This window comes from Bacillus sp. AFS031507, from assembly GCF_002584635.1.
GTDB lineage: Bacteria > Bacillota > Bacilli > Bacillales > Cytobacillaceae > Neobacillus.
In genome coordinates, this window is record NZ_NUOW01000006.1 from 288,357 (window position 1) to 386,876 (window position 98,520).

Below are 98,520 nucleotides of genomic sequence, written 5' to 3' on the forward strand. Positions count from 1 at the left end.
TTCTTGGCCGGACCCCATCTCATTAGGATCTTCAACAAGACGTGATGCGAATTTTTGTTTAAGTAAGTTGATCTCACCTAAAAACTCTTCACGAAGTGTATCAATGGTTATTGCCTCTTCTTCTTTTTCCAATTTAGCTAAATCATGCTCAACAAGATTTGTAATATATTCCTCCAGCTCATTTGCTTGTGCTTTTTGCTCAAGTATTGAATACACCTTTGGAGAGATTTTCAAAGTTTCTAAAGTAAGCAATACACGTTCGTATTTACTTCCTGATTCCTTATTCATTAATCTGACCTCATCCGTTTGGTGATTAACAGCATTTAGAAAAAAGTTCGATAGTACGAAAAATGGTGAAACCATCTGTGCACCTAGATGTGAATACATATTGTTTAATCCGCCAATGAACTTTTCACCAAGAAGATGATCTTTGTTGTACATACATTCTCCCCCTCTTCTTAAGCGAAAACTAAGTTTGTTTCATGCCTGCTTATTATTTCTAGACCATATAAATTTAACTTTCTTGTATCTTGAAGGAATAGATGATTTTGCTCTCTAATTTCGTCTCCATACCTTATATTGATCGATTCTTGGATGAATCGTTTAAGGATGCTGGCTATTCCACCAATATAAACATATTTATAGACCTTATCTTTAGGTGATGGGAATGTGTTTTCAATTTTAGTTATTAAAATTTGCGTGTACTCCCTTAATGACTCATGGATTTGCTCTGTGAGATCAACCTTTTTACCGCTATTTCCATCCCTTTGCTCCATTTTTGTTTTCTCAATGTTATTGATAATGAATTCTTCTAGTGAACGCACATCAACAAAGTACTCGAGTAACTTTTCACTTCTTAGTTTCTCAATGTGTTTTAGATACGAAATGTCGGCGAAGCAATTCAATGATTCCCTGCTCTTAGGAGCTTGAAGTCCTGCTTGAAGCAAAGCAAGATCAACAGTCCCTCCCCCTAAATCCACAATTAGAGTTTCAAAGTTTAGAAATGAATTTGCTTCCTCACGATCTTGTAAATCAAAATCTTTTTTAATTGCCCAACGAGCAACTTCACTTTCAATCCGGCATTTGCTTGTTTCGACGTGAATGGATACAACTCTTTCAAATCCTGGTGTTAAAATCGTAACTTTGTGCTCCCCTTCAAATCGACTTGCCATTTTATTTTGCATATCACTGAACTTGTTCGTTTTCTTAAGCAACCAAATTGGAAGCATGGTTGAAAAATAATTAATGTTCACTCGTGTATCTTCAATGCCGTTCCCTTTTAACACATTGTAATAAGCTGCTGATGCTAGGAACATCACATAGGGAATCTCAGATTCCGTTTTATCATGAAGTTTGTTGATATGACTGTTTCCTAATACTTGTTTTTCCGCTGAATCACCCACCAGATAATATTTCTCTACACCGTCTATCGTAGTTGAAATGAGTAAACTTTGAAGAAGGGATTGGGGATCATGGAAAGTAGACGGAAAGTGGCCGTCTGCCTTTTCCCTCGTAATTTCTACTACATTTGTAGGAATCTCAAAATAATAACCGTCCACAAGGGTTTGAAAGACCGAATTACCAAAATCGACATTTTGACGTTTTATATCCATTATTTCTCCTCTTTTCATGTTTTTTCCTCTTAATGATTATATATTCTTCTCTTTTATTTGTCTAAAGTTGTTTATAAATTTAGATTAGTGAATAAATGCATTAGCGTTCTTTATGTAATTCTCCTCTATTAATCAATTTTCTATTTATTTCAGCAGTAAATTTCGACATTGACAATAATAAAGAATAATATGTGTTCAATACTATTACTGAATATTAGCCTATTCTTCATATTTAGAGAAATAAATAAGCTCAGATATTTGAGCAAGTGCTCCAAGGTATTCGTATTTTTTTGCTATCTGATTTCACCAGGACTTGGTTACGGACTGTTAAGGCAGATGCCTTTGATAAGACTCGGTGATGATGTAGAACTGATTGTGCAGATAAACCTTCCAGTTATTCTTTATAGGTAACTAGTACCATTGGGTAACAAGCAATAAAGATATAAAGCTTGGTGAAGGGGATGTGTATCATCCTGGAGGAGTTGCTTTTGATGGTAAATCAACTTGGGTTCCTGTTTAAGAATATCGCCCAAATAGCAAGTCGATGATTTATAAGGTGAATCCGAACACGATGGAGTCCCAAGAAGTATTTCGCACGAACGACCACATTGGAGGAATACTTCGTGATGGAAAAGAAGGAATTTTAAAAGCTGTGAGCTGGGGTTCGAGAACATTTTATCAGTTTACTGAAAAGGCTGTGTTAAAGGTCATTGTTGATATTGTAACCTTGTTGATTGGAGCGGATGGCGCGAGACTCCTGCATTAACCATATTAAAAATAACTTCCTCATGATCCCCCTCTTTTAAGAGATATGACCACACTGCACATTGTTCTGGTAGTTTACTGCTTCGCATTCATCAAAGTGGCCATCTAGCTTAAATAAGTTCGGATGTACCCCATTAGGAGCTTTTTGTAATCATAAAATTAACACACATTGTTTTTTTGCCATAAAAAAATCCCCCTCTAATTAAAAGTGTAACACCCAAGCACTTTGCATGGTTTTTACACTGTCAACTTAAAAGGGGGTAATATCACTATGGATTTATATTAAAATTTTTTAACTACACATTAGCTCTTCCTGATTGTGTTCCGTAATCAACACGAATAGAATACTTTACCTTCTGAGTCATCCTATAACTAAATAATCAGTATATGAGTATATATAATTATTAAAGTTATTAAACCCTGTACTTTTACAGAATGCTTCCTACTAATTGTTAAAACCTGACTACTGGTTTGTATTTAGGTACTTTAGGTTGATTTATTGAATTTTTTTGAAAAAACAGAATTTCTTTATCTAACTTTTGACTTATAGATAATACATGCGGATCATTTAGTCCACTTGCTTTTGCTAAGTCATACATCGCCTGCTGGTATTCCATTATTTTCTTTTCGGTTTGTACCAATTTAAACAGTAACACGTACCGTACCTCCTTTTTCTCCTTTCATTATGTCTTGATTTAATTTAGTTTTCCTGTTTATGGGCACTCGGAAACATTAATTCATAACGTATTTAACTACATGTTCACTATAAAAAAATTCCTAACTGATGTATTTTCATTTAAATAAGAGATTACCCGTCAAATCAATCAAAATATTTGCCAGTTGTTCAGTAATTGCTTTCCCGCTTTGGGCTGACAACTCAATTACGTACGCCTTAAGTTTACCGTCTACGGCCTGTTTGTTACCTTTAGCAGCCGCTTCTTTTGCCGACTGGAGTTTTGCAACAAGTGAATGCGACACCCCATCCTTACTTACAAAAGATTGAGTCAATCGGCTTAAACTATCAAAATCAACAGTTACGGTAAACTTATTTTCAGCTACTGCTGTATTCCCAGCCTTATCAGTAGCCGAAGCCGAGATTGTATGAACACCAACCCCGAAGTCATACGCATATCCTTCAGTACTAGGGCAATTAGCGGAATCAACCCCTGACACTTCATCCGATGTACTGCAGGAAATCGCTATCTTTGCATCAACAGGATACGTACCTTCATTACCGATAAATTGAATCAAAGGAGCAGTCGTATCAAGTATTATTTTTTGTTGATACGTTTCACTTACATTTCCAGCATGGTCGTTAAATTCAACATATACTGTTTTCTCCCCATCTCCTGAAGGCAATGTGAATTCTTTTGCTGTCTTATACGCTTCCCACTCTGTCCAGTCCTTAGCATTCGTGGAAAAGCGAACCTGGTTCACTCCGCTTAAATCATCTTTTGCTTCAAGCAATAGAGTAACATTCGGATCTTTTGTAAATTCCGCACCAGTATTAATCGTAAAATGCCCTTCTGGACGTGTTAAGTCCTTCTGTTTCTCTACGATGACCTCACTAACAGCCATATTACCACCATCGACTGTTGTTACACTAATCTTTGCAGTACCTTCTTTTTTCGCAGTAACTTTACCCGTTTCATCCACTACTGCTACTTCTTCATTATTACTGGACCATAGAACATCTTTATTGACAACACTCTCAGGTGTTACTGTTGCAGTCAACTGTGCAGCTTTTCCTTCTGCTAACTCCAATTTTTCCTTTTCCACAGTAACGCGTGGTACTTGTTGAACGGGCTCTTGCTTCTTGACTGTTGGAACATTTGCAAGTAATGCTTCATGTTCCCGTTTTGTAATCGGCATTACGGTTCCATGGCGAGGGCGTGCTGGTAAACTATAGTTTGTTGACATCTTCCACTCACCTGACTGTAAATTGGTTGTTTCAAAAGGAACATACCCTCTACCGCCAAATTCATCAATAAACATGTACCACTTTTCTTCCGTATTCGATTTAAAGATGGTAGGTCCTTCACCTGCACCGATTGATCCTTTTCCAATCCCTTCTTTAATAAGATCAAAAGTAGGATCAAGAACCGAATCCCCAACTTCTCCAAAAACAAATTTACCGTTTGGTGAAGATGTCGTGTTGTTTCTTTCATCTTTTGTAAAACGATAGATTTTTCCGTCATCCTTAATGATGGTGGTATCAATAACTGAATATCCATAATCCATATAAACTTTTGGTTCCGTAAACGTATGGAAATCTCTTGTTTTGCTATACATCATTTTGTTGTAAGTAGAGCCGCTATGCGCTTCATTGTCATACAATTTGGAAGCCCAGAACACAATATACTCACCAGTCGTGTCATCATACGTAACTTCCGGAGCCCATGTATTTCCAGCCTCTTTTGGAGATACTTCTACCATTCTTTGCTCTGACCAATTAATTAAATCAGTAGATTCCCACACCATTATAGAGCGGCTGCCTGTCCTTTGGGATCTGTCCCAATTCCAATCTCCATTAATTTTTAAATCTGTGGAAATTAAATAGAACTTATCACCTTCAGGGGAACGAATGATAAATGGATCTCTAAGTCCTTTTTCACCCAAATTAGAAGTGATTGCTGGCGCCCCATTGTTTAACTCCTGCCATTTAAGTGGATTGTTTCCTTCACTTAAGGCAAAATAAATTTGTTCACCATTCGAATAACCTTCTCCTGTAAAATAACTGAAGACGTATCCTTCATAGTTCTCCTTTTTCGGCATTTCTTTCACTTTAGCTAAAAATGCTTTTGTGATTGATTCCTTGTGTAATGTGAGAGTTGCTGTCAATTTAACCATTTTATCTCCTACACCATTTCCAGGACGTTTCACTTCTCCAGTTGGTGTAATGATGGAAGGGTCAGTTGATTTCCATGTAATCGTAGAACCATTAGCTCCCGATTTCGGTAAAGTTAGATTGCCGCGAACATCATTAATGTTATGAACTTTCAAATCTTCTGCATCCATTCGAACGGTCACTGAATCTTGAGGTTTCTTTAATACAATAACGGTAAATTCTTTTGTCAAAGTCTTTGTACCTTCCAATATAGTAGCTATAATTCCTACCGATTGGTCACCATTTTCATAAGAAGGTCTATTAACTTTACCATCATTTGTAATAATGTTTTGATTTTGTGATTCCCAAGTGATGGATGTTCCAAATGCCCCATTTTTAGGGAAAGATAAATCCGAATTAATTTCGTCTTTGTTTTGGTTCTGATTGATAAAAATGGAGTAATCTAATTTTTCAGCAGCGTGATTTAGCAGTAGTCCATCCATGGCAGCAATTTTTTTATCAGCTTCTTCTTTTAGTTTACTTACTTCTGTAGCTGTCAAAGCTCCATCAAACACTTTAAAATCTGCGATCATTCCTCCAAAATACGGGTCAGAAGAATAAAAGGAACGCCCGATAAAACCACTTCTCCCATTAACATTGTTGATTTGTGCAAATGTATAACCGTTCGTAGAACCAGTACCCACTTCAACCCCATCAATGTACAGCTTTATCGTTTTTTCAACACCTGACATAACAGTAGTTATCAACTTCCATTCACTCGACTTTAATGGCCCATTTGTCGCATTTACACCTGCTTCATTCATCCAGCTTGTTATCCCGAGTCCTGCTCTTGAAGAGCGGTCACCCGAGTTACGCTTCGGCGTCGTAAACAAATATTTGTTACTGTCCTGACCTAACGCATATAACCATTCAGATTCATTAACACCTTTCCAATTCACCAAAGAAGAAACGGTGATACTATCCAAATTATTTAAGACACCTTTAGGCATTTCAATATATGAACTTGTAGAACCGCCTTTAAAGCTTATAACTCCTGCATCTGTCCCCTTAATAAGCTCAGCGTTTTGGGAATTAATCAACTTTCCATCAAAATTCCCAGTGCTATCTTTCACTGTTGTACCTTCAATATTGTTCATATCATAATCAAGAATTACCTTTACTTCTTGTAATTCCTCAGCAAATGTGGATTTCGGAACTATTCCTGATACGGTATTAAAGAGCATCAAGGTTAATAAAAAAGTTGAAAGCCTTTTCCTCTTCATGTTTCCCCTCCTGATCAAAATGGTTTTATTATAGTAAATTCACTTCAGATTTCCCTCTCATCGTTGATTCAGGTAGCGAGTGCTTTTCTTTCTTTTCTTTTTATAATGGTTTTGTTTCTCTCACTCTGAATGACGATAATTCGTTGAAGTACGATAAAAACAAACAATAAGACTCCAATTACAATTCTTGTCCACCATGAACTGAGTGTCCCTTCAAACATGATAATGGTTTGAATTACTCCCATACTCAGCACGCCAAACATTGGACCAACAACATATCCATACCCTCCGGTTAAAAGAATTCCACCTATGACACATGCTGCAATGGCATCCATTTCTAGACCTAATGCGTGAAGCCCATATCCAGACAACATGTAGAAGGTGAAAACCAATCCTCCGAGGGCAGAACTAAAGCCACTGATAGCGTAAATGAGAATTTTCGTTCTTACAACAGGCAGTCCCATAAGCATAGCCGATTGTTCGTTTCCACCAATGGCGTAAACAGTCCGGCCAAACTCTGTATATTTAGCCACATACATGGCTGCCAATACAAACACAATACTAATCAATACACTAATGGAAATAAAATATTGGCCACCCAGCATTATTTTATAGTGAGATAGCTTAGTAAACAATGGATCTGTGATAGTAATAGATTCGATGCTAATAAAATAACAAAGTCCTCTAGCCAAAAACAAACCTGCTAATGTAACAATCCATGGATGTAATTGAAAACGCTGAATGATGTATCCTTGCGCAAATCCAAATATGATTCCCATTAAAAGAACTACAACCATAACAATAATCGGGTTTGCACCTTTCTGAAGCATACTTGCGGACACCATAGTGGTTAGCGCAACAACCGATCCTACTGACAAATCGATTCCACCAGATAATATAACAAATACTAATCCTGTAGCAATGATGATTAAAAAAGCATTGTCGATAAATAGATTCAGAAAGACTTGCGATGATAAAAAGCCCGTATATCGAAAAGAACCTACACTAAATAAGGAAAGAAATAGAATTATGGTCGAAATTAACGTGATATTTAATTGACTAACTCGCAGCATGTTTCTCATTAGATTGAATTACTCCCTTCTTACGCTTGCTGCCCATTTTTAAGATAAATAAGCTTCTGAATTTTTCCGATTGAACAAGCGATACGATAATAACTACAATTGCTTCTACCACGAGTATACTTTCTGGAGGAACTCCAGTGGAATAAATAGTTGTTTTTAACATTTGAAGGAAAATAGCACCGATAATGGTACCTGATAGGTAAAACCTTCCACCGTTCATTGAAGTACCACCAATCACGACAGCTAAAATTGCATCTAACTCCATCCATAATCCAGCGTTATTTCCATCTGCACTCTTCACGTTCGAACTAATTAAGATTCCTGCGATCCCAGCGCACAAACCACAGATCACATAAGCCCAGAAGATGATCTTCTTCGAATTAATCCCTGTAAAACGGCTGGATTCCATATTTCCGCCTACCGACTCTAAAAACAATCCCATTGCGGTTTTTCTCATAAGCAAGTAAACTAATAACCCCACTACCGCGGCAACAAAAATAGCAAACGGTATTCCTAAAAAGTATCCACCACCAAAAAAGCTAAACGGTTTATAGTAGACAGTGATAATTTGTCCTTCACTGAACAGCTGCGCAATTCCCCGTCCAACTGTCATAAGGATAAGGGTGGCTACCATTGGTTGAACACCTATTTTAGATACCAATGCGCCATTCCACATTCCGCAAAGGACGGAAGCACCAAGGGCAGCAAGGATGGCTAGCGCCATAGGCGTATCACTTACATACTCTTGAACTCCATTGTTAACAACCAGAGTTCCTCCGATCAGGTAAGCTGCCATTGCACCTGATATCGCCACAACAGCTCCAACCGAGATATCCACACCAGCTGTTGCAATAACTAAGGTCATACCAATAGATACAATAATAAGCGGAGCCGCCCGATTTAATATGTCAATAATGGTTCCAAATAAATGACCATTCTTGATTTCGATGGTAAAAAAACCTGGTATATAAAAATAATTAAATATAAGTAATGCTAAGAGGGCCATTAAAGGCCAAAATACCCTTGAATGCCTCAGTTTATTCCATTGATTAAGAAACATTTGCGCCAGCTCCTGCTATAGTTTTCATAATAATACTTTCTGATATATTCTCTCCGCGAAGCTGTCCAATCGGAGAACGGTCACGCAAAACAATTACCCGATCGCAACAAGCTACTAATTCTTCCAATTCGGAGGAAATAAGCAAAACCGTCATACCATCATTAGCAAGTGTTCGTATTAATTTTTGAATTTCCGTCCGGGTTCCTACATCAATTCCACGAGTAGGTTCATCTAATATAAGCAATTTCGGATTGGTTGCCAGCCATCTCCCAAGAATCACTTTTTGTTGATTACCTCCACTTAGATTTCTGATTTGTTGTTCCATAGATGGGGTAGCTATTCGCAGCATATTAATATATTTATTAGCGATTTCCTCTTGTTCTTTTCTAGAGATATAATTGAATATGCCTCTTTTAGCCTGAAGAGCAAGAATCATGTTTTCCCTGATAGTTAATTCTCCGATGATGCCCTCTTTTTTACGATCTTCCGGACAAAATCCCATTCCTTGTTGTATAGCTTTTTTAGGATACATGGCCGAAATCTTTTTTTCATCTATATAAATGACACCATCGTCCGCTTTATCAATTCCAAATATCAGCCTAGCAATTTCAGACCTGCCGGAACCAAGTAAACCAGCAAGACCAAGTACTTCCCCTTTTTTCATTTCCAGATCAAATGGCTCTATCGTGCCTTTTTTTCCTAGACTGACAGCTTTTAAAAAATGTTCTTCCTTTTTCTTTAAAGAAGAACCTATGCTTTTGTTTTGTTTGCTGTGTTCTTTTTCATCGATTTCTCTACCAACCATTTTAGTTACTAATTCTATCCTAGATAATTCACTCGTTTTGTACTCGCCAATGAGTTTACCGTTCCGAAGGACGGTAATACGATCCGTTATTTCATAGACTTGATCTAGGAAATGTGTGACAAATACGATTCCCATTCCTTCATCACGCAGCTTACGCATGATCTTAAACAACTGTTTTACTTCGTTTTCATCCAAACTCGCGGTCGGTTCATCCAAGATTAATACCCCTGCTGAAATATCAACTGCGCGAGCAATCGCAATCATTTGTTGAATGGCAACAGAGTATGAAGAGAGTAATTTAGTCGGATCAATATCGAGATTTACTCGCTTCAGGATTTCTTGTGATTCTTGATTCATTAACTTCCAATCGATTCTGCCGCCTTTTTTCGGTGGTCTGCCAATAAAAATATTTTCTGCTACTGTCAAATTAGGGCATAAATTCACTTCCTGGTAAACCGTGCTTATTCCAATATTTTGGGCATCTAGTGGAGATTTCGGCTCAATGTTCTTTCCGTCGAAAAGGATGGTTCCTCCATCAAAATTGTGGACTCCGGTTAGCACTTTAATTAACGTCGATTTACCTGCACCGTTTTCACCCATGAGAGCATGAACTTCTCCTTTACGAAGAGTAAAGTTAACGTCAGACAAAGCCTTCACTCCAGGAAAGGACTTTGTGACACCTTCCATGTATAGAATTGGTTTCTCTTGTATGAACATTGTTTTAATGCTCCTTTTGTTTATTTTATGAGTAATTTAGGAGTTCCCTAATAAGAGAGCTCCTATATCTAAAAAAGCTTTTAATATTGTCGATTAGGGAATTCCTTTGCTGCATTAGTTGTATCAAAGATACCTTCTTCTGTCTTAATCCACTTTGGTAATTCTTTACCTGCTTTAACATCCTTAATGGCTTGCATCAACTGTTCTCCTAATAATGGGTTACATTCAATAGAGGCATTTAACTTGCCAGCCATCATCGCCTCAAAAGCACCTTTTACACCATCAACAGAAATGATTTTGATATCTTTCCCTGGAGTTAAGCCATATTCTTCAATCGCTTGAATTGCACCGATTGCCATATCGTCATTGTGAGAATATACGACATTGATATTTTTTCCATCAGACTTTAAGAATGCTTCCATTACTTCTTTACCCTTAGTACGGGTAAAGTCACCTGTTTGAGATTTAATAATTTTATAATTCGTATGATCTTTGATTACTTCTTCAAAACCAGCTTTTCGGTCAATGGCAGGAGCAGAACCTACAGTTCCTTGGAGCTCAACGATATTTACCGGCTTATCCGTTTTTACATTGTCCAACATCCATTGTGCCGCTTTCTTGCCTTCCTCAACGAAATCTGATCCAATCATCGTTTTATAAAGGGATGGATCGGCATCTACAGCACGGTCAGTTAATATAACAGGAATACCTGCTGTTTTTGCTTCTTGAAGAACTGTATCAAAACCTGTTTGAACAACAGGAGAGAAAGCGATTACATCCACCTTCTGAGCAATAAAGGAACGGATTGCTTTAATTTGGTTTTCCTGTTTTTGCTGGGCATCTGAGAACTTTAATTCAATTTGTGGGTCTTTTTCTGCACTTTCTTTGACTGACTTAGTATTAGCTGTTCTCCACTCGCTTTCAGCTCCTACTTGTGAAAAACCAACGACAATCTTCCCATCTTTCCCACTACTTGAACCACTACTCGCCTGTTGGTTGTTCCCGGCAGCACATCCTGTCATTAATGAGATCGCAGTTGCTGTTGAAATTAATGCAGTAAACAATTTTTTAAATTTTTTCATTTGACTTCCCCCTTAATTAATTTGAATCTATGTTCATTATAAATAATTACTCTAGTATTGTATTTTCAATGAAATGCGTTTTTTTATAATATTCCGCTTTCTTTTTTACATTAGAAAATATAATATTTAAGTGATTATTTTTTTAAAAATAAAAAAATAGACCCTAAAACCTACTATTTAGTAGTTTTTGGGGTCTATTTAATGATCATTCTGGCTTATTTTAAGTAGAGCATATCCGACAAAGAAATCAAAATATTTGCCTGTTTTTCAGTAATAGTTTTCCCTATTTGGGCAGACAGCTCATTTTCATACGCCTTCAATGTACCGTCCACGGTCTGTTTGTTACCTTTAGCGGCTCCTTCTTTTGCTGATTGGAGTTTCGCCACAAGTGAATGCGCCACCCCATCCTTACTTACAAAGGATTGGGTCAATCGGCTTAAACTATCAAAATCAACAGTTGCAGTAAATTCGATGTCGACTTTGCCGGTATTTCCTGCTTTATCAGTGGCAGAGGCAGTGATTTTATGAGCCCCTAACTCGAAGGTATAGGCTGGTCCTTCAACACTTGGGCATTCTTTAGAAGCAATACCAGACAAATCATCGATGGCATAGCAAGTTATATTTATAAGCGTATCGACAGAATAAGTATCCTGAAGTCCAATAAATTGAATCACAGGGGCAGTCGTATCAAGGGTTATCTTTTGTTGATACGTGTTACTGACATTTCCCGCGTGGTCGTTAAATTCAATGTAAACAGTCTTCTCCCCATCACCTGAAGGCAGGGTGAATTCTTTTGCTGGCTTATACTCTTCCCATTCTGTCCAATCCTTAGCATTGGTGGAAAAACGAACCTGGTTCACTCCACTTAGTTTATCGGTTGCTTCAAGTGATAGTGTAACATTCGGATCTTTTGTAAATTCCGCACCAGAATTTATCGTAAACTTCCCTACAGGACCTTCTGTATCTACATAAACTGGATCAGTTATACCTGTCAAGGTTGGTTTTACTGGCTTTATAGTGCCATTTTCGTTAAACTCCATCTTATCAATCACCACTTCACGGTTAAATCCGTTTCCATCAGGCATTGCATGGCGGGCATAAACAATATAATATTCATCCGTGTTTGGTATATTTAATACAGAGTTATGACCTGGCCCTTTGATTCCAAGGCTTAAATCTTTACTCAGAATGACACCTTTCTTTGTCCATGGTCCCATTGGAGATGTCCCTGTTGCGTAAGCAACCTGATAATTCTCGCTACCTGTATCATCTTCTGACCACAATAAGTAATAAATACCGTTTCTTTTAAATACAACAGATCCCTCTCTAAAATTAGGCGGGGTCATCTTGACTGGAGTACTTGCAAAAGAAACCATATCATCATTTAGCTTTGCACCATAGAGATCACCATTACCCCAATAAAAGTAAGATTGGCCATCATCATCTGTAAATACGTATGGATCAATGGCTTGGCCGGAATATTTTCCACTTGGCACCAATGGTTTGCCTAAAGCATCTTTAAATGGTCCTGTTGGTGTTGGTGCTGTTGCTACACCAATGTTGGCGTCTGCACAGAAATAGTAATAATATTTACCATTCTTTTCTGCGATTGCCGGTGCCCAAGCGCGCTTATCTGCCCATGTAACATCGTCAGTTGCTAAATCTAAGATTACACCCTCGTCTTTCCAATTTATTAAATCTTTTGAGGAGAATGCTTTAAATTGTGAACCTGACCAACCGGTAAAGCCATCTGTTGTAGGATAAATATAATAAGTATCACCAAAAACAGCGATCTGTGGATCTGCATAAAGTCCTGGCAATGTACCTGATGGATATACTTTTAAACTCACAGTCCATTCCTGCTTATTTCCATCCTTGTCCGTCACCGTATAGGTAATAGGATTAGTAAAATCCTGTCCTTCGCCTGACACTGGACTTACAGTAGATCCAGGTTTAATAGTTATAGTTGGAGCCAAATTAGTTATATCCAAACCTTGTCCTTCTTTAACAGGAACTGTAATTCTATGTGATTTAGAATCTATTTCAGATTGACCTTTTTGACCAGGTACTACAAAATTGCCAATTCCAGTCGATTGAATAGACATTTCTAGAATTTCTGCTTCTGAAAGTGTACGATTATATACCTTTACGTTGTCGAAATAACCTTTGAAGTATTGGTCTCCTGAGTAAAAGGATTTACCTAAAAATGCTGATAATTGTGCACCTAAGTCTGTCATTGATACTGTTACATTGTTATTTTCAGCTACAAGTATCCCATCCTTATACATGGCCATACTTGTAGGTGTAATGACAAGTTTGATATTGAACCACTTGCTCTTAATAGAAGTGGTATTTGTTTTTACCTCCTGTTCCGATGACCAGCTAGTAGTAGTCATCGCATTTCTTATTTCCGTATCGCGTGTTCTTAGGAACATATATTTTTGGTCATTCTTTCCTATGGCAAAGGTAAAGAAGTTTCCTGATACCGTTTCCGGTTTAATATCCATAGAGATAGTCACAGTATTTCTTCCATCAAAGAAACCTGTCGGAAAGGCGGCAAATGTATTAGTTGTTCCATCTAGATATAATGCCTTTGAATCCTTTTCGGTATCTGTCACATAAGTTGCATTTCCATTCAATGTACCTGTATGGTTATTTCCCGAATTATCCTGGATCGTCCTGTCTGTAGTGACTGCATCAAAGTTATACTCAAGAATTGGCTGTTCTTGTTCTTCTTCATCAGGCACTTTGACCACTTTATCCCATTTGGCCATTACAGCATCGTACTCTTCTTGTGTAAGATTGAGTACTGATCCATGTCTCTTACGGTTAGAACCCAAAGAATAGTCTGCAGCTGTTAATTTAGTGAACTGGCCGCTTGCTAAATCAGATGTAATTAATGGAAGATAACCTTTTCCAGTCGCATACTGATCGACCATTAAATTCCATGCATTTCTATCATTGAATTTATAAATTAATGGCCCTTCAACGTCGGATCCTGTTAATCCTGTTGAAGATTGAATGGTGCCAATTTTTGACCATTCACCGAGAATTTGATTACTTTTTTCAACCGTAATTTGACCATCCCCTGAATAACGGTAATACATATTCCCATCTTCAATAATGGTTGTATCAATAATATGCTGACTACCAGGACGATCAATGAACATCTTTGGTTCCGTGAACGTATAAAAATCTCTTGTCTTTGCATAATAGATGTTATGTGGTTCGAATACCCCTTGATCATTCTTCACAGTTGAAGCCCAGAATACAACGTATTCCCCTGTCTTTTCGTCATAATATGCTTCCGGTGCCCATGCATCGCCTGCATTCGGTGGAGCTACCTCTACCATTCTTGGTTTAGACCAATTTACTAAATCTGTAGACTCCCAAATGATCAGTGATTTGCTTCCAGCCGTTTGTGCGGCACCCCAGCCTTTTCCACTGGCAATTCTTAAATCTGTTGCAATAATGTAGAATTTGTCACCCTCGGCTGAGCGTATGATAGACGGGTCACGTACACCCTTTTCACCTACATCAGACGTTATTACTGGATCAACCTCATTTAAATCTTTCCAGTGCAAACCATCTTTACTGCTAGCAAAATACATCTGTTCTCCATTTGCACTTTCACCTGTAAAGTGAGTAAATAAATAAGATGTGAAATTCTTTTTTGCCGGTTTAGCCTTAACTGTAAGTGGTATTTTCTTTGTATCGCTTATTCCCTTATACTTGATTGTTGCTGTCAATGTTACTTTTGTATCAGTTTCCTGTCTTGTTACAACACCTGCAGGAGTCTTATCGTAATTTTCATTGATTCCTTCATTTACATTTACAACAGCTGCATTGTCCGTTTCCCAAGTAATTGTTGCACCTTTATCCGTACTTGTAGGTAATGTAATGTTTCCACGAATGTCATCTGCATTTGGAATTGTTAAGTTGGCTTTTGCTAATGCAACAATTTCCTCATCTGTTAAACCAGCATTCAGTTTTACCTCTTCTGCTGATAATGTATAGTTATATACCTTAAAATCAGCTAATTTTCCAGTAAATACTGCATCAGCTGTGTACAAGGATTTACCAATATATCCGATAAAATTAGCTGTAGGGTCTGTCCCAGCTGCAAGAATATCCATTACCTTATACGTATGTGGTAGTGTTCCAACTTGTTGTCCATTTAAATAAAGTATAATTTCTCCTTCTTTAAATGTTGCTGTGAATGTATTATATTCACCTGACTTAATTGTTGCATTTTGGAAAAGAAGTTCCGTGCTAGAATTTTTAATCCCAAAACGAGTCGTTCCATTTCCTTGTTTTGGATTTAAAAAGATGTAATTGTTAACATTCGGCCAAGAACCTTCCTTTGTCCCAAGGGTGTAAAGCCAATGGCCAGCACTTGTTGTTGTGCTAAATTTTGTTTCAATTGTAAATGTTTCATCATCAATAAGTCTTTTTGGTAATTTTACATATTTAGACTTATCTCCTGTGAAGTTCAGAATTGTATCGCCTTGTTCTTCTAAAAAATCTCCATCTTGAAACCCAACATATTCTGCGTCAAATCCATTGTTCGTAACATCCGTCAACTTACCATCCGCTCTCGACATATCATAGTGAGCGATTAAGCGATTTTCTGTACTGCTAATCTCCTCCGCTTGAATTACCGGTTTTGGGATCAGTGAAAATACCATTAATACAGATAAAAATATTGAAAAATACTGCCTACCTTTCATTTCTTTCCTCCTCTATTTTTTCTTCACTCTTTTTAAAAGAAGCTACACTCCTTTCTCTTTTAGATAATTTAAAAAAAAAAAACAAAAGCTGTATTTATAAAAAACATGGATTGTTTATAATAATTGGCTATTTTTTGATGAAGCCTAATGTTCAAAGGTAATTTGGATCCTTATTATCTGTGATTGCCCGGGGAGAGAATACATGCAAAGAAGCCAAGGCTTTTTAATAAAGCACTTGGCTGACTTGGCATTTCTTTTTTTACTAATATATTTTTAGATTACTAATGTTTTGTTTAATAAGAATTGTAATGGAATCCACTTTGGAAATTTCATTTAATTTATGCGATTTAATAATGGCTGTCATGCCATGTTTTTTTAACTCTAAAAACAGATTCAATAGGTTTTCACTGTCGTGTTCATTTAAAGCAGCAGTAGGTTCATCTAATATTAATAATTTTACATTTTTAGAAAGCGCCTTCGCTATTTCTCTTAATTGTTGTTTCCCGACGCCCAAGTTCGCCGTTTTGATATTTGGTGATTCGTTTAATCCTACCTTTTTCAGCAGTTCTCTCGTCCTTAACACCGTTTCATTCCAGTTGATAATTCCATTTTTCGCCTGTTCGTTACCAAGGAAGATATTTTCGGCAATCGATAGATATGGAATTAATGCCAGTTCTTGGTGAATAATAACAATCCCTAATTCTTACTTTGTTTGATGTCCTATGCGATAGATTGAGCCTACCCTATCATATAAAAAAATCAGGACTAGCTTAGCCCTGATTTTTTTATTATTGCAAAACTTTTGGTGACGATACAGGCTTTAGTGAAGAGGATTCAATTTCTTTTCCTTCCCACACAAAGACCTTAACTTTGTGCCCATCCAATTTGGTTGGCATCTTCATACTCAAGGAGAAAGAGGTCTTAGAACCCGCTGCGATACTTTGGGTCTGAGACTGGGTATCCACCAGTCGATTATCGTTGTCATACAGAGCCATTGTCACTAAAATAGACTGAGCGGTGCTCTTGTGACTAGTAACCTGAACTGTAGCACCTAGCTTTTCCTTTGGTTGTAGTTGTTTTGAACTAAAATAAGTGACGACCGAAAATTCAGCATTGTCATCGACAGTCACATTCGCCTTTACTGAAATAGCAGGTCCAGGTACGGCTCCATTTACAGGAACACTTGAGAAATTCGGTGTACCATCAGCATTCCAAGTTATTCTCTTCACCCTAGTATGCCGGTTTGGATCATACAGGGGATCCCCTTGAATATCTTTGTAGGAGCGGGCATGATAAACCAGGATATCCGTTTTCCCATCTTCCGCTACAGTAAAGGCATTATGTCCCGGTCCGTAAAGGCCCGTTGTTTCATCGCTTTTCAACACTGGTTCTGGCGATTTCTTCCATGACTTAGGATCTAATAAATCACTAGTATCCGAAGCGGTCAATAACCCCAAGCAATAGTTAGCATCGGTGGCGCTTGCAGAAAAAGTCATGAATATTTTTCCATTCCGCTTTAATACACTCGGTGCCTCATTGACCCAATATCCTTGTCTTTCCCAAGAGTAATCCGGAGTGGAAATCATTACTGGGTTTCCAGTAATCGTCCATGGATTACTCATTTCCGCGATATAAAGATTCGAATTTCCGCCATCCTTCTGTGCCCAGGCGAAATAACGTTTGCCATTGTTCTCAAATATGGTGGAATCTAAGGAAAAATTGGTGAAGGCCGTACTGCCTGCTGGTTTTTGCATCATGCCTTTTTCTGTCCATGTTCCTGTGAGTGGGTTCGCATCTCCGCACTCGATAACATATGGACGGATTTTCCAAATATCTTCCGCTGCTCCCGCTGCAAAGTAAATGTACCATTTTCCATCGATAAAATGGATTTCAGGTGCCCAAATATGCGCTCCCATATCCCCTGTAGCATGTTTGGTCCAAATTACCTTTTCCTCTGCTGTAGCAAGTCCCTGAAGAGTTTTTGCTCTCCGCAATACAATGCGGTTATATTCAGGAACCGATGCTGTGAAATAATAATAGCCATCAGTATGTTTAAAAATGTGAGGATCTGCTCTTTGCTCAATCAATGGGTCAGTATATTCATAGGTTGTCGCCTCCCCTTTAACGGGAAAGGTTCCGGTTTTGGTATAATCTTGTTTGTTCACTTCTGCCCAATCCACATTAAGTGTTCCAGTAGATCCGTCACTATAATGTACATCTACAGTAGATGGAAGCTGTGGCGCGGTGCCCTGTTTTGTCTTAACGTTCACCTCGTCAACTTTAGCAATCTTAGTAACACTTATATTGGCAACAGGCTGAATTTTGGTACCATAGACAGAGCCCTTGACCTCAAGCTTCCCAGTTTGTGAGAAATCATCATTTGGAATAAGGTCCCACTCTACATCTAGTTGCTCGGTATGACCATCATAATAGTGTACTGTTACCTTCCTAGGAAGCTTAGGTGGGAAATCTACCATTGTTCTAAGATTTACCGCCTCTATAGACACGATGCTGTCAGCCAGCACAGTGACCGTAAAGTTTTTCGTTTCTGAGTATCCATTCCGGCTAATTGTTGCTGTTAAGGATACATTTGCATCCTTTTGGTCTTTTGCAGGTCTTGTCACTACACCTGTATTGGAAATTACTGAAGGAGAGTCAGATTTCCAAGAAATCGATACCCCATTATCAGCATTCAAAGGTAATTTTAAATCTTTAATGACTTTTGACGTTTCACCAAGAGTCAAAGTTCCTGCAACTTTTCCAACGGCTTCTTGGTCAGTCATTGATTCTGAGACAACCTGTTGGATTTCTTCTGCACTCAATCCTCTATTATATATGCGGAAATCACTCACTTTACCGTCTAAATATGGGTCTGGCCAATTCGATTTTCCAATATAGTTATACGCGGTTTCCCCAAAATCAGACGGTTTCTTGGTTGAAGTTCCTGTAGCACCAACCTTGCCATTAACATAAATTGTATAAGCTGTTCCGTTTTTACTGATAGCGATATGCGTCCATTCACCAATCTTCGGAGCACTCGGAGTGGCATCGGCAACTCGTCCTACTACATCCAAATACAGGTTTTCTGTAAGGAAAATTTTCCCTGCATTAGCTCCGGTTCCAAAATCAAAAATTCGAGTCCAATTTCCTGTTTTTGAATCCAGATATACCCATGTCGAAATGGTGAAATCATCCAGAGTACTCATAATACCTTTTGGCAACTGGACATATTGGCTTTTCGTATGCTCAAGATCAATACCGGTCCTGCCTGCCACTGTAGCCAAGGAAGCCCCGTTCATAACGGTGGCATCCTTGCCATGACCAGAGGCATCAGTTATGGATGTCCCGTTTAATTGATCAAATTTATACCAAGTTGTGAGACCTTCCTCCGTTACTGAAGCACTCCCAGTTGCCTGGTCAACAGCACTTGTTGTTTCTGGTGTTATTGTAGCAGCCCACGAAGGAATAATCGTTGTAGGAACCGACAAAAGTGTGACTGCCAGTGCACAATGAATAGTTTTTTTCAACTTCATATTTAATCCCCCCTTATGAACCTTACATAAGATTCACTTTTAATATTAATAGATTATTAGATTGTTTCTCCGAAACTAGTGCTTAGATACCTAGTTAAGTATTCCAAGATATTCATTGATTTTGTGGCCCGGGCTTATATTGGAAGCTGGTATTCACTATTTCACTTAAGTCTATACCACCAAGTTTAACATCATATTTACCAGCTGCATGATTCCAAAGTGTAAATTCATACCTGAATTTACCGTCGTCTTCCGTGGTAATTTGATCAAGATAATCCAATTTTCCATTTGGCGCTGTAACGCTTACAGCCACATCCGACCCTTTTTTCTGAGTCAAATAGCCTTCGATTTGAACTTTTCTATTATTCACAGATATTTTTAAATCCTTTATAATTGTAGGCATCTGTTTTTCTACAGTAATTGTAGCCGAATCAGCGAATTGTCCTTCGTCGGTTGTAGCAATAATATCAGCCTTACCCGGAGATTTCGCAGCAATTGTAACGGTTGTCTTTCCATCTTCAGGATTATAAGTAGAATTAGAAATGGATACGACATTAGGATCACTGGATGTAAAAGTCACTTTTTGATTAAGTACACTACTTGGTAATACAACAGCAGACAAACTGCTTTCATCATTTTGTTGCAGTGTAAGGCTATCAATATTCAGTTGGACATCCTTTACATCTGCTTCTGACATCTTAAAAGTTGCATTCTCTTTATCCCCTTCGGTATTCACCTGCTCTAACTTCAATAAGTAATCCTTTTGCTTAATATATAAATTCGGGAAGTTATATGACTGAAAGGAAGCCCAGTTTGAATCCGATAAACCAGGCACCTTTTTAAATGTGGCATCAGCTTTGAATATATCTGTACCGTCATTTTTTACAAGTGCGAGGTCATTATTACTATGTCTTAAATAGTATCCTGGCTTATTCACAGACTGAATGGAAACATACTCCTCTCCTGAAGTCGCTAGTCCAGGGACTATCTGCCATCTGGCATCAAAATTTGAAATATTTAATACGTCTAAAGGATCAATCCGTGCATCATTGTTATAGTGCCTAATATATCGGTCTAGGAAACTGTACGACTGCAGCTTTTGTCCTTCACCATCCAAGCCTGTGGAAGTAGGGACGACTTTTTTTATTGTGCCGTCGGGATTGTAGTATAATCGATCGATTGAGACTGAGCGTCTGTATGAACTTCCGGTTGGCAAAGCAGCGGTATGATAAATAATGTACGACTTTCCTTTGAAATCAATAATGGATTGATGACTAGTATTACTATTGTTTTTATCATTAGGGTCTGAGGTGAACGGATCCATAAGCATTCCCTTATATTCCCATGGACCGGTAGGGCTCTCACTCATTGCGTAAGCTAGTCCTTCTGGCCAATTATGAGCAAATGATAAATAATATTTGCCATTCCGTTTATGAATCCACGGAGCTTCTGTGAAACCACCTTTCAAGTTATTGATGGTAACCTTTTGAATATCCCCGTCTAGCTCGATCATGTTCGGTTTGAGCTTTGCATAGTATGGATACGAATTTCCCCAGTATAGGTACCCCTGTCCGTCATCATCCACCAATACTGTAGGATCAATATCATCCCATGAAATGCTGGAGGTCGTCATTTGATTGGTAATCAATGGCTTTCCAAGTGCGTCCTTAAACCCTTCAGTTGGACTTTGGGAGGTAGCTACACCAATACAATATCCACTACCGTCCTTATTATTAGTGGCTACATACCAATAATAGGTACCGTCTCTCTCGATTACTTGACTCGCCCATGCGGCATCTTCCCTTGCCCATGAAAAGGTATCCTTGACGCTTAGTGATCCCTCTTGTTTCCAATTCTCCATATCAGTTGAAGAATAAATGACCCATTCTGGCATAAAATAAAAATTTCCACCCGCACTCGCTTCATCGTGTCCTGCATAGAGATAAACCTTGTCACCCTGAACGAGCGCAGCCGGGTCACCGGTGAACTTATCCTTAATGATAGGGTTTTCCGCATAGGCTGCAGTTGAAAAGGATGATAATAGTAGTGTTGATAACATAATTTTCGAAACTACTTTTTTCATAGGGTTGTGTAATTCCTCCTTAAAAAATAATATTTAAACGCTTTCATATGTGAGAGTATATCAAATCAGTAGTAGACAATCTTTATAAAAATCTACGTTATTTTATAAAATACAACACATTATTTTTATAGCAAAATTTTATCAATAGAAACTTTGCTTACTAGTTTAACTAAGTATACAAAAAAGAAAAATAGACCTTAAAACCACTTTTAACGTGGTTTCAAGGTCTATTCACTAGATGTTTTAATGAAGCTTATTATTGTTCATGTAAGTAATAAACATGATCAATTCTTCTTTCTGCTCTTGATTTACATGGTTGGATGGTAACTTTTGAATAAACTTAATCGCTTTTTGTAGTGCGTCATATCCCTTATCTTCATTCCCCTTCTCAAAATGACTCTGAGCTGTTTTAATGTGGCTTAAGAGAGACTGCTCTGCTCCATTAGAAGAAAGCCCGTAGGATTGAATCATCGCTTCCAAATTTACAAGCTTGGCCTCTTTTACGTTTACCGTAAACGACTGAGTTTCTTCAACATTTCCAACGTTGTCAACAGAACGGAATTGAATGATGTTTGATCCGTTTAGCTTTAATACAACCTGATTATTATAGGCCTTCCAGTCGCTCCTTTGTCCATGCTGTACTCCGTTTTAGATACACCTTCCACATCGTCTTTAGCCTCTAGGGTAAACTTCACCTCATGAAGATAAGAACCATCTTCTGGTAGAAATCTAAGATCCTATTTTTTTTCCTACCCTTCCTTCTTCCATTCTTTAAAGATTAAGCGTTTGCATAATAGTGTTATTGTATACCTAACAAAATATCTACTCAGCTCTCATTGGAGATCAAACATCCGCCTAATGATATCTAATCTACGTTCCCCTTTCTGTTAAATTAATTCTAATTAGAAAAGTTGTAACTGTATTTATAGAAAACTTCAAAAGTTTATAATCTTCTGTACTATTTTACCCCTGTTTTTGATTTTTATCTTTTTTGTTATTTTTCGAGTTCTTTGTTTAGTTCAAGAATTAATAAGCCCGATTAATGAATTCCCGTTTGGCGTTGTCTTGACTAAAAATCCCTTCCTTTGTAACGATTTTGACTGGAATCTCTTTTCCTTCTTGATAATCTAATATCACTTTCATTAATTCAGGTCCTAATAATGGATTACACTCCACCGTCAAATTCAATTTACCTGAAAATAGGGCATTAAATGCTTCTTTGGTTGCATCTACTGAAATAATCAAAATATCTTTCCCGGGTCTTTTCCCAGCCTCTTCAATTGCCTCAATCGCTCCCAGTGCCATATCATCATTATGGGAGTAAACGACCTGAATCTTATCCCCATACCTTTCCAACATCTCTTTCATGACACGTTTACCTGCCTCTTTTGTAAAATCAGCTGATTGGGAAGCGATGATGTGATAGTTTGTATTATTTTTTAGCAGTTCTTCAAATCCCTTTTTCCGATAAACCGCTGGTGAAGACCCCTGTGTTCCCTGCAATTCTACAATATTAATATCCTTCTTTACTCCTTTGGTAAATCCTAAAAGCCATCTCGCAGCTCTCCTACCCTCCTCTTGAAAATCGGAGCCAATAGAAGTCAGCCAAAGTGAATCATCATTAAAGTCCAATTCACGATCCGTCAAGATAACAGGAATTCCGGCCCGTTTAGCCTCCCTTAAAACCTCTTCATACCCGGTTTGGACAACCGGCGAAAATGCAATAACGTCTACCCGCTCCTTTATAAAGTTTCGAATAGCTTCAATTTGATTATCTATACTTTGATTCGCATTTTTAAATTTAAGATCAATGTCAAAGTCTTGGGCAGCTTTTTTAATCGAGGAGGAATTTGCCGCTCTCCAGCTGCTCTCTTTGCCCACTTGTACAAATCCTAAAATAATATGATTTTTTAGTTTTTTAGGTTCATCCAATGTATTTTGTTTTGTTTGTACGAATTGGTCCACATTTTCTTTCGTAATTTTATTCACACGCAAAAGTATTTTTTTGGGAATACCAGATTTGCCTTGTAAAAGATCCATCGCATACTGAATTGATTCATTGCCACCAGTCCTATAGGCGAAGGTCCCCTTCAAAATGTTACGTCTAACCAAATCAAGTCCTCCATCATCACCTTCTAGTCCATCCACGCCAATGATATTAACTCCTTGAATTCCCTTTTTTTCTAATGCCCTATGTACCCCAAGAGCCATTGCATCACTATGTGCGAAGACGAAATTGATTTTGCGGTTCTTTTTTAGCCTCCCTATTACCTCATCTTCGGCTTTATCTCGATTCCAATCTGCAACTATCGTATCCACCTGGTGAATATTAGGATGATTTTCTATTATTTCATTGAAGCCCTTACTTCTTTCGATCACTGGAGGTGATTGGGAGAGTCCTTGTATTTCTACTAAATTTACTTTTTTATCTCCAGCCAGATCTGCCACCAATTGCCCGGCGTTTCTGCCAATGACCTCATTGGCTGGTCCAATAAATAAGCTATAATCATACCCGTCGATTGCTCGACCTAAGACGATAACCGGTATTTTTTTATGCACCTTAGCGATTATAGGTGTTAAACTTTTGGAATCATTAGTGGAGATAATCAACAAGTCAATCCCAAAATCAAGTAATTTATTAATATCTTGCTTCTGTTTATCAATACTATGAGCTGCATCAGTATAAATCACATGCAAATCATTATATCGATCTGATTCACTTTTAATTTCATTATTCATAGCTACTCGCCAAGGTTCAGTTAAATTTGCCTGGGACACACCTATAACAAATTTTGTCCCTTCATTCGACTTGTGAGAAGCATGCGCTGCTTTATAGCCAAACAATCCAAGGATTATTAAGACTAAAATTGTCATCCAATATCTTTTCTTAATCCGAAACCCGGCTTTCACTAATGCCCTACCTCCTTAACATAATTAGAAGGAGATACACCCATTACCTTTTTAAAAGCTGTACTAAAATAATGCTGAGTGTTATAACCGACTTTATCCGCAATTTCATAAATTTTGTATGATGGGTTTTCCATAAATTTAATCGCATATTGAATCCTGACTTGGGTTAAGTAATCGATAAAGGAAGAACCTAATTCTTCCTTTAAAAGCCGGCTTAAATAACTTGGACTAACATTAACTTCTTTAGCTACTTCCTGGAGGGTTAAATCTTGTTTGTAGTAATGTCTATCAATATATCTTTTAGCCAAAATAACCACAGGCATAATCATAGATTGTTCGTTAAGCTCTTTGATGAAATTACTATAAACATCTGGGATTTCGGTTGGTGGCTTTTCTACAACTTTTTTGGCTATCATTATTTTTTTACCTGTCAACTTTTCGATAACCTCTTCAAATTGGTCACATAACAGATCCATTGGCTCTAACTCTTCCGTAGGTATCATTGCTACGATATGATTGCTTTCATCCCGGAAAACAACACGTGGCTCGAAAGCATCGAGTAATTCATCGATAATGTTTTGCATGCTAAAAAACAATAGGTCCATTTCCCAAGCATCTCCGATATTTCCTTCTACAGCTATCCTGTTTGGCTTAATTACAAAAATCCCAACTTTTTCCCAATCTAGACGAAAATAGTGGAGCTGCTTATGAATTTCCTCTTCATTTAACTGCCCTTTAACCCACTTGCAGAGAAAGCTGTTTCTAACCAAATCGACATTCTCTTCCAATTGCTCATTCATCCATTGGACCAATTGATTACTTCTTCTAGATTCATTCAAATGGTTGACCGCTTTGGTAACAGTTCTTTTCAGGTCATCAGGATTAACTGGTTTTAGTAAGTATTCAAATACATTTAATCGAAGGGCCTCCTGTGCGTAAGAAAATTCATCATGTCCACTGATTATGATAATAATGGAAGAAGGCATCTCCTTTTTCAGTTTTCCAATCAATTGCAATCCATTAAGGAAAGGCATATTGATATCCAAAAAAAGAATATCAGGCTTAACCTCCAGGGCCAATTCAAATGCAGTCTCCCCATCTTGAGCTTCACCTGCAATTTGTATATTCCATTCATCCCAATTCAGAGATTTTTTCAACCCTCTAATGATTTTAGGTTCATCATCAGCAATAAGTAATTTCAACATTTCCATTCCCCCTATTAAAATGAAAGAAAAACCTATCAGCTTAACCCCTCTCGGACGATTGGGTGCCAAATCTCTACCGTTGTACCATTATTTTCTATGCTGTGAACGATTAAACCATAGTCATTTCCAAAAGAGAGCTTAATTCTTTCATTTACATTCAACATGCCATATCCACCCGAATCTGCACCGCCTATCATCCCTGTTTTTTGCAGACGTTGATTTAATTTTGTTATCATTTCTGGATTCATTCCATTTCCATCATCCGTTACACTTAGAAATAGCTTGTTATCAATGATCTTTACTTGAATTAATATTTTTCCTCGACCTCTCTTGGTTTTTATCGCATGGTAAATCGAGTTTTCTACTAAAGGCTGCAAGATGAGTTTGAGAACAAAAAGTTCTTTAGCCTCCTCCTGTACATCGATAACATAATCAAACTTATCCTCATATCTAGTCATCTGAATAATCAGATAACTTTTTATGTGCTCAATCTCTTCTGATACTTTTATACTTTCTTTTCCCTTACTCAACCCAATCCGAAAAAGTTTTGTCAACGCATCAATCACGTCCATAATGTCCTTTGCTTGATATTCCATGGCCATCCACTTAATGGTATCAAATGTGTTGTAAAGAAAATGAGGCTTAATTTGCTCTTGCAGAACCTTTAACTCTGCCTCACGCTTTCGTTTCTCTATCAAATTAATGAGATTGAGAAGGTTTTTAATCGATTCAATCATGCTATTAAAACTGTCTCCAAGCTGCTTAATTTCATCTTCATTTTTACTTTCAAATTTATTGTCCAAGTCTCCTTGTGCTGCCTTTTTCATTAGCGAGCTAAGTTGACTGAGAGGCCTTGTAATCGACGATGTGAAAAAAGCGGCTGCAAAAATTGCCAGAATCAACACAACCATTGCAATAATTCCAGCAGTCCATCTCATATCCTTTATAAAAGCAAGGGTTTCATTAATTGAGAAAACTCCAACAATCTTCCATCTAGTATATTCAGAGTAGTCATACATCACCTGGAAATCAGTATCATGAATGTTTTTAATAAAACTTCCTGATTTTCTATTATTGAACCAAGAATCCTTTATACGATATACGATTTTATTAACTGGGGTATACACTATACGAGACTGTTCATCTAAAACGTATACAAATCCATGCGCACCAAAGCCCATGTTCCGTATTTCATTATTAATTGTATCAAGCTTCCAATCTATCAGAATAACTCCCAAAACTTCACCTGTTTTTTCATTTATGACCGCTTTGGTAACTGACAGCACTTCATCCGCGCTGTATTTTGGACTTGTGGTGAGGTTCCTGCCGATTGGCCTGCTTTCCAAATGAATCACAGAAGGAGCATTAGCTGCTTGCTTATACCAACTCTCATTGGTTAGAGGATCCCTTGTCGTTCTGGACATTTCATTACTTATTAACAAGTCGGACTTGTTAACTATTAAAACCCCAGCAATCTCTGGGTGTGTATCCGTATACATTTTCATCTGCGTTTTTATTTTAGATTGCAGACCAGCAGCGGGCTTTTGTGCGAGCAAAAAATCGCTTACATTTTCGGTCCTGCTTAAATACTCTGTAATATTTTCTAATTCCTTAATATGTGACTCAATATTTTTTTTCACTTGCTCAATATCTTTCCTCGTATGATCATTCGCTTGCTGTTCAATCTGCTTTGAATATTGATGAGCCGGTAATGCTGTGGAGATGGTTATAGATAGTAAGATAATTGTTATAAATATACAAATAAGCTTAAAATATAAAGATTTGTTTCTAAAAAACCAATAAATGATCTATCCCTCCTGTTAATTTGAAGTAAAAAATTTATTTCCAATGATGAATACCCTTTCAAAAAGATGTTATCAGTGACATTTACTGGGCTTTCCCAACAGTTATACACATTTTATCCCGATATATAGACTCTTGTTATGTATTATACAAAAATATTAAACAAAATAATATATTGATATTTACCTTTGTTTGTTAGGTAACGACACACTTCTAAACCTTCCAGCGTCATAGGAAGTTTAATCGTTACCTTTTTATCGCCGCCATTTATGGTAATCAGCTCTTCTGCCTGAGCAATCATTTCTTCAGCAGTCACAGCATCAGGAGTTACTTCTGCTGAAACAGATTCAACTTCTGGGACGGATTGACAAATTTCTGCTATGCGATCTTCAAATTTAACTCCTTCTTTAGCTACTAAGGAAATCTGGTAAGACTGCTTGGACTACATGTACCTGAGGATATATCAATCGTGGGCTTTGATGATTCATCTTTCGCAGTGGCAACAGAAGTAAAACTAACATCTATTGGCCATCCTAAAATGGAAATGGGCATTGAAGCAGCTAAATGAATTGTTTCTGCTGTTGAGAAAAAGGGGATCTACCTCCATCCATAGAAAATGAACCTAAATTAGTGATTAGAAATTCTACTGCTTCATTTGTGAAGGTACAAAGTTAATATTGTTAAATCGTCACAATATGACAATAAATAAAATAGATCATCAGACTTTTACAGAGTCTAATGGTCCATTTCATTTATCACATCCAAGACGGATGATAGCTTAATTATCATTGAAAGTGGTCTATGGAAAATGTGAATGGCACCATCCCATAAAACATACTAAGATTAGTAGTGCAACCCAAGGCATTGGTTAGCACTACTATTTTTTTATATAGTAGAAATAAAGAATGGGTCGTGGCCTATTTTGGATTTTGAATCCGTATATAAAACTGACCTTCTTCACTTACCTTATTTAAATCAGGAAAAACCTTTTTTAAGGATAAAATTAATAAGCGTGGTAATAAGCTCTTACGAAAGCTGCTCTTCCTAATAATCCAGAATATGCTTAAGCAAAGACGTAGCGGACACAATCATATCGTCGAGTATTATGACAAATTAAAAACGCATGAGGTTATTAATCTTTTTATTAAAAATGTTGACAAACTATTTACTGGTTTAGTTTAAGAACAATGTTTCATAACCTAAAAAAAAACAAAAACCGTCAAGATAAATCTCGACGGTTTTAACACATTTATTAATGTACTAAATTAATAAGCGGTCCAACCTGCATCCCCCGTAATAACTGTTCCATTAACAAAGCTTGATTCATCAGAAGCAAGAAAAAGAGCTATATTTGCAATTTCTTCTGGTTTACCTACACGTGGATTTATTCCTAATCCTGCTTGAATGCGCCCCATACCAAATTCGTTAACACCCGTCATGGATGAACTGATGTTTGTTTCAACTCCACCTGGCGCAATTGCGTTGCAACGAATACCTTTTGTTGCGTACATAAATCCAGTATTTTTTGTAAAACCAACAACAGCATGCTTAGATGCTGTATAAGCGGCTCCTGCTCTAGCTCCTTGAAGTCCACCAGCTGAAGCGACATTAATAATAACCCCATATTGTTTTTCTAAAAAGATAGGTAAGGCTTTACGTGTTGCACGCATGACACTCGTAGTATTAATCGCAAAAACTCTCTCCCATTTCTTATCTTCTATTTCACCAGCAGGTTCAAAGTTATCCATTATTCCTGCATTATTGACTAAGATGTCTAATGTTCCAAAAGTATTAACTGCTGTGTTAATCAGATTTTGTATATCTTCTTCTTTCGCAACATTGGACATAACCGCTATTGCTTCCCCACCATTAGACTTTATTTCATCTACTGTAATAGTTGCGGCTTCAATGTTGATATCAGAAACTACTACTTTTGCTCCTTCTTTCGCATAAAGAATCGCAATGGCTTTTCCCATCCCAGAAGCAGCACCGGTTACTACGGCAACCTTATTTTGAAGTCTCAAATCAATTCCTCCAATTGTTTATAATTTTCTATGCTCTATTAAACTTCTCCATACAATGGATGTTGGTTAAGTTAGGTAGTTTCCAAGCTTCTTTGTGGTACCTTTCCCAAAGTTGCTTTGGGCTCTATTTCGGATGCTTGTTTAACCTTCTTGATAAAGAAGGAAAGAAGTAATCCGATAATGCCGATCCCAATAATGACAAGATAGGCGTCATTAATACCCTGAATGGTGGCTTCCTTAATAAGCTGCCCTTGGGTAAAGCCTTTAGCAGCTGCATTAGGAGCCATATCCTGCAGATGTGATTTCGTTCGGTCTGACATAACGGTAACTAGAAGTGAAGTTCCGACGGCACCAGCCACTTGCCGAATTGTATTGCTTATGGCTGTTCCGTGAGCACTTAACTTTTGTGGCAATTGATTCAAACCAGCGGTCTGTAAAGGCATCATCATCAAGGCCATCCCAATGCGACGCCCTGTTGACATCAGAACCAAAAAGGTATAGCTTGTCGAATCTGTCAAGTTGGTAAAGCCCATCGTTGTCAGAATGGTAATTATCATTCCGATAACAGTTAGCCATTTTGCGCCAAAGCGATCGAACAACTTCCCTGTAACTGGCATAAGGAAGCCCATTATTAGCGCACCTGGAAGAAGGAGTAGACCGGACTCAATAGCTGTGTAACCACGGATATTCTGAAGGTAAAGCGGAAGCAGCATCATATCTGCATACATCACCATGGTAACCGCGATATTGATAATTGTTGTTAAGGAGAACATATTGTACTTGAATGCACGCAAGTCAAGCAGTGGATTTTGCGATTTCATCTGCTTCCATGAAAAGAGTACTAGGGCAAAGATGCCTACAGCCATCGTACTTAGTACCTCCATGTCCGACCATCCAAGGCTTCCAGCTCGGCTGAAACCATAAAGTAATGCACCGAAACCAATGGTAGAGAGTGCGACACTTAGGATATCCAGTTTTGTCTTGATTGGATTGGATACATTTCGGAGATAAATGAATCCCAATACAATAACAATGACAGCAAATGGAATCATCCCGTAAAACATCGTTTCCCATTTGTAGTTTTCAATAATATAACCGGCAATTGTAGGCCCAATGGCTGGGGCGAAAATAATCGCAAGCCCGACCATCCCCATAGCAGCTCCTCGTTTGTTGGGAGGAAATATGGTCAGAATCACATTCGTAAGCAGCGGCATGATGATTCCTGCACCAGCCGCCTGAATCATGCGTCCGGTCAATAATAAAGGAAATCCCGTTGCAATAGCTGAAACGATGGTTCCGGCTAGAAAGATAAACATGGAAGCTTGAAAAAGCTGACGTGTGGTAAACCGCTGCATTAAATAGGCGGTAATGGGAATCAAGACACCGTTTACGAGCATATAACCTGTCGTTAACCACTGTGCTGTTGCAGCTGAGATTTTAAATTCAACCATTAGTTCGGGAGTGGCGACGCTCATGAGTGTTTGATTTAAGGTTGCAATGAAAGCACCTAAAATCATAATGAACATAATAGGTCCTTTTTTTATCGAATTTGTGACAGTTTTAGGATTATTTTTCAATTCTCTCCTATCCTTTCTAACTTGAATATAGACTTTTTTTACAATGTGTTTAATAATTAACATTGTATAAATTACATTATAATAAGACCGTGGGTTCTGACAACAGACAATTTCTTAAGAAGTGTAAATTAGTTATCACTTATTTCAATTTTGTTGAGAAATCCCCAAAAAATAGACAGAACTAAAATTATTGTAAATTACCAATTAATAGGAAGGGTGATTAGACATGAAGGACAATGAAAAGAAGCGAGTAGATCCTCGGGTACTTCGTACACGCCAATTAATAAAAGACGCTTTAATAGATTTACTGCAGGAATTGGAATTAAATAAAATAACGGTTAACAGGATTGCGGAACGCGCAACCATCAACCGTGTTACGTTTTATCTGCATTATCATGATATACAAGACATGTTGGAGAAAATGGCGCAGGAAATGGCACAGGATATTGAGTGCATTATGATGCGTACGACAACAAACATGAATTCAACTGAAGAAATTGATTCGTTGAAGCTAATAAACCTGCTTGAACATATAGCCGAGAATGCCAAATTCTATAAAGTTGTTCTTGGTTCCACACGAACGCCAATCTTTACAGAGCGGTTATTAAATATCCTAACTAAATCAATAACAGAGAGAACAGAGATAGACTCCTTGCTCGCTACTACCGATATCCAAAGGGATATTGCTATTTGGCATGGTTCTTCAGCTCTTATCGGCACGATCGTAGCTTGGTTGCGTAAGGACATGCCTTATACACCGCAATTTCTTGCTCAGCAGTTGTATATGCTTTTTCATTTAAGTAAGGAAAATAGGAAATCAACATAAAGAAGCGATATACCAGTTGGACCTTTTTGGTAGTTGTTAACTACTGGGCTTTTCCTATGCAAACAAAAAATCCCCTTTTGATAAATTCCGGGGATTTTTTGTTCGTATAAACCGAATGGTTGCCTTCCTATTTTCAATTAGCCTTTCCAAATTATTCAACATCTGTAGGTGAAGTTATTTTATCTTCATATTTGTCTACAAAAAGGTAACCACCGCTATTGACTACAGCATAATATATTTCTTCTATTCGTAAATTTCTTCTTTTGAATTCAGCTTCAATCCACTCACGGTTATAGATGCCAGTAGCGTTCTTTTCGATGATTTTCCCGTCCATAATTAGTTCAACTGGCAGCGCCTCTGATGAATTGGGAAAATTTAAATCTTTTTTTATTACATTTTGAAACGGTATCTTTTTAAGAATGGATAATTCCCCGTTCACTTCTAGTAATGCGTATTCCACTTCAAATATATTAAAGATATCCTTTTCCCTCAAAAGCTGATTAAGGTCGTCAATCGAGAACTTTACCTTTTTCATATTATTGTCTAGTAATTTTCCTTTTTCTATTAGCAGGGTAGGTCTACCAGATAACCATTTTCTAAAACTTCGACTCCTAGAAGATAACACCATGAACAAATAAAACATTAAAACTAATACGAGAAATGAAATTAGCATTTCTTTGAACTTTAAATTCGTATCAAACCCCATGTTAGCTATAAAGGAACCAATCGTAATAGATAAGGCAAAGCTATAGTGGTTTTTATGAGAGTTAATATGCTTTCCAATAACCAGAGTAACAAGTATTAAAAGCATAAAGCTGACAGCTGTTCTCAGAATGGGTATAAGTGTATCTTGCATTTAAATCTCCTGTTTACCGATATTGTTTAACTATCTTGTATTTGAACTCAACTATAGTATAAAACAGCAGCTTAAAAGAAATGTAAACATCCAAGTATCGTTAATTATTTTTTGTCAGCACTTAATTAGATATGAAAGAATGGAATTAAAGAGAATGATGGCAAAAGGCTGTTTTTATCATAAAATATCCCCATTTAATTAATTTATCTTTCCAATAAGCTAATTTATTTATCCATCTATTTCAGATTTCATTAGGCTTCAATTATAGGTATATATAGGAAAAAGCCTCATGGGTGAAAATTCACCGTGAGGCTTTATTATAGAGTTATCGTGTAACAAATAATTCATTGTGGGAACTTACGTCTCCGACCTTTTTGAGAATTTCTGTTTTATGTTTCTCGCCCCGGCATCATTCCATCAACCTTCGCTGTTATTGCTTACCTTTTCTCTGGATAATGCCTTTTTAAACTGTTCGATTAGTATAGGAACTATCTCAAAGGCATCACCAACAATTCCATAATGACAGTTCTGAAAAATGGGGGATTCTTTGTCCTTATTAATGGCAATAATTAAACCAGAATTTTTCATTCCCACAATATGTTGAATCGCACCGGAAATTCCAATTGCAAAATATATTTTTGGAGTTACCGTCACCCCGGTTTGGCCTACTTGATGAGCGTGGTCGATCCAACCTGCTTCCACCACATCCCTGCTGGCACCCACCGCTCCTCCAAGAGTTTCCGCCAATTGGTGTATTAACTGAAACCCTTCGTAACTCCCTAATCCTTTTCCGCCTGCAACAATAATGTCCGCCTCATCGATTCTTACTTTCTTTACCGTTTCCTTAACAATTTCCAATACTTTTGTCCGAATATCTTCTTCCTTTAGGGAAATTGTTTCTTCAATCATCTTGCCTGTTCTCCCAGACTCCTGGGTTAGCGCTTTCATGACTTTGGCGCGGACTGTCGCCATTTGGGGTCGGTATTTTTTACATAAAATGGTCGCCATAATATTTCCGCCAAAAGCCGGCCTGCTCGCCAATAGTAACCCTGTTTCCTCTTCAACATCCAGCTCCGTCGTATCCGCTGTCAAACCTGTCGGCATATCGGTGGCTACCGCACTTGCCAGATCTTTTCCTGTTGAGGTGGCCCCGTAGAGGATAATTTCTGGTTTATATTTTTCCGTGCATTCCAGTAGCGCCTTCATGTAGGACTCGGTCCGGTAATGTTTAAAAATGGGTTGATCATATACATAGACTGAATCTGCTCCATATTCAAATACGGTTTTTGTTAAATTCTTAACATTTTCCCCGATTAGAATACCCGCCAATTCCACTCCCCGTTTGTCTGCCAACTTTCGACCGGCCCCCAAAAGTTCGAGGGATACAGAAGCCACCACTTCATCTTTTTGTTCAATGAATACCCAAACACCTTTGTAATCTTGGAAATCCAATTACACTCCCTCCTTTGTTTCAAACAGTTCTTTCTTTTCAAGAAGGACTGAGAGCAATTGCTCTACTTGTGACGTTGGGTTGCCTTCAAGGAATGTTCCCCCTGCCGGTTTTTGCGGAGCCCAAACTTTGGAGACAATCGTTGGAGATCCCTTCAAACCCAGCTGCTTCACATCAACCTCTTCCAGGTCATCAACAGACCAGATATGAGGTTTATATCTAGCAGCTTTTATCATGTTTGGAAACGGAGAATACGGCACTTCATTGATTGTTTTTTCAACGGAAAACAAACACGGCAATGTGGACCGGACGACTTCATATCCATCCTCCAACTTGCGATGGACAATGGCATATCCATCTTCTTGATTAATTTCCACTACTTTGTTCACAGAAGTCAGCGGTGGAATATCGAGCCTTCGTGCAATTCCGGGTCCGACTTGCCCGGTATCTCCATCAATGGACATTTTTCCGCAAATGATCAAATCTACGGGCTGTTGTTTTCCTATTTTTTCAATCGCCTTTGTCACTGCATAGCTCGTTGCCAATGTATCCGCTCCCGCAAACCGGCGGTCCGTGATTAAATAGCCCTCATCGGCGCCTATTTCAATACACTTTTTAATTGCGGTCACCGCTGGAGGCGGCCCCATTGTAACAACAGATACGATTCCCCCATACCTATTCTTTAGACGAACCGCCTCTTCAACGGCATGGGCATCATACGGGTTCAATATCGCAGGCGCCGTCCTCCGATCCATCGTGTTTGTTTTTGGGTTCATCTTGATAATTTTGGTGTCAGGTACTTGCTTGATACAGGCTACAATATGCAGCATTTTACCCCTCCCTTTTATTTAAAAAAGAACATGGTTCCTTTACTTACCTCAATATGAAACTTTTCGGCTGAAAGCCTTTTTACGCCCGTTTACATTTACTTTATTAAAGGAGATGTCCATACATTCGAATTTTCTGATAAATATCTATGTAAAAATTTAAAAAAACTGCCACAATGAAAGCTCCATTTAGTTTGTTCGTAGATTTTTTATTGTTACCTTTTCCAAACTCGCTTTAGATTCTGATTCCGAGTCTTGTTTTACCTTCTTGATAAAGAAGGTAAGATTGTTCGGTCCGACATAACGGTAACTAGAAGCGAAGTACCGACGGCATCAGCAACCTGCCGAATGGTTTTGCTTATGGCTGTTCCGTGTGCATTTAACCCTTGTGGCAATTGATTCAAACCAGCGGTCTGTATAGGCATCATCATCAAGGCCTATATAAGCTTCACTTCTATTTAAAAAGGAGAAACCTATGCATACCTAAAAATTGGAATACATTGTAAAGGTTGCGGAAACGATGACATGGGACTAAATATGAATACAATCTTAAAAGGATGCCTTTGAAAAAAAGGCACCCTCTTTCTTAATTAAAACTTTTTTTCAATTCTTCTAATGTTAGATCTTTAGTTTTTTCAACTGGTTTATTGGACGTTGGGAAGTATGGATTGATGGACATGAAGTTCTTTTCGACGAAGTTAAAGTCAATAATGTCAACGACTCCATCTTTGTTAAGATCTTCTTTCAATCTATCCCCTGTAATTCCAGCATTGTTTGCAACAAGCTTCGCATCATAAATATCGATTACATGATCTCCGTTGACATCTCCAGCAGCAGCCGTATCCGTATAGACATTATAGAAAATACCTTGGACTACTCCATCGATCGTCCTGCTTAAAGTTATTTTTTTGCTGTATTGGAAATGCCCAGGAATATCGACAATTAATGTATATTCATCCTTCGTTGCAGGAATATCCGTTATTGTCATATAACCATTTTCTGAAATATCAGCAAGGTACTTTTTACCTTTATTATCAACTAGATAAGCTTTTGTTCCAATCTTTGAATAATCTAAATCATAATTATCTAAATTAACTGCTTCACCATGATAGTACCCTTCGAACCATGAGTGCTGAGAAATGAATTTAAACCTTTCAGCAAATGTAGGTAAAGAAGACTTACTACCAGAGCTTGTTTGATAGGAAGATTCTTGATAATAGAATGCACTTTCTACCATGTAATTATGGTCATCAACTACTTTTAATGTGATATCCAATAAATCAATATCATCATTAATGGAAACTGGTAATTTTGTCTTTTTGTCTGAAATATCTACAGCAAATGCTGAAAGATTAGACCACGTGTTTTCTGTAATTTGTGGCTTTGCGACATTAATAGTCCAATTATTTTTCTTTGCAAGATCCACTAGCTGTTTTGATGGATTAACGTCTACAACTTTATAGAAATTAGGGACATCGATTGTTACAGAAGCACTTGTTAAATCTTTCGCGTTTTGAACTGTAAATGTATTCACAAATTCCGATCCAAGACTTACACTTTTTGAATTTGGTTTTATTGTGGAATATTTATCCCCTTTATTAATAAAAGTAAAGTCTGGGAAAGTCGGATTTCCTGCAGTAGCGTAGTCATAAGTATAGATGGCTACATTTGTTGGATAGTTTGCATATTCTTCTGGTAAGACACCAAATTTAAATTCACCATTTGCATTTGGGAAAAATTCAGCTGTTGGCCAATATGAGTCTTGATAGGCGTACGCGGTATTTGCCTCTTGAGTGATGTCATGTCCTCTACTTTTTAAATAGTCAATCGTATCATCATACAATTTTCCATGCACCCAATATGCTGTATAATCTTGTCCGTCATAATTTTCAGTTGTTAAATCAGAACTGGAAAGCTCTTTGATTCCTGTTTTCTTATCAAATTCCAGGGTTGGAGCGGTATTATCGATCACCATGTCATTATCGATTTTATATGTTTTACCATCTACCCCTGTACCAATATAAGAAACAATGTATTTACCTTCTTTAAGTGGTTCATATTCAAGTGATAAAGGTTTATTCGGATCACCGGTAAAATATTTTACCTCACCAGAAAATCCGAAAAATATTAAGTACTCCGTATCAACTGCAGCATTTTCTAAATTAAATGTGCCATAAAACCCAATTGGTTTTCCATCTAGATCGCTAACCACTACATCAATCGTTTTCATATGACTATTTAACTTGAAACTGACTGGTGTAAACGGCTCGATATACGGATGAAAGTTACTAAGGTCATTCGTTATGGCATGTTTAAAAAACTCTAATTTTTCAAATCCAGGTTTAGAATAACGAACATGGAAAGGAATTTGATATTCTGCAGTTTTCGATTCATTTTCAATATAAATATAACCCTCATATATACCAAATTCTGCATTAGCTGGAATTGATATTTCAGCATTAATATTTTTACTCTCCTTTCCATTCAATTCAATCGTCGATGGTAATTGAAGCGTCACACCATTCTTACCAGCTTCTCTTGAGACACCATCGATTGTTAAAAATTCTACCCTTGTATGATATGTTTCTAGTTCACTACTTAAATTCTTAATAGAAATCGAGGTTGTCCTATTTTGAGTTTCACTTGATTGTGCAATACTACCAAAAGGTAGAGATCCTGAAATGTCATCGATTTCAATTTTTAATCCATTTTCATCTAAAGTAGTCGTCTTATTTTGTACTTCAACTAACGTTGTATTGTGAACTGCCTCATAAGCATCTACACGTCCTGCACCAACTTCATTCACATTGTACGTACGACCTTTTAATGGATCAGCAGTATTCATTAGCGCTGCCTTTACATCTGCAACTGTATAATCTGGATGTGATTGTAATAATAAGGCTGCAACTCCAGCTACATGTGGTGTTGCCATGGAAGTTCCGCTTAAACTCGCATAACCACTAGAATAATCGACACCATTTTCTGGACTATTAATATATTCTGGAACAGTTGAGAATGTCGAGACTCCAGGTGCTACTACATCTGGCTTGATATCAAAGTTATTATTTACTGGTCCACGTGAACTAAAATCTGCTAACACATCACCTGTAGACATATTTGACTGTAAGTCTGTTAATTTAAGTTTAGCTGTAGGATCTGCTTTTAATTTTTCTGAAAGTTTTACTCCGTCGGCCTGTAACATTTTAAATGTTGGGACATAGCCATGATTTTCACCCAAGAAAAATGGAATTTCTCCATCCTCATTATTGTATATCAATACAGCTACAGCACCTTTATCATGAGCTCGTCGGATTTTTTCATCAAATGAGATCGTGCCACGAGAAATTAATGCCACTTTTCCATTAATCTCCTTGTCAGTATAATCCTCTTCTGTACCAATTCCTACTTCAACGACATCATACTCTTTATCCATTAACTTTAGATAATCCATACCAAGGCCATGCCCCATTAAAGTATTTTGAACTGAAATATCTGCCAAACTTGTTTTAACGGTTGGAATATCAGTCGGCACATCACTAGCACCAACAGTGATTGCTAGTGGAGAAGCACCTGGTGAACCTAACGTACCAGGATTTGGCCCTGCATTTCCTCCGGCTATTACTGGTATGACCCCTTTTAATGCGGCATTGTTGATTGCTACAGATGTAGCGTCTAGGGAATGATTATTACCATTACCTAATGATAGATTAATAACATCCATTCCATCTTCTACAGCTCTTTCTATTCCTGCGATAACCGATGAATCATATCCTGATCCATATTCTCCTAATACTCGATATGCATACAAGTCAACATTCGGAGCTACACCTGTCATTGCATATTCAACATCATTTTTAGGGTTAGATGCGATTGTTCCAGCAACATGAGTTCCGTGTTCTGTATAGTATGAACTACCATCTATCGTTTCAGGTTGACCAGATGCAAGCCATTTCGCTCTAGTTGTTTCCATTGGATCGGAGTCATTATCGACAAAATCATATCCGCCTTTATAAACATCTTTTAAATCAGGGTGATTATAGTCAATCCCTGTATCAAGTACCCCAACTTTTATTCCTTGTCCTTTTAAGCCCTCATTATGTAAACGATCAACTCCTATATGAGGAAGCGCTGGTGGAATTACTTTTCCAGGTGTTGGTTCTTGAGTAGTAGTCGATTCATTTATTGGTAACCTAACGACATTGTCTTTCCAAATCCTTTTTACTACACCAGTCTCAAGCAAGGTATTAATTTCATTTGTAGGAATCGTCATAGCCATTCCATTAAATACATTTTGGTAAGTTTGTTTAATTTGATATTTAATTGACTTTTCTTTTTTATTTTGGTTTAACTCCTCTTTCTTTTTAAAAATTTCAGTTAATCGTTGTTTAAAATGTTCTTGTTCCCCTTTTATCTTTTCTGCTTTATTTTTAGATGTACCTTTTGATTTTGACTGCTGGGCATTTTCGACCGGAGCTGTTTTGAACTCAACAATGACATTTGCGGTTTTATCTTTAAGTGACAATAAACTTGGATCAATGATGAATCCTTCTTGTGGGGTTAATCGTTTTATAGACTGTCGTTGTTCTTCAGTTAGTCCTTTTAAAATCGATTCTGCAGAATTTGATATAGCATAGGTTTTTTGCTGAGGCATTAAATAAGATGTAAGTAAACTGGATGCTATTACACCTGTTGCCATAACATTTAGAAATTTTTGTTTCTTTCGAAGTTTCATTATTCAACGCTCCTTCTTTAAACTTGATTTCAGCTGCAAATTTTAACACTTTTACTTTTTAAAAATAACAATCTAGCAGGCTCACTTAATAAAATGGTTACATATTCCTATGAGCATCGCTTTCCTCCCTAAAGAAAGATAGTGTAAAATAAGAGTATGAATAATTAGATAACTCTATTAATTCCTATTGTACTCGAGCATTTTTCAACGGTAAATTGGGGGAATTGTTCTACGAGTTGTCCTAATTCGACTATACGATTTGAAGAATACCTTGTAGAAAATTGTAAAACTTTGAAGAATTGACGATTATTTAGCAAGATATATTACTAGAAAATGACATTTTTTATATTATATAGAAAAAATCATTTTTGTACTTGGGGGAATCTTGGTTTTCCTATACTCAAAACTATCAAAATATAATTTTTCTAAAAGGAGAATTTCAATATGTATGAGGGGAAAATCATAAAGTTTTATCGGGAAAAATACCAAATGACTCAAGAGCAATTAGGAAAAGGGATTTGTTCTGGAACACATATTAGTAAAATAGAACGATTACATACTGAATATGCACCTGAAATCGTCACTCTTTTATCCGAACGGCTAGGAATTACGATCGAAAATGAAATAATAAAACTTAAAAATATAAAAAAGCGATTAAATCATTGGCATGATGTTCTTGTCATGCAATTATTTGAAGAAATGGACCTTATTAATCATGAACTTGAGCAAGAAGATTTAATACAAATCTCTGATTATATTTATTTTTACAAATTACTTCGGGTTAGATATTTACTAATGCATAATTTGACCGAGGAAGCATCAGACATCATTGTGGAAATCCAAAAGAAAGAACATAAATTATCATCCTACGAAGCTAATTTGTTTAAACATATTTTAGGTGTTTATTATTTAGCTAAACATGAAAATCTGAAAGCAATTCAAGCATTAAAATCAATTAATGAAGCAGATTACAATAACAAGGAATATACCTATCATTTAGCAGTCGCGTATCATTCCATTGAATCACCCGTTATGGCTTATTTTTTCGCAGATAAATCGCGCCAATTTTTTAAAGAAATTAATAACTATCCTAGAGTGATCGATGCAGAAATGCTTATGGTGATTCAAGTAAAAGATGATGGAGATTTTAAGGAGACCATTCTGAGGTTTAAAAACTTAATCAAAAGCTGTGACCTTTGTCATTCACCAGCTCGAAAAGCAAGGGTATTACACAACTTAGCTTTTGAATACTATAGAAGAAAAAATTATGAACCAGCCAATAAATACTATAAAGAGTCAATGAGTCTAAAAGATAATGAATCATTCCCATACTTACTTTCTTTAGAAGGGTTTATAAACAGTGCATTTTATGGGGGTTTACTTCCAAAGGATGAATTATTACAACTGGCAAAAGAAGGACTAGAAACAGCTCTAAAGAAAAATGAACCATTATATATTAACTTATTTACCTTATTTAGTTTTTTAATTCAAGATAAAGAACAGGAATACCATCAATACTTGTCAGAACATTCATTACCTTTGTTTGAAAAATTTGGTTTTGTTTATTTAATTAAACGTTCAAAAAAAGAATTGTTTAATTATTATCTTGAACAGAAAAAAACTGGTAAAGCATTAAAAATGGCCAATTTATTGATAAATTGAAAACCTTTTTTATCAAAAAATGGGCCAATTTCTCCTGTCGTTACTTCTTGGCTTTTCAACTTTGCTGCCTATAAAAGATAAGCGGGAAGGATATATATCCTTTCCACTTATCTTTTATGCTTGTAAATTAAAAATTATACAAGTACTTCTTGAATTTCCTGTGATCGAGCCGAAAGCCACTTGTCCCAAACTTCAGCGAATACCCCGGTCAAGACCAGTGAAACATGTCCACCTTCAAACACCTCATAAGTTTTATCCTTACTTGAAACAAGGTTCATCAACGGAAGACTTTGCTTTTCTAATATAAGTGTGTCACGTGAGCAAGAGAAGACAAAAAGCGGACAGTTTATATTCTTTAAATCCACCTTCCTGCCGCCAATTACCAATTCTCCTTTTAAGAGTTTGTTCTTTTGATAGAGATCGTTAAACATCTGTTTGAATGCAGCACCTGCAAACGAAGCAGAGTCCTTCGTCCACTTATCCATTCGGCGCCACTTTTCTACATATTTCTCATCATGTGCACGGGTGACCAGATTGATTTTAGAACTTGCAAAACCCGGTGATACCATCCTAAATATCAAATACATAATTTCTGATGGAATGGTCCCATGTGCATCGGCAAAACGGTCAAGACTTAGCTGCCCTTTTTGTAGTGCTTCCAGCAATTTATCAGGAAAGTTGCCGATACTAAAATCGATTGGAACGGCTGCAAGGGATAAATTCTTAATTGGCAGTTCCGTTATGGAAGCCAAGATGGCTGCAATGGTTCCACCCAGGCAATAACCGGCAAGGGATATTTCCTTTGCACCTGAATGTCTTAAAGCTCGTTTAAGGGCGTTCTCCAAATAATCAATGATATAATTATCAAGGGTGATATCAGAATCTTCAAGCCCAGGGGACCCCCAATCCAATAGGTAGACATCATAGCCGCGCTCGGTAAGTCCGCCTACAACGCTGCTTCCTTCACCGATATCAAGAATGTACGCCTTATTTATCAAGGAGTAGACTAGAAATACGGGGATGGCATGTCTTTTTTCCTTTGCAGGATGATACCATAAGGTTGCTTTATTTTTCTTCCAGACAGTCTGTCTCGGTGTAGGTACAATCTCTGGCTTTGGCTCGGTCATAATTTTATAAAGCTGGTTCCACCGTTTCGTTTCTTTTTCTAAGTTTAAGATTGGAAAAAGGTTTGTTCCTAATGCTTTCATTTTTATCACTGCTCTCCTCGATGTTATTTAATTTTATTAATACCGGTGAGCACTAGATCTTTATCCTGCTTTTTTCCCGGTTCTTTTTTCTGCTTTTCCCGCTCTATTTCTTTCCGCAATTCCTGAAGGTCATCATTCATTTTTTTGGCTTCCGCCAACTCTTGGGACATCCTTTCGAATTCATTCTTCATTTGCATGACAATAGTTAATATTTCTTCGAACATTCCTACATTATCTTTCGTAATGGAGCTTACACTGTCTTGTAATTTCCAAATTTGTTCTTCTAAAATATCAATTTTTTCTTCTGTCTGAATAGATTGCTTCGCGGCATTCGCGACATCTTTCTTTGTCGGGATATTCATTAGTGCTGCAAAAAGCTCTTGGTTCTTTCTAAGTCGCTCGAGGGAAAATGAATAGTTGTTGATACCGAAACTTGCTGTGCGAACAAATTCTTTGTTGTCTGTTAGGTTATATAATAGGCCAGTTACTTGTTTGTCCCACATTTCACTCAATTGGTTGAATCCAACAAATGGATCAAAGATTTTTTCATTTGACATAATGATGCTCTCCTTAAATTAAGACTTTGTAGGTTATTCCATTTTTTCCATATATTTATTTAGCGGGAAGATACGTTCTTTGAATTGTGTTGCAAACAGATTGACAAATCCTTTTTGAAATTCATAGAGCGGGCTTCCAGCTTGTTTAACTATTTCGATATATTGCGATCTTCCTTTTTTCCTAAGATCCATATATTGATCAATCATTTCTTCGTACTTCTCCATCGACTGGCAGTTTGCAATGGTTTGATACGGAGTACTTAAGAGAGACAATACTCTTTTTTGAATCTGATCAATTTGCTCATTCGTTTCCTCATAAGACTGAATCGGAAAGAAATGCTGCAAGGTGGTGGTTGACATTAAAAATTCATCTCGTGCAATCTTTTCCCATTCAGTCAATTCCTTTGTAAATTGCTCTGCTATTGCTTTAATATTTCCCTGATTCCGTTGTACACTTTCAGAGAATCGTCTAACCTCTTTTAAGCAGACATCGTCGCGATGATCAGTACACTTTGCCCATTCATCTAATTCATGAAATGCATGTCTCCAGAGCAGGTCTAGGCTAGAAAGCGATGCTTCTTTTTCGACATCGACAGTGATTACTTCGTCCTGTTTTTCCTCTTTCAATGATTCTTTTAAATTATCTTTTTTTGCAGCCATCTTACTCCCATCCTTTTAAAAATCTATTAAAGATTTTGGTTTAGTTTGAAGTCTAGGTTAGTAATTAGTCCAGTGAAATAATCACAAATCAAAGTTGGCATTAAAGGTTCACTGTTCTTTTATCAATCTTAGTTGAGACTCGTTGTTTTGGCTTTCCGAAAAGGAACATGAACACAGCTGTTACCACCAAAGCAACAGAGATTCCATAAATGGATGCGCTAAAACCCACTGCTGGATTTGCACCTGAAGCTTGAATGAGCTTTCCAAAAATAATGGGAGCAAAAATACCTGAGGATGTCATTATTCCATAATAAGTACCTGTCATAACACCTCTCCGCTCTGGAAGTAAACTAATGATTACTGTAGGATTAAGGTTTGCAGCTGTAACTGCTAACGTATACACTATAGAAAGGACGATGATGATCGAACCCTTCCCAGAAACAAGGGGATATATCGCGTAAAAAATGCCTGCTAGAATCAGACTACTGGCAGAAAAAAGAATTCGCGACTTCCATAAATTTAGAGTTTTTTTGTATATTCGATCTGAAATGATTGCCAGTACTAATGAAAATATAGCGCCTATTAATCCGGAAATAGCAATAATTTTTCCAGCTTGTTGTTCGGTGAACCCCTTAACTTTCATTAAATAGGCGGGATTAAAGGTAAGTCCAAAGACAATAAAAGAAAAGCCGATACATGCCGCTAAGGATGTAAAAATAAAAATAGGGGATCGTAACGCTTTCCAGATGTCTTTCCTATTTGTCTCTTGTTTGTTTTCCTGTTTACTTCCCTCCTCTTCAAACGGAACATCTGATTTCAGCCGTCCGAGCCAAAGCCAACCAATTAACCAGACAAAGCTAAGAATGCCAGAAATAAAAAACGTTTGTTTCCAACCATAATTTGACATTAGAAAAACCACTATCGGGGCTGTAACAGCTATGCCCACAACATTGCCAAAATTTAAGATTGATATGGCTAATCCACGTGATTCCGGTTTAAACCATTTACTAATATGACTGACAGCAGTTGCTTGAAAAGGACCTTCTCCTATACCTAGTAATACTCTAGTAAATAAAAGTAGTGGAATGCCTGAAACAAACAGCACCATTGATTGCGAAATGGTCCAAATAATCGCCATAACAGCCAATATCTTTCCCGTTCCATAACGGTCTGATAAAGAAGCCCCTAATATTCCAGCTAATGAAAACAACCAAAAAAAACTGCTTCCAACAATTCCAAATTGAGAGAAAGTTAGATTCAAATCCTTCATAATATGAATTCCGGCTAAACCTGTAATGGATTTATCAGCAAAATTAACAATAGACATAATAAAAAGTGCAAGTAAAATAATCCATTTCGTCCAACTTTTCATTCAAACTCCTGCCTCTCACCAAATTTATTCATTTTTTTCGATAAAAATTAGCAATCATACCTAAGGAGAAAAAACACCTGCATTGCCCGCCTTAATAGCGCGCAAGATTGAGCAGGTGCTTATAGTGAAAAAATTGAATCATAAATGATTTTTCTCAGTTAGTTAAGGAGTTACGATATTTGGTAACCGGTCGAACTCATCTAAAAGTGATAAAAATTCATTCAGTTTCGTTTGGTCGCCAGAAATGATTAATTTACCTGCTGCTACTGCTTGTTCTGGTGAAAGGAGGCCAAGTCCAATTCCATAGAATGTGAATTGATCAAGAGCTAAGGAAACATCTGGATCAGCATCTAACTTACCAGCTTTATAAATTAAAACAGAATTTTCTAAATAAATAGCATATTGTTGGTTGGAATTTGATAACGTTACATTCAACATTATTTTTTTACCATCTGCTTTTGGACCGTTTAGTTTAACAGCGATCAGCTTTAAGAATTCATCTACAGGCATATTTTTAATGATTCCAGAAACATCTAATGGGGAATTATCTTTATTAATTCCATCCCTTAGTTCGGATGCACCAACAAGATAAATATTACGCCAATTGGCTGATTCGGCTTGGTATCCTAATTGTTCGAATGCATCTGCTAATAAATTTTTTGCTTCCGAATTTTCTGGGTCTGCCATTACGACATTTTTTAATACTTGAGCTACCCAGCGATACTCACCATTTTCAAAGTCCACTTTTGCTTTTTGCAAAATAGCAGCCGCCCCACCCATGTATTCTACATATTTAAGCCCCGTTTCCACTTGTGGTAAGGGATCTAAATCTGAAGGATGAGCACTATAATAACCTAAGTAAAAATTGTAAATTCCCTTTGAATTATGCTTTAACGTACCATAATACCCACGATTCCCCCAATAAGTATCCAATGCTTTTGGAAGTTTGATTGTTTCAGCTATTTCATCCATCGTATATCCTTGATTGGCTAAACGAACTGTCTGGTCGTGCATATATTTATATAAATCACGTTGCAATTTCAAATGGTTTAATGCCTGACTCTTACCCCAAATTGGCCATGCATGAATCATGAGCAATGCATCAATCTCTTCATTTTCAAATAAATCGATGGTTTTATCGAGTGAATTAGCCCAATGAAGGGCATCCCGGGTTTTTGCCCCTCTTACCGTATAAATTTGATGCATCAATTTATTGGCGTTCTCTGAGACAAATAATGCTTTGTAATCTTGGATATAAAAATGCATTTCAGCCGGTGCTTCTGTGTTTGGAGTTAATAAAAATTGAAAGGTTACCCCATCGATTTCCATCGTTTGGATTTCATTTACTATTTCAACAGTAGGTTTCTCAAAACTCATCGTCCCTGAACTCATCGTATTACCTATACCTATAGATACGGAGCCCTTCGTGCCGTCTGGTAAATTTTTACCAAACTGATACTCTGCTCGACGCGCCATGATTGTCCCTAAAAGCACATTTTCACTTAACGCTTCTTCTGTAAAATATTGGGGAGCTATAATTGGAATATCTGGATTCTCTGCATATTCTAGAACGGCTTGAATACCGCCAAAATGGTCCGCATGACTTTGACTTATAATGATGGCTGAAACTGGCTTTCTTGGTCGATGATTAAAATATAATTCCATTGCGGCTTTAGCAGATGCATTACTTCCTAATGCATCACAGACAATGACTCCTTGTTTACCTTCAAAAAAGAAAGTGGTGGCGATTGATTGTCCACGTATTTGATAAACCCCTTCTACTACTTCAAACAGACCCGAGATAGCCTGTAATTGTGCATTTCTCCATAAACTTGGGTTCACTGTGTCAGGAGCCGTGTCGTTTAGAAATTCTAACTTATCGATGTCCCAGATGATTTCCCCAGATTCATCCTTAATCATGGTGGATTCTAAAGGTGCAATAAAGCCTCGGTTTGCATCTACGAAATCCTGTAAATCATCAAAATTTAGAGATTCGTACACTGCTAAATTTGCCTTTTTTGTAAAAGAAGATGCGGACATAGGTTGAGTTGAAACTTTACTTTTCATACAAACCTCCAAGGATTATTATTTTAAGATTTAAAAAAAGGAAAACACTTTTGACTACCTGGCTATAATGTCAGGTCACCAACCAAACATTAAGAGGAGTTTTCAAGTGTTTTCCATATAACTAGATTGCCAGATTATGAAATGTAAAATTAGCGCTTTACATCTTGTAAACGAGATTAAGCCTTTATCGCAGGTACCTCGAAAACTTCATTTATTACTTTGGTGATAATCGTGGCTGGTATCTTATAGAAAACTCCGGATGGGTCATTATGAACAGCTGGTACCAAATGTTGAAGTGTCTCTTCGTTACATTCAAATTCACCAAAAGTGTCTGGCAAATTCACTGCTTTGCGGAGATCCCTTAAATATTGGACAACTTCCTCTAAACATTTCTCTGGTTGTTCTGATGGATTTGCGATACCCAACGCTTGGGCAAACCCTGTAATTCTTGGCAAATAGTACATTGGTAAGGACTCCATTACATTCGGCAACAATACAGCGTTAGCTAGCCCGTGCGGGATATGGAATTTTGCCCCTAACGCATGTGCCATGTTATGAACTGGAACCGCATTCATCGCAAGGCAAAAAGCAGAAATAGCCATCGAACTTGCCATTAGCATATTCGCTCTTGCTGAAAGATCGTCCCCTTTTCGAACAGCAGTTTCTAAATTGTCTACAATCATTCGAATCGATTGAATTGCATAGGCATCTGTCATTGGATTGGCCTTTTGTGAAAAATAAGCCTCCACTGCATGAGTTAATGCATCAAATCCTGTAAAGGCAGTGATTTTAGGAGGAAGCCCTACCGTTAAATCCGGATCCAGAATAGCCATATCTGCATTGATAAATGGATGAAGAAGATTTGTTTTTATTCCAAGCTTTTCATTAAGGATTACGGCTACCGGTGATACTTCAGCACCTGTTCCCGCCGTTGTCGCAATAGCTACATGCGGAATAAAAATATATTGGGCTTCTGGCCACCACTCCATCACATTTCCGGTAAGAAGTGAATCACGTATATCATCCAAACCTTTATGGAGCATCCACTTGATCCCTTTTACCGTATCCAAAACGCTGCCGCCGCCAAGAGCAATTAAGGAATCACCGTTGCACTCTTTAAAGAAACGAGCGCCGCGATTAATAATTTCGCCTTTTGCATCCTGTTCGATATCTTCAAACACTCCAACCAGCTCAGGCTTACCCGGCATGATTTCAAATAATTCTTTAATTTGAGCTGTAATTCCGGCCTGGGTTAAACCCTTATCCGTGAAAAGTACTGCACGTTTACCCCCAAGCCCTTTTATCATCTCAGGAAGCAAAGTTCTTGATCCCGCCCCGCTATTTACAACCGTTCGAACAGAGAATTGAAAAAATGATGTCGTCGACATAGAATCACCTGCTTTTTTATTTTTGTATTAATAAAGTAATCTGTATTATCCCAATAATATTTGGTACCAAGGTCTTTGGCTTACTTCAGGTACTAGTGAACAGTGAACATGCTTTACTTGTGAATATTCGTCAAGTGCGTGGCGGCCTAATTCTCGCCCGAAACCGCTTTGCTTGTATCCCCCAAATGGAGCATCACTGCGGAGCATATGCCAATCATTGATCCAGATTGTTCCAGCCTTTAATTCACGGGCTATTTTCAATCCTTTATTTACATCCTTTGTCCAAACTCCACCTGCTAATCCATAAATCGTGTCATTCGCAATTTCGATTGCCTCCTCAACAGTGGAGTAACGAATAATGGAGAGAACAGGACCAAAAATTTCTTCTCTCGCAATCTTCATGTCATTATGAACATCTGCAAAAATGGTCGGTTCAACATAATATCCATTTTCAAATCCTTCTACGATTCTGCGCTTTCCGCCGCAAACTAATCGCGCCCCTTCTTGAATACCGGATTCAATATAAGAAAGGACGGTTTCCAATTGCTGTTGTGATACCAGCGGCCCCATACCTGTCGCGATATCTAATGGATTTCCAATTGTAATGGTGCTTGCAAGGTCAGATAATTGTTCAATTACTTGTTCATAAATGGAATCATGTACTAGAACACGAGTGCCTGATTCACAAATTTGTCCAGAGTGTGATAAGAATCCGAATAAAATGCCTGGAATGGTAATACTCAAGTCCGCATCCGGCAATACGATTGCTGGTGATTTCCCGCCTAACTCAAGGGTGACGCGTTTTACCGTTCCGGCTGCCATCTGCATAATGCGGCCCCCGACTTCTGTTGAACCGGTAAAAGCAACTTTGTCTACACTTGGATGGGTTACAAGTGCTTCTCCAATGCTGGCTCCTGGGCCAGATACCACATTGAATACACCTGCTGGAATTCCTGCTTCAGCCGCCAATTCTGCTAATTTCAAGGTAGACAATGGCGTATTGGAAGCTGGTTTGACCACAATTGAGTTCCCCATTGCCAAAGCAGGAGCCAATTTCCACATCGCCAGAATCATTGGAAAGTTCCAAGCGGTAACGGCCGCTACAACACCAATTGGTTCCCGCCATACCTGGTTATTGCTTGGTCCAGGGAAGGGTAAAGTAGGAAGGGCTTCGACATACGGATACTCTACAGTGAACTTTGCCGTTTGCTGTAAGAGATCGACGATTGTTAAGATGTCCATATTTGAAATACGGCGAACTGTTGCCCCCGAACTGATTGACTCTAGGTAACCCAATTCTTCAGCATGTTCAATAATCTTGTTTCCAAATTGGACAAGTACGTTAGCACGTTCTTGTGGGGATTTTTTAGACCATACCCCCGAATCAAAAGCCTGGCGGGCAGAGGAAACAGCCGCCTCCACATCCTCTTTACCGGCTTTCGCCACCTTTGCTGCCACTTCACCAGTTGCAGGGTTTACTACCTCAAACGTTTCTCCACTTAACGCAGGCTTCCACCCCCCATTTATAAAAAGTGAAAATTCCAATGTTTGCACAGCTGCTTTCATAGCAACTCCTCCTTATTTTTCCTCTTTTAAAAACCACCTAATATTTTTAAAAAAAGAACTCTATCACACTAATTAACTTCCACTTGTTCAACACGCAAAGCTCTTCGCAAAATCTTACCTGTGCTATTCTTAGGAAGTTCCTCCATAAATTCCACTTGTTTTGGAAGCTTGTACTTTGCAAGCTTGTCCTGGCAGAAATGTAAGATGTCATCGATCGTTATACTTTCATCGTTAGATACAACGAAAGCCTTTACAATCTCTCCATATTCATTATCCGTAATCCCTATTACAGCTGCTTCCACAATGGCCGGGTGTTGATATAATACTTCTTCCACTTCTCTTGGATAGACGTTGTACCCGCCAACGAGAATCATATCTTTTTTACGGTCTACGATATATATGTACCCTTCTTCATCCATTCGGGCCAAATCACCTGTATAAAACCATCCATCTTTCAAGGCTGAAAATGTAGCTTCCGGCATTCCTAAATACCCCATCATCACATTCGGACCTTTTACAATCAATTCTCCAATTTCTCCTCTTGGAACTTCCATTCCATCCGGATCTACCACTTTATTCTTTACTTCCGGTATATCTATACCTACAGAGCCTGGTTTCCGTGTTCCCCGTAACGGATTGAAGGCTGTTACGGGAGCCGTTTCAGAAAGGCCATACCCCTCTAAAACGTGGACCTTATACTTTTCTTCGAATCTATGTAATAATTCAACTGGAATCGAAGCACCGCCTGAAAAACAAGCCCGAATCGATGAAAAGTCTTTTGCCGTCGCGCCTGGTACCTGCAACAAAAAGCTAAACATAGTCGGAACTCCGGCAAAAATCGTCGCCTTCTCTTTTCTAATCGTATGGATCACTTCGGTTGGACTAAATTTCGGAACAATGACAATGGCCGCCCCGCAAGCAATCGGAATGTTGATGCAAGTCGCAATACAAAACACATGGAACATGGGAAGAACCGCAATGATGCGATCCTCTTCAGTGAACTCAGCAAGCTGGGACATCGAAGCAGCATTGGATGCCATATTTCGATGGGATAGCAAGGCGCCTTTGGGCTTTCCAGTTGTGCCGGAAGTATAAAGAATGACCGCCAAATCATCCTCTCCAATGAAAGGGTTTTCAAAATTTTCTTTTGGATCATGAATAAGACGCTCCCAAGTCCATTCAGACTCGATTGAATCTGTGTAGATAACCATTTTCAAATTTTCTAGTTTCTCTCTCAATGGAGATATTGTCGCTTCTAAAGATGAATGAGCAATCACAGCTTTTGCTTGGCTATTCGATAAAATATAGGAAATTTCTCCCGAAGTGTAGACAGGATTAATCGGAACAACCACTGCACCTACCCTAAGGATCCCATAGTAAGCAATTACAAATTCAGGACAATTTCCAAGCATTAAAGCGACTCTATCCCCTTTTCTGATGCCTGCGGCAGATAACCCGGATGCAGTACAATCTACTAATTTATCAAGTTCCGCATACGTTGTACTTTGATTCAGAAATGTGTAAGCTGTATGATCAGGAAATCTTGCTGCACTGTTCTTTAAATTCTCATTCAAATTTAACCTCATCCGTTTCAATTCCCCCTCTTTTTAAAGTATTTTAAGAAAATTATTAATTGCTTGAATTTATTATATATATAATTTACACTTAAATAAATCAACCATTAATGAAGTATATAGAAGCTAGACTTCTATATTTATAGGAGAAAACTATGCATATCGAACAATTGGAATACATTGTAAAGGTTGCGGAAACAGGATCTATTTCTTTAGCAGCAGAAAACCTGCATGTTTCTCAATCGGGAATCAGTCAATCGATTACTAGATTAGAAGGTGAGTTGGGCGTTAAACTATTTAAACGCCACAGACGACTTGGCGCCGTTCCAACGAATGCAGGCAAAACCTTAATTAAAAAGGCATACGAGGTATTAGTCAGACTTCAAGAATTTAAAGAGGAGGCCCAATCTTTCAACACAGTGACTTCGGGAAATTTAAAGCTATCATCAATCCCTGGCTTTATGCTGTTCCTGTTAGAACCATTATCTTCCTTTAAAAACGCTTTCCCAAATGTGAATATAGAAATCTCGGAAAAAAGCACTCAGCACATTATTGAACATGTCGAAAATAACCAGATTGATATTGGCCTAATCACGATTTACGAAGATTTAATAAAAAAACGAGAAGATTTAATATTTGAAGTAATACTTGAAGGAAAGATGAAAGTTTACGTCAGCAAATCATCTCCTTTAGTGTCACAAAAATTTATAACTCCTGAACAATTGGTGACTCAAAACGTTATTTTATATAATGGTGATTATGTGAAACGATTTGCAAATGATTTAATTAGTAAATTTGGGCCAATGAATATTTTATTTACCTCTGATAATACAGAAGTAATAAAAAAAGCGATTTTAGAGGGATTAGGAATTAGTTTTGGGCCAGACTTTTCTCACAAAAATGATCCTTATGTATTAAGCGGCGAAATCGTTCCTATCGAAATCATAAATTACGAACAGGAAAAGATAGGTGTAGGCTGGGTACGCTCGGAGAATAATCATTTTTCTATTAACACAAAAAAATTTTTAGAGCACTTTAATTTTCATTCCCGAATGCTGACATATTCATCTTAATGATTATTGTTAAAGAAAACCCCCATCCAAAATGGAGGCCACAGAAAAAGTCCCTCAATAGGAAAAAGGAAAAAAAGCCGACTCCACCTTCCATTAATCAGGAATGAGAGTCCGCTTTTTTTATCATACCTTTTTGTTAATCACCATAGCTTTGTATCAAATTAGCGATATGTGCATAAGCTCCTCCTGCAAGTAATGCTGAAGTAACCATTACTGCTTCTGCAAGCTCTTCATTTGTACATCCAAGCTTCATGGCATTTTTCGTATGGACATCTATACAATATGGGCATTGCGTGGCATGAGCAACTGCCACAGCAATAATCTCTTTAAACTTTCCACTCAATTTGCCTTTCTTCATTGCTGTTCTACTAAACGTAGAATAACCTTTAAAGCCTTCAGGGGCAAATTTATTTAATTGACCAAGGTTTTTTAGATTTGAACGTCTATAAAGTGAATCCTCTGCTTCTGCATCCATCGCATTATGTATATGAGTACTATGGGTCACTACCCCACCTGCTTCTACTCCTGCTACAACAAAGATCGCTTCTACTAATTCTTCAAGTAATGCTCCTTCAGCTTTTGCACGTCGTGTATGTGAATCAATACAATAAGGGCATTCCGTTACATGGGCAATTGCAACCGCTATGATTTCTTTTTCCTTTTTACTCAGTGCACCATCTGTCATGACCGCTGTATTAAAATCCGAAAAAGCTTCAAGCTGTTCTGGTGCTAATTCTTTAAGTTTACTAAGATTTTTTAAATTTCCTTTTTCATATAAATTGTTTGTCATTGTAGACATCCTTTCTTTCAAATAAAAATAAAGGAGCTTGTAATAATCCCATTAGACTTTTATATTTACTCAACTTAATAGAGTTAATCATTGAGTTGGATAGACAGTTTTATGATCAGCAAGGATCATCAATTGTTTTTCATTAGGTCGAAAATTAATCTGTGAATCAGAGGAGTAATACCAAGTCCGTGCAATTTTTGCAACGTTTTGAGAATGCTTAATGTCTTTTAACAGGATTAAAAATTCATCACCGCCTATACGGCCAAGGACACTAATTAACCTTACATTATTTACCAATCTATTAGAGAACTGTTTAAGAAGCTCTGGTATTCTTCCAGATTAGTTCAAATGCTTCTTCCCCAATTTTCGGATTATCTAAAATTAGACTAGTCATTCCATTCCCCCCATTCGTTCTATTCTTATAGTCAATCTTTTAGTTTTTGTTAATTAGAAAAAAGAGCCAATCAAACCTTTGCATTAGCTCTCTATAAACTTAGGCACCCTTTACCTTATCTAATTTTTTTAAAAATCCAACTAAACCTCTTATAATAAATAAAGTAAAATTTACACTTGCAAAAGTATGAAAGGCGGTCCATTTTTTCCATTTAAATAATTGGGAATTCTTTTCAAAGTACCATTGACCGATACTCATGGGAACACTAAAAAGTAAACTTTTCAAAAGTATTTTGCCTAAATGATCGTTATAAGTCAGTTTCACCCATATAACACTTAAAAGCGGGAAAAACAATATGTCATAAATAATGTTTGTCTTAAAAATTTTTGGAAAAGGACGAGCTGGATATTCAAGTCTTTTGGTACCAACCACAAAAGCATCAATTAGAGTTGCAATTACTCCTTTTGAGAAAAAAATAACAAGATTTTCTCGCATTTTAGATCCTTTAAATAAAAATGGCAAGGAAACCACACACAAAGCAGTAAGTAAATTCAACAGTTTCTTTTCCATAAAAACATCCTCCGATGTAAATCAAAATTTGATATGCTCCCGCCTTAAAATGTTCTGTAAAACCCCATCAAATCAAGCAGAGTAAAAATAATTTCCTACCTATTATTTCTTTAGGTAGTATTTACTATTCCTTTGAGTATAAAAGTATTTTCTATGTAATAAAAAAACTAATCGAAAGGTTCCGATTAGCTTTCTTTTAAAATTATCTTTCAATATTAAGCAGCTTTTTTTAACTCAATTGAATCCTTTTGAAAAATCAAGTCACTAACTGATAATAGCTTGCTTCCATTGATTGCAAGATAAACTGCCATTGCTAAAAATGCTAAATCCAACTCATATCCTGCCATTTGACCATTTCCTAATAAACCAACAGAAAGTTTTACTTTTAGGATTGCCCCAATCATTAATAGTCCAAACAAAGTGGATACAAGTCTAGTTGCTAGTCCAATGATTAATGCGATACCTCCAATGATTTCAAACAAAGCAACTCCATATGCCATAAATCCTGGTAATCCAATACTTTCAAACCATCCTACAATATTTTCAATTCCACCTTGAAACTTTACGATTCCATGAATTAAGAATAATGCCCCTAATGTTACCCTTAAAATAAGTGCTCCTATTTCGTTTTTTACCAACATTCTTTTCTCCTCCGTAAAATAATTATTTGTTTATACCTTTTTGATACCATTGAGCTGCGGCTTCAACTTCTTGAGAGGTTAATTGATGACCTCTATTCTCCCAATGAATTTCTACATTTGCATTTGCCTTTTCTAATAAAGATTGTAATTCAGCAGATTCTAATGGCGAGCAGATTGGATCATTGGTACCTGCTGCAATAAATACTGCTTTCCCAGTTAAATCAGGTAGTTCAATTCCTTTTCGCGGCACCATGGGATGATGAAGAATCGCACCCTTTAAAGCATTTTGATGGTGAAATAATAAACTCGCAGCAATATTAGCTCCATTTGAGTAACCTATCGCAAGAATATTATCTCTATCAAAATCATACTTTTCGGATGCTTCATCTAGAAACTCGTTTAACTCTTTTGTTCGAAAAATAAGATCTTCCTCATCAAATACCCCTTCTGCTAATCTGCGAAAAAATCGAGGCATTCCATTTTCTAATACATTCCCACGAACGCTTAGTACATTTGCCTCATCATCAATCATTCCTGCAAGTGGCAGCAGGTCTAATTCATTGCCTCCTGTACCATGAAGCAATAACAACGTGGGTTTTGCTTGATTTTGCCCCTTATTGAATATATGTTTCATTATTTATCTCCCTCCAGAACTCGAACCTCTACAGGCGGTAAGGTTTCTTCTAATTCTTCTCTTTTTGACTCTAGCCAAGATGGCAACATAAGTTTTTCCCCAAGTTCAGCGGCTGGTTCATCCACTGAAAAGCCTGGTAGGTCGGTAGCTATTTCGAAGAGGATACCCCCTTCTTCATGAAAATACACTGCTTTGAAATAGTTTCGATCTCGAATTTCTGTTGGATAGTATCCTTTGTCTTGAAGAAGAGATCTCCATCTGAGTATATCCTCTTCATCCTTTGCTCTCCATGCTATATGATGAACTGTTCCTGCTCCCATCAGTCCCCTGACTGAAGGGTTTAACTGAATATCAATCGTATTTCCAAAATGTCCTTCAGATTTAAATCTTAGGAATTCATTTTCCTGCCCAATACATTCCATTCCTAAAGTGTTTTCCAGCACTTCCGTCGTTTTATGTGGCTGTGCAGAAAACAGAACAGCGCCGCCAAACCCTCTTATCGCATTCTCGGCTTGAATTCCCCCAAAGTTCCAAGTATTTATTGGACCTTCATCTCTTTCTATCAGTTCAAGCTGGAGTCCGTCTGGATCGTTAAATTTCAAATATTTCTCACCAAAGCGATTGGCTGAAGTAAATACAATTCCGAATTGTTTGAAACGCTTCTCCCAGAATTTTATTGTACCTGTTGGAATAATGTAGCTAGTGACTCCAACCTGACCTGTACCAATTCGACCTTTTAGCTGTTTTGCCCATGGGAAAAACGTAATTACTGTGCCTGGTTCTCCTGTTTCATTCCCAAAATAAAGATGATACACTTCTGGACGATCAAAATTGATTGTTTTTTTAACAAGCCTTAACCCAAGTACACCTGCATAAAAGTCAATATTCCTTTGTGCATCGTTTACCATCGCTGATATATGATGAATGCCTGCTGTTTTCTGCATTTTTTACTCTCCACTTCATAAATGGGATTTTAAGAAGTTATTTAGGCCTTTCTATTTCAAAAATCTCACCGATTTTGGCGTAATTATTCCCTGCTAATCGACTTACCGCAGCTAAACCTCTAGCATCAATTCTTCCATTTTCATAAATTTCATCTTCAATATGAAATTGAACCACTCTTCCTATAATAAAATCACATCCAGGACGATCAGAACTTCCCAATTCTAAGGAATGCTCTAATGAACATTCCATTCGAATTTTTGCTTCCTTCACACCTGGTACCGAAATTTTTACACTATCCACTGAAGTCAAGTTTGCTAACTTAACTTCACTTTGATCAGAAGGAAGACTTGCAGCCGTCTTATTTATTTTTTCAACATTATGTTCGTCAACAATATGGACCACAAATTGCTTGGAGTTGATGATGTTTCTCGCTGTATCCTTTTGACTCCCCTCTGAACGTTGAATAGATAATGAAATCATCGGCGGATTGGATGAGACGATATTAAAATAACTAAATGGTGCACCATTTAAAACGCCATCTTTTGAAATGGTTGTCACGAAAGCAATCGGTCTAGGTATGATGCTTCCTATTAGAAACTTATAATTTTCTCTTTCAGACATTAAGGCTGGATCAATTGAAAGCAAAGAAATCATTCCTTTTCGTATAATCAGTCTAGTTCTCTTACTTCAAATGGAAGTAATCTGCGTTCAATTTGTTCTCTTTTGGGTTCATACTGTGCAGGCAACATCAATTTTTCTCCCATGGTTTCTTGTGACTCATCATGAGAGAAGCCTGGAGGATCTGTTGCAATTTCAAATAAGATTTCTCCGTGTTCTCTGAAATAAATGGCATTAAAATAGTTTCGATCTTGTACTGGAGTTACGCCATATCCATTTCCTGCAACATACTTTTGCCATTCCAATTGATCCTGGTCATCACTAGCCCGCCAAGCGATGTGATGTACGGTCCCAACACCCATTCTTCCGCGTCCAATCGGAGTTAATTTCAGGTCAATGACATTTCCGATATCAGCTGAAGAACGATAACGGGCGAAATCTCCTTCTTTACCTACGAATTCAAGTCCCATAACATTTTCTAACAAATCTGCCGTTTTATTGGGCTGTGCTGATAATAGAGTAGCTCCGCCAAACCCTTTGATGGCAACCTCTGGAGTTACCCCGCTAAAGTTCCAATTATTAACTTCTCCTTCTTCTCTTTCAACAATTTCAAGGTGAAGGCCATGTGGATCATCAAATTCCAAATATTCCTCACCGAATCTTTCCATTTTAGTAAAAGAGACTTTGAACTTTTCTAATCTGTTTTCCCAAAAGTTCAATGCACCTTTAGGAACAACATATGAAGTAACTCCTACTTGACCATCACCAATGGTTCCTTGATGAGCCCCTGCCCAAGGGAAAAATGTGATGATTGTTCCTGGTTTTCCTCCTTCATCACCGAAATAAAGGTGATACGTGCCAGGATCATCAAAGTTTACCGTTTGTTTCACTAGGCGTAATCCTAAAACACCTGCATAAAAATCAACATTCTCCTGTGGATGTCCTACAATTGCAGTGATATGATGAATACCCATTGTTTTCTTACTCATTTTGAAACACTCCTTTTAAAATTATGATGTCTATTCAATAATTAAATTATTGATACTATTAAAAATCGGGATTCTCTAATTCGAGATATTTTAGAATAAAAAAGCATCCAATGCATATTTTCCAGGTCCAATTAATGCTAAACCAATTACAACCGCTATCAACGTCAAATTATATTCGTATCCATTTTGTGTTGCCCAATAACCATTAGAAGCATGAACCTTTACAATTGCCATTACCATTGTAGCTGCAATCATGATTCCTGCAAGGGGAGTAAGAAGTCCTAATGTAAACAATAATCCCCCAATTAATTCTGCTAATCCTGCCATGAGGGCCATCATTACACCTGGTTTCATACCTAGCGACTCCATCCAGCCTCCTGTTCCCTTTAAGCCGTAACCGCCAAACCAGCCAAATAATTTCTGTGCACCGTGAGCCATGAATGACACACCCACGACTACCCTTATAATTAATAATCCAATACTCATCATTTTATTACCTCCTATTTTTTACTTATCTCGACTTCGAGATATTAATTTAAAAAATATATTATTCCACTCTGTTTCTAACTTTCTTTAAACAATGGACCATCAACTCGGACTCATCTTCTGTTAAATCTTCAAAAATAGAATTAACCATGTCTTGATACTTCGGCATGATGTTTTCCATTATTTCCATTCCTTCAGCTGTCAAGGTTACATGAATAACCCGCCGATCTTCTTTACAGTTATTCCTTTTTATGATTCCTTTTTGTTCTAGTTTATCAATAACATACGTCATCGAACCGCTAGAGATCAAGATTCTATTTCCAATCTGCTGAATGGTTTGTTTCCCTTTGTAGAAAAGTACCTCTAAAACAGAAAACTCGGTAATACTAAGATTATTTTTGGACATTTCGTCTCTTATTCGTTCCTGAATGCCCTTTGAGGTTTGCATTAGTAGCAAAAATGGATGATTAGTACATTTCCTTTCCATATTCACACCTCCTAGTTAAATATCTTTAATTAATATATATTGAATTCGAGATATTGTCAATACATGTTTATAATTTAATCTATAACTGTTTTTCTACAATAACCCCAGCCGAATCACGGACTTTATAGAGCTTCTTCAATAAAGCTATGGACTTCATCAAGTTGGAATAAACGCATTTTACGTGGCAAGAAACACCGTAACTCTTCTTCATTAACCCTACTTGTAATTTTTTTTCATCAAGGATTAATGGTTTTCTTAATAGCCCAGGATTCTCTTCAATAATCGTATACAATTCACGGAGTGAAGGAGAGTCGATATTTATATTTAGCTTCTGGCAAGCTTTTGACTTTGCTAAATCCCCTGTTGCTCCAAATAAGACAAAGGTCATTGATTCCATCATGCTTCCCCCATGTTTGTATCTATTTTCTCTTATATCAATCTTCGGACTTTCGTTACAAGTTTGTTATCAATAATGGTAATAACAGCATCAGCAAGCCCAACAAATAATCCATTATCCACCACACCAGGTATAAGGTTCAGATTTTCCTCTAATTCTTTTGGATGATTAATTTCTTGAAAACTGCTGTCTATAATAAAGTTACCGTTATCGGTAAGAAAAGGATTCCCATCCTTTTCCCGCAGCTTTGGATTGCCTCCAAGCTCTCGAATGTACTTCATGGTCATCTCATATCCAAATGGGACCACTTCTATCGGCAGTGGAAAAGTTCCTAATGTATCTACATTTTTATGGGAGTCTGAAACGACAATAAAAGTTTTAGCTGCTTTCGCGATTATTTTCTCTCTTAAAAGGGCTCCGCCTCCTCCTTTAATAAGGTCTAAATCTCGATTCACTTCATCCGCACCATCTATGGCTAGATCAATATGATCAATTTCATTTAATGAAACAATTGGGATTCCTACATCTATTGCTAATTTTTCCGTTTGTTTAGACGTAGGTATTCCTTTAATAGAAAATCCTTGTTGAACTAATTTCCCAAGCTTAGAAATGGTATAAAATACAGTGGAGCCAGTTCCAAGTCCAACTACCATTCCTTCTTTCACATAATCTACAGCTTTTTCTCCGACTTCTTTTTTTTCATTCAAGGCCATTTGCCCCTTTCACTTAAAGATCTGGAGATTCATTTTTTAATTTAACCATTGTTTCTTAATTTGCTCTTGTGCGAAATGCAAAATTTGTTCTTCAGGTGTGTCCTTTTTAACAATTACATTAGTTAAATAATATTTTCCTTTATAATTTAATTTCACAGTCACTTCTATCATTTGTTTCACCCCTATCCATTTTTCAATTAAATATTTTAATATAACATTTATATACCAAGGAACTTTAAATAATTTCGTTTACTTTATGTAACCTATAATATCTTCTGAATAAATTATCATCAAGTAAAATATCTCGAATTAAAGATATTTATTTTTTTACAGTATGGTTATGAGATTTATTATAGCTTTCTCCAGTTACAAGATTTTAATGGTAAGAGATTGCCCACAAACTCTTAAGGGAAAAATTTATAATACCTCAGTTCATGTATGGCGTATTGGTTGCCGTTATTCGTTTTTTGGCATGAGTCTAAATATTTCTCATAAAATGTACAAGAGTCTAATCGCTATCTCTATTGTTTCCGGGGTTTCATTAATCGTGTTTGGTATATATTTGGGATACCAAGGGATTCATGCACTCTAGGGTTACGCTTCATCTTGTCTTTTTTGACGTTCCCATGGATATGCATTTCGTTAAGTCCTTGTCCCTCCATTCATATAGTAAACATATACGGATGAGTGATGAACAGTATTACATAGGAGGAGAATATGTTTATTTTTATTGAAATAGCCGTTTTGGGAATGGCATTAATAAGAGTACTTTCAGGAAGTATTGAAATACTTGCAGCTATACTCATGATTAAGTTTAATTCAGTTGAAAAGGCACTTTTAGTTAATAGTTCTTTAGCACTCGTTGGCCCTATTATTCTCATCTTAACGACTACAATTGGTGTTCTGGGATTGACTGGGAATATTTCATTTACCAAAATAGTCTGGATTTTCATCGGAGTTGGCTGTATTTTTATCGGTGTAAAATCATAATCTTCCGTTTAAGTTTCTTTATAGGTTAGAAAATAAAGGAATGACAGGAAAAAACATTGATCAAAAAGAAGGTCTTAAAATTAAGTATTTTAATTTCTTCAATTCTTGAGGAAATTATTTTCATGCGAGTTGTACATGAAGTCTAATGTCATTTACTGCATTTGTTATTAGCATTTATTGTCTGTTCATTATAGAGGATTGCCATCCCGGTCCGTTCAGCATACTGGGTTCAGCAACAAAAAAATAATCCCCCATCATTCCTTGATTCGGAACAAACGGGGGACGATCACCTAGTATTCTTTTTAGACATAAAATACCTCTCTTTCTTCTTCGTTTAAACTCTCTCTAATTGCCTCTTCCCACCATCGAAAGTCATCCGGAATAAGATCTTTCATGAGTTTTAACCGTTCATTCGCAAGCTTTGCCTTTCTTAATGTTTCTTCCTCTTCCATTCCACAACAGATTTGATAAATATCATCAAAGTGAGCGAGTGACATTTCCATCACCTTCTTTCATAGTTCTGATGAATTATTTGAATCTTTGCACTCCCTTCTTTACGTTCATTATATGATGATTAATGCGACAAAATCGTTCTTAATTTTGTCAATATTTTGAATTATCAAGGCGGTATCTCTCATAGTAACCGTACCTTAAATGTAGGCGTGGTGATGTTTACAAACAACTATAAAAATAATTTAACATTTATAAGTTCCTCCATCTTATTTACCCCAACTTCATGTATCATTGAATTCCCTTCATTAGCAAAGTAAAAAAAACAAACTCCCTTCTTAATTGTCAAAAAATTCATCTGTAAAACGGAGTTTTTCGAACACCCCATTATAGGAATAATTTATTATTTTAAATACCTTTAGGTAAATTTTTTAAATAAAAACAAAAGGGATGGGGGATATCTTTATTTGATTAATCCACGAATTATAGTGTGGTAAAATAGGAAAATAACTTGTTAACGGAGGGTTCTATGATTTGGTTTTTGCTGCTTGTCGTTCTGTTTGCTTTTTTGATGGGATTTTTCCAGGTTCCCATCTGGATCATGTATGGCGTATTGGTTGCCGTGCTTGTTTTTATCATGTTTCGAAACCCACTTTTATTTGGTAAGGATGCCGAAAAGATGATGGCGTACTTAAAAAAATCAAAATCGCCTTATTTGCAATTCCTTTACCATTTTCTTCACGGGTACCTCTCGGAAGCGGAACAAGCGATGGGGAAAATCCGTTCCAAAAAATCAAAACGAAACTCCGAATTGATGCTCTTGATGGAGCGGAAGCAATACGGAAAGGCAAAAGAACTTCTTACACAAATGGGTGGACATAAGACAAAGTGGTACGTTTTGTCGGATATCGCCATTAATGAAGGCGACATAGAAGCATTCAAACAAAATAAAGAGAAGATAACAGACACCTTTTTTTTGAAAATGTTAGACGTCGATCAAGCTGTTAATGATGGGAAAAAGGAAGAGGCGGTTGCGCTGCTCGATAACATGATTCCAAAGCTTAGAGGTTATAAATTACTGACAGCCGTCCAGTATCGAAAGCAAATACTTGAAGGAAGAGTCTGACCCAAAATACCGATGGGTAACGCCCGAAATCTTATGATTTCGGGCTTTTATTTAATGGATTCGAAATGGTAAGGGTTGAATAAAAGTGGGCCTATATGTGATTTTTTAATCTCTTTTCCATCAGTTCTGCCATTTGTTTCGAATTTGAATTTCCTTCATTTTGTAATTTATCTATGATGTTAATATAATCCGTTTCATTTCGGTTCTGACTTAATTTATATGCAGCCTGGATTTCTTCCACTTTAATTTTAAAACCAACAATACCTTTTATTTGATTTTCTAATAGTTCAGGAGAAAGTTTGTCCCATAAAACAGGATTTTTACGATTTTCTTCATATTTTTCCAGCATTATTGTTAATTCTTCTATTAATTCATCTTTCTCTAAAATGCTTGCTTTACCATATACATGGACGGCTTGATAATTCCATGTTGGAACTTCTTCATGCCCATACCAAGAAGAGGAAATGTAAGCGTTCGGTCCCTGAAACATAACAAGCACATCTTCACAGGTTTCAAATGTTCTCCACTGAGGATTTCCATAAGCCATATGCCCAGTAATATAGTAATCATCACCTTTTTTATTTAACCCCAAAGGCAAATGAGTGGCAATTGGTTTCCCTTGTTCTGTTGTGACAATCGTGCCAAAAGAGTTATTTTGAACAAAATCCCAAATTTCATCAACATTTGTGACCTTAAAATATTTTGGAATATACATAATAATCCGCCCTTCATAAAAAGTTATATGAGTGTTTTGGTCATTATTAAGTCCGTTTGTTCTTCATCACCCATATAAAACGAGTGGGCTCCAGTTTGAACAAACCCCATTTTCTTATAAAAAGCAATAGCATTTTCATTTTTTCCCCATACGCCTAGCCAGATTTTCTTTTTATTACGTTCCATCGCAATCTCCATAGCTTTATTTAGCAGATATTTACCAATCCCATGTTTTTGAAATTTGTTCTTTATATAAATCCTCTCGATTTCAAGTGATTCATCACCCATTTCTTCAGACTGAGCATCATTAGTATTGACCTTTAAATATCCAGCGACTTCATTATTAAAATAAACAAAAAAGAATTGCGAAGAAATATTGGATAATTCTTTTTCTAATTGTTTTAAGTTAAATGCCCTTTCCAAATAGGCATTCATATTTTCGGGTGAATTCTGATGCTTAAATGTCTCATTAAATGTTTCATAACTAATTTCTTGAAGTTTGAGTGAATCTTCAAGGGTACACTTTTTAATATTTATAGTCATTTAAATATGTCGCTCCTTTATATAATCAATAATTTCTCTTGTTTCCCTTTTTTACAAATTCCCAGTCTTTTTCTATATTTTTTCTTACTCTTTGAAGAAGATTGAAAATGGTTTCTACTTCTCTTTCGGAAAATCCCTCTAATGCAACGCTATTGGAATAATCATTTTCTCTTTTTATAAAAGGATAAACATTTTTCCCTTTCTCTGTTGGAAAGAGCTTTTTTATTTTTTTGTTATGTTGATCTTCTTTCTTTTCAATAAAGCCATTCATTTCAAGTTTTTGTATCGCACGAGCTGCTGTTGTTCGATCTACTTTTATCATCTCAGCTAACTTTTCTTGAATGATTCCTGGGTTTTCACATATTCGCACCAGGTACAAATACTGCCCTTTTGTAAGATCATATTCTTTAAATTCTATATTACTTATAGAATCTAATGCCCTTGCTATCATTCCAATTTCACGAAGAATTTCCTTCATAATTAACTCCTTAACCCATACTTTTTGTTGCATTTACTATAAAATTGATATAAATTAAATTTAACCTAATTTTATTGCATTTGCAACAAAATAATGATAGACAATTAATTTAAAAGGACTGATAAAAATGAATGCAAAAAGAGCAACGATTGATGAAAATTTAAGGGTAGCATTTGCAATAAGGAAAGAAGTATTTGTGAAAGAACAAGGCGTACCACTAGAAGATGAATTTGATCAATTTGATACACTGAATGGACTTTGCGAACACATATTAGTCCATTACAATGAACAACCAGTCGGAACGGGAAGGATAAGGTTTATTGATGGAGTAGGTAAATTGGAAAGAATCTGCATCCTCGAACCTTATCGTAAATTTGGACTTGGAAAAATCATTATTAAAGCGTTAGAAGAAATCGCGGAAGAACGGGGAGCCTCGCAGGTTAAATTACATGGACAAACACAGGCGGAAGGTTTTTATAAAAAACTTGGTTATCGTACTTCATCTAATATCTTTAAGGAAGATGGTATCCCACATATTCTAATGCTCAAAGAATTGTCTAGTAAATAATGATAAAGAGGTCGAGTAAAGTGAAATATGTTTTTTATGTATTAGGAATTTTAATATTAACCCTTGGTATTTCTTTCACTATTCAATCAGACCTTGGAACTTCACCTTTTGATGCACTTTTGGTAGGACTGTCCATAAATGTGGGGCTTACTGTGGGAAGTTGGGAAATAATAATGGCTTTACTATTGATAGGTTTTAATTCATTTCTAAAAAGACAAAGACCAGAAGTTTTGGGGTTGTTATCAGCATTTATAACGGGTATTGGTATTGATATGTGGCTTTTTTTATTGCAAAATTTGATAACACCTGAACTATGGTACAGCAAAGTTGTTTGTTTTGGAATCGGCTTAGTTGTTATCGGGTTAGGAACTGCAACATATTTACACACAAATTTTGCACCGATTCCAGTTGACCGATTAACCTTAATCATACAAGAATTAACTAGAACAAATATATTTTTTTCGAAAACGTTCATTTACCTCGTATTCTTGATAATGGCAATGTTTTTAAATGGACCAATTGGCGTTGGGACTTTATTAACCGTTTGTTTAGGGGGGCTAATACTTAATTACTTTATGCCATTTACTGAAAAAGTATTATCCCGCATATTAACACACTCAAGTACATCACCAAATTATGATAAAGATGAAAACCATTCAATATAGGATGGTTTTTGTTGTTCTTGTTCCACTAACCAGCCCTTTGTTGAATAAAAAATGCCAACCAATACAAGGCTGACTCAATGCATGATGTAGCGGTATGAAAGAGGCCGACTGCCATTTCATTTTACCACGGTCACGTATTGTCAGTTTGAATCATCTCCTTCAATACCATTATACACAAACAAACGTTCCGTATGTAATTAAATTTAAAGACCTACTTTTCAGCGGTCTTTTGAAGAAGGTATAAGGAATTTAAAGTATTACCCCTGAAAAATCCCCTTTTAATACTTCTTTTTCATTCTGATTTTTACATAAAAAGGATGCCATAATAGTTGTTCTATTATTTTCTTGCATTTCGTATTTTTCAATTTTCACTTTACAAATTATTGTATCTCCCGTAAACACAGGTCTTAAAAACTCAAAATTCATAGTACGAGCCAACACGTTTGCATCGCCGCCTACTTTTGTTGGCAAGGTTGCCGTTAATAACCCTTGAACGACAAGTCTTCCCTGTTCATCTGGGGTTGTATGATGAATTCCTTCATCACCTGAAATCTCTGTAAATAATTCAACATCCCTTACTGTAAAAGTCCGTTCAAACGTAATAATATCTCCTACTTTTAATGGCATATAATTCTCCCTCCCGAAGGTTTTATACTGTATGGTTAATAATAATCGAATATTACATTTAGTTATGTGAGGAAATCTTGAGGTTTCCAATCTTTCGGCTTTATGTTCTCATTCATCCAATTCTTTTGTGGTGTTTGGTATGGGGTGGAGGCGATGAAATGATTATTGTGCCAGCTTGCTGCTCCGGAACGAATCATTTCATCGAGCAGGATTGGAATAAATTCTTCTGGCTGAAGCTGAAAAGAATAACGTGCAAAATCATGGAACCAACCACACTTTAGTAGGTAGTTATCGATTTCTTCTTTTGCCAATCCATTTTTTATGATTAATGTGAATGAAAAAATCCTCTTGCAGGCATGCCAAGCAATTTTTTCTGGCATCCTGAGCCACTTTTCAAACCGTTTCCTTGCTGCATCAATGGCCGACATAGGATTCTCCATATTAGGTCCATGTCCTGAATATGCCTGCCTGATCCGGAGCATCGACAACCGATCCAAACTTTCCATCGATCGTTGGATAGATGAAACACCCTCTCGAAAGATATTTACCCATCCGATATCATTTTTGTGAAAGAGATCTCCGCAAATTAATATCTCTTCTTCTGGTTCATATAAAGAAATATGCCCTAACGTATGTCCCGGTGTGTGCAAGACTTTCAAGGTTCTACTTCCTGTGTTAATCCCATCGTTATCTCTGAGCTCTGTGTCGACTCGATAAGGTTTTACAGGCTGATCTAACCATTCTGCACTACAGGCTTCAGAGTCACAGGAATTAATTAAATCGGCGTCCCATTTGTGAGCAGCAATCGTAATACCATAATTTTTTTGAAGATGAAAATTGCCTCCTACATGGTCACTATGGTAGTGCGTGTTCACAATAAGGTGTAATTCTTCTGGTGAAACGCCGGCTTCTTTAATTAATTGCTCTGTTTCTTTCGCATCACTCCCAAAACCAGTATCAATAAGGATCGGGAGCTGATCCTTGATAAGGATCATATTTGCACTTGGAAATTTTCTTTCAAAGAAAATTGTATTGGATTTTTTCATAGGCTATCCCTCCTTATATTTCAATGACTAAACAAAAGCTTCTTCTCAATTTAGATGTGACATATATTCAAATGCTGTTGTTCCATATACGCTTTTAAAGTGTTTATTCAAATGGGTTAAATCAACAAAACCACATTCAGTTACGGCTGCATATATATCTCTATTTTTTTCTATTAACTGCTTTGCACGTTCTATCTTGCAGTTAAGAAAGTATTGGTATGGTGAAATTCCAGTATGAGCCTTAAAGAATCTTATAAACTGGAACTTAGATAAATTAAGCTCTTTACATATCTCGTCAAGTTTAAGTACATATTCTAGGTTACTATGAATCATATCCTTTGCTTTTCTAATTAGAGCGTTATCTTTCTTATAACCTGTTGAAAGATTCGTTTGCATAAGGCTATCTGTAAGGGAAACGAGTAATTCACTGCACAAAGCCTCATCTTTTTCGCTTAATATGGAATTGGAAAGACTTAATATTCTTTGTTCAAGTCTATAATCATAGACAATCGGTGTTGAAAAACGTACTATATCCTTTTTCTCCATAACCTCTAATAGCAATTGCGGATCAATATATAACATGACATAATCAAGTCCTGCCTCATGATCATGTGCCATTCCGTCATGTGCCTGTTCTGGATTAAAAAGCATAACACCATTTTGATAAGATAATAGTAAGCTGCCATCCAGGTTATATTGTTGGATACCACGCAATGTTACCCCTATTGCATACTCCTGGTGAGAATGCTTTTTATATGTAAAATTAGTAATACTTGCTGACAACGCAGTAACACCTGCCGATTTTTTATAGATAAATTTATCCATTAAATTCACCTCTTTTGTAGCTTTCCTACAACCATATCATGATTCCAGAATAAGCTAAAAATAACGCCATCATTATATTAACAATCTTACTATGATTCTGTAAAAACTTCTTGAAGATGGTACAGAAAAGAACCCATGTAATAAATGCCAAAAATCCAATAAGAGTTATAGCGAAAACACTTATAGTCACCTCAGGCATTGCGGTATAGTACGGCATAATAAAGCTAGGAATGACAGTCATTGTAAATAGGACCACCTTTGGATTTAAAAACTGCATAAGGAAGCCTGACCTAAAGGTACCAGTTTCGTTTACAACTGGTTTTGACGAATCCCTTTTGCATATTTGATAAGCGAGATAGAAGATATATAAGCTTCCGATGATCTGCATAACAATTAATATTTTTGGTATGATCTCTATAAGGACAGTATTCAACATAGCAGAAATAACAAGTAATATACCAAAAGCAATCGTTGCACCATACGTATATTCCATTGCCTTTTTTGTCCCAAAATGATGCACTGTGGATAATATGACGATATTAGTAGGCCTGGTGTAAAAGTAACAATAATACAGTAAATTAAAAAAGATGTAATATTCATGAGGAAAACTCCTTTCTAGTATTCTCATAGAATTATACATCTAGGAATTAAATCGCTTATAGTATATTATTGCATGATTATATAAAACTCCTGTAAAGTTAACTCTACAAATTTAGCCTTAATTTAAAAATTCTCTTCTTATTAAACCTGACCTGTTTGGGCACTTTAGAAATTAAAGAAGCTTTTCTAATTCAAGTTTATGCCGTGTACATTCCAACTGTTCAGGTTAGACCACAGTATCCTTGAGCAAGTACCTCCCCTTCATCTAGCTTCATAAAAGATCTTTCTCGCCATACTCATCCCTCTTCACCTGCCGTAAGGTCTAGTTTAAATCTACCTGGAATAGGTCTTCCGGCAGGAAACGATTCGGTGATTGCCTATGCTTTGGTGCGCAATTTTTACTCTCATAAAAGGAATCAATTTCTTCTACGGTCTGTAAGGAGTCATTTCCCAGTTTTTCAGAATCCCAACCACATAACTCAGCTTTCGCTTGTTATTGGCACAAGCAATATTCATCGCTTTTAAAATCACACCTTTCGGTTGTAAAAAGATAGAATGATCTAACCAAGATAGTAACCGTTGTTTGGCATTCACGTTCGAAAAACCAAATCCATTGTTGTCCCAAAACTCAACAATTTCTTTCACATCTTTTTGATTATTCTGTAATGGATTCTCGATGACTGGATTTTCCTCTATATTTGTATGAAAAGGTTCTTGTTGTTGTTTTTAACTACTTTATTATTATTTCCTTTTTCTTTTTGTCCCCGTATCGTATAACGAGGCGTGAACGGATCATCTAATTCTTCGCACTCAGTATCGATATATGTATCTTTTTCTTCTTCTTCAATCATATCATTGCTGTTAAACATGTCTTCTTGTCCACAAAAAGATTCAAATAAGCTGAGAATTTCCTGTTTATCAATGGATTCCGAAACATAAAGGATAAGCGAGAGATCCTCGATATCTTTTAATTCCGAATAAATACAATCCATAACCGGTTTCCCGCCTTTATGGAGGTTGTATTTCCCCCAGTTTTTAATCGCGAGCTCTCTCGTTTCCGGATTGTAACGAATCACCTTGTGGAGCTCGATGAATCGTTCAATTAACGCATGAACACTTTCAATCGAATACCCCAAGTCAAAAGCCATTTGTTTTTTGGTAATTTTATAGATGCCAATTTGGGTCGTATGTGGATTGGTAAGAAGATACAGATAAAAGTATTTGTCCTCGGGGCTCATCTCTTCTAAAACAACCGGATTCTTCCAAAAATCAGTACGCACCATTCTATATTTTGCCATCCTCGACCACTGCCTTTCTTCTAATAAAATTCCTTCATAATTGATATAGAATGAAATGATGAAAATGGTCATAGGTTTTTCAGATATAATGTGTAGATTTTATGACAAAATAATTTAGTGGTACCGATCACTTCCCTGTTACTATAAAAAGAATGGTATGATGTACTCTTTTCCCCAAACAAAAAAACATTCACAAACATTTAGAAAACAACATTTGTGAATGTTTAGTGTTATTAAAGAAGTATTTCTCCAGTCGAGGTTAAATCAATCGTGAGCAGCGGGACTGCGTGGTAATCGAACCCACCAGACCTGGTACGCAGGTCTCTGGCAGTTTTGAAGTTTGCTGGCTTCTGTTTTTCTAGTATCACTATGTACCCTCAAGTACTGATAAATCAAGCCTTTTTGCTTCCTAGTGTTTTCTGGTGATTTGTAATTTATAAAATTTGGGCACCAAAGCAACTATGCAGGAGGATCTCCAGTGATAATTTGTTGTTTATCAGCAACTAGCAATTGTTAAAGGAGGAAAACCATCCATATAGGGACCATCGTAAAAAGAGCAAGCAGTTTATTCCGCACTGTTTGCCCTTAATAAATATTTTTCTATTATAAAATAAATGAAGTTTGAGCACCTAAAAGTACACAGTGATGATTTAGAAATATCTAAGTAACTCGAATTCTACCAACTCTTCTATTTCGATTACGATCTTTATTATTCAGTGCTATTTGAGATTTAGGAATACCTGGAAATGACATGAGGCCAGCCTTAAACAGGGCATATCCGATAAAGGTAGCAAAGAACGTACTTCCGATCAGAAACCAGATGAGTCTTCTGCCAACATTGCGTAACATGATTTCACCTCTTTAACCTCTCATTGATGATAAATATGATGAAATCATCTTTTTTATGTCGTCTTATTCAACTCTGCCATCATTCTTCCTGCCCGAGAATTCTAGAGTTTTGCCGTAGATTTCTGAGTACTTCTTGAACCTTTTCGCTGAGATTTCCGAACGGACTGCATAAAAAAATCCACCTTTCTTAAGAATTTGGTGGATTTGAAACATTAGTACACCTAAAATCAGTCGCACTAGTACTATGTAATTTTTTAAAAAAATACTGGTGAATTTTTGCTTTCAACTAACTGTTTAAACAGTCGGAAAAACAGAGCTAATAAACAGTGGAAGCCCTTGATATTACTGGGTTTAATTGGCGGGACTGCGTGGGAATCGAACCCACCAGACCTGGCACGCAGTTCTCAGGCAGTTTTGAAGACTGTGGAGGACACCAGTGGTCAAATCAGCTTCAAATTTCCCAGTAATATCAAGGGGCCTCGGCAGTCTCTTGATAGGTTTTTAGACCGTTTTCCCTAAACCTCTACAGTCTTCATTTTAGAATAAATATTTACTTAAGACAATTTAAAATATTATCCAAAAGCTCAATTTATTAATATCTCATGCTGGAGTTTATACTTTTTTAAAAGTCACTAATACGTGATTTAATTATAGTATCTTGTACTTAATTTTATGAACAGACCGCTTTTCTGAATCACATCAGCGGCTGCACTAAACAAGAAAATTTTTTGTAAATTTTTTTAAAATTTTAAAAGACTCGGATGTAAAGATCATTTTCCAGTTGGACCAACATACTGAGCCTAAAACCTTTACAATAGTAGCTATCACAAAGAACTAGAGTGGCTTGCCAAAAAGAGAAATCTGAACTTCCGTCAGTTAATTAAGCTTCATAGTTACTACCCCTTCTTCCTTATAATTCGATAACGTTTTCAATCATTTTGTTACTTTGCACTAACTGAAACTTCAGAAAATTTATATTAAATTTCTGAACAACTAAAGTAGTAGAGAAACTTTCTTTGTTGTTCAGTAAGAATTATACAAAAACAGGTTGTTCTTCCTCTTCTAATAAGCGCCTTTTGATTTCTTCTCCATTGACATATTTTTGTGATACTCCTGTTTCTATTGCAGCGTTCGCAACAGCTGCTGCTACATTAGCCACTACTCGCCGGTCAAATGGATCTGGAATCACATAATCCGCGTGAAGGTCTTCATCTGAAATCAATCCAGCAATGGCATAAACAGCAGCAAGTTTCATTTCCTCATTAATTGCTTTTGCACGAACGTCTAAAGCACCACGGAAAATGCCAGGGAATGCGAGGACGTTATTCACCTGATTGGGGAAATCAGAGCGTCCAGTTCCTACTACGAGTGCCCCCGCTTTTTTTGCCTCTTCCGGCATAATCTCAGGTATCGGATTGGCCATGGCAAAAATAATAGGATTCTGATTCATAGAACAAACCATTTCCTCCGTAACAATACCTGCAGCAGATACCCCCACAAACACATCAGCCCCAACAAGAGCATCTGCTAATACACCTTGTTTTTGTTCGCTATTGGTGATGCATGCCATTTCCTCTTTAAATTGATTCATTCCAAACGGGCGGCCTTTATAAATGATTCCTTTGGTATCACATAAAATGACATCTTTTACACCCATTTGAAGAAGCAGCTTAACAATCGCCACCCCTGCAGCACCCGCCCCGTTTGCTACAACACGAATGTCTTCAATCTTTTTTTCAGCTAATTTTAAAGCATTGATTAACCCAGCAGCAGTTACAATGGCTGTTCCGTGCTGGTCATCGTGGAAAATAGGGATATTACAAACTTTTCGTAATCGATCTTCAATTTCAAAGCAATGCGGTGCTGCAATGTCTTCTAAGTTCACTCCGCCAAATGTCGGCTCCAATAAAGTAACGACCTCCACAATCTTGTCCGGGTCCGTTGTATCTAAGCAAATCGGGAATGCATCGACACCCGCAAACGATTTGAATAACAAAGCTTTTCCTTCCATGACCGGCATGGCCGCTTTCGGACCTATATTTCCAAGACCGAGTACTGCTGTTCCGTTCGAAACAACAGCTACCAGATTTCCCTTCATGGTATATTCATAGGCTTTGCTTTCATCTTCATAAATGTCCAAGCATGGCTCCGCTACACCTGGAGAATAAGCAAGACTTAAATCTTTTGCATTACGTACGGGAACTTTTGAATGAACACCAAGCTTTCCTCGATTTTCCTTGTGCATCTTTAATGCTTCTTTACGTAAAGTTGACATATAATGTCTCTCCTTAATTTAATAGATGTTTGTTTTAGTAAACAAATAGTTAAAAAATTCTCAGACCTCTGAGTAAGATCTTAAACAGTAGCTAAGCAACATAATGATCATTAAAGTAAACAACCTCGGAAAGAATCTTGCATCCTTGAATATTCTTGAAAGCTTCCCTTGCTTCTTTTTCTGTGTCAAATTCAAACATCGAAGTATTTTCCTTTGAATAGACTGTGATTACCCACATATAAAATTCCCCCAATAAAAGATTACTTTTCTCTTTTCCCATAGACTGATTGATAGTTTCTAATACTGTAGGTTTAATTTATATAAGGAACTACATAATCATACGTAAAAATACAAAACAAATTAAAATTTTCAAAATATATTTTGCATTACGTACGGGAACTTATGAATGAACATCAAGTTTCCCTTGATTTTCCTTGTCCATCTTTAATGCTTCTTCACGTAGTGTTAACATATCAAAGTCTCTCCTTTTGTAATACCGTGTTCCTTCTATCATATACCCTCTATAACTCCGTCAAATAAATAATATCAAGAAGGAAAACGCTTACAACTCGGCGAATATATACTTTGAGTTACTAATAAAAGTACACGGAGGGATGTCTTTTGATGAACTGCAAAAAATGTGAAAAAGAGTTTTATTTCCAAGTTACGGAAATGAATGTCCCTGGAGGCAGAGAGCGTGAGTATATAAATTGCCCCCATTGCGGTGAAACAAATGGTTCAGTTGTAACGAGCGGTGTCGTGTATATTCATAAAATTGAGGAAAACTCTAAGAATTAATTATCGATACTTTACTCGACAATTGGGCCCTTGAACATAGGGCTTTCTTTTATTTTTGTACAAATAAAAACGCCTCCCGTTAAGGTGACGCAATTGGTAAACGTTATTTAAATACATAATTAAGCGTAGGTGCCCTAATCGGCTTGAAGCTTTTATGTATCGGCTCATTAATCCACGCTTTATCCTCGTAGCAATAGCGTAAGAAAGCGCGCATAGTCCTGACGCGAATATTAACGGTTCCTGGTGTATAATTCATTTCTTCGATCATATACGTAATCCATCCGTCGAATAATTCGGTAGTCATTTCATCCGCGGATATCTCTTTTCCGATATACGTTTTAAAATAACCGAAATTATTATAATGCTCTTGTATCGTCCGTTTCGCCAGTCCTTCGCCCTTCTTTACAAGCATATACTCCTCAAACATCTCCGTTATAGTAAGCGAAAATTCAACCGGAACATGCCGTGGTTTTCGTCGAGTTAAACCTTTCCGCATCATAAATAAAAAATCCCCTTCCGCAAATATGGTAGCGTAAGAGGACGAACAGTTTTCGGCAACTATCAAAACAGTTTTACCCGTCAGCCTTAAACAGTCTTATAACGAGACTGGGCGGAAACTGTGAAAGTTAACGGATCAATCAACGGCAACAATCACCGAGTCAATCATCGTCAAACCCTTGCGGGAGTATAATCGTTGTCGGGACTGCGTGGGAATCGAACACACCAGACCTGGAACGCAGGTCTCAAGCAGTTTTGAAGTTAGAGGAAAGGTGTTATTTCTATTTATTATTAGTTATCATTGGTCATCTGGAATCCTTGATTATAAAGAGTCTTCTGCCAAATTTATATATTTTAGTTATCTCTAATTTTCAGTAGTTATTTTTAATTCGTGACCAAAATGTGACCAGTAAGTGACCAAGACCAAGATAGTGAAGATTGAGAAACACAGTACTTTTTCTTTTTACTTATAGTTACCGACCTTGGCTGCAAATCCTCCTTTTCAAAAGGATTTGCAGTTTTGAATATTATGTAGTTAAATAACCTGTTTCGAATGATAAAAAAATTAATTGAAAGGCATATTATTTTCCTTTCATACCAAACCCTTATATCCCTCCAAAATAAATTGATGAACAAAACCCCAGCAGACTTTTGTTCATCAATTTATTTTCAATAAGGGTGATTTCTTCTCCTTCTTTATTGCCAAGCACATCCCACCCTCATACTTTTACCAGCGACCATTTTAAATAATTGTTAATGTTATTACTCTGATGGTTGCTTTGACATCTATGATTTTCTAAAAGATTTTGATAATGGTAATCAAGATATAAAAATTTGCACTATAATACTTATTTTAAATAGAAAAAAGCTGACTATTCAAAAATAGCTCTCTTTTTATGATTTTACGCTTATGTATTTTTTCTAAAGATGTATCATTCCACTTTCTAGGGCAACAGCGACCGCTTTTGTTCTAGTGTTAACACCAAGTTTATTGTAAATATTCGTTAAATGTGCCTTAACGGTTCGTTCGGCAATACCCATATCAAAGGCTATATCTTTATTTCGGTATCCTTTGGCTGTTGCTTGTAAAATAAACAGTTGCTTTTCAGTTAGTTTATTGGCTTCAAAGGGAGCTATAACCTTGGATTTCTTTTCTTTAGCTCCAATTAGTTTGGCCATGATTTCTGGTTGTAATAATGTTTCACCCCTGATAGCAGATTCAATCGTTCGAAACAGATCTTCCCGGCCTGTATCGCAAGGGATGTGAAGTTTGCGGAAGACTGCGCAAACTTCATGATTTCCAATGGATGGTTTGAGGAACCGCCAAGTTCCGTTGATCGGCGAGTATTATCTTAGTGAAACTTCACCATAACTGCGATTTTACGAAGTACACAAAACCCCTTGAGCACCAAGGGGTTTTAACTCGCGTTCTTATCAATTATCCATGCAAGTACATATTGCTGAATTAGCGTCTTAGTGCTAAATTAATTTTCTACATTTTACGAATATTCTAACCATTAAATATAATTTACCTATCTTTTTAAAAAATTATAGAATGTTTCCTCCTATACTTGGAACAATACCATTGTATTTACGTAGAAAGGTGGGTAATTAGAAATGGATATTCAAAAATTAGCCGATCATGAGTCATTGGATCTACATGAAGTTATTAATTTTAAAACCCTTTGCTTAGCGAAATCAAAACTAATGCAAGGACTGGTATTTGATCATGATTTGAGAGCATTAATGCAAAAAGATGTTGAACAATCCATGCAAGCGCTTGGAGAATTACAGGCAATTTATCAACGTGCACCTTTTGAAGCTCCTGTTCCTCAAAACCGGCCAACACCAATAATAAATTGAAAAGGTGGCAAATTCATTGAATCATGACTATTTAGACCCTATAAACTCACTACACGTACCAGAGCTAGCAGATACCACATTTGCGATGGATTTACTTCTTCGTGCCAAAGAAGGTGTTCGCAATATTGCTGTCGCATTAACGGAGTCCCCATCACCTGATGTTAGAACCCTCTTACGAAACCAGTTAATGCAAGGGATTGCCATGCACCAAGAAATTACAGAACTAATGATTAATAAAAAATGGTTCCATCCATACGAACTAAGTGAACAATATCAATTAGACCAACTCTCCGCCAACAATACATTGATGATTGGCAAAATGAATCTATTTCCTGTTGAGACCAATAGAAAGGGTATGTTTGACCGGACACCTGATGAACACTAACACTGGAGGCTGTATAGCATGAAGGCAGTAACGTATCAAGGTATTAAAAATGTTGTAGTCAAAGAAGTTCCAGATCCAAAGATTGAAAAACCAGATGACATGATTATTAAAGTAACGAGTACAGCCATATGTGGGTCTGATTTACATTTAATTCATGGCATGATTCCTAACCTGCAAGAAAACTATGTTATTGGCCATGAACCAATGGGAATCGTCGAAGAAGTTGGTCCAGGTGTGACTAAGCTAAAAAAGGGAGATCGAGTAATTATCCCCTTTAATATAGCATGCGGTGAATGCTATTACTGTAAAAACCATTTGGAAAGCCAATGTGATAATTCTAATGATAATGGTGATATGGGTGCCTATTTCGGATATTCTGGTACGACGGGTGGCTATCCAGGTGGGCAAGCTGAATATTTAAGAGTGCCGTTTGCTAACTTTACTCATTTCAAAATTCCAGAGACTTGTGAAGAACCAGATGAAAAGTTAGCAGTTATTGCCGATGCGATGTCTACTGGTTTTTGGAGTGTTGACAATGCAGGCGTAAAGGATGGAGATACAGTTATTGTTCTTGGCTGTGGTCCGGTTGGTCTTTTTGCTCAAAAATTCTGTTGGCTAAAAGGAGCAAAGCGTGTCATTGCCGTAGATTATGTAGACTATCGTTTGCAACACGCCAAACGTACCAACAAAGTTGAAATTGTAAATTTCGAACACTTTGAAAATGTGGGAATGCATTTGAAAGAAATGACGAAAGGCGGCGCTGATGTTGTCATTGATGCAGTTGGTATGGACGGTAAAATGACTGATATAGAATTCCTTGCGAGCGGAATGAAGCTTCAAGGCGGAGCATTCAGTGCGTTTATCATGGCTTCACAAGCAGTGCGTAAAGGCGGGACCATCCAAGTTACAGGCGTTTACGGTGGCAGATATAATGGATTCCCAATGGGAGATATTATGAACCGAAACGTCAATATCCGCTCTGGGCAAGCACCTGTGATTCACTATATGCCATATATGTTTGAATTAGTTTCGACCGGAAAAATTGATCCAGGAGATGTCGTGAGTCATGTACTTCCACTTAGTGAAGCAAAGCGTGGGTATGAGATTTTTGACACAAAAATGGATGATTGTATAAAAGTCGTGTTGAAACCTTGAGGAAGGAGGTATAAAAAATGAACTACGCCTTACATGAAGTTCTTGAGGTCCATGAGATGGCTGCATTTAAGACCACTTGTTTGACTAAGTCCAAAACGATGAAAGGGTTAGTTACAGATCAGCAATTAAAAGATATTATGCAGCGAGACATTGATGTATCTACGAGACAATTACAAGAATATGCTTCTATCCTTTCCAACGCTAAGCAGTAAATTAGGAGATGAATGAACATGAATCCAATCATTGAAAATTTAACTGGCATGAACGCACTATCGGATCAAGTGGTTACAATGGATTTATTGATTTCAGCTAAAAGTGGAGTTAGAAATTATGCCATGGCAGTTACGGAAACAGGAACGCCCGAAATTAAAGAAATGCTCACTCGCCATTTAATGGAAGCTCTTGATATGCATGAACAAATTTCCTCATATATGACAGAAAAAGGATGGTATCATGCTTGGGATACAAACGAACAAATCAATTTAGATTTAAATAATATCAATACAGCATTGAACTTACCCACTCTATAAAAATAAAATAGGAGCAGTTTAGCATTACCAACCTAAACTGTTCCTAATAAACCATTTATATTTAAATGATGTAAATATACGATTTCCCTCCTTTTGCGACCACCATTTTCTTTTACAATTACAAATTTGATGTCTTTTCTTTTATGAATAGAGCTATATTAAGCTAATTAAGACCTATTGGCTCCATGCTTACCCGTTCAAATTTCACAAAAAAATGAACCAACTATTTTTTATTATCAAATGGTAGGAGCAGGAAATTCATCAATTTTCATACGAAGTAAACTATAAGGTTTTTGTCGCAGGTCTTTTCCATAATGAAATCTTGCCTGCCGATGTAATTGGTTCACAATGACATATAAGTATTCATCCGGACCAATCGAAAAAGTATCCGGCCATAAAATTCTCGGATCATGTGCGATGGTTTCCATTGTGCCATTTGGCAATATCTTTCGAATACTATTGTTCTCATAATCTCCAGCATAAACGGCACCTTTTGCATCTGTAATCATTCCATCAGACGCACCTTTTTCTCCCCAATACTCCACATGATAAAGTAAATCCATGTCCGGTATATTTCTGTCTCTCAGGGCTTCTGTTGAGATCGAGAACAGATGACGACTTGTTAGTGGACAAAAAAATAATACCTTTCCATCAGGAGAAATCGCAATACCGTCAGACGCCAATCTAAATGGAGAAGTCCCGCCATCTTTATTTCGATTCATCAACACTTTTCCTTCTACTTTCGGTATAAAATAGGGATCGGGTGAAGTTGAATTTGCTCCATTTAACCGTCTAAACGCGTTTCCATTTTCTAAATCTACGACGATAATAGCTCCTGGTCCTTTGGAAGAAGAATCCGTTATATAGGCATAACCTGCATTTCCAACACGAAAATCAAATCGGACATCATTCAGGTAAGTTGTTGGCAGGACAACATCTTCTGTAAAGGTATATACTCTTCTAATTGTATTGGTTTTTAAATCAACAGCGACTAATTTTGCCCCACCTTTAATAGGTTCAGAAAAATTGGGTGCCGCTGTATCTAATACCCAAAGCGTTCCCCTTCCATCAGCAACTACACTTTGGACACTGATGAAAGTCATTGTGATATTCTCGGGGTTAACCAAATTGTTTTGTAAATTAGGATAAGGCTGCAATTTATCCTCAACAATTTCCGCCACCGTAAATTTAACATCGTCTCCCCATTTCGGAAAACAAATGAAAATACGACCAGTTTCCGAAACACTAACACCTGTAGGCATAGTACCATAAAATGCATAAACTAGTTCTAACTTACCGAAATATTTTTCAATAGGTAGCATAGGTTTCATGATATCCTCCTCAACCCTTTAAACGGGATATCACCTATATATGATTTATATTTTTTCTAGTGCATGTTTCTTAATAAGTTTTTCTATACGAAAAGATGATGGAATTGATTGTTTTCGAAATTTAAAAAGTCTGTCAGGCGAAACTGCGTATGCTTTAAAAGCAAATGACAAGATGAAGAAATTCAGGTATTAAACAGCAGCATCATCTGGTTCCCAGCTTCGCACTAAAGTATATACCCTTTTGATAAATACCACTCCCCCCTGTAAAGAATATCTGTATTTCGATATTTTTTCACCTACAGGGGTGGGGTATTTTCATAGTCAGTAACCCACATAACCTAAAAGTATATATCCCTCCAGCCTGTTTTCGATGGATAATTAAGACCAACAAAAAACATTCCTTCAATGAAAAGTGCTATAAATAAATGTTCTTCCCTTACATATTAGCAGCTTGTACTTAGCTTGATTTACAACATCTTCAACAGCGTTTGGTTTCTTTGTTTAGTTGACAGCCATGTTTGTGGAAGACCTCCAAAACTGATCCACATATGTCGGACCATCAAATTAAATATTTACCACACTGACCACCCTATCCCTCCCATTCAAAAATTTCCTCTTGTAATAAAAATCCACTTTCCTCGCAATCTAAAACTTTTATATAAAAATAAGGGGAACACCCGTTTAAAATGTACCCTTTGTAAAGGACATTTAAAAAAGGGTTAGGCAGGTATATGGAACTCGAGAAGATCATCAATTTCAATATGACAAGGAAAATGACGAGGTTACATGCCCTGCAGACTTGCATCTTTAAAAGCGTCCCACATCGCAAAAAAGTAAACACATGGATAAAACATAAGCCATTGATATTTTGTATGGTCAATGGCGTTTTCAATTCACCGTTAAAACTAAGCATGATTAATTCATTAAAATGAGAGCGGACATTAATCACAAATTCTAATGAAATAAAAAGAATCCCTTTGAGGTATTTCCCATTAAGTAATTGACCAAACCCTGGAAGGGCTATACTCCATAATAATTTTTCTTTTGGATTCACATTTGTCTAACCTTTTTCTTTTGGATTTTAAAAAATAAATGTTAAATTATTACTGAATTTGGAAAGGGTTACTCATCGTTGGCTAACAAATTTCTATCAACTGCAAATGGTGGTTGTTCCATCCAACCGTTTTCTATCATTATTTTTGCTGCTTCTTCAACAAATTGTGCTATAGTCATTAATGACTTTGTATACATGAGTCCAATATCGTGTCTACCGTCTACAGCCGCAGAGTTTCCATAAGCCCTAATTTTCATGGAAAACATATCCGCCTTATGGTATAACATTATTTTATCCGAAAAAGGAGAAAATGTTGATTTGGTGACCAAATGATCAAGAAATGATGGTGTAGGTAAATCTTCTTTATGTAGTTTTGCCATGTAGGTTTCAATGTGTTTATGAGTAAAATCCTTGCCTTTTAAAAACAAATTTCGTATCTTTTCAGATTTAACCACTTGACTAAATGCCATTATCAGTGCTTTGCTTGTCACATTATTTTCAATATTATCGTAAAGATGGGTAATTTCTAATGCATGTAAGGGTCTTACATCTCCAAAAAAACCATTTAAAAATTGGTGCTTTACAAATTCAACTTTGTCGGGAACGGGAATAATAGGTGGTTTAATGATTAAACCTTTATTCATTAATATTTCTTTGATTTGTTTCATCAAGGCCATCGTGGAATCCATACAATAAATAAAAAACTCTTCTACATCCCTCCTATAAACAAGTGGTATAGCAACGTTATAAATACTCATTCCCGCTTTTGCAGCATACCTTAAATAGTGTACATAATATTCATCTTGAAATAACCGAGGGGCACCAAGATTAACGTCTTCTTGTTCCGAAAAACCTTTTGGTATTGGGAAATCTTCTTTCTTGAAAATCTCTTCCGTGGTTTTTAAGAACTCTGTGCTTAATTTTAATGCGTTTTCTAATAATGCTTTAATATCTTCATCCTCAACATGTTGAAGGTAATACTTTATAATGCATTTTGCCATGCTGTTTCCCATATAAGTCGCCCACAGTTTCGCCATTTCGGCTGCGGTTAGTTCTTCTTTTAGGTCTGATTTTGTAGAACCAACTTTAATTGGTTTGATCGTGTCCATAGAAAAATCTCCCTTTTATTGTTTTGCATAGTATTTTCCTTCAATCGAAATCATATTCTGCCTAAAATTTTTCGTAAAATTGTCTTTCACTTTATTCAACTAAACCGCCACGTTATTCGAATAGGAAAAAGGCTGCCGCAACAGCCTTACTTTCTTGAATTCAAGCACCCATTAGCCACCCATGAAGCGCAAAAATAAACGCTTCACCACAGAGAATGAAAATGGTTTTAAACCGTCAATACTGATTCTACGGCTGGGAGATGAAGGTCGATGAACTATGGTGCGTTAGAGCCCATCCGTTAGTCTGACTCCAACGACCACGGTGCACAACTGACTGTCGCTCCCTTACGGGAAGTACACATGGTAGATTAATCCTATTCAGGTTGCTGCACCAGCCTCCAATATATTGTGAGCCGTAGAAAGGATGTTTTCAATGGAAGTTGTCATTGAAAGAGCATGCGGTATGGATGTCCATAAGGACAATATTATTGCCTGTATTTCGACACCCGAAGGAAAGAAGATTCAAACGTTCTCTACTAAAACTGTATTTCTTTTACAGTTTGTTGACTGGATTAAACAACATAATTGTACCCATGTCGCCATGGAGAGCACGAGTGTTTATTAAAAGCCTATTGTGAATTTACAAGAAGCTGAGAATATTGAGTTTTTAGTGGTGAATGCCCAACATATGAAGGCAGTTCCAGGACGAAAGACAGATGTGAAGGATGCAGAATGGATTGCCAAACTTCTTCGCCATGGACTACTTAAAGCCCGTTATATCCCTGACCGAAATCATTGCGTGAACTCGTTCGCTATCGTAGAAGTATTATTCAAGGAGCGTGATAACCGAATCTAAAAGGTGTTAGAAGGCGCGAATATTAAGTTGGGGTCGGTTGTTTCAGATGTGTTGGGTGTTTCAGCACGAGATATGCTTGATGCCATTGCCGATGGTGAAGAGGACCCTGAAAAACTAGCAAACTTTGCACGCCGCACTATGAAAAAAAAGAAAGAAGAAATAGAACCCGCCCTAAAAGGCTATATCAATTCACATCAACGCCTTCATAAAATTGACCGTTTGGCAGATCAACAAGAGACTTACCTAATATTGTTCATGAATTACAAGAGAAAAACATCGGTGTTGTATTCATCATGGAACAGATCCACTTTTCAACTCCGGCTGGAAAGCTCATGTTTACCCATGATGGGGGCTATTGCTGAATTCGAGCGCGATCTCATCAATGAACGGACCAAAGAAGGGCGAGAACGAGCGAAAGCACAAGGGAAACACTTAGGAAGAAAAGGACAGGACACTACAAAGACGGTAGTATTTACGGACCAGGCTTAACGGATTTTCCTTATTAAGAAGGCGACTATGTAACGATTGTTGTCCGCTATTTGACTAATAAAGAAGTTGAAGATGATCTATATTATCATGGACATATAACACAATTAGAGGAAGAAAGAGTAGGTTTTTGGGCCGTTTTAGATGATGACACCGATCAGGAAGAATTTTTCCACTTTGGAGATATAGAGGCCGTGTTTGATGGAGATAAAATTCCCTTCTTGGGTGGCTGGACTAAACGTATTAAACGTAAAGAATAGTTGCGTTTAATAACAAAGCCTACTCAATTATGTTGGAGAAAGGCACTCAACAAAATTAGATTCAGTTTTTTGGGTAGTTCTGCGAATAAAAAGACAGAGGTGCCCCTGCCACACTTGTTTTAAAAATTGAATAAATCCTATCTGTTTCCTTGGATAGAATTTAACATTCTGATTATGATAAGACTATAGATACTTGTAAAAATGTCACTCCCAATGCCAAACCATGCTATAAATTCTAAGGTTTTTTCCTCTTTTTTAAACAACAGTAATAACCCCCTTTCCATACTTTCTGCAGAAGCAATAAATAACTATGTTCTATTCCCTGGTGAAGTATTCTCGTTTAATAAAGTGGTTGGAAAAAGAACTGCAGAAAAACGATATAGACCTGCAACAGTGATTATTAAAGGAGAATTTTCCGAAGATATTGGCGGTGGAATTTGTCAAGTATCTACCCCCTTTTCAATGCTGTCGATAATGCGGGAATAAATGTGATTCAACGCTCCTCACGCAGCAGGGAAGTTTCATACGTTCCTCCTGGACGAGATGCCACAGTGAGGTGGAATGGGCCTGATTTAATTTTTAAAAATAATTACAACCAGCCTATCCTCATTCAGTCGAAAACCTAGAGGACAGATTGTTAGTTAATGTTTATTCTTCTGATGTCATTACTTATAGACCTAAAAATGTTCCATCTCTTCCAATGGATCGAAATTACATACCCAAGTGAGGTTACTCACTTGGGTTTTTATTGAAAATTTAATCTTTGAATTGTTAAGAAGGATATCTCACCACTACATGTAACACGGCCTCTTCATCACCGATATTCTTATAAAGATGTTTACTTGCAGCTTCAAACTTAATGGAATCAAACTGTTTGAGTTGGTATACCCTCTCCTCTACTTTAAAGCTGATATTTCCCCTCATTACCGTCACAAATTCCATTGCTCCTTTATGATGCGGCTCCGGCGAGTACATGGCTTGCGGTTCAAGAAATGCTCGATATATTTCCATTGTTGGTCCATCTGTATTCCGAAAAACTGTCTCTACTCTCCATGTTTGGTCTGGCCCATAAATCATAAAGCCCTCTCCACATCTCGAAAGATCGACATGATCGTCCATTACTAAAATTCTTGTTAAAGGGATCGATAACCCTTCTGTAATTTTCCATACAACTCCTAATGTGGGATTCGTTTCTCCCCTTTCAATCTTTCCTAACGTGAGCTTGCTAACACCTGTTTTTTCGGCAAGCTCCTCGAGGCTAAATTTTTGTTCGCTTCTAATTTTCCGAAGCAGCCCGCCCATTTGTTGAATTAATTTTCTTGTTTGTTCATCTTCTAATCCCTTCATTCGGTCCTCCATATTTTTTGTATATTTTTATATACATTTAATCAGTTTTAATATAGTATACTATACTGTAGCCTATTTTAGGAGTGAGTACTTTGTGGAAGAAGAATATTGTTGAATTTCCCCGATTATTATCGATTGGAAATATTTCAAATGGTTTTGTGGCCTGGCTATTCGGCGCAACTGGACCATTACTGATTGTTTTACAAGCAGCTTCGAAAGGCCACTTATCTGATTCAGCGATTACATCCTGGATCTTTGCTATTTATGGAATTGGAGGATTGCTATCGATTGGTCTCTCCTTTTATTACCGCCAGCCGATTGGATATGCTTTTTCGATTCCTGGTGCAATTCTTGTCGGAGCATCCTTATCTCATTACACATTTAGCCAGGTAGTTGGTGCCTATCTCATGACAGGCATCGTCATTTTTCTTTTAGGAATATCTGGAATGATCGATAAATTAATGAAGGTCCTTCCTATGCCAGTCATGATGGGAATGGTTTCCGGCGTCCTTCTTCCTTTTGGTACAGATATGTTTCGTTCTGTTCTCGACAATCCCTTGTTAAATGGAATTCCTTTTCTAGTATTTCTTGTTCTTTCTTTTTTTGGAAAGCTGTCAAAAAAATTCCCTCCCATTGTTGGGGCTATTCTCACATCTATTGTTTTATTAAAAGTATTACCAGGAATTCAAGTTCATGGTGTATCATTTTCTTTGGCGGTACCGCACGTGGTCTTTCCTTCCTTTAATCTATCTGTGATGGGAGAACTGGTTATTCCGTTAGTGCTTACGGTCATCGCAATACAAAATGCTCAAGGAATTGCTGTTCTGGAGAGTTCGAATTATCTCCCGCCCATTAATTCTATGACGAGTTGGAGCGGGATTGGATCGATTCTCAATGGATTTATGGGCGGCCATTCTGCTTGTATTGCCGGTCCAATGACTGCCTTATTAGCAAGTAAAGAATCTGGATTGAAAGAAAATCGTTATGCCGCTGCAATCGTATTAGGAATTTTGTCATGTTTATTAGCTGTTTTTGCTCCAATGGCGGCAGCCGTTCCCCATTTGATTCCCTCCTCATTAATTAAAATGCTGGGCGGGCTGGCCATGATTAATGTCCTGATTGACTCTTTGAAGACGAGCTTTTCAGGGCGTTTTAAAACAGGTGCTTTATTTTCATTTTTGATTACGATTTCTGGAATTTCTCTCTTTCATATCGGGGCACCTTTTTGGGGATTGGTTGGAGGAACCTTAGCTTCCTTCTTCTTAGATCGAACAGATTTAAAACCTTCTGCTTCACAGGATCAAACAACTCAATCGGTTTAATAGTCACAAAAAATGGCTTGGAGTTTCCTCCAAGCCATTTATTCCCCTTTAGTAATATCTGCCAAAATTTCATAAGAACGAAGGCGGGCTTGGTGATCATACACCTGGGCATCGCCATAATTTCATCGGCCCCGCTTTCCTCTATAAAGTTCTGAAGCTTTTCTTTCACTGTTTTAGGGTGTAAGCGTCAAGTACATTTGAACAATTTTGCTTATTAAATTTGAACACTTTCTTCTTTAAAAATTGTTTCGCGATGTTTCATCCTATAACTTGAATCATTAAAATGAACAATTTCTGCTCGTTGAATGAGACGGTCCAAGATAGCTGTGGCCACACCTACGTCACCCAGTAACTCGGTCCACTCTTTTGGAGAACGATTAGAAGTTAAGATAATCGATGAATTGTTATATAAGTCATTAACCAACTGAAAAAACAAATTAGCTTCCCTTGGATCCATCGCTGCGGTACATCAAATCATCAATGATAACTAAATGTGATTCTTTTATTCGCTTAATCCTAGTTTGGGACTTCCTCGTTATGTCCATGGTTTTTAAGGTATGAACCAAGTCTCCCATTGAAATAAAGGAGACTTGGTAACCTCATTTAATAGCTTCTAATCCCAGTCCAACTGCCATGTGTGTTTTCCCTTTATGCAAAGCTTTACATAAAGGGAATTATCGAAAGTTTTTGTTTATGGTAAGAAATAAAGTATATGCCCTATTTGAATTGAAATATACGTTTATTTCTTTCCATAACACCTCACAATAGATTTATTAAATCTAGGAGGTGCCATATGGAAAATCGAATTCCCATTGAAGAATTAGTTTCAAAAGTTTTATCTGAATTAGATAGGCTAAATTATGCTTATAACACTATTTGTGGATATCGTTCTTTTTACAAAAGAGTTATTTCATTTGCAAAAGCAAGAGGTGAAATCTATTTTTCAGAAGCGTTAGGAAGAGACTTTTTGGCGGAAACTTACAATTGTACTGTTAACTATTATCAGGAGGCTATGCCTAAAGGACTCAAAGGCCCCATTAGAAGAATAAGAGTTCTAGGTGATTATCAACTCCATTGTGTGATTATCCGAAGAATCGTAAAAAAGCCAGGATATGTTAAACCACCACAGTTTGAATCAGAACTTACTGTAGAGTCTAGTATATTTCGTAATCATCTCTACGGTAATATCATTCGAATTCTGAACATTTCTCCTGTCAAGATAATCTATGAAAAAGAACACACGCTGCATACGTATACGTAGACCTCTTTTGGAGTACTCGTTATTTTTGCATTCCTTTTCATAGGCACTAAGCAATGGAAAAAAGGCTGGAGGAGGCGGTCTTTCTGCACAATCAGTGAAACACCATCATCGTCTTATTTTTAAGGCTTTAAAAGATGCAGTAAAATGGCATTTAATTGTAAGAAATGTCGCAGAAGCGGTAACTCCACCGAAAACAAGAAAAGTTGAAATGGAAACATGGGATAATGAACAAGTAAAAATCTTCTTGGATGTAAGTAAAAATTCTTCTTATTATCCAATTTTTTTAACAGCAATTAATACTGGAATGCGTCGTGGTGGAGTCCTAGGGTTAAGGTGGCAGGATATTGACTTTGATAATAACATAATTTATGTTCGACAATCCTTACAAGAAGTAAAAAAGGTAGGTTTAACATTTAAGGAGCCTAAATCAGGCAAAAGTAGGTCTATTTCTATAACCCCTTCCCTTGCAAAAGAATTAAAAAAATATATAAGCAACAATTAACAGACAAACATTTATTTGGTCAAGGATATCAAGATTTAGATTTAGTTTTTGCTCAAAAAAATGGAAAACCAATTCAACCTACCGAAATGGCAAGAAATTATCGTAAGATGGTAGAAACAAGTGGATTACCATATATACGATTTCATGATTTAAGGCATACACACGCTACTTTAATGCTAAAACAAGGGATACATCCTAAGGTTGTTTCCGAAAGGCTTGGACATTCGACCATAGGGAACACAATGGACACTTACACTCATGTGTTACCAAAGTAAAGATTTTGAGTTGTTCGCGAACAATTTACCACTCATTCTAACTTCTCTAAAACCCTCAAAAACCGTAATATATCAAGGTTGGCGGGACTGCGTGGGAATCGAACCCACCAGACCTGGCACGCAGGTCTCAAGCAGTTTTGAAGACTGTGGAGGACACCAGTACCCCATTCAGCCCCATGGAACATTGATATAATAGCGTTTGTTGGAAAGGTCACACAGTTTCCCATGTCAGACCCACGCAGTTTTGTTTTGTACCTTCACGGTCTATATTACCGTTTTGGTGTCGCTATGTAAATATACTATTTTGTGAACATAAAAAAAGGAGCCAACCCGCAAAGGTCAACTCCTCTTGTTTTATTCCCATTTACCGCCATTTGATTTCCAACGTTCGAACATTGTTTTCAGATCTCCGGCACGCCCATTTTTAGCAACTATTTGAACTAGCTTGTCATCACAAAAAAGATCAAACTCCGTCTTTTTTTCAATGTCCTTTTTTGCTTTCACTGTTTTGAACTTGTCCAATTTATTCATTATCAAGAGCCTCCTCATATTTTTCGGTGATCTCACGGATTGCACCTGTTATCTTTAAACCTTTTTCTATCAATTTGATATCATTTTCCGCGGAGCGGACTAGCTTTTTATAGTCAGGATCTTGATAGGCTTTCGGATAAAGAACCATTTCACCAAGGATCTTATCAAGTTCGTATAATGCTTTCACATATTCCTTGATCAATGGAAAGTGATCCTCTGTCCACTCGTGCCAAAATTGAAATTTGAATATAAAATATTGAACGTCCTGATCTTTGGATTTTTCTGCGAGATTGATTGCTTTCTTGATGCAAGACTCCTCATAAACCTTGCGATCATAAATCTCGTTTGCGGTTAAATTTTTATTTGTTAAACATAAAGGCAAGTAATGTTTTGCCATTTTGCATCATCCTTTTGTGCGTAAAGGCGAATACCTTGACACTTCGTATTTTTTTTGTAACGGGAATACTTTTATGCGTGTGAAGGTGAATGTCAGGTCTCACGGAATAGTAGTAAATTTTATCCAACCATAGGGGGGGTACCTATGGAGTTGTCAGACAATTGAAACATTGATCAAATGTTTTGACATCTCGTTATATATATATCAATGTATACTGCTCATAAATCAACACTCACAAGATCAAGGGTGATTGACACCCTCCCCCACCCCCTTTAAATTGTGTGATGAAACTGACTTAAAACAAAGGCACTGGATCGACTAGGTAATCAATGATCAAGGCACCATACCCCCTACTCCCCGCACCCCTCCCGATTGTAAGACTCTCTTCCACCTCTTAGTGAGTGAGAGACACCTTGCCACCCTACACTCTCCCTATCTATTAACCAATCAATGAGATGCAACGAGAGAATGTGGACTCCCCTCTCCTCCCTTTGTCGGCTTGCGATTATTGATATTAACTTCCTCCATTAGTTGAAGATAAGATGTTTTCCGATATTTAATCCCATGTCGATTTACATTGTTTGTTTTCTTCCGATGAGATAACCTACTGCCCGCCATTGTTATTCCCTCCTCTTGTTGTGTGATCAATGTCCGTAATAGTCAAAAGCCTTTTCCTGATCCTCTGCAATCTTGTGTTGATCATCTATTGATATATGACCGTGATCCGCTAATGTGTGATGATAGGAACAAACTAACAAGAGGTTTGTTTCATCAAGCCATCGATTCCGATTGTGTATCATCTTCACAATGTGATGAACCTCATTTGCCGGTGTATATTGCTTTTGGGTGTTGTGTAGGTTCCTAAAGCATATTTGACAAAGGCCTCGATCACGCTCCAAGATGTATTTCCTCTTTTTCACCCACACTTGCTTTTTACGAAATTTATAGATCTCTTCTTGGTCGTTACCGGAAAAAGTTTTCTTGTGTTCCGGCTTGTTCGGGCAAAGGTGAGACCGATCAACGACCGATCCGCACCAAGAACAAGATTTAAGCATTATTGATCATCCTCCTTTTCTAATTCCATGTTTAACTTACGAATATTTATAATAGATTTCAGATGGTTATCAAATAAGTTTTTATATTGTTGTTTATGACGTTCAAGAGCATCCCCCGAATTTGCTGGTATTTTCTTGGGATCGGTATAATAATGGAAACCGTCAACGGTGTAAACAGTGATTTCTTTTCCATTGATCATGATATTCATTTCAAGATCAAAGCAAATACGATTAGTTAAGTGTTCAAAGCGATCTTGTTCAAGGTGTAGATCCATTTGTTTTTCTAGTTTATTGTTTTTCATTGTTATTTCCTCCAATAGTTTTATAGTTTAAAAGCCTATCTTTTTTACTATCTAAAATCTACCCTACAAAAACGGCTGAAACCTTAGAGGCTCAAGGGTTCTATCTTTCTATCCACTCTATCCAAAAATTATCTCTCACAAAGGCAAGAGACAAAGACGATAGAAACAAAGAGTATTTTTATAAATATAATTATTTAAGATAGAATGGATAGAATGGATAGTAATAGGTTCAAACCCAATAGTACCAAGGGTTTTGAGCCTATCCTTTTCCCTATCCGAACCTATCTTTTTTTGTTATGCCTCCGCATATACCTTTGCATTTTTGCCATTGTTCCATTTTTGAACGACTTTCAACTCGTGGATCATTTCTATTGCATTTTTGAGAGTACGAGGGGATTGTGCTTTTCCCTCATTTTCGATCGCCCAAACCTCATATTCGTTGAAACATTCCGGAGGACGTTTTCCGATGAAATCCTCTTTTGATTTGCCTTGGATCCAAAACTCACAAGAGTTGTTTTCCTCGTGATATTTTGCGGTGTAGTCTTGAACCTTCTTTGAGACCGTGAACCCTTCTTGATCGTAAAGGCGGAAATATGCCTCGATGATCATTTTCACCCAATACTCAAGAGCCTCCGGAGTTGTCACTTTTGAGATCAAGTGAGCATCCGTCTTTTTCGGTTTGTTCATCATCGGTGCCCATGTCACACGGCGTTTATATGAATCGCCTTTTTCATGGCTCTTGATCATATGGTTCGATGTAAAGATCAAAGAGGCGGTCAATTTTGTTGAGTATGCCATCTTGTTTAATTGACGAACCATGACTGGATCACATGTTGAAATGTTTTTTAACATTTTCATTTCATCGTTCGTGATCGGTTTATCTTTGATGTCATCTCCAAGATTTGCAAGTTTGCCGACTAGATCATACGCATAACGAGGATCTGCTAATTGATCGATTGAGTTATAAGAGCAATTTTCTTTGCTGAGAATACGAGAGATAATTTCCAAGAGCGTTCCTTTTCCTTCCCCGCCTTTTCCGATTATGATCGAAAAGGTTGCAAGATTCTTTTTAAACTCTGAATTAGTAATTAAACAATGGGCGATCATCTCGAGAACTAGTTTTTTATAATCCTCATCACCCTCGGTCAATTGATCAAGATAATCATCAACCGCCTCGACTGGTGGAGCATCCTCTTTGTAATCAATATCGATGTAATAGGGTGTAAACTCTTTCGATTCGATCTCCAAGAACATTTTCACTCCGTGACGTAATATTCCATTAGCAAACGAAATATCGAAACCTTTTTCCGGAGCCTCTACAATTGAAACATGCCGTTCAATATGACCGATGACCTCATTTTGATAAGCGATCTTTTGGGTTTTCAATTCACGAGCAACCAAACGATCAAGCCGACCGGTTTCGTACCGATCCCCATTGTAATAGTAAATATGGTTTGAATATTCAACGATGTTATTTAAATTGATCAACTCTTGAGAGACATCATATTCGGTCTTGTCTTTCGTGGAGATCTCTTCCTCACGAGCAACCGTTTCAAACTCTTCCGGATCCAAAGGCTCGGCGAAAACATGCTCATTGATGAAACGCAAAACCTTTTTATAATTTTTCAATTTCATGATCTTGAACTTGTGCGAATAAATTTTATTATTACGTGACTCATCAAGACCGAAAAGATCCTCACCGTTTTTGATCGGTTGTAGGAAATCCGGCAATATTTGACGATCTCCCATGTTTTCGATTTTGCGTAATTGTCCGGAGCGTTTGATCGTTATTCCGGCGGGGGTGTTTTTCGAGTCTTTGTATTCGACCTTGAATCCAAGACCGCAAACATCTTCTTTTTTAACCTTGAACCCTTGAGGCTTGTTAAAGTACAAATGACATCCCCGATCCGTGTAAACGATTTGAGTCTTGATGTCAAAAGCCTTGATCATAGCCTCGATCATTTCCGGTGATTTGTTATCGATGTCGATCACAAGATCATATGAATCCAATAACCAACCGGCATCGTTAAATTTTTCATGAAATGGAGATGTGTCGGCTCCTTTTTGTGCGTGCTTGCTACCCTCTTTGAACTCAATAAACATGTTGTTTCCTCCTCGTTTGTTTGAGGTTGATCTCTTTATCGAAGATCCTCCGGTTCATTGGCTTGGTGCCTCCCCTTCATTGGATCCTCGATAAAACTATCAACCTTCCTATTAATAGTTAAAAAAATGATCATTAGTAACTAGAAAACTATCAATCTGTTGACAACCTATCCCCGATCAAGTGCTCCAAGTTCAACGGCTCCAAAATTTGCTTGGTGATACCCTTCTCCACGAGGTGCGATCGACATAATATCGAACCAAGATGAGCGAGGCTTTGAAAGATCCTTTTTCCTCGGATCGTTTGGATGATCCACTTGATCACCGGTTTGGTTTGTCCATTTCCACGGTAAAGAGTTTAGAGCATTTTCGAGATATTCTTTCGTGAGAGGCAAAGTCCTTGCACTTGATGAGACCGACATCAACCAATGTCCTTCAACGTTCTTTGTGATCATGTTCCTCGTTTTCATCGTTGTGCGTTGTGCCCCGAAATGATTGATCAAAGTTTTCCGATGATCACGGCTCCAATCCTTTTTCTTTTTTACTGCCTTGCGTAACTCCAAGACCGCCGGTGTCATGAACTTTTCAAGGAGTTGATTTTTCAAAGCGATGCCTATATCAAGAACTAGTCCAATCTTTGTAAAGAAGGAATCAAGATAGTTATTAATCGTTTGCCTTGTGACTCCTAATATTTCAGCGATCGTTGTCATCGATTGATCCTCATAGATCCATAGATTGAAAGAAATCGCCTCTTGTTCCGTGATGTCCTCCTTGGATGCTAGGCTTGTACCGGCACTATTCATAAAGAGTTTTACTTGAGTCTTGATCTTTTCAAATACCATTTTCTTGATGTTTTCAGTTTTTACAAAAGTGATCCCTTGCTCGTTGTTGTTTGTGATCCAATCGAGATCAACTTTTCCACTCCAACAAGCCTCCGATAGTTCTTTCTTGGAGTTATAAGAGGATCCGATCACTTTCTTTTGATCGAGGGGTTGTCCCCATTGATCGAAACCACGATCATTTAAAAACCTTGTTCCTTGGTTGAATAGATTCCAATCTTCCTCGTACTTAATGCCGTTTATGATCATGATCTTTCCTCCTCGTTTGTTAGCAGCGTGTAACATTATGTTTAAAATTTTTATTTCCCTTCCTTGAACTCAACGTAAGCATGATTCACTAAAACCTCGATCATGTTTGCAAGTTTACGAGAATCAGCTTTTGCCATTTCTTCAAGTTTCTTTTTAGCCTCGTTTGAGATCCTCACCGCCGAATGATTCATGTTGTCAACTCCTTTCAATTTGCTACGTTTTGTAACTCTCACCTAAATAACAAGGAGAGATCCGAAAAAGTGCAAAGCCTCCTCTTTTTGTGATGGTTGTCTAGCAAAGGGATCCGACCTTTTGCACAATTGATCACCCTCACACGTATATCGGGAACAACTCACTTTTTGCACAAAGACCGCCGAACTTTTTTGTATTCACCTATATAACAAAGGGATCCGATTTCATGCACAATTGATCACTCTATACATACAGATCTCGAAAAATCTTGATTTTGCACAAACCCTCGGATCACGTTCGCACTTATATATCGTTAAGGGTTCATTTTTTGCACGATGACCAGATCAAGTTTTTCTCATCAGATACATTTACCTACCGGATGGATCCGAAAAAACGCACACAAAAAAAGCCGAGGAGTTGTCCACGACTTTTTAACAAACTATTTACCTTTGATCTTTTTTTATCCTATTAGTAGAGGGAAAAGATCCCTCACACTTTCACATCTCTGAGAAAAGGATCCACCGCAACGGATCCGATCTCACTTTTATCATGATCCTTTTGGATCGCCATGTTTTGAAGAGTCAAGAAGGTACCCGCCTTGTATTGACAAACTTTCTTGAGGGATTTCAATCGATCCCTTTTCTATCATGGGAGATCTTCACTCCCACCTGTTTCATCAAGCGTTTTTCGACTAGGCTTTGATAAGCCTTCCTTTCATTTTTGATCCGGTGCCGTTTCATCTCGGAGTCTCCACCGGATCTTTTTTATCATGTCTCTTAAATGAGGCTCCAGAGTGAGAGCGGGGGATCTGGTCAATCCCCTTTTAATTTAATCAAGGAGGTGACAACAACATGGGATTACATGAAACTCGCAACGGTCGAATAATTGAAACTCGTATCATGCCGGATGTACAAGATGAAGGGATCGATATTTTCCGTACTCAAGAGATTATTGCGAAACAACGCAAAACACATGAGCAAAACAAAGCAAAAACTCAGATCCAAGAACTCGAGGATTTCATCAAAGCAAATAAGAAATAGATCAAGAGTTTAGAAATAATACAAATGAGAGGATGGGTTTTATGAAAGTAAAATTATTTGATGGTAGCATCACGGAGATAAGAAAAAGCGATATTAATGGGGTTTCTGCAAAGTTAAGGATCACACCCGATGGACAATTCGTTGATTTCTTAGATGAAAATGGAAAGGTGTCAACGAGTGTTCAAGTTGTATCTCCTAGTAGTTCACAATATGACGAGTTTGACGCTCTTGTTAAGAAACAAATGAAAGCAAATAGTAAGTTTTTCACGTAATAACATCAAGTGTTTTAAAGAGTCGCATAGCATATGGGGGTATGCTCCCCATCGGCTCTCTAAAGTTCTTGATCATAACCAACAAGCCGGAAAATACCGAATGAGGATAAAGGAGATAAAACAAAATGGCAATCTTAAAATCAAACAAAAAAGCAAGCGAGATCACACTTGAGGAGTTAAAGAGTCCGGTAATCGAGAAGATCATGAAACACAATGAACGCAAGGCTAATTCCGATAAAATGGTTTCAGAACAACAAGAGAAAATGAACGAGGTTCAAGTAAAGATCCAAGCCTTGCAAGAGGAGTTCACACACGGAGGAGATCTTTCACTCTTTGAAGAGATTGCCGTGCTTGAATCACAACATCAATCAATGTTAAACATGAAAATGATGATGGATAAAGCATCAAAGAACGGTTTAAAGCCTCTTGAGATCACCGCAAAGGATAAAGAGGATCTTACAAAAACTTTTGCACCGTATCGCAAAAAACAAGATGAACTCACCGCAAAACTTGTAAAACAGATCGAGGAGATGTCAAAGACTCTTGATGATCTCGAGGTTGAACGTGCGGACTACTGGGAACTATACGCTAAAATCAATGGGCATGCACACGGTTCAACGGGTGATATATTTGCGGTTTCTTTCTTGAAAGATAATCAAGATCTCATAAAAGCAAGTGGAGATCTTGGAAAGTTAGCATATCACAACGCTTTTCCAAAGAGTTTTTATCAATAAATAGGAGGACATTAATTTGGTAGAGTTCGTTATTGGTTGTGTAGGTGTTTTTGCCCTTGTAAAATAGTTGAATACTTGTAAGAGGTTAAGGGAGTTGATCCCTTGCCTCTTTTTTTATGTATAAAAAGACAGCGATCAATCAAATAGGAAGAGAAGTGTTGCTGAGGTCGAAACTAGTGCAATAAACTTTTGATCAGCTGAGCATTTCCTCAACTCAATACAAATAAATAAGCCACCCGAAAAGGATGGCTTTCATTAATTAACACCTTTAACTAATTTATTTTGACCTCATAACCGAATAGTTGTGAATGTTCCTTTGGTTTCCATCCATCTTTCAGACCGCACAATCCTTGATACAAAGATCCCCCAATAAGATTTTCAAGCCAAGCAGAACATTCTTTAATGGTTGCGAAATCGTGTAAATGGATCCCGTTTTTGTATAGTGAATATTTTTTTATACTTTCCTCCTCACATACACAAAATCCAATATCCCAACCGCAACCCTTACACTCGATAAAATCCAATTCTTTACCGTACAATTCCTCTTTATTCATGAGATCTCCTCCTATATTCATCGATGGATAAATTATAGCATTGATTTCAGGTATAATTAAAAAGATTGTGAAGATTCGTTCTTAAAACTAACGGGCAGTTTAGTTAAAGAAGGATTCCATTGTTATAATAAAGAACTATGTCATATAGATATTTTTAAGACATTGTATTAATTAACTGAGACGAGGAGTAACGATGTTAAAAAATTATGGTTCCGTTGCAATTTACTGTGATTCATCAAATAATTTAATTATCATTCCCTATGGAGAATCACAAAAGTTAGATGGTTTAAATAAGGAAATCGATGTGGTTTCCAAACTAAATCATCCATATGATGATTTGGAATTGGAAAAAACATTAATAAATTCTTTGGAGTTATGCCACTCAAAAAATCCAGACGATGGGGAAAACAAACGTACTATTATCGAAAGAGAACTCGGTATTAGGGGATACGCTAAGGCAACTAAAAGTTTGAAAATAATAAATTTTTCTTGGAATAAGGAAGATGGTTATGATGTTAGACCTTTTCAGAGAATCCCACGCCGAGGATATGTCGAGATGGAGGAACAAGTTATTCCATTAGGAAAGAAAATAGTGCCTGGTCAGTTAGCCGAGGCATTAAAAAAGGCTATTAATGTAGCTAAAATATAATATTTCTTCTTCAACTATCGGGGCATTAATTGATGAAGGAATAGAGGTGAAATAGTGCCAACGCCAATTATATTACTCTTATTACTAATATCAATTTTAGTTTTTAAAGGCGTACAAAATGGAAGTGTGATATTTACTGTTAAGAAGTTTATATTAGGTTTAATTATAACTATCATATTCATTAACGTTATAATGTTTTTCATCTAATTATATACTTTGTGAACTAATGTACTTAAACAAACGGGTGCGTTAGTTAGATAACAAATAAAGGGAGGAAAATATGTTATTAGATGAATATCTTGACAGGAATTTTCCTAATTTACCAATATGCCCACCGTTATTTTATAATTGGAATATTGGTATTCGTTTTGAATTAGGAGATCCAAAAGAAGAAAATGATATTAAATATATGGAACGTGTCTATAAAAGGGCATTAACGCTATTTAAATCTATAAACGCTAAAAACGATGAAATTTATTTGGTTTCATATGATGATCGCTTAATAAAAAAAAGATTTAAAAACAAGTATAAAACTAAATTTTTCACTTCATATCTCCAAAATAAAAATGATAAATATCGAATTCAAATTAATGAATTACCCTTTCAGAATCCAGAAGAAGATGAAGATAATGAATGGTGTACTTTACGTTATACAATGAAATGTAAATCAAAAGACTTAAAAATATTATCATTATTAAATGCATATTTTAATACAAATATGGCTCGTATATTTTTTGTTAATCTTAATAAAGGAGCTATTTTTCATATTTATGATGATAGGGGATGCGATTTAATTGCATCAAAAATAGAAAGTATCAAGAATATTTATATAACATACAATGATTGGATTTTAGATTACGATAGAGAAAAAATCGATAAAGTTTTTAAAGATAAATAATTTTACTTTATTCAACTAACTGGGTGCTTTAGTTGTGCGAA

Annotated in this window: 92 protein-coding genes, 1 tRNA gene and 13 pseudogenes (1 of these 106 cut by a window edge); 30 read left to right on the forward strand and 76 right to left on the reverse strand. The window is 37.0% G+C overall.

What is annotated here, in order from left to right; genetic code table 11:
- Positions 1–441, reverse strand: partial view of a hypothetical protein gene (locus COE25_RS08100; protein WP_098932236.1) — the 5' portion only. The gene continues 270 nt to the left of window position 1, outside the view; the window shows 441 of its 711 coding nt (coding positions 1–441); its start codon is at positions 439–441; the stop codon falls past the left edge of the window.
- 17 nt (positions 442–458) lie between these two features.
- Entirely contained in the window at positions 459–1,613 is a 1,155-nt protein-coding gene (locus COE25_RS08105) for a ParM/StbA family protein (RefSeq protein ID WP_098932319.1), read from the reverse strand.
- Positions 1,614–2,055: 442 nt separating this feature from the next.
- On the opposite strand from COE25_RS08105, the pseudogene COE25_RS31435 reads away from it, so the two are divergent.
- Positions 2,056–2,379: pseudogene (locus COE25_RS31435) on the forward strand (DUF6454 family protein).
- A gap of 451 nt (positions 2,380–2,830) precedes the next feature.
- On the opposite strand, the gene COE25_RS08115 reads toward COE25_RS31435, so the two are convergent.
- The 16 genes and pseudogenes from COE25_RS08115 to COE25_RS08185 form a co-directional block, all read right to left on the reverse strand.
- A complete protein-coding gene (locus COE25_RS08115) occupies positions 2,831–3,034 on the reverse strand; it encodes an aspartyl-phosphate phosphatase Spo0E family protein (protein WP_098932238.1) in 204 nt (67 codons plus the stop codon).
- 136 nt (positions 3,035–3,170) lie between these two features.
- On the reverse strand, positions 3,171–6,488 hold the full coding sequence (locus COE25_RS08120; RefSeq protein ID WP_098932239.1) for an immunoglobulin-like domain-containing protein: 3,318 nt from the start codon (positions 6,486–6,488) through the stop codon (positions 3,171–3,173).
- Positions 6,489–6,556: 68 nt separating this feature from the next.
- A complete protein-coding gene (yjfF, locus tag COE25_RS08125; protein WP_098932240.1) occupies positions 6,557–7,570 on the reverse strand; it encodes a galactofuranose ABC transporter, permease protein YjfF in 1,014 nt (337 codons plus the stop codon).
- Entirely contained in the window at positions 7,548–8,630 is a 1,083-nt protein-coding gene (locus tag COE25_RS08130) for an ABC transporter permease (protein WP_098932241.1), read from the reverse strand. The genes yjfF and COE25_RS08130 overlap by 23 nt, the downstream gene beginning before the upstream one ends.
- Positions 8,620–10,152: a sugar ABC transporter ATP-binding protein gene (locus COE25_RS08135; protein ID WP_098932242.1), complete on the reverse strand. Its 1,533-nt coding sequence runs from the start codon at positions 10,150–10,152 to the stop codon at positions 8,620–8,622. The genes COE25_RS08130 and COE25_RS08135 overlap by 11 nt, the downstream gene beginning before the upstream one ends.
- Before the next feature lie 80 nt (positions 10,153–10,232).
- Positions 10,233–11,234, reverse strand: coding sequence for an ABC transporter substrate-binding protein (locus COE25_RS08140; RefSeq protein ID WP_098932243.1), 1,002 nt, complete (start codon positions 11,232–11,234; stop codon positions 10,233–10,235).
- Between the two features lie 215 nt (positions 11,235–11,449).
- A complete protein-coding gene (locus COE25_RS08145) occupies positions 11,450–15,964 on the reverse strand; it encodes a family 43 glycosylhydrolase (protein ID WP_098932244.1) in 4,515 nt (1,504 codons plus the stop codon).
- 298 nt (positions 15,965–16,262) lie between these two features.
- Positions 16,263–16,684: pseudogene (locus COE25_RS08150) on the reverse strand (ATP-binding cassette domain-containing protein); the annotation flags it as partial.
- 68 nt (positions 16,685–16,752) lie between these two features.
- The gene (locus tag COE25_RS08155; protein WP_257208731.1) at positions 16,753–19,497 is read right to left on the reverse strand and encodes a family 43 glycosylhydrolase; all 2,745 of its coding nucleotides are present in this window, start codon (positions 19,495–19,497) and stop codon (positions 16,753–16,755) included.
- Positions 19,498–19,609: 112 nt separating this feature from the next.
- A complete protein-coding gene (locus tag COE25_RS08160) occupies positions 19,610–21,580 on the reverse strand; it encodes a family 43 glycosylhydrolase (RefSeq protein WP_098932245.1) in 1,971 nt (656 codons plus the stop codon).
- A 243-nt stretch (positions 21,581–21,823) separates the two neighbouring features.
- The gene (locus COE25_RS08165) at positions 21,824–22,051 is read right to left on the reverse strand and encodes an FIMAH domain-containing protein (RefSeq protein ID WP_373605346.1); all 228 of its coding nucleotides are present in this window, start codon (positions 22,049–22,051) and stop codon (positions 21,824–21,826) included.
- A 42-nt stretch (positions 22,052–22,093) separates the two neighbouring features.
- Positions 22,094–22,192, reverse strand: a pseudogene (locus tag COE25_RS32205) (hypothetical protein); the annotation flags it as partial.
- A gap of 414 nt (positions 22,193–22,606) precedes the next feature.
- Positions 22,607–24,490, reverse strand: a complete 1,884-nt coding sequence (locus COE25_RS08170) for a substrate-binding domain-containing protein (RefSeq protein ID WP_218964318.1) — start codon at positions 24,488–24,490, stop codon at positions 22,607–22,609.
- The gene (locus tag COE25_RS08175) at positions 24,490–25,695 is read right to left on the reverse strand and encodes a response regulator transcription factor (protein WP_180247442.1); all 1,206 of its coding nucleotides are present in this window, start codon (positions 25,693–25,695) and stop codon (positions 24,490–24,492) included. The genes COE25_RS08170 and COE25_RS08175 overlap by 1 nt, the downstream gene beginning before the upstream one ends.
- Positions 25,696–25,730: 35 nt before the next feature.
- The gene (locus COE25_RS08180) at positions 25,731–27,503 is read right to left on the reverse strand and encodes a cache domain-containing sensor histidine kinase (RefSeq protein WP_098932248.1); all 1,773 of its coding nucleotides are present in this window, start codon (positions 27,501–27,503) and stop codon (positions 25,731–25,733) included.
- A gap of 149 nt (positions 27,504–27,652) precedes the next feature.
- Positions 27,653–27,922, reverse strand: a pseudogene (locus COE25_RS08185) (transaldolase family protein); the annotation flags it as partial.
- On the opposite strand from COE25_RS08185, the pseudogene COE25_RS08190 reads away from it, so the two are divergent.
- Together COE25_RS08190 and COE25_RS31440 are read left to right on the forward strand one after the other, a co-directional pair.
- Positions 27,923–28,063, forward strand: a pseudogene (locus COE25_RS08190) (substrate-binding domain-containing protein); the annotation flags it as partial.
- Positions 28,064–28,467: 404 nt separating this feature from the next.
- Positions 28,468–28,620 (forward strand): annotated as a pseudogene (locus COE25_RS31440) (transposase); the annotation flags it as partial.
- 143 nt (positions 28,621–28,763) lie between these two features.
- Here the strand turns inward: COE25_RS31440 and COE25_RS08200 are convergent.
- Together COE25_RS08200 and COE25_RS08205 are read right to left on the reverse strand one after the other, a co-directional pair.
- Positions 28,764–29,522, reverse strand: coding sequence for an SDR family oxidoreductase (locus COE25_RS08200; RefSeq protein ID WP_098932250.1), 759 nt, complete (start codon positions 29,520–29,522; stop codon positions 28,764–28,766).
- Positions 29,523–29,593: 71 nt separating this feature from the next.
- Entirely contained in the window at positions 29,594–31,048 is a 1,455-nt protein-coding gene (locus COE25_RS08205) for a DHA2 family efflux MFS transporter permease subunit (protein ID WP_257208732.1), read from the reverse strand.
- Positions 31,049–31,325: 277 nt separating this feature from the next.
- On the opposite strand from COE25_RS08205, the gene COE25_RS08210 reads away from it, so the two are divergent.
- Entirely contained in the window at positions 31,326–31,925 is a 600-nt protein-coding gene (locus tag COE25_RS08210) for a TetR/AcrR family transcriptional regulator (protein WP_098932252.1), read from the forward strand.
- A gap of 151 nt (positions 31,926–32,076) precedes the next feature.
- Here the strand turns inward: COE25_RS08210 and COE25_RS08215 are convergent, their stop codons facing one another.
- The 5 genes and pseudogenes from COE25_RS08215 to COE25_RS08230 form a co-directional block, all read right to left on the reverse strand.
- Positions 32,077–32,781 carry a DUF421 domain-containing protein gene (locus COE25_RS08215; protein ID WP_098932253.1) on the reverse strand — a complete coding sequence of 235 codons (705 nt, stop codon included), beginning with the start codon at positions 32,779–32,781 and terminating at the stop codon, positions 32,077–32,079.
- 417 nt (positions 32,782–33,198) lie between these two features.
- Positions 33,199–34,233: an electron transfer flavoprotein subunit alpha/FixB family protein gene (locus COE25_RS08220; RefSeq protein WP_098932254.1), complete on the reverse strand. Its 1,035-nt coding sequence runs from the start codon at positions 34,231–34,233 to the stop codon at positions 33,199–33,201.
- Entirely contained in the window at positions 34,234–35,061 is an 828-nt protein-coding gene (locus COE25_RS08225; RefSeq protein ID WP_098932255.1) for an electron transfer flavoprotein subunit beta/FixA family protein, read from the reverse strand.
- 284 nt (positions 35,062–35,345) lie between these two features.
- A pseudogene (locus COE25_RS32210) lies at positions 35,346–35,495 on the reverse strand (MFS transporter); the annotation flags it as partial.
- Between the two features lie 149 nt (positions 35,496–35,644).
- Entirely contained in the window at positions 35,645–39,790 is a 4,146-nt protein-coding gene (locus COE25_RS08230; RefSeq protein ID WP_098932256.1) for a S8 family serine peptidase, read from the reverse strand.
- Positions 39,791–40,234: 444 nt separating this feature from the next.
- Between COE25_RS08230 and COE25_RS08235 the strand changes: the two genes are divergently transcribed.
- Positions 40,235–41,452 (forward strand): helix-turn-helix domain-containing protein, encoded by a 1,218-nt coding sequence (locus COE25_RS08235; protein WP_098932257.1) that lies wholly within the window; start codon positions 40,235–40,237, stop codon positions 41,450–41,452.
- Positions 41,453–41,586: 134 nt separating this feature from the next.
- Here COE25_RS08235 and COE25_RS08240 read toward each other — a convergent pair whose 3' ends face one another.
- The 8 genes from COE25_RS08240 to COE25_RS08275 all read right to left on the reverse strand — a co-directional run bounded on the left by COE25_RS08240 (position 41,587) and on the right by COE25_RS08275 (position 51,856).
- The gene (locus COE25_RS08240; RefSeq protein ID WP_257208733.1) at positions 41,587–42,660 is read right to left on the reverse strand and encodes an alpha/beta fold hydrolase; all 1,074 of its coding nucleotides are present in this window, start codon (positions 42,658–42,660) and stop codon (positions 41,587–41,589) included.
- 23 nt (positions 42,661–42,683) lie between these two features.
- Entirely contained in the window at positions 42,684–43,217 is a 534-nt protein-coding gene (locus tag COE25_RS08245) for a polyhydroxyalkanoate biosynthesis repressor PhaR (protein WP_098932258.1), read from the reverse strand.
- Positions 43,218–43,250: 33 nt separating this feature from the next.
- Positions 43,251–43,877: a hypothetical protein gene (locus tag COE25_RS08250; protein ID WP_098932259.1), complete on the reverse strand. Its 627-nt coding sequence runs from the start codon at positions 43,875–43,877 to the stop codon at positions 43,251–43,253.
- Positions 43,878–43,977: 100 nt separating this feature from the next.
- Positions 43,978–45,249 (reverse strand): MFS transporter, encoded by a 1,272-nt coding sequence (locus COE25_RS08255; protein WP_098932260.1) that lies wholly within the window; start codon positions 45,247–45,249, stop codon positions 43,978–43,980.
- 162 nt (positions 45,250–45,411) lie between these two features.
- Complete coding sequence (locus COE25_RS08260) at positions 45,412–47,316, reverse strand: alkyl/aryl-sulfatase (protein ID WP_098932261.1); 1,905 nt, start codon at positions 47,314–47,316, stop codon at positions 45,412–45,414.
- Positions 47,317–47,492: 176 nt separating this feature from the next.
- Positions 47,493–48,704, reverse strand: a complete 1,212-nt coding sequence (locus tag COE25_RS08265; protein ID WP_098932262.1) for an iron-containing alcohol dehydrogenase — start codon at positions 48,702–48,704, stop codon at positions 47,493–47,495.
- A 45-nt stretch (positions 48,705–48,749) separates the two neighbouring features.
- Complete coding sequence (locus COE25_RS08270; protein WP_098932263.1) at positions 48,750–50,270, reverse strand: aldehyde dehydrogenase family protein; 1,521 nt, start codon at positions 50,268–50,270, stop codon at positions 48,750–48,752.
- A 68-nt stretch (positions 50,271–50,338) separates the two neighbouring features.
- The gene (locus COE25_RS08275; protein ID WP_098932264.1) at positions 50,339–51,856 is read right to left on the reverse strand and encodes a long-chain-fatty-acid--CoA ligase; all 1,518 of its coding nucleotides are present in this window, start codon (positions 51,854–51,856) and stop codon (positions 50,339–50,341) included.
- Positions 51,857–52,014: 158 nt separating this feature from the next.
- On the opposite strand from COE25_RS08275, the gene COE25_RS08280 reads away from it, so the two are divergent.
- Entirely contained in the window at positions 52,015–52,917 is a 903-nt protein-coding gene (locus COE25_RS08280; RefSeq protein ID WP_180247445.1) for a LysR family transcriptional regulator, read from the forward strand.
- 136 nt (positions 52,918–53,053) lie between these two features.
- Here COE25_RS08280 and COE25_RS08285 read toward each other — a convergent pair whose 3' ends face one another.
- The 13 genes and pseudogenes from COE25_RS08285 to COE25_RS08345 form a co-directional block, all read right to left on the reverse strand.
- Positions 53,054–53,707: a carboxymuconolactone decarboxylase family protein gene (locus COE25_RS08285; protein WP_098932266.1), complete on the reverse strand. Its 654-nt coding sequence runs from the start codon at positions 53,705–53,707 to the stop codon at positions 53,054–53,056.
- Positions 53,708–53,794: 87 nt separating this feature from the next.
- Entirely contained in the window at positions 53,795–54,037 is a 243-nt protein-coding gene (locus COE25_RS32215) for a diguanylate cyclase domain-containing protein (RefSeq protein ID WP_098932267.1), read from the reverse strand.
- Between the two features lie 163 nt (positions 54,038–54,200).
- Positions 54,201–54,671 carry a CBO0543 family protein gene (locus COE25_RS08295; protein ID WP_098932268.1) on the reverse strand — a complete coding sequence of 157 codons (471 nt, stop codon included), beginning with the start codon at positions 54,669–54,671 and terminating at the stop codon, positions 54,201–54,203.
- A gap of 215 nt (positions 54,672–54,886) precedes the next feature.
- Complete coding sequence (locus COE25_RS08300; protein ID WP_098932269.1) at positions 54,887–55,312, reverse strand: DoxX family protein; 426 nt, start codon at positions 55,310–55,312, stop codon at positions 54,887–54,889.
- 22 nt (positions 55,313–55,334) lie between these two features.
- On the reverse strand, positions 55,335–55,946 hold the full coding sequence (locus COE25_RS08305) for an alpha/beta hydrolase (RefSeq protein WP_098932270.1): 612 nt from the start codon (positions 55,944–55,946) through the stop codon (positions 55,335–55,337).
- Positions 55,946–56,890 carry a ring-cleaving dioxygenase gene (locus COE25_RS08310; RefSeq protein ID WP_098932271.1) on the reverse strand — a complete coding sequence of 315 codons (945 nt, stop codon included), beginning with the start codon at positions 56,888–56,890 and terminating at the stop codon, positions 55,946–55,948. Before COE25_RS08310 ends, COE25_RS08305 begins: the two co-directional genes overlap by 1 nt.
- 37 nt (positions 56,891–56,927) lie before the next feature.
- Positions 56,928–57,536: a flavin reductase family protein gene (locus tag COE25_RS08315; protein ID WP_098932272.1), complete on the reverse strand. Its 609-nt coding sequence runs from the start codon at positions 57,534–57,536 to the stop codon at positions 56,928–56,930.
- Between the two features lie 23 nt (positions 57,537–57,559).
- Positions 57,560–58,498, reverse strand: coding sequence for a ring-cleaving dioxygenase (locus COE25_RS08320; RefSeq protein WP_088086620.1), 939 nt, complete (start codon positions 58,496–58,498; stop codon positions 57,560–57,562).
- Between the two features lie 90 nt (positions 58,499–58,588).
- The gene (locus tag COE25_RS08325) at positions 58,589–58,987 is read right to left on the reverse strand and encodes a DoxX family protein (protein ID WP_088086619.1); all 399 of its coding nucleotides are present in this window, start codon (positions 58,985–58,987) and stop codon (positions 58,589–58,591) included.
- 58 nt (positions 58,988–59,045) lie between these two features.
- Complete coding sequence (locus COE25_RS08330; protein ID WP_088086618.1) at positions 59,046–59,471, reverse strand: MarR family winged helix-turn-helix transcriptional regulator; 426 nt, start codon at positions 59,469–59,471, stop codon at positions 59,046–59,048.
- Positions 59,472–59,593: 122 nt separating this feature from the next.
- Positions 59,594–59,820, reverse strand: a pseudogene (locus COE25_RS08335) (ArsC/Spx/MgsR family protein); the annotation flags it as partial.
- A gap of 80 nt (positions 59,821–59,900) precedes the next feature.
- Positions 59,901–60,575: a ribose-5-phosphate isomerase RpiA gene (rpiA, locus tag COE25_RS08340; protein ID WP_180247447.1), complete on the reverse strand. Its 675-nt coding sequence runs from the start codon at positions 60,573–60,575 to the stop codon at positions 59,901–59,903.
- Between the two features lie 42 nt (positions 60,576–60,617).
- Positions 60,618–60,752 carry a BA3454 family stress response protein gene (locus tag COE25_RS08345; protein WP_098932274.1) on the reverse strand — a complete coding sequence of 45 codons (135 nt, stop codon included), beginning with the start codon at positions 60,750–60,752 and terminating at the stop codon, positions 60,618–60,620.
- A 546-nt stretch (positions 60,753–61,298) separates the two neighbouring features.
- Here COE25_RS08345 and COE25_RS08350 point away from each other — a divergent pair.
- Positions 61,299–61,571 (forward strand): YqhV family protein, encoded by a 273-nt coding sequence (locus COE25_RS08350; RefSeq protein WP_088086614.1) that lies wholly within the window; start codon positions 61,299–61,301, stop codon positions 61,569–61,571.
- A 302-nt stretch (positions 61,572–61,873) separates the two neighbouring features.
- On the opposite strand, the gene COE25_RS08355 is transcribed toward COE25_RS08350, so the two are convergent.
- Positions 61,874–62,068 carry a hypothetical protein gene (locus COE25_RS08355; RefSeq protein WP_257208734.1) on the reverse strand — a complete coding sequence of 65 codons (195 nt, stop codon included), beginning with the start codon at positions 62,066–62,068 and terminating at the stop codon, positions 61,874–61,876.
- 482 nt (positions 62,069–62,550) lie between these two features.
- Between COE25_RS08355 and COE25_RS08360 the strand changes: the two genes are divergently transcribed.
- Positions 62,551–63,147 carry a hypothetical protein gene (locus COE25_RS08360; protein ID WP_098932276.1) on the forward strand — a complete coding sequence of 199 codons (597 nt, stop codon included), beginning with the start codon at positions 62,551–62,553 and terminating at the stop codon, positions 63,145–63,147.
- Between the two features lie 91 nt (positions 63,148–63,238).
- On the opposite strand, the gene COE25_RS08365 is transcribed toward COE25_RS08360, so the two are convergent.
- Genes COE25_RS08365 through COE25_RS08375 form a run of 3 tightly spaced genes read right to left on the reverse strand, consistent with a single transcriptional unit; the run spans position 63,239 to position 64,882 of the window.
- Positions 63,239–63,862, reverse strand: coding sequence for an FMN-binding negative transcriptional regulator (locus COE25_RS08365; protein WP_098932277.1), 624 nt, complete (start codon positions 63,860–63,862; stop codon positions 63,239–63,241).
- Positions 63,863–63,885: 23 nt separating this feature from the next.
- Positions 63,886–64,404, reverse strand: a complete 519-nt coding sequence (gene paiA, locus COE25_RS08370; RefSeq protein ID WP_088086608.1) for a spermidine/spermine N(1)-acetyltransferase — start codon at positions 64,402–64,404, stop codon at positions 63,886–63,888.
- 25 nt (positions 64,405–64,429) lie between these two features.
- Positions 64,430–64,882, reverse strand: a complete 453-nt coding sequence (locus tag COE25_RS08375; protein ID WP_088086607.1) for a MarR family winged helix-turn-helix transcriptional regulator — start codon at positions 64,880–64,882, stop codon at positions 64,430–64,432.
- Positions 64,883–65,009: 127 nt separating this feature from the next.
- On the opposite strand from COE25_RS08375, the gene COE25_RS08380 reads away from it, so the two are divergent.
- Positions 65,010–65,450 (forward strand): GNAT family N-acetyltransferase, encoded by a 441-nt coding sequence (locus COE25_RS08380; RefSeq protein ID WP_098932278.1) that lies wholly within the window; start codon positions 65,010–65,012, stop codon positions 65,448–65,450.
- A 20-nt stretch (positions 65,451–65,470) separates the two neighbouring features.
- Positions 65,471–66,115 carry a YczE/YyaS/YitT family protein gene (locus COE25_RS08385; RefSeq protein ID WP_098932279.1) on the forward strand — a complete coding sequence of 215 codons (645 nt, stop codon included), beginning with the start codon at positions 65,471–65,473 and terminating at the stop codon, positions 66,113–66,115.
- 249 nt (positions 66,116–66,364) lie between these two features.
- Here COE25_RS08385 and COE25_RS08390 read toward each other — a convergent pair whose 3' ends face one another.
- The 9 genes and pseudogenes from COE25_RS08390 to COE25_RS30590 form a co-directional block, all read right to left on the reverse strand.
- The gene (locus COE25_RS08390) at positions 66,365–66,742 is read right to left on the reverse strand and encodes a hotdog family protein (protein WP_098932280.1); all 378 of its coding nucleotides are present in this window, start codon (positions 66,740–66,742) and stop codon (positions 66,365–66,367) included.
- A gap of 62 nt (positions 66,743–66,804) precedes the next feature.
- Positions 66,805–67,788: an MBL fold metallo-hydrolase gene (locus tag COE25_RS08395; protein WP_098932281.1), complete on the reverse strand. Its 984-nt coding sequence runs from the start codon at positions 67,786–67,788 to the stop codon at positions 66,805–66,807.
- A gap of 45 nt (positions 67,789–67,833) precedes the next feature.
- Complete coding sequence (locus tag COE25_RS08400; RefSeq protein ID WP_098932282.1) at positions 67,834–68,613, reverse strand: AraC family transcriptional regulator; 780 nt, start codon at positions 68,611–68,613, stop codon at positions 67,834–67,836.
- Between the two features lie 25 nt (positions 68,614–68,638).
- Positions 68,639–69,213, reverse strand: a pseudogene (locus tag COE25_RS08405) (LysE family translocator).
- Between the two features lie 426 nt (positions 69,214–69,639).
- Positions 69,640–69,858, reverse strand: coding sequence for a DnaD domain protein (locus COE25_RS31450; RefSeq protein ID WP_257208735.1), 219 nt, complete (start codon positions 69,856–69,858; stop codon positions 69,640–69,642).
- A 47-nt stretch (positions 69,859–69,905) separates the two neighbouring features.
- On the reverse strand, positions 69,906–70,511 hold the full coding sequence (locus tag COE25_RS31455; protein ID WP_257208736.1) for a hypothetical protein: 606 nt from the start codon (positions 70,509–70,511) through the stop codon (positions 69,906–69,908).
- 660 nt (positions 70,512–71,171) lie between these two features.
- Complete coding sequence (locus COE25_RS08415; protein WP_088086596.1) at positions 71,172–71,360, reverse strand: hypothetical protein; 189 nt, start codon at positions 71,358–71,360, stop codon at positions 71,172–71,174.
- A gap of 1,033 nt (positions 71,361–72,393) precedes the next feature.
- Complete coding sequence (gene ystJ, locus COE25_RS08420) at positions 72,394–73,635, reverse strand: NADP-dependent malic enzyme (RefSeq protein WP_098932283.1); 1,242 nt, start codon at positions 73,633–73,635, stop codon at positions 72,394–72,396.
- A 91-nt stretch (positions 73,636–73,726) separates the two neighbouring features.
- Positions 73,727–73,873: a hypothetical protein gene (locus COE25_RS30590; protein WP_180247448.1), complete on the reverse strand. Its 147-nt coding sequence runs from the start codon at positions 73,871–73,873 to the stop codon at positions 73,727–73,729.
- A 383-nt stretch (positions 73,874–74,256) separates the two neighbouring features.
- Between COE25_RS30590 and COE25_RS30595 the strand changes: the two genes are divergently transcribed.
- Positions 74,257–74,433 carry a hypothetical protein gene (locus COE25_RS30595; protein WP_180247431.1) on the forward strand — a complete coding sequence of 59 codons (177 nt, stop codon included), beginning with the start codon at positions 74,257–74,259 and terminating at the stop codon, positions 74,431–74,433.
- Positions 74,434–74,536: 103 nt separating this feature from the next.
- On the opposite strand, the gene COE25_RS08425 is transcribed toward COE25_RS30595, so the two are convergent.
- Positions 74,537–74,932, reverse strand: a complete 396-nt coding sequence (locus COE25_RS08425; RefSeq protein ID WP_257208737.1) for a phage integrase SAM-like domain-containing protein — start codon at positions 74,930–74,932, stop codon at positions 74,537–74,539.
- A 920-nt stretch (positions 74,933–75,852) separates the two neighbouring features.
- Positions 75,853–76,185, reverse strand: a pseudogene (locus COE25_RS31460) (response regulator transcription factor); the annotation flags it as partial.
- Between the two features lie 363 nt (positions 76,186–76,548).
- Between COE25_RS31460 and COE25_RS08435 the strand changes: the two are divergent.
- From COE25_RS08435 to COE25_RS08455, 5 genes are read left to right on the forward strand one after another with little or no spacing between them, the layout of a single operon-like run.
- Positions 76,549–76,794: a hypothetical protein gene (locus COE25_RS08435; protein ID WP_024030851.1), complete on the forward strand. Its 246-nt coding sequence runs from the start codon at positions 76,549–76,551 to the stop codon at positions 76,792–76,794.
- A gap of 16 nt (positions 76,795–76,810) precedes the next feature.
- Positions 76,811–77,179: a spore coat protein gene (locus COE25_RS08440; RefSeq protein ID WP_098932285.1), complete on the forward strand. Its 369-nt coding sequence runs from the start codon at positions 76,811–76,813 to the stop codon at positions 77,177–77,179.
- Positions 77,180–77,197: 18 nt separating this feature from the next.
- A complete protein-coding gene (locus tag COE25_RS08445; RefSeq protein ID WP_098932286.1) occupies positions 77,198–78,334 on the forward strand; it encodes a zinc-dependent alcohol dehydrogenase in 1,137 nt (378 codons plus the stop codon).
- Between the two features lie 17 nt (positions 78,335–78,351).
- Positions 78,352–78,546, forward strand: coding sequence for a hypothetical protein (locus COE25_RS08450; RefSeq protein ID WP_088086585.1), 195 nt, complete (start codon positions 78,352–78,354; stop codon positions 78,544–78,546).
- An 18-nt stretch (positions 78,547–78,564) separates the two neighbouring features.
- Complete coding sequence (locus tag COE25_RS08455) at positions 78,565–78,864, forward strand: spore coat protein (protein WP_098932287.1); 300 nt, start codon at positions 78,565–78,567, stop codon at positions 78,862–78,864.
- A gap of 236 nt (positions 78,865–79,100) precedes the next feature.
- Here COE25_RS08455 and COE25_RS08460 read toward each other — a convergent pair whose 3' ends face one another.
- From COE25_RS08460 to COE25_RS08470, 3 genes and pseudogenes are all read right to left on the reverse strand, one after another.
- Positions 79,101–80,195, reverse strand: coding sequence for an L-dopachrome tautomerase-related protein (locus tag COE25_RS08460; RefSeq protein WP_098932288.1), 1,095 nt, complete (start codon positions 80,193–80,195; stop codon positions 79,101–79,103).
- Positions 80,196–80,995: 800 nt separating this feature from the next.
- A pseudogene (locus COE25_RS31465) lies at positions 80,996–81,249 on the reverse strand (hypothetical protein); the annotation flags it as partial.
- A 68-nt stretch (positions 81,250–81,317) separates the two neighbouring features.
- Positions 81,318–82,358 carry a DUF3231 family protein gene (locus COE25_RS08470; RefSeq protein ID WP_098932289.1) on the reverse strand — a complete coding sequence of 347 codons (1,041 nt, stop codon included), beginning with the start codon at positions 82,356–82,358 and terminating at the stop codon, positions 81,318–81,320.
- Between the two features lie 433 nt (positions 82,359–82,791).
- On the opposite strand from COE25_RS08470, the pseudogene COE25_RS32505 reads away from it, so the two are divergent.
- The 5 genes and pseudogenes from COE25_RS32505 to COE25_RS32230 form a co-directional block, all read left to right on the forward strand.
- Positions 82,792–83,418: pseudogene (locus COE25_RS32505) on the forward strand (IS110 family transposase); the annotation flags it as partial.
- A gap of 51 nt (positions 83,419–83,469) precedes the next feature.
- Positions 83,470–83,703, forward strand: a complete 234-nt coding sequence (locus tag COE25_RS31475; protein ID WP_257208743.1) for a recombinase family protein — start codon at positions 83,470–83,472, stop codon at positions 83,701–83,703.
- A gap of 50 nt (positions 83,704–83,753) precedes the next feature.
- Entirely contained in the window at positions 83,754–83,960 is a 207-nt protein-coding gene (locus COE25_RS08480; protein ID WP_098932290.1) for a hypothetical protein, read from the forward strand.
- Positions 83,961–84,173: 213 nt separating this feature from the next.
- Positions 84,174–84,446, forward strand: a complete 273-nt coding sequence (locus tag COE25_RS32225; protein WP_373605343.1) for a VanW family protein — start codon at positions 84,174–84,176, stop codon at positions 84,444–84,446.
- A gap of 2 nt (positions 84,447–84,448) precedes the next feature.
- Positions 84,449–84,586: a VanW family protein gene (locus COE25_RS32230; RefSeq protein ID WP_373605344.1), complete on the forward strand. Its 138-nt coding sequence runs from the start codon at positions 84,449–84,451 to the stop codon at positions 84,584–84,586.
- A gap of 145 nt (positions 84,587–84,731) precedes the next feature.
- On the opposite strand, the gene COE25_RS08490 is transcribed toward COE25_RS32230, so the two are convergent.
- Positions 84,732–85,307: a helix-turn-helix domain-containing protein gene (locus COE25_RS08490; protein ID WP_098932291.1), complete on the reverse strand. Its 576-nt coding sequence runs from the start codon at positions 85,305–85,307 to the stop codon at positions 84,732–84,734.
- A 92-nt stretch (positions 85,308–85,399) separates the two neighbouring features.
- Between COE25_RS08490 and COE25_RS08495 the strand changes: the two genes are divergently transcribed.
- Positions 85,400–86,629 carry a benzoate/H(+) symporter BenE family transporter gene (locus COE25_RS08495; RefSeq protein ID WP_180247451.1) on the forward strand — a complete coding sequence of 410 codons (1,230 nt, stop codon included), beginning with the start codon at positions 85,400–85,402 and terminating at the stop codon, positions 86,627–86,629.
- A 214-nt stretch (positions 86,630–86,843) separates the two neighbouring features.
- Here the strand turns inward: COE25_RS08495 and COE25_RS32510 are convergent.
- A pseudogene (locus tag COE25_RS32510) lies at positions 86,844–87,276 on the reverse strand (ATP-binding protein); the annotation flags it as partial.
- A 146-nt stretch (positions 87,277–87,422) separates the two neighbouring features.
- On the opposite strand from COE25_RS32510, the gene COE25_RS08505 reads away from it, so the two are divergent.
- From COE25_RS08505 to COE25_RS08520, 3 genes are all read left to right on the forward strand, one after another.
- Positions 87,423–87,890: a hypothetical protein gene (locus tag COE25_RS08505; protein WP_180247452.1), complete on the forward strand. Its 468-nt coding sequence runs from the start codon at positions 87,423–87,425 to the stop codon at positions 87,888–87,890.
- A gap of 94 nt (positions 87,891–87,984) precedes the next feature.
- A complete protein-coding gene (locus COE25_RS08515) occupies positions 87,985–88,392 on the forward strand; it encodes a site-specific integrase (RefSeq protein WP_098932293.1) in 408 nt (135 codons plus the stop codon).
- Positions 88,374–88,667 carry a site-specific integrase gene (locus COE25_RS08520; protein ID WP_257208744.1) on the forward strand — a complete coding sequence of 98 codons (294 nt, stop codon included), beginning with the start codon at positions 88,374–88,376 and terminating at the stop codon, positions 88,665–88,667. The genes COE25_RS08515 and COE25_RS08520 overlap by 19 nt, the downstream gene beginning before the upstream one ends.
- Positions 88,668–88,746: 79 nt before the next feature.
- On the opposite strand, the gene COE25_RS30615 is transcribed toward COE25_RS08520, so the two are convergent.
- From COE25_RS30615 to COE25_RS30190, 9 genes are all read right to left on the reverse strand, one after another.
- Positions 88,747–88,843 (reverse strand) — tRNA-Sec (locus tag COE25_RS30615).
- Between the two features lie 178 nt (positions 88,844–89,021).
- Positions 89,022–89,198, reverse strand: coding sequence for a hypothetical protein (locus COE25_RS30620; RefSeq protein WP_180247453.1), 177 nt, complete (start codon positions 89,196–89,198; stop codon positions 89,022–89,024).
- Complete coding sequence (locus COE25_RS08525; RefSeq protein WP_098932295.1) at positions 89,191–89,595, reverse strand: hypothetical protein; 405 nt, start codon at positions 89,593–89,595, stop codon at positions 89,191–89,193. The genes COE25_RS30620 and COE25_RS08525 overlap by 8 nt, the downstream gene beginning before the upstream one ends.
- 447 nt (positions 89,596–90,042) lie before the next feature.
- Positions 90,043–90,213: a hypothetical protein gene (locus COE25_RS30625; RefSeq protein WP_180247454.1), complete on the reverse strand. Its 171-nt coding sequence runs from the start codon at positions 90,211–90,213 to the stop codon at positions 90,043–90,045.
- A 26-nt stretch (positions 90,214–90,239) separates the two neighbouring features.
- Positions 90,240–90,650: an HNH endonuclease gene (locus tag COE25_RS08530; RefSeq protein WP_098932296.1), complete on the reverse strand. Its 411-nt coding sequence runs from the start codon at positions 90,648–90,650 to the stop codon at positions 90,240–90,242.
- Positions 90,650–90,952 (reverse strand): hypothetical protein, encoded by a 303-nt coding sequence (locus COE25_RS08535; protein WP_098932297.1) that lies wholly within the window; start codon positions 90,950–90,952, stop codon positions 90,650–90,652. The genes COE25_RS08530 and COE25_RS08535 overlap by 1 nt, the downstream gene beginning before the upstream one ends.
- 294 nt (positions 90,953–91,246) lie before the next feature.
- On the reverse strand, positions 91,247–93,055 hold the full coding sequence (locus tag COE25_RS08540; RefSeq protein WP_098932298.1) for a DUF5906 domain-containing protein: 1,809 nt from the start codon (positions 93,053–93,055) through the stop codon (positions 91,247–91,249).
- Between the two features lie 167 nt (positions 93,056–93,222).
- Entirely contained in the window at positions 93,223–94,140 is a 918-nt protein-coding gene (locus COE25_RS08545; protein ID WP_098932299.1) for a hypothetical protein, read from the reverse strand.
- Between the two features lie 50 nt (positions 94,141–94,190).
- A complete protein-coding gene (locus COE25_RS30190) occupies positions 94,191–94,331 on the reverse strand; it encodes a CopG family transcriptional regulator (protein WP_142354460.1) in 141 nt (46 codons plus the stop codon).
- Positions 94,332–95,183: 852 nt separating this feature from the next.
- On the opposite strand from COE25_RS30190, the gene COE25_RS08550 reads away from it, so the two are divergent.
- The 3 genes from COE25_RS08550 (at position 95,184) to COE25_RS08560 (ending at position 96,378) form a co-directional block, all read left to right on the forward strand.
- Positions 95,184–95,372, forward strand: coding sequence for a hypothetical protein (locus COE25_RS08550; RefSeq protein ID WP_098932300.1), 189 nt, complete (start codon positions 95,184–95,186; stop codon positions 95,370–95,372).
- Positions 95,373–95,413: 41 nt separating this feature from the next.
- Positions 95,414–95,644 carry a hypothetical protein gene (locus COE25_RS08555; RefSeq protein ID WP_098932301.1) on the forward strand — a complete coding sequence of 77 codons (231 nt, stop codon included), beginning with the start codon at positions 95,414–95,416 and terminating at the stop codon, positions 95,642–95,644.
- Positions 95,645–95,769: 125 nt separating this feature from the next.
- Positions 95,770–96,378, forward strand: coding sequence for a coiled-coil domain-containing protein (locus COE25_RS08560; RefSeq protein WP_098932302.1), 609 nt, complete (start codon positions 95,770–95,772; stop codon positions 96,376–96,378).
- 272 nt (positions 96,379–96,650) lie between these two features.
- Here the strand turns inward: COE25_RS08560 and COE25_RS08565 are convergent, their stop codons facing one another.
- Entirely contained in the window at positions 96,651–96,932 is a 282-nt protein-coding gene (locus COE25_RS08565) for a hypothetical protein (protein ID WP_098932303.1), read from the reverse strand.
- Between the two features lie 193 nt (positions 96,933–97,125).
- Between COE25_RS08565 and COE25_RS08570 the strand changes: the two genes are divergently transcribed.
- Both COE25_RS08570 and COE25_RS08575 read left to right on the forward strand, forming a co-directional pair.
- Positions 97,126–97,581, forward strand: a complete 456-nt coding sequence (locus COE25_RS08570; RefSeq protein ID WP_098932304.1) for a hypothetical protein — start codon at positions 97,126–97,128, stop codon at positions 97,579–97,581.
- Between the two features lie 280 nt (positions 97,582–97,861).
- Positions 97,862–98,479: a DUF3885 domain-containing protein gene (locus COE25_RS08575; RefSeq protein ID WP_098932305.1), complete on the forward strand. Its 618-nt coding sequence runs from the start codon at positions 97,862–97,864 to the stop codon at positions 98,477–98,479.
- Positions 98,480–98,520: the final 41 nt, after the last annotated feature.

Bases quoted from the DNA above. Each gene is read 5' to 3' on its own strand.
- COE25_RS08545 (WP_098932299.1), bottom strand. From the start codon at position 94,140: ATGATCATAAACGGCATTAAGTACGAGGAAGATTGGAATCTATTCAAC.
- COE25_RS08140 (WP_098932243.1), bottom strand. From the start codon at position 11,234: ATGAAAAAATTTAAAAAATTGTTTACTGCATTAATTTCAACAGCAACT.
- COE25_RS08225 (WP_098932255.1), bottom strand. From the start codon at position 35,061: ATGCTGCATATTGTAGCCTGTATCAAGCAAGTACCTGACACCAAAATT.
- COE25_RS30590 (WP_180247448.1), bottom strand. From the start codon at position 73,873: ATGTGGGTAATCACAGTCTATTCAAAGGAAAATACTTCGATGTTTGAA.
- COE25_RS08165 (WP_373605346.1), bottom strand. From the start codon at position 22,051: ATGATTCAATCCTACGGGCTTTCTTCTAATGGAGCAGAGCAGTCTCTC.
- COE25_RS08330 (WP_088086618.1), bottom strand. From the start codon at position 59,471: ATGGAAAGGAAATGTACTAATCATCCATTTTTGCTACTAATGCAAACC.
- COE25_RS08550 (WP_098932300.1), top strand. From the start codon at position 95,184: ATGGGATTACATGAAACTCGCAACGGTCGAATAATTGAAACTCGTATC.
- COE25_RS08455 (WP_098932287.1), top strand. From the start codon at position 78,565: ATGAATCCAATCATTGAAAATTTAACTGGCATGAACGCACTATCGGAT.
- COE25_RS08360 (WP_098932276.1), top strand. From the start codon at position 62,551: ATGATTTGGTTTTTGCTGCTTGTCGTTCTGTTTGCTTTTTTGATGGGA.
- COE25_RS08375 (WP_088086607.1), bottom strand. From the start codon at position 64,882: ATGAAGGAAATTCTTCGTGAAATTGGAATGATAGCAAGGGCATTAGAT.
- COE25_RS08215 (WP_098932253.1), bottom strand. From the start codon at position 32,781: ATGCAAGATACACTTATACCCATTCTGAGAACAGCTGTCAGCTTTATG.
- COE25_RS08390 (WP_098932280.1), bottom strand. From the start codon at position 66,742: ATGCCATTAAAAGTAGGAGATATTATTACGTTTGAACGGACTTTTACA.
- COE25_RS31475 (WP_257208743.1), top strand. From the start codon at position 83,470: ATGAATTACAAGAGAAAAACATCGGTGTTGTATTCATCATGGAACAGA.
- COE25_RS08575 (WP_098932305.1), top strand. From the start codon at position 97,862: ATGTTATTAGATGAATATCTTGACAGGAATTTTCCTAATTTACCAATA.
- COE25_RS08120 (WP_098932239.1), bottom strand. From the start codon at position 6,488: ATGAAGAGGAAAAGGCTTTCAACTTTTTTATTAACCTTGATGCTCTTT.
- COE25_RS08135 (WP_098932242.1), bottom strand. From the start codon at position 10,152: ATGTTCATACAAGAGAAACCAATTCTATACATGGAAGGTGTCACAAAG.
- COE25_RS08400 (WP_098932282.1), bottom strand. From the start codon at position 68,613: ATGGATAAATTTATCTATAAAAAATCGGCAGGTGTTACTGCGTTGTCA.
- COE25_RS08205 (WP_257208732.1), bottom strand. From the start codon at position 31,048: ATGTTCATTATGATTTTAGGTGCTTTCATTGCAACCTTAAATCAAACA.
- COE25_RS08245 (WP_098932258.1), bottom strand. From the start codon at position 43,217: ATGTCAAATGAAAAAATCTTTGATCCATTTGTTGGATTCAACCAATTG.
- COE25_RS08425 (WP_257208737.1), bottom strand. From the start codon at position 74,932: ATGATGCGGAAAGGTTTAACTCGACGAAAACCACGGCATGTTCCGGTT.
- COE25_RS08540 (WP_098932298.1), bottom strand. From the start codon at position 93,055: ATGTTTATTGAGTTCAAAGAGGGTAGCAAGCACGCACAAAAAGGAGCC.
- COE25_RS08210 (WP_098932252.1), top strand. From the start codon at position 31,326: ATGAAGGACAATGAAAAGAAGCGAGTAGATCCTCGGGTACTTCGTACA.
- COE25_RS08530 (WP_098932296.1), bottom strand. From the start codon at position 90,650: ATGCTTAAATCTTGTTCTTGGTGCGGATCGGTCGTTGATCGGTCTCAC.
- COE25_RS08130 (WP_098932241.1), bottom strand. From the start codon at position 8,630: ATGTTTCTTAATCAATGGAATAAACTGAGGCATTCAAGGGTATTTTGG.
- COE25_RS08395 (WP_098932281.1), bottom strand. From the start codon at position 67,788: ATGAAAAAATCCAATACAATTTTCTTTGAAAGAAAATTTCCAAGTGCA.
- COE25_RS08555 (WP_098932301.1), top strand. From the start codon at position 95,414: ATGAAAGTAAAATTATTTGATGGTAGCATCACGGAGATAAGAAAAAGC.
- COE25_RS08145 (WP_098932244.1), bottom strand. From the start codon at position 15,964: ATGAAAGGTAGGCAGTATTTTTCAATATTTTTATCTGTATTAATGGTA.
- COE25_RS08320 (WP_088086620.1), bottom strand. From the start codon at position 58,498: ATGAGTAAGAAAACAATGGGTATTCATCATATCACTGCAATTGTAGGA.
- COE25_RS08345 (WP_098932274.1), bottom strand. From the start codon at position 60,752: ATGATAGAAGTGACTGTGAAATTAAATTATAAAGGAAAATATTATTTA.
- COE25_RS08175 (WP_180247442.1), bottom strand. From the start codon at position 25,695: ATGTTGAAATTACTTATTGCTGATGATGAACCTAAAATCATTAGAGGG.
- COE25_RS08565 (WP_098932303.1), bottom strand. From the start codon at position 96,932: ATGAATAAAGAGGAATTGTACGGTAAAGAATTGGATTTTATCGAGTGT.
- COE25_RS31455 (WP_257208736.1), bottom strand. From the start codon at position 70,511: ATGGCAAAATATAGAATGGTGCGTACTGATTTTTGGAAGAATCCGGTT.
- COE25_RS08325 (WP_088086619.1), bottom strand. From the start codon at position 58,987: ATGATGAGTATTGGATTATTAATTATAAGGGTAGTCGTGGGTGTGTCA.
- COE25_RS08535 (WP_098932297.1), bottom strand. From the start codon at position 90,952: ATGAAAAACAATAAACTAGAAAAACAAATGGATCTACACCTTGAACAA.
- COE25_RS08350 (WP_088086614.1), top strand. From the start codon at position 61,299: ATGTTTATTTTTATTGAAATAGCCGTTTTGGGAATGGCATTAATAAGA.
- COE25_RS08470 (WP_098932289.1), bottom strand. From the start codon at position 82,358: ATGGACACGATCAAACCAATTAAAGTTGGTTCTACAAAATCAGACCTA.
- COE25_RS08570 (WP_098932304.1), top strand. From the start codon at position 97,126: ATGTTAAAAAATTATGGTTCCGTTGCAATTTACTGTGATTCATCAAAT.
- COE25_RS08445 (WP_098932286.1), top strand. From the start codon at position 77,198: ATGAAGGCAGTAACGTATCAAGGTATTAAAAATGTTGTAGTCAAAGAA.
- COE25_RS08155 (WP_257208731.1), bottom strand. From the start codon at position 19,497: ATGAAGTTGAAAAAAACTATTCATTGTGCACTGGCAGTCACACTTTTG.
- COE25_RS08105 (WP_098932319.1), bottom strand. From the start codon at position 1,613: ATGGATATAAAACGTCAAAATGTCGATTTTGGTAATTCGGTCTTTCAA.
- COE25_RS08365 (WP_098932277.1), bottom strand. From the start codon at position 63,862: ATGTATATTCCAAAATATTTTAAGGTCACAAATGTTGATGAAATTTGG.
- COE25_RS08380 (WP_098932278.1), top strand. From the start codon at position 65,010: ATGAATGCAAAAAGAGCAACGATTGATGAAAATTTAAGGGTAGCATTT.
- COE25_RS08240 (WP_257208733.1), bottom strand. From the start codon at position 42,660: ATGAAAGCATTAGGAACAAACCTTTTTCCAATCTTAAACTTAGAAAAA.
- COE25_RS32225 (WP_373605343.1), top strand. From the start codon at position 84,174: ATGCCAAACCATGCTATAAATTCTAAGGTTTTTTCCTCTTTTTTAAAC.
- yjfF (WP_098932240.1), bottom strand. From the start codon at position 7,570: ATGAGAAACATGCTGCGAGTTAGTCAATTAAATATCACGTTAATTTCG.
- COE25_RS08525 (WP_098932295.1), bottom strand. From the start codon at position 89,595: ATGGCAAAACATTACTTGCCTTTATGTTTAACAAATAAAAATTTAACC.
- COE25_RS08435 (WP_024030851.1), top strand. From the start codon at position 76,549: ATGGATATTCAAAAATTAGCCGATCATGAGTCATTGGATCTACATGAA.
- COE25_RS08230 (WP_098932256.1), bottom strand. From the start codon at position 39,790: ATGAAACTTCGAAAGAAACAAAAATTTCTAAATGTTATGGCAACAGGT.
- paiA (WP_088086608.1), bottom strand. From the start codon at position 64,404: ATGACTATAAATATTAAAAAGTGTACCCTTGAAGATTCACTCAAACTT.
- COE25_RS08265 (WP_098932262.1), bottom strand. From the start codon at position 48,704: ATGTCGACGACATCATTTTTTCAATTCTCTGTTCGAACGGTTGTAAAT.
- COE25_RS08560 (WP_098932302.1), top strand. From the start codon at position 95,770: ATGGCAATCTTAAAATCAAACAAAAAAGCAAGCGAGATCACACTTGAG.
- COE25_RS08295 (WP_098932268.1), bottom strand. From the start codon at position 54,671: ATGGAAAAGAAACTGTTGAATTTACTTACTGCTTTGTGTGTGGTTTCC.
- COE25_RS08505 (WP_180247452.1), top strand. From the start codon at position 87,423: ATGGAAAATCGAATTCCCATTGAAGAATTAGTTTCAAAAGTTTTATCT.
- COE25_RS30620 (WP_180247453.1), bottom strand. From the start codon at position 89,198: ATGAATAAATTGGACAAGTTCAAAACAGTGAAAGCAAAAAAGGACATT.
- ystJ (WP_098932283.1), bottom strand. From the start codon at position 73,635: ATGTCAACTTTACGTAAAGAAGCATTAAAGATGCACAAGGAAAATCGA.
- COE25_RS08460 (WP_098932288.1), bottom strand. From the start codon at position 80,195: ATGAAACCTATGCTACCTATTGAAAAATATTTCGGTAAGTTAGAACTA.
- COE25_RS08310 (WP_098932271.1), bottom strand. From the start codon at position 56,890: ATGCAGAAAACAGCAGGCATTCATCATATATCAGCGATGGTAAACGAT.
- COE25_RS08490 (WP_098932291.1), bottom strand. From the start codon at position 85,307: ATGAAGGGATTAGAAGATGAACAAACAAGAAAATTAATTCAACAAATG.
- COE25_RS08275 (WP_098932264.1), bottom strand. From the start codon at position 51,856: ATGAGGTTAAATTTGAATGAGAATTTAAAGAACAGTGCAGCAAGATTT.
- COE25_RS08285 (WP_098932266.1), bottom strand. From the start codon at position 53,707: ATGACAAACAATTTATATGAAAAAGGAAATTTAAAAAATCTTAGTAAA.
- COE25_RS08260 (WP_098932261.1), bottom strand. From the start codon at position 47,316: ATGAAAAGTAAAGTTTCAACTCAACCTATGTCCGCATCTTCTTTTACA.
- COE25_RS30625 (WP_180247454.1), bottom strand. From the start codon at position 90,213: ATGGCGGGCAGTAGGTTATCTCATCGGAAGAAAACAAACAATGTAAAT.
- COE25_RS08415 (WP_088086596.1), bottom strand. From the start codon at position 71,360: ATGTTACGCAATGTTGGCAGAAGACTCATCTGGTTTCTGATCGGAAGT.
- COE25_RS08255 (WP_098932260.1), bottom strand. From the start codon at position 45,249: ATGAAAAGTTGGACGAAATGGATTATTTTACTTGCACTTTTTATTATG.
- COE25_RS08250 (WP_098932259.1), bottom strand. From the start codon at position 43,877: ATGGCTGCAAAAAAAGATAATTTAAAAGAATCATTGAAAGAGGAAAAA.
- COE25_RS30190 (WP_142354460.1), bottom strand. From the start codon at position 94,331: ATGAATCATTCGGCGGTGAGGATCTCAAACGAGGCTAAAAAGAAACTT.
- COE25_RS08450 (WP_088086585.1), top strand. From the start codon at position 78,352: ATGAACTACGCCTTACATGAAGTTCTTGAGGTCCATGAGATGGCTGCA.
- COE25_RS08270 (WP_098932263.1), bottom strand. From the start codon at position 50,270: ATGAAAGCAGCTGTGCAAACATTGGAATTTTCACTTTTTATAAATGGG.
- COE25_RS08305 (WP_098932270.1), bottom strand. From the start codon at position 55,946: ATGAAACATATATTCAATAAGGGGCAAAATCAAGCAAAACCCACGTTG.
- COE25_RS08355 (WP_257208734.1), bottom strand. From the start codon at position 62,068: ATGTCACTCGCTCACTTTGATGATATTTATCAAATCTGTTGTGGAATG.
- COE25_RS08300 (WP_098932269.1), bottom strand. From the start codon at position 55,312: ATGTTGGTAAAAAACGAAATAGGAGCACTTATTTTAAGGGTAACATTA.
- COE25_RS08235 (WP_098932257.1), top strand. From the start codon at position 40,235: ATGTATGAGGGGAAAATCATAAAGTTTTATCGGGAAAAATACCAAATG.
- COE25_RS08160 (WP_098932245.1), bottom strand. From the start codon at position 21,580: ATGAAAAAAGTAGTTTCGAAAATTATGTTATCAACACTACTATTATCA.